This is a genomic window from Brevundimonas sp. 01N35 (assembly GCF_056399785.1).
In genome coordinates this window covers 1-110,107 of record NZ_JBFTRZ010000012.1, presented here as the reverse complement: position 1 = coordinate 110,107, position 110,107 = coordinate 1, and the positions used below count along the sequence as shown (strand labels likewise).

Below are 110,107 nucleotides of genomic sequence, written 5' to 3'. Positions count from 1 at the left end.
GATGGACGGGTCGAACGCCCCGTCGCTAGGCCCCAGCGGCGTCATGAATGGAGTGTGGTCTATCGCCCTTCGGGCTACTTGAGACCACGATAGGAAGAAGCGCGTTCGCGCCTGCTTCGTCTCTCACTCCTGAACCGCCCGCCTGATCCATCGCCGCCTTCCGCTGGGTGCTCCCTTGCCCGGCGCGCGCGATGGAGGGCGAACGGTCCGACAAGACCCCCGTTCTCTCCGCTCCCGCCGCCGCTTCGGTTCGCCGGCCAAGCGAGCCCTCCCTTGCGACGGGACAGGGAAAGCATGGCGCAGTTGGCGGGTGGGGCGAGGTGATGGGGGCTGGCGGCGTTCAATCCCTTGCGGGGTGCGGGATTGGAGAGCGCCATTACGAAGGCGGGCGCGTTTTCCTTCTCCCCTTGCGGGAGAAGGTGGCGGCCGAAGGCTGACGGATGAGGGGTTGCGCCGCGCTTTGATCGTCGGCTTTCGTCCGCTGTTGCGAGACCCCTCATCCGACCTCGCTCCGCTCGGCCACCTTCTCCCGCAAGGGGAGAAGGGAAAGGCCCTAGCCGATCAGCACCCGCGCCGCCGCCCGCGCTTCATCGGTGATTTCGGCGCCGGAGAGCATGCGGGCGATTTCTTCCTGACGGGGATGGGTTTCGAGGACGTCGATGGAGGTGCGGGTGTGGCCCTCCACATCAGCCTTGCGGACCTTCCAGTGGGCATGGCCGCGTGAGGCGACCTGGGGGCTGTGGGTCACGACCAGGACCTGGGCGCCGTTGGACAGGCGTTGCAGGCGCGAGCCGACGGCCTCGGCCACGGCGCCGCCGACGCCCTGATCGACCTCGTCGAAGATCATGACCGGCTGGCGTTGGTCCTCGCGGCTGGCCAGGGCCGCCTTCATGGCCAGGGCGAAGCGGGCCAGTTCGCCGCCCGAGGCCACGGTGTCCAGCGGGCCGAACGGCGTGCCGGCGTTGGTGGCGACCTCGAAGCGAATCGTCTCGACGCCCAGAGGTCCGCGACGGCCCTCGATGGGGTCCAGGGTCACGCGGAAACGGGCGCGGTCCAGCTTCAGCGGGCCAAGCTCGCCCATGACCGCACCAGTCAGGCGGTCGCCCGCCGCCTCGCGCGCCGAAGTCAGCAGCATGGCGGCCACGTCATAGGCCTCGATCGCCACGGCCACGTCGCGGCGGGCGTTGGTCAGGGCCTCGGCCCCGTCCTCGATCAGACGCAGTTGTTCGCGCAGACGCACCCGCAGCGCCGGCAGGGCGTCGACCGTGGTGTTCAGCTTGCGGGCCGCGGCGCGCAGGCTGAACAGCCGCTCCTCGGCCTTGTCCAGACGGCCTGGCTCGAAGTCGAAGGCGTCGGCGGCGGCGTCCACGGCCGCGACGGCCTCGGTCGCCTCGACCAGGGCGCGGTCCACGGCTTCTGCGGCCAGACCCAGTTTGATGATGATGAGGTTGTCGCCCTCGGCGCCCGCCTGAACGGCCCGCTGGCGGGCGTGCTCGACGGCGCGCAGAGCCGAGGCCAGACGCTGGCTCAGCTTGTCCCCGCCCAACAGGTTTCGCGCGTCGGCCAGATCAGCCACGGCCTTTTCCGAGGCGCCCAGGATGGCGCGTTCGCCGGCCAGTTCGGTTTCTTCGTCGGGCTGGGGGTCCAGGGCGTCGAGATCGGACAGATTGAGCGCGATCTCCTCGGCCTTGGCGGCGGCTTCGGCGGCGGAGGCTTCCAGTTCGTCCAGGCGGCCTTGCGCGGCCTTCAGGCGCTCAGCGGCGGCGGCAACGCCCGACAGTTGGGGCTGCAGGCCGCCGTAGTTATCCAGCAAAGCGCGGTGGGTCTTCCAGTCCAGCAGGCCGACCGTCTCGTGCTGGCCGTGCACCTCCACCAGCAGGGCGCCGATCTCGCGCAGCGCCGTCACGCCCGCCGGTTGGTCGTTGACGTAGGCCCGGCTGCGGCCGTCGGCCGAGACGACGCGGCGCAGGATCAGTTCCTCGCCCGGCGCGACTTCGAAGCCCCGCTCGGCCAACAGGTCGATCACGGCGGCGTCGTCGGGCGCGGTGAAGACGGCGGTGGCGACGGCCTGCTTGGCGCCCGAGCGCACCAGCCCCGCGTCGCCGCGCGCGCCCAGGGCCAGGCCCAGGGCGTCGAGAATGATGGACTTGCCGGCCCCGGTCTCGCCGGTCAGCACGGTCAGTCCCTCGCCGACCTCGAGGTCGAGGGCGTCGACGAGGACGACGTCACGGATCGAGAGAGTGGTCAGCATGGGCCAGCTTGATTCGACTTTACGTCCCACTCTAGCCAGAAACAGAAGGGGAACGCAGCGTCTTTCCGCATCAAGCCCAGCCGATCAGTCCCGGGAGGCTCAGGCCCCGCCGGGAATGAGGCGCTGCAGCCAGCTTTCGCGCCTGGCCTCGGGCTGAACGTCCGGTCGGTGTCCGCGCTCGGTCAGCAAGGCGTAGGCCTCGGCGTACCAGGGGCTGCCCGGATAGTTGAAGCCCAGGACGGCGGCGTTACGCGTCGCCTCTTCCGTCAGACCCAGGGCGAGGTTCACCTCGACCAGACGGTACAGGGCTTCCGGCGCATGCGAACTGCGCTGGAAGGCTTCGTTGTTGATCACGGTCTTGTAGCGGTTCAGCGCGGCCAGCGGCTGATTGGCGCGCTGGTAAAAGCGGCCGACGGTCATTTCCTTGCCGGCCAACTGGTCGTTGACCATGTCGATCTTGACGCGGGCGTCGGTGGCGTAGGGCGTGTTGGGATAGCGGCGCACCACGTCGCGCAGACCGGCCAGGGCCGCCTCAGCATAGGCCTGATCGCGGCCCACATCGACGATCTGCTCGAAGTTGCAGATGGCGCGCATGTAGAAGGCGTAGGCCGCCGACGGATTGCCGGGGAACAGGGCGATGAAGCGATCAGCCGCCGCGATGGCGTCCTGATAATTGTTGTTCTGATAATAGGCGTAGACCTGCATCAGGATCGCCCGGCGCGACCATTCCGAATAGGGGTGCTGACGCTCGACCTCCTGGAAATAGTCGACCGCGTCGGTCCAGCGCTTGGACTGCAGGCGCTGATAGCCGGTGTTGTAGAGCAGCTCGACCGGGCGCTCTTCATAGGCCAGCTTCTGGCGCGGCTTGGTCCCGGCGCAGGCGGAAACCGTCAGGGCAGCGACGGCGACCGTCATGAGGATCAGGCCGGAACGGGACTTCGAAGCGGGCAAGGGCGACCTCTCAAGATGCCTTGGTCACAGCGCACCCCCGGTGCGCCGCTTTCGTTGGGGCGATCTCTATACCAGCCGAGGCGACCAAGCCAATGCAGCGAAATCCATCATGACGGGTTGCTGCAGACAGATCCGCTGCTAAAGAGCGCGTCCAGAAACGTATGCGCTCATTGGCGCAGCGATGACGGCAAAAGGATGACCGGTAATGAAGCTGCTCTCTGGCAATTCGAACCGGACGCTGTCCCAGGCCATCGCCACCCACCTCGACATGCCGCTGACCAAGGCCCAGGTGAAACGATTCGCCGATAACGAGGTTTTCGCCGTCATCGAAGAGAATGTCCGCGGCGAGGACGTCTTCATCATCCAGTCGACCTCCTATCCGGCCAACGACAACCTGATGGAGCTGCTGATCATGACCGACGCCCTGGTGCGGGCGTCGGCGCGCCGGATCACGGCGGTCATGCCCTACTTCGGCTATGCGCGTCAGGACCGGAAGACCGGCGGCCGCACGCCGATTTCGGCCAAGCTGGTGGCCAATCTGATCACTCGCGCCGGCGCCGACCGGGTGCTGACGATGGACCTGCACGCCGGTCAGATTCAGGGCTTCTTCGACATCCCGACCGACAATCTGGTCGCCACCCCCGTGCTGGCCCAGGACATTCGCGAACACTATCCGCGCGGCGACGACCTGATGATCGTCTCGCCCGACGTCGGCGGCGTGGTGCGCGCCCGCTCGCTGGCCAAGCGGCTCGACGCCGACCTGGCCATTGTCGACAAGCGCCGCCCCAAGGCGGGCGAGAGCGAAGTCATGAACATCATCGGCGATGTTGAAGGCCGCCGCTGCATCCTGTTCGACGACATCGTCGATTCGGGCGGCACCCTGGTGAACGCCGCCAAGGCGCTGATCGACCGCGGCGCGACCGAGGTCTCGGCCTATATCAGCCACGGCGTCCTGTCGGGTCCTGCCGTCCAGCGCGTGACCGACGGCCCGCTGAAGGAACTGGTGATCACCGATTCCATCGAACAGCCTGACGAAGTTTTGAAGTGCCAGAAAATCCGCACCGTTTCCGTCGCGCCCTTGATTGGCGAGGCCATTCGCCGGATCGCCAACGAAGAGTCCGTATCCAAGCTCTTCGATTAACCTTCGAATAACCATTCGCTCCACGATATAAGCGCCATCAGTTCCTGGGGCGCCTCGCCGTGTCCCGCGTCCAATACGTAGGGAAGTTCGCCGATGTCCCAGGCCTTTCTGAGCCGCGGTCTGTCCGTCGCCGCTGTCGCCGCCGCCGTGGTTCTGGCCAGTTGCTCGACGCCCGCGCCGGAGGTTCCGCCTCCGCCCCCGGTCGTCACGCCGACGCCGCCCGTCGCGCTCAATGAAGGCGTGGCGCAGGCCGCCTCCGTCTATGTCGCCTTCGTGCGCGAGGTCGGCAGCATCAAGGCGGGATTCCCCGACGCCGAATCGATTCAGGCCGCCATCCGCAAGGGCGCGGCCTATGAGCCGGGCCAGTTGTCGCGCGGCATGATCGCCTATGGTTCGATCCTGGCGCTGCAGTCGCCCGAGTATGTCGCCGGCGTGCGCCAGTTCGCGGCCGATCCGGCCCAGCGTCAGCAGATGATCGCCCGAATCGTCGCCGATCCCGCCTATGCCGCCACCCTGCCCGGCGCCGACGCCGCAGCCGGCCTGATCGCCTCGACCATGGGCAAGGACATCGCCGCCCTGACCGCCATCGCCGAGGCCGTCGAGGGCGACGCCTATACGATCCAGGAACGCCGCGACCCGCGCCGCCGCTGGGCCGTCACCCCCATCCCGCATCGCGAAGTCCGACTGGAAGGCGCCAAGAGCCTGTCGGTGGCCCAACTCCCTTCGGCCGAGGAAAGCGCGCGCCTGTTCGCCGCCGCCAACAGCGGCTCGGGCCTGAGCCTGACCCCGGCGCAGCGCGGAGCCCCCTTCACCCCGGCCGTGGTCAACTCCCTGGCCATCGCCGCCCTGGCCGCCCTGGGCGCGGCGGGCGACGACGCCAAGGCCAACACCGACGCCCTGGCGACCGAATCGAACAACGAGTTCTGCCTGAACATGTCCAAGCTGATGCTGTTCCAGTGCCTGGCGGCGTCGCGCCCCAGCTATGAGGACATGTTCTGCACCGGCCGACACATCGTGCGCGACCTGGCGACCTGCACGGCCCAGTACACGGGCCCGACGCAGACGCTCGCGGCGTCGAATTCGGCGCCGAGCAGCGCCAATAACTGACGCCAAGGCGGGCGGATCGGACCGGGGCGGTTGCGTCCCTCCCCTGTTCCGTGTAATAGCCCGCCCTCTTGAATTCGAGGGTTCATGACCCCGCCGCGCGGGCCCCGGTTGGCGCGGCGTATCTGTTGTTGTTGAGGCGAGCCCCATGGCCGAGATCATTCTGAACGTTGACGTCCGTGAAGGCGCAGGCACCGGCAGCGCACGCGCTGTTCGTCGCTCGGGCGCCGTGCCCGGCATCCTGTACGGTGGCGACAAGGCCCCCGTCTCGATCTCGGTGAACGAGAAGGACTTCCGCAAGTCCCTCTACACCGGCAAGCTGCTGGGCCACCTGGTGACCCTGAAGTACGGCGAAGAGACCCAGCCGGTCATCGCCAAGACGGTCCAGTTCGACCCCGTGTCGGACCGCCCGCTGCACTTCGACCTGATGCGCGTCGACGCGAGCGCTCCGGTCAAGATCGAGATCGCCGTTCACTTCAAGAACGCCGACGAAGCGCCGTTCACCCGCGCCGGCGGCATGCTGGAAATCATCCGCCACTCGGTCGAAATCCTGGTCGCCGCCGATCAGATCCCGAACGAGCTGGTCGTCGACCTGAAGGGCCGCGAAACCGGCGAAAACATCCGCATGTCGGACATCGTCCTGCCCAAGGGCGCGACGACTGTCATCGACCGCGACTTCATGATCGCCACGATCAAGGCCTCGTCGGCTGCTCAGTCGGAAGCCGGCGACACGACGGTCGAAGCCTAAGAGGCATTCTTTCCCTATCGCTTCGCGCGCGGCGCGAAGCTGCTTTAGGGAAGACGCCAAAAGTTCAGCCCCGCCCGGTTCGCCGGCGCGGGGCTTTTCTTTGCCCGGAGCACAGGGCAAGAGGTCCGCATGATCATCATCGCCGGGCTCGGTAATCCGGGCGCCAAATACGAAAAGAACCGCCACAACATCGGCTTCATGGCCGTGGACGAGATCGCGCGCCGCTGGCGCTTCGGTCCCGAGCGGGCCAAGTTCCAGTCCATCGTCAGCGAGGGCGAGGTCGATAGCGCCAACGGCCCGGTCAAGGTTCTGCTGATGAAACCGCAGACCTATATGAACGAGAGCGGCCGCGCGGTCGGCGAGGCGGCGCGCTTCTACAAGATCAAGCCCAGCGAGATCATCGTCTTCCATGACGAGATCGACCTAGCCCCCGGCCGCTTCCGCATGAAAACCGGCGGCGGCGCGGCGGGCCAGAACGGCATCCGCAGCCTGATCAGCCATCTGGGCGCCGACTTCCGGCGCGGCCGCATGGGCATCGGACATCCGGGCGAGAGCCACCTGGTCATGCCGCACGTCCTGGGCGACTTCCACAAGGCCGAGAAGCCCTGGCTGGACGCCCTGCTGGCCGCCTGCGCCGACGCCCTGCCCTTCGCCGCCGCTGGCGACGACGAACGCTATCAGGGCGAGGTCATGCGCCTGGCCCCCGCGCCCAAATTCAGCCCCCGTCAGGCCGCGCGGGGGGAATAACGCAAGGCGCAGTTCTCCCTCCCCTTCATGGGGAGGGTGGTCGCGAAGCGATCGGATGGGGAGGGCGTGGCGATACACGCCGCGTCTGACTTGATAAGCGCCCCCACCCGTCTTCGGCCTGACGGCCTCAGCCACCCTCCCCATAAAGGGGAGGGAGAATCGCGCGCCTCCTGCTTTCCTCCCCATGACATGGGGGGCAGACGCAAACATCAGCCGTCGCGTCGGGCGCGCGCGGCGCTCCGTCGCTCTAGCTTCACGCGGGGGGAAGGGTTAAGCCCCGGCCGTGACCCGGTCCCAGAGTGAAAACTGGTCGATGACGCGCTCGCTGGCCTTCCTGGCCGCGACGTTCGCCATCGTGATCGGAACCCTGCTGCCGTTCGCGGCGCTGGCGGCCTCGGTTCCGGGCCAGCCCATCGTCATCTGCTCGGCCGAAGGGCCCCAGACGATCCAGGTCGGCGGCGTCGACGGCCCCGTCAGCAAACACGTCGGAGCCAAATGCGCGGCCTGCGTCATGCCCCTGCTGGCCGCCCTGCCCGCACCGCCCGCCCCGACGCCCGCCCCGGTCGTCCGCACGGTCGAGCCCGTCGCCTATGCGCCCTTCCGCGTCAGCCCCCCGCCTCCGGCCCGCGCCCCGCCGCGCCCGCCGTCGACCGCCCCTCCCCACGCCTGAAAACCAGAAACCTCTGCCCCTCGCGCGCGTCCAATGACGACGCCCGCGATCGCACCTCTGTTTTCAGGACTGCTTTCCCATGTCTTTCAAGACCACCGCGGCGCCGTACGCGCTGCTGATCGGCGCCTGCGTGGCGCCGAGCCTGGCCTTCGCCGCTGACCGGCCCGAAGCTGACGGTCCCGTCACCGTCGTCGACAGCATCATCGTCACCGGCCGTCGCAACGCCGAAGACCCCGCCGTCGTGGCCGAGGCGCGCGACCGCCTCAGCCGCACCCCCGGCGCCGTCGCCGTCGTCTCGGCCGAGAGCTACGCCGACCGCTTCGCCCAGGGCTTCGCCGACACCCTGCGCAACGTCCCTGGCGTCCTGGCCCAGAAGCGTTACGGCGAGGAAAGCCGCCTCTCCATTCGCGGCTCGGGCGTGGCCCAGGGCTTCCACCAACGCGGCGTCCTGTTCGCCCAGGACGGCGTGCCCTTCGCCGACGCCGACGGCTTCTCCGACTTTCAGGGCGTGGACGCCCTGAGCGCCCGCTACATCGAGGTGTGGAAGGGGGCGAACACCCTGCGCTTTGGCGGGGCACAGCTGGGCGGGGCGATCAACCTGGTCACGCCGACCGGCCGCACGGCCTTGCACGACAACGTCCTGCAACTCGAGAACGGCAGCTACGACACGTATCGGGTGCACGCCGAGCTGGCGCGCGAGCACGGCGACTGGGACGTCTTCGCCGCCGTCTCGGGCATGAAGACCGACGGCTATCGCCAGCAGAGCGACCAGTCGCAGGGCCGTCTGACCCTCAACGTTGGTCGCGCCTTCGGTCAGGACCGCGAGGTGCGCCTGATCGCCCAGGCCGCCGACATCCAGCAGTCGGTTCCCGGTTCCCTGACGCTGAAGCAGGCGCTGGAAACCCCGCGCATGGCTCCGGCCAACAACATCCTCAACGACAACGCCCGCGACCAGACGCTGAAGCGGCTGACGCTGCAGACCCGCTGGCGGCTGACCGACGCCACCCTGTTCGAAGGCGCCATCTGGGGCTGGGAGAAGTCGCTCTATCACCCGATCTTTCAGGTCGTGGATCAGGAGAGCCGGACCAGGGGCGCCTTTGGCCGCATCGACTGGACGGGGCAGGTCGCGGGCCTGCGCGCCGACGCCTTCTACGGCTTCAGCTGGCGGGACGGCGATCTGGACGCCCTGCGCTACGTCAATGTCGGCGGCAAGCGCGGGGCGCTGACCGCCAACGGCCTGCAACAGGCCACGGGGCTGGACGTCTTCGCCGAGGGGCGGCTGTTCGTCACCGACCGGCTGGCGCTGGTCGCGGGCGGTTCCTGGGGCCGGGCCACGCGCGACTATGCCGACCGGCTGAACCCGACCAACGACGACAGCGTCGACTACGACTGGTTCTCGCCCCGTCTGGGTCTGTTGTGGGAGGCGGCGGACGGATCGCAGGTCTTCGCCAATGTCACGCGCTCGGTCGAGCCCCCGGCCTATGGCGCCCTGGTGCAGGCGCAGACCGGTTTCACCCCGGTCGAGGTTCAGGACGCCTGGACCGCCGAGATCGGCACGCGCGGCAGACGCGGCCCCTTCGCCTGGGATGTCACCGCCTATCGCAGCCAGATCGACGGCGAGATCCTCAACTTCATCGTCGGGCCGGACATTCCCGCCGCCACCTTCAACGCCGACCGGACCATCCATCAGGGGGTCGAGGCCGGTCTGGACTGGCGTTTGCCGTTCGAGATCGCGGACGGCTCGCTGCTGCTGCGCCAGACCTATACCTGGAGCGACTTCCGCTTCGACGGCGACGCGCGCTGGGGCGACAACCGCCTGCCGGTCGTGCCTCAGCATCAGTACCGGGCCGAGCTGACCTGGCGGCATCTGTCAGGCCTTTTCGTCACCCCCTCGGTCGAGTGGCGGATCAGCCAGCCCTTCGTCGACTACGCCAACACCATGCAGGCGCCCGATTACGCCCTGCTGGGTCTGGCGGCGGGCTTTGACGTCCGGGAAGGCCTGTCGGTCTTCATCGACGCCCGAAACCTGACCGACGAGCGTTACGTCGGCGAGTTCTCGGCCGTAACCGACGCCCGCACGGCCTCCACCAGCGTCTTCTTCCCCGGCGAAGGCCGGTCCGTTTTCGTCGGCCTGCGACTGGCCTATTGAGGAGAAAGCGATGAACCCGATCAAACGCCTTTCCGCCCTGACGGCGACACTGGTCGCAGTCCTGCCGCCAATGACGGCCTCGGCCCACGTGGTCCTGACCGAGCGTCAGGCCGCAGCCGGCGCCTATCACGCCGCGAGCTTCCGCATCGGCCACGGCTGCGGCGAGGCGGCGACCACGGCCGTCACCGTGCGCCTGCCCGACGCCGTGCCCACGGCGCGTCCCCAGCCCAAGCCGAGCTGGAGCATCAGCTTCGGGCGCGAACCCGTCGATCCGCCGCTATCCGATCACGGCAAGCCGCTGACGGAGCGCATCCGCACCGTGACCTGGACCGGCGTCCTGCCGCCGGACCAGTTCGATGACTTCGCCCTGCTGATGGCCCTGCCGTCGACGCCGGGCGATCTGGCGTTTGCCGTGACCCAGACCTGCGGCGACCAGTCGGTCGCCTGGGACGGCGCCGACGCCGCCCATCCCGCCCCTGTCCTCACTCTCCTGCCGGCGACGTCCGGCGCCCATCAGCACTGAGACCAAGCATGAAACATCTTCTCGCCGCCCTTCCCCTGCTCGCCCTGACCGCCTGCGGCCAGCCTGCGGAAAAGCCAGCTGAGACCTCCGTCGCCGCGCCCGGAACCGTCACGGTCGCCGACGCCTGGTGCCGGCCGACGCCGAACGGGGCCAAGGTCGGCGGCTGCTACGCCACCCTGACAGCGGGCTCCGACGACCGGCTGGTCAGCGTCTCGACGGCTATGGCCCAGTCGGCCCAGGTCCACGAGATGAAGACCGAAAACGGCGTCATGAGCATGGGCCACCTGCCCGACGGCCTGCCCCTGCCCGCCGGTCAGAAGGTCGAGCTGAAACCGGGCGGAACCCACATCATGCTGATGGGCCTGCGCGATCCGCTGGTCGACGGCGGCATCGCCTCCTTCACCCTGACCTTTGAGAAGGCGCCCCCCATCGGCGTCCATGCAGCGGTGAAGCAGCCGCCGGTGGTCGATTCCGAGGAGTAAGACGCCAAGCGACTTTCCTCCCCACGCGTGGGGAGGGGGACCACGAAGTGGTGGAGGGGGCGGCGCTGACGTCAGCCGTCGAGTCGCCCCCTCCGTCACGTCGGCTTCGCCGCCGCGCCACCTCCCCATGAAATGGGGAGGAAAGCTCGATATGCGCCCGCACCTGACAAACCACCCCGAACCCGCTAAAGGCTCGCGCTCACGAGGAACACCATGGCTCTTAAAGTCGCGATCGTCGGCCTGCCCAATGTCGGCAAGTCCACCCTGTTCAACGCCCTGACCAAGACGGCGGCGGCTCAGGCCGCCAACTATCCGTTCTGCACCATCGAGCCGAACACCGGCGACGTGGCGGTCCCGGAGCCGCGCCTGGAGGTGCTGGCCAGCATCGCCGGGTCCAAGGAGATCATCCCCTCGCGGATCACCTTCGTGGACATCGCCGGCCTGGTGCGCGGCGCGTCCAAGGGCGAGGGCCTGGGCAACCAGTTCCTGGCCAATATCCGCGACTGCGACGCCGTGGCCTTCGTCGCCCGCTGCTTCGTCGATGACGACATCACCCACGTCGAGAACCGCATCGACCCCATTTCGGACCTCGAGATCATCGAGACCGAACTGATGCTGGCCGACCTCGAAAGCCTCGAGAAGCGGGTCGTCAACGTCGAGAAGAAGGCCAAGGGCGGCGACAAGGACGCCCAGCAGACGCTGAAGCTGATCAATCTGGCCCTGACGCCCCTGCGCGCCGGCAAGCCGGCCCGCGTGGCGCAGGTGGACAAGGAAGACGAGAAGGCGTGGCACATGCTGCAGCTTCTGACCTCCCTGCCCGCCCTCTACGTTTCGAACGTGGACGAGGCCTCGGCCGACAAGGGCAACGACCTGTCCGACCTGGTGGCCAAGCGCGCCGCCGAGGACAACGCCAACTCGGTGGTCATCTCGGCCCAGATCGAGTCGGAAATCGCCGTCCTGGACGACGAGGAGCAAAAGGAGTTCCTCGAGACCCTGGGTCTGGAAGAGCCCGGCCTGAACCGCCTGATCCGCGAGGCCTACAAACTGCTGGGCCTGCAGACCTACTTCACAGTCGGCCCCAAGGAAGCCCGCGCCTGGACCATCCCTGTCGGCGCCACCGGCCCGCAAGCCGCCGGCGTGATCCACACCGACTTCGAAAAGGGCTACATCCGCGCCGAAACCATCGCCTTCGACGACTTCGTGACGCTGAAGGGCGAAACGGGCGCCAAGGAAGCCGGCAAGATGCGCGCCGAGGGCAAGGCCTACGTCGTCAAGGACGGCGATGTCATGCACTTCCTGTTCAACAACTAGGGCTTCACCGCCTCAGCTGCGAACTGCTGCAAGGCCGCCCCTCGGGCGGCCTTGCTTGCGTTTGGGCTACTTGCGCGCGGCGTCGCTGGTCGCCCGCACCTGGCCGAACTCGGAGGTCGGCTTCCACGTCGGCCATTCGTGGCTGTTGGCCAGTTGCAGACCCAGTCGGTACAGCAGGGTCAGGTTATCGACCGCCGAGCGCAGATCCCAGTCGGCGGACCATTCGTCGCTGGGCTTGTGGTAGTCGGCGGCGAACTTGGCCTTCCACGCCGCCAGACCGGCCTCCTTGCCGCCGTCGACCCAGTCCACGCCGTGCCACGGCATCAGGGCCGGCACGCCCGAACGGGCGAAGGGGAAGTGGTCGGAGCGGTAGTAGAAGCCCTGCTCCGGCTGGCCGTCGTCGGAGACGTAGCGGCCTTCCTTCGCGGCCAGGGCCTGAAGGTCGTCCTCAAGACTGTTCTGACCCCTGCCGAAGATCGGCACGTCGCGGGTCGGTCCCGACAGCGGCAGCATGTCGATGTTGATGTCGGCCACCGTCGTTTCCAGCGGATAGACCGGATCGGCGGCATAGGCGTAGGCGCCCAGCAGGCCCATTTCCTCGGCGGCCATGTGGGCGAAGACGATGGTGCGGTCGGGCGCGGGCGCCGCCTTCAGCTGACGCGCCATCTCCAGCACGCCGATGGTGCCCGAGGCGTTGTCCCAGGCGCCGTTAAAGATCTTGTCGTCGCCCGCCGCGTGCTCGTTGACACCGACGTGGTCCCAGTGGGCCGAATAGACGATGGTCTCGTTCGGACGCTTGGCGCCGGGGATCTTGGCCAGCAGATTGTGGGTGCGCAGGGTGTCGATGGTCTCGGCCGTCTCGACCGACAAGGTCAGACCCGGCAAAGCGAAGGCGCGAAAATCGCCCGTGCCGAGCCGCGCCGCCAGTTCAGCCATGCCCAGACCCAGGGCCTTGGCCGTGTCGGCGTTGATCGCGCCCGAAAACTCCAGGTCCGCGGCGCCCGGCGTCAGGGTGCGGGTGCGGCCATTGCCCTGCGCCATACGGGTCCACGCAGCGTCGTTCGCGGTCGCCTTTGACACGGTGATGACGCCCAGCGCGCCCCGGCGCTTGGCCTCGTCCGCCTTGTAGGCGGCGGACTGGTAGTTGGTCGCATAGGGGCCGTTGAACAGGTCGCCGTCGGGCTCTCCGCCCATGACGATGACCACCTTGCCCGCCACGTCGAGGCCGCCGTAGTCGTCCCAGCCGCGCTCGGGCGCATGGATGCCGAAGCCGGCGAAGACCAGACCCGCGTTGGCGATGGCCGCCTTGCCGTCATTGCTGACCGCCCGCAGGGTGATGTCGGTTCCCGGCGTCAGGGCATGGACCTGACCGTCCGCGCCGGTCCAACTGGCCTTGGCGGCGTCAGGGACGGGGGTGTAGCGCTTCAGGTCGATGTCCTGCAGCCACTGGCCGTTGGGGCCGCCGGGCGCCATGCCCATGGCTTCGTATTGGGCTTGCAGCCAGTCCAGCGTCTTCTTCTCGCCGTCCGTGCCGGGATAGCGGCCCTGGAAGTCGTCGGCGCTGATGGTGCGGATTTCGTCCGACAGGCGCTGGGCCGAAAAGTCCTGGGCCGCCGCCGCGCCGGCGGCAAGCAGAAGGGCTGTGGCGGCGACGCCGCTGATGAACCGACAATGCATGGTGACTCCCTCGCCCTCCCCCGGGGCGTTTCGCGCAAAGTAATAGGGCGGCCTCTCGCGAGACCGCCCCTTACATTTTTGTCATGTTCCGCGAAGGCCGAACAGACCCCGCCTATTTGCGACGCGCGTCGCTGACCGTGCGGGCCGGGCCAAACTCCGAACCGGGCTTCCACTGCGGCCAGTCGCGGCTGTTGGCCAGGGCCTCACCGGCCTGGAAGACGACCTCCAGATCCTGGATCATGCCGCGATAGTCCCAGTTCGGCTCCCACGCGTCGGCGGCCTGATGATAGCGATTGGCGCGGTATTCGGCGGCGGCGGCCAGGCGCGGCGCGATCGGCTCATCGACATAGTCGCCCGTCGAGGACAGATAGCCCATCGGCACGCCGCGCTTGGCCAGCGGGAAGTGGTCCGAGCGGAAATAGATGCCCGCGCCGGCGTTGGCGTCGCCCTGGAAGCCTCGGCCCTGCGCCGCCGCCAGGGCGATGACCCGCTCGTCCAGATCGGACTGGCCGTAACCCGTGACGCCCAGCTTGCTCATCCGCCCCAGGACGTTGGTGGCGTCCAGATTGAAGCCAGCCACCGTCGTCTCCAGCGGATACAGCGGATTGGCGGCGTAGTATTCCGACCCCAGCAGGCCGCTTTCCTCGCCGGTGAAGCTGATCATCACGATGGTGCGCTCGGGGCGCGGTCCGGCCGCCCACTGACGCGCCAGTTCCAGCAGGCCCGCCGTGCCCGAGGCGTTGTCCACGGCGCCGTTGAAGATGCGGTCGCCGTTGGCGTCCGGCTCGCCCATGCCGATGTGGTCCCAGTGGCCGGTGTAGAGGATGGTCTCGCCCGGGTGGGTCGTGCCTTCCAGCTTGGCCACGACGTTGTGGGTCGTGATGCGATCGGTCTTGACGTCGAACTTGGCGTCGATAGTGGCGCCGGCCAGCTCGACCGGCTGGAAGTCGCGGCTGCGGGCCTTGATCTTCTCCTGCTCGAAATCGAGCCCAGCATGGCGGAACAGGTCGACGGCCACGTCGCGCTGGATCCAGGCCTCCATCGGCACGCGCTCGGCCGAGGGGTTCTGACGCACGATGTCGAACTGCGGCACGGCCCAGGAGTTGGCCACCGTGGTCCAGCCATAGGAGGCGGGCTTGGTTTCGTGGACGATCAGCACGCCCGCCGCGCCTTGGCGGGCGGCTTCCTCGTACTTGTAGGTCCAGCGCCCGTAGTAGGTCATGGCCTGGCCGCCGAAGGTGTTCAGCGACGGGTCCTCGAAATCGGCGTCGTTGACCAGGACGACGATGACCTTGCCGCGCACGTCGGTCTTGAAGTCGTTCCACTGACGCTCGGGCGCGTTGATGCCGTAGCCGACGAAGACCAGCGGCTTGCCGCGCAGGTCGACGCCGTTGCCGGGCAGCCGCGTAGTGATCGTGGCCTGCTGGCCCTGGGTCAGGCTTTGCGACCAGCCGCCGACCTTGATCTGGCCGCTGACGTTGGAGACGGTGAAACGGTTCAGCGCCACCGACTGGGTCCAGCCGCCGTTCTCGCCGCCCGGTGCGAAGCCCGCCGCCGCATACTGACGGCTCAGGTAATCGATGACCTTGGTTTCAGCCGGGGTGGCGATGCCGCGGCCCTCGAAGCTGTCGTCGGCCAGGACCTTGATGTCGTTCGAGATGCGCGCCGCCTCGAACCGGGGAGCGAACGGCGCATTCGCGTTCTCACCGGGGGTGGCGCAGGCCGCAAGCGAAGCGGCGAAAATCAGGACGGCGGCGGACGACATCAAACGCATGGCGGCAAAACCCCTCGACGATACAGAGGCCGGAACCGTAGAGGCCGAAATCGCCAGTGTCGATGCGGGCGCCCCCGCGTCCAGGCATGAAAAAACCCGCCGGATCGCTCCGGCGGGTCATCTCGTCTCGAATGGGTTTCGCCTTAGTGGGCGACGCCCTTCCAGATGCGGCGGTAGCTGGCGTAGGTGATCCCTGCGAACAGCAGCAGGAAGATGATCACGCCGAAGCCCATCTGCTTGCGCTCGGTCGCCTTGGGCTCGGACGTCCAGGCGATGAAGGCGGCGACGTCCTTGGCCATCTGGTCGACGGTGGCCTTGGTGCCGTCGTCATAGGTGACCTGGCCGTTTTGGAGCGGCGCGGGCATGGCGATGAAGCCGCCCGGGGGAACGTGTCCCTTGCCTTTCCAGAACGGGGTCAGGTCGCCCGCCATATAGGGGTTGTAGTGCTGGTTCGACGCCATCTCCAGGCCGGCCGGCGGGGTCCCATAGCCCGACAGCAGCGAGTAGATGTAGTTGGCGCCGTCGTGACGGGCCTTGGCCATGACCGACAGGTCGGGCGGAGCCGCCCCGCCGTTGGCCGCAGCCGCCGCCGTGGCGTTCGGATAGGGCGCCGGGAATTTGTCAGCGGTGGTGGCGTTGCGCATCAGCGCCTCGCCCGTTTCGCTGTCGATGTCCGCGACCTGCAGTTCCTTGGCCAGGGCCTTCACGACCGGGTTGTCGTTCGGGTTCGGATATTCCGGGTTCCAGAACGGGCCGTGCTTGTCGCCCAGGTTGCGGAAATGCATCAGGTTCATGCTGTGGCAGGACGAGCAGACCTCGCGATAGACCTTGTAGCCGCGCTGCAGTTGGCCCTGATCGTAGGTGCCGAACGGCCCTTCGAAGCTGAAGCCGCCGTCGCGCGGATGCTTGGCCCCGCCCGAGGCCATCGCCGGAGCGGCGATGGCGACCAGACCGACAGCGGCCGTCAGGGAAACCAGGATCTTGCGGAAGGACACGGTTTTCTTCTCGTTGGAAATCATCGCGCTCAGCCCTTCTGCTCGGCGTTCGCGGCCAGAACCGGCTCCGAGATCGTCGCCGGAACCGGCAACGGCTTCTCGCGCAGGCCGAGGACCGGCATCAGCACCAGGAAGAAGATGAAGTAGTAGGCCGTCAGCAGACGCGTCAGCCACAGGTACGAGTTCAGCTGGCCGTCAAACAGAGTGAAGCTGGGCATGCCCGGGATCACTTGCGCGTCCGGCAGCTGACCACCGCACCAGCCGAGGCCGAAGCACACGAACAGGAAGATGATGAAGCAGGTGCGCATCGTCGGACGGTAGCGCATCGAGCGCACCTTGGACGTGTCCAGCCAGGGCAGGACGAACAGCACGCCGATGGCGCCGAACATGGCCACCACGCCGCCGAACTTGTCGGGGATGGCGCGCAGGATCGCGTAGAACGGCAGCATGTACCATTCGGGAACGATGTGGGCCGGAGTCTGCAGCGGGTTAGCCGGGATGTAGTTGTCGGCGTGGCCCAGGGCGTCCGGCTGATAGAAGACGAAGACCGCGAACATGATCAGGAAGAGGATGATCGCGAAGCCGTCCTTGACCGTGAAGTACGGGTGGAAGGGCAGCATGTCCTTCTTCTCGCGGTCCTTCGGGATCAGGATGCCGACCGGGTTGTTCTGACCGGCGGCGTGCAGGGCCCAGAGGTGCAGCACGACGCAGCCGGCGATGACGAACGGCAGCAGGTAGTGCAGCGAGAAGAAGCGGTTCAGCGTGGCGTTGTCGATCGCCGGACCGCCGCGCAGCCAGATCAGGATCGGCTCGCCGATGACCGGAATGGCGCCGATCAGGTTGGTGATGACCTCAGCGCCCCAGAAGGACATCTGGCCCCAGGGCAGGACGTAGCCCAGGAAGGCGGTGGCGATCATCAGGAAGAAGATCACGCAGCCGATGATCCAGATCATCTCGCGCGGCGCCTTGTAGGAGCCGTAATAGAGGCCGCGCAGCATGTGCAGATAGACGGCGATGAAGAACATCGACGCGCCGTTGGCGTGCACATAGCGGATCAGCCAGCCGCCGTTGACGTCGCGCATGATGCGCTCGACCGACTCGAAGGCCAGGGCCGTGTTCGGCGTGTAGTGCATGGCCAGCACGATGCCGGTGATGATCTGAGTCATCAGGCACAGGGCCAGAATGCCGCCGAAGGTCCACCAGTAGTTCAGGTTCCGGGGGGTCGGCAGGTTTGCGTAGTCCATGCCGAAGCGGATGATCGGCAGGCGGGTGTCCATCCACCGCTCAATCGCGGTCTTGGGGACGTATGTGGATTCGTGATCGCTCATGGGTCCTCGGTCCGTCCTCAGCCGATTTTGACGCGGGTGTCGGACATATAGTCGTAGGCCGGCACCACCAGGTTCTTCGGCGCCGGTCCCTTACGGATACGGCCCGAGGCGTCGTAGTGCGAGCCGTGGCAGGGGCAGAACCAGCCGCCGTAATCGCCCGAACCGAACGTCGGAACGCAGCCCAGGTGGGTGCACGAGCCGATGACGACGAGATATTGCTCGTGGCCCGGCTTGGTCCGCTCGGCGTCCGTCTGCGGATCCTTCAGATCCGGAGAATGATCGTCGGCGATGACGCGCTTCAGCTCGGCCGGCGTGCGGTAGCGCACGAAGACCGGCTTGCCCTGCCACTTGATGACGACCTGCTGGCCTTCCTGAACCTTGGTCAGATCGAATTCGATCGACGCCAGGGCCAGGGTATCGGCGGCGGGGTTCATCTGGTTGATCAGCGGCCAGGCCACCATCACGCCCGCACCGACCGCGGCGGCGCCGGCGGCGATGTGGATGAAGTCGCGGCGGGTGGCGTCACCGCCCCCGTGTTGGCCATCAGGCCCTTCAGCAGTCACGACCGATTCGGCCACGCGTCTCACCTCTGCAGTCCCGATCGCCCGTCCCGGGAGTGGGATGGCCGTCGGCATGATCGTCCTGCGGAACGGTCGTTATGCCCTGCGGTCCTCGACTTGCGGTCCATCCGCGCAAGGTGCTGACGCAACTTGCGAAACAGTCGCAACAAAGACCGCGACAAGACCCCGCCCCGCGCGTATGAGGGCCTTAGAATGCGTCTCGCCCTTTTTCAACCTGACATCCCGCAGAATGTGGGCGCCTGTATCCGTCAGAGCGCTTGTTTCGGCGTGGAATTGCACGTGATCGAGCCCGTCGGCTTCCGTTTCGACGACCGCGCCATGAAGCGCGCGGCGCTGGACTATGGTCCGCTCAGCCATATGACCCGCCACGATGACTGGGACGCCTTCCTGCGTGATCGCGGCCCCGGTCGGCTGGTCCTGTTCACGACCAGGGGGGCCACGCCCCTGACCGACTTCGAATTCCGGCCCGACGACATCCTTCTTTTCGGCAAGGAAAGCGCCGGCGCCCCCGACTATGTCCACGAAGCCGCCGACGCTCGAGTCTTCATCCCCATCCGTGCGGAAACCCGCTCGCTGAACCTGTCGGTCAGCGCGGGGATCGCCCTATGGGAAGGGCTGCGTCAGACGGGCGGGTTGCCGAGCCGCTAGGTTTCCTTCTCCCCTTGCGGGGGAAGGTGGCAGGCGAAGCCTGACGGATGAGGGGTGTCGCTGCCCTCAAACTTTAGCCGCCACGGCAGTCGTCGCGTCTCGCAATCAACCCGATCCTCGGGTCAAGCCCGAGGATGACGATAGAGCGGGAGCGAGACCCCTCATCCGACCTCGCTCCGCTCGCCCACCTTCTCCCGCAAGGGGAGAAGGACCTTCGATCACTCCGGAGCGCCGTCGTTCGGCAGTTGCGCCAGGTTGGGCCGCTCGCCGCGCTTAGCTGTCGCCGCCCGTTCGACCCCGTGCATCGTGTGCAGCAGGTTTTCGCCCGCGATCTTGCGGATGTCGGCCTCCGACCAGCCGCGACGCATCAGTTCGGCCAGGATACGCGGATAGGCGTCCACCCCCTCGACCCCGACCGGCAGGCTGTCGACGCCGTCGAAATCGCCGCCCAGGCCGACATGATCGATCCCCGCCACATCGCGGACGTGCTGAATGTGGGCCACGACGTCGTCGATCGAGGCCTGGGGCGCCGGGTTGGCGGCGGTCCAGGCGTCCATGCCCGCCTTCACCGCATCGGGATCCCCGGGGTTCAGGGCGGTGAGCCGCGACATCTCGGCCGAACGCGCGGCGCCGGAAGCGCGCACCGCCTCGCTGATGAAGCCCGGCACGAAGGTCACCATGACGATGCCGCCGTTGGCCGGCATCATACGCAGGACCGCGTCAGGCACGTTGCGCGGATGGGCCGTCACGGCCCGCGCCGACGAGTGCGAGAAGATCACCGGGGCCGTCGACACGCGAATGGCGTCCAGCATCGTGTCCTCGGACACGTGGCTCAGATCCACCATCATACCCAGACGGTTCATCTCCTTGACCACCTGCTCGCCGAAGGGCGACAGCCCGCCCCACTTCGGCGCGTCGGTGGCGCTGTCGGCCCAGGTGGTGGTCTTGGAGTGGGTCAGCGTCATGTAGCGGGCCCCCGAATCATAGAACTCGCGCAGCAGGCCCAGCGAATCGTCGATCGAATAGCCGCCCTCCATCCCGATCAGGCTGGCGATCTTTCCGGCCTTGTGGATGCGGGCGATGTCGTCGGCGGTGGTCGCGATCTCGAACACCGAGGGATAGGCGGCGGCGATGCGCTTGACCGTGTCGATCTGTTCGAACGTGGCCTTGGCCGCCTCGACCGGTTCCAGGCTGGCGGGGACATAGACGGACCAGAACTGAGCCCCCACGCCGCCGGCGCGCAGACGCGGAATGTCGGTGTGCAGACGGGTCGTCGCCTCCAGATTGGTCGTCAGATCAACGCGATAGGGGTCGTTCCCAAACCCCTGACGCAGGGCCCAGGGCAGGTCGTTGTGGCCGTCGACCAGGGGGGTGCGGCGCAGGATCTGAAGCACCCGCTCCTGCCCTGCGGCATCATTGCTGCCTTGCGACTGGGCCAGGGCGGGTCCGGCCAGGACGGCGAGCGAAACGGCGGCGAGCAAGGCGGTGCGGATCATGGGGTCCCCTCAAAACTGTTGCGGCCACGCTGGCACAGGCGGCGCGGCATGGGAACCGGGTCTGATCTGGATCAAGGCCGTCTTTCGTCCCGGCGGGCATGAAGCGCTCACCCCGGACTGTTCACAAAGGCCGCCCGTCATGGTTGAAGCCCTGATGATCCAAGAGACCCCCACCCTGATGGTCGAACATCGCGAGCGCGCCCGCGTCTGGTTCGAGACCCTGCGCGATCAGATTCACGCCGGTTTCGAGGCCCTGGAAGACGCCGCCCCCGCCGATCTCTTCCCCGGCGAGCCCGGCCGCTTCGTGCGCACGCCCTGGGACCGCAAGGAGGGCGGCGGCGGCGTCATGGGGATGATGCACGGCCGCCTGTTCGAAAAGGTCGGCGTCCACTGCTCGACCGTCCACGGGACCTTCCCCGCCGACTACGCGAAGAATGTGCCCGGCGCCGAGGAAGACCCGCGCTTCTTCGCCACCGGCATCAGCCTGATCTGCCACCCGGTCAGCCCGCGCGTGCCGGCCGTACACATGAACACGCGCCTGATCTCGACCACCAAGACCTGGTTCGGCGGCGGCGGCGACCTGACCCCCGTGCTGGACGCGGATCGCCGTCAGGACCACCCGGACACAGAAGCCTTCCACGCCGCCATGCAGGGGGTCTGCGACTCCTACGACCCGGCCTGGCACGCCAAGTACAAGCAGTGGTGCGACGAGTACTTCTTCCTGCCGCACCGCAACGAGCCGCGCGGCACCGGCGGCATCTTCTACGACCACCACGACAGCGGCGACTGGGAACGCGACTTCGCCTTCACCCAGGACGTCGGCAAGGCCTTCCTCGAGGTCTATTCGAAGATCGTCGCGGGCCGCATGACCGAGGCCTGGACGCCCGAGGAGCGCGAGGAACAACTGATCCGGCGCGGTCGCTACGTCGAGTTCAACCTGCTCTACGACCGCGGCACCATGTTCGGGCTGAAGACCGGCGGCAACGTCGAGTCGATCCTCAGCTCCATGCCGCCCGTGGTGAAATGGCCGTAATCAGGCGACTTTCGACCGCTCGCTGAGCGCCATCACGCGCGCGATCCCGTCAAACAGGGCGGCCAGGGTCAGCGGCTTGGTCAGATGGCCGTCCGCGCCCGCCGCCCGCCCCGCCTCGACATGTTCGGCCATGGCGTTGGCGGTCAGCATCAGGATCGGCGTCGGCGTACGGGCGTTCTGCGCCTCGAAGGCGCGGATGGCGGCGGTGGCGGTCAGACCGTCCATCACCGGCATCTGCATGTCCATCAGCACCAGATCGAAATCGCCGCGGGTGAAGACATCCAGCGCCGCACGGCCGTCCTCGACCGCCACCAGATCCATCGCCGTCGCCGACAGCATGACCTCGATCACCTTGCGGTTGGCGGGATGATCGTCGGCCAGAAGCACGCGCAGCGGGCGGGTCCGGACATCGGCTGCGGGCGCGGCTTCTTTTGCAGCGCCCTCCGCGCCGACGGCCGGCGGCAGGGGGATTTCGAACCAGAAGGCGGCGCCCTGCCCCGGCGTGCTCTCGCATTCCAGCGCGCCGCCCATCAGAGTCGCCAGTTCGCGCGAAATCGCCAGCCCCAGCCCCGTGCCGCCGAACCGGCGGGTGATCGAGCCGTCCGCCTGCTGGAAGCGGCCAAAGATGCGGGCCTTCTGCTCGGCGTCGAAGCCCACGCCGCTATCCCGGATCGTGAAGCGGACACGGCCTTCTTCGCTGGGCTCGACCTTCAGGGCCACTTCGCCCTCGGTCGTGAACTTCAGGGCGTTGCTGACCAGATTGGTCAGGATCTGGCGGACGCGCACGGCGTCGCCCACGACCTCGGCGTGAAGTGAGGGGTGGACATCGGCGACCAGGGCCACGCCCTTCTCCCCGGCCGGCACGCGCCATAGAGCGATCACATCATGGACCGTGCGCCCCAGATGGAACGGGGCCTGCTCGATCGTCACCTGGCCGGACTCGATCCGGGCGGTGTCCAGAATGTCCGACAGCAATCGCTCAAGCGTCACGCCGGACGAGCGGATGACGTCGGCCATCTCGCGTTCTTCGGGCGCCAGATCGCGCTGGCCCAGGGCGTCGGCCATCGCCACCACCCCGTTCAGCGGGGTGCGAATCTCGTGGCTCATGTTGGCCAGGAACTCGCCCTTGGCGCGGTTGGCGTCCTCGGCGCGGCGACGGGCGCTGCGAAGCTGTTTCGCCTGCCGCCATTGCCAGGTCAGAGTGGCCAGCGCCGACAGCATGAAGAGGACGCCGATGCCGACGATCCAGTTCTGCCAGTGGATCACCGTCTGCTGCAGTTCGGTGTTGGCGCGGGCGGTCTCTAGCTGACGTCGGCGCTCAGCGAGTTGTTCCTGCATGTCGCCCGTGACCTGGCGGATGCCCGAACTGAAGCGCTGCGCGGCCTGGACCTCGCGGTCGCGCTCATAGGCACGCAACACCTCGTAGGCCTCGGACGCTCGCCCGCTGGCGAACAGCAGTTCGGCCTGAACCAGGGCGACCTGGGAATCGACCCCGCTCTCGATATCCAACCGCCGCAGCGTTTCGAGATCCCGACGGGCGGCGTCCAGTTGGCCTGTGCGCGCCCGGGCGACCGCCCGCAGCGGCAGCACGTCCCGCGCCAGAAAGGCGGCGACGCCCAGTCGTTCGCCATAGGGCTCAAGGCAGGCCAGAACCTCGCGCGGTTCCTGACGAGCGTCGGCCACGGCGGCGCAAAGGCTGGCGTCATAGACCGACAGGCTTTCCAGCCCGGCCCGCTGCGCCAGGCGATGGTGAGCGGCGTAATAGCGTTGCGCGCTCTTCAGATCACCCACCTGCACCGCCATCTTGGTCAGGTTGTAGAGGCTGTCGAAATCCGGCCTTGGATAGTCGGGATTGGAATAGTCGATCTCGAAGCGCCGGAAGGCCATGGCCGCGCCGACCACGTCGTTCAGCTTCATCAGCCCCATGCCGGTCACTTCCCACAGGCCCGCGTGCGCCGTTTGGGAGAAGGGGTCGTTGTCGGGGATATCGGCTTCCGCCAGGGTCAGCAGCCTGAGCCCCTCCCCGACGCGGTCTTGATCCACCAAGGTCAGGGCGGCGAGGCGAGCCGCGTGGGCCTTCACGAACCAGTCGTCGGTCGTCTCGGCGATACGATGCAGTTCGGCGTCGACCGTCAGATCACCCCGGTCATAGCGCGCCGTCAGCGTGTTCAGGTGGGCGATCTGGACATAGCGGTCATCGTGCTGCGCCTTCGCCTTCTGCTCCAGCCGCCCGTTCCAGACCGCCGCGCGCTCGAATTCGCCCTGATTCAGGAGGGTCCAAGTCACATGATAGAGACGGTTCAGTCCCTCGCGGTCATGGCGTTTGAGCGCATCCTGGCCGAACGCTTCCAACTCGGCGAAATTCGTCCTGGCCGCGCGCTGTTCCAGCGCCTGCGCCAGATCCACGACCGAGCGCACCTGCGGCGCGGCGTCGACCGTCGCCGTTCCGCTGAACAACAATGCGACGGCCGCGATGCACGCGACTTTGAGTGAAGGCATGACGTTTCCAGACTGACCGCCCCAGCCTTGCACGTCATAGGTTGAACAAGGTTTAGCGCCGTCCGATGAAATCGGGCGTTCGCCTCGATCAGATGCCGCTGCCCTCGCCCTCCAGCGGCGGCGGCGTCAGCAACAGATAGGCGCGGATCCAGGCTGTCAGCACCGCCCGGTCGTTCGGCCCTTCGAGGCTCAGGAGCGCTTCGTCCGCCAGATCGTGCGGGATGCGATGGCCGCGCCGCCCTTCCACCAGGGCGGCGGCGTAGGCGGGCTGGAACTCCGGGTGGCACTGGAAGCTGAGGGCGTCCTCGCCCCAGGCCAGACCCGCATAGGGCGTGAAGGGGCTAGAGGCGATCACGCGGGCGTCGCTCGGCGCCTCGACCACCTGATCCTGATGGGAAACCGGGATGGCGATGGACGCCGCGCGGGGGTGCATCCAGGGCTCGCGGCTGACCACGTCGTAGCGGTGCAGGCCGACGCCCCAGCCCTTGTGCGACTTCTCGACCTTGCCGCCGAAGGCGTGGGCCAGGACCTGATGGCCGAAGCAGATGCCCAGCAGCCGCGTCCGCCCCCGCGCCGCCCTCAGCCAATCGACCAGGGGCGAGATCCACGGCAGGTCGTCATAAACCCCCGCCGCCGAGCCGGTGACGATCGCGCCGGTGAAGATCGACGGGTCCTCCGGCAGATGCCCGGCCTGCACGTCGAACCGCACCGTCGGCACGTTCTCGCCCAGCAGGGCCCGAAAGCGCGCGGGATAGTCGTCGAAGGTGTCGCGCAGATGCTCGGGCGGATGGCCGGTCTCGAGAATGGCGATACGGGTCATGTTCGGCGTTTTCCAGCGAGGAGAAGAAAGCGTCTCCCTCTGGATTGAGGTAGAAGTCGGGCGATTGCAACGAGGCCGCCCCTCATGTCCGCCGACGCAAACGACGATTCTCCGGTCGTCCTGATCAATATCTTCAAATGCGACGCCCGCCGTCAGGAAGGCCTGATGGCGCACCTGACGGCCTTGGCGCAGGTGCAGCGCGCCCTGCCGGGCTTCGTCACGGCCACCCTGCATCGGGGGCTGAACGGCCGCGTGATTGCCAACCACGCCGTCTGGGCCAGCCCCGGCCACTGGAAGGCGATGACCCGTCATCCCGACGTGATGGCCGCCATGGGGCCGATCCTGGCCATCGCCACCTTCGAGCCCCACCTCTATGAGCCGGGCGAGGTCGTCGGGGCCTAGCCGGCGGTCCAGACCTCGGCCCGCGCGCCCGCATCGCCCAGAGCCTGAGCCGCCCAGCCGCAGATTTCCGCAGCCGCCGCCTCGGCCCCCGAGGGCGGGTTGACCACCGTCATGGTGCAGCCGTTCATCTTCATCGGGTTGTTCAGCGGCCGCAGACGCGCCTCGGCGACCAGCACCCGGCCGACCTTGGCCTCTTCCAGGCGACGAATGAAGCCGTCGAAGGTCTCCATATCCTTCAACGGGGTCCAGATGGCCACGGTCGCCGTGCGGTCATAGCGCAGGATGGCAGCAGCGGTCTCGGCCGAGCGCAGATAGTCGTCGGGTCGTTCAAACGGGGGGTCGATCAGGACCAGCGGCCCCTTGGCGCTCCGCGCCGCCTTCAGCGCCTCCGCATAGCCGTCGCCTTCATGCCCCTCGGCGGCGGGCCAGTCGGCCAGGGCCTCGGCCAGCATTTCCTGAACCGGCGGATGGAACTCGAAGCCGACATAACGGTCGCCGTCGCGCAGCGCGCGGGCCATCAGCAGCGGCGACCCCGGATAGAAGCGCGCCCCGCCGTCGGGGTTCAGCGCGGCGACTTCGGCCGCCAGCGCCTCGATCAACGGCGGCCGGTCCTCGGCGGTCATCAGCCGCGCCACGCCCGCCTCGGCCTCCCTGGACCGCGCGCCGTCGCCGGACAGGTCATAGAGGCCCGCGCCCGCGTGGGTGTCGATGACCGTGACGGGTCCCCTCTGCTGGCGTTCCTTCAGCAGCCACAGGACCAGGGCGTGTTTGACCAGGTCGGCGAAGTTTCCGGCGTGAAAGCTGTGGCGATAATTCATGGCTGCTCGTCCTCCGCCAAAGGCGCGAGGTCAAGAGGAACGCTCTGGCATCCAGCCCGTTGGCTGGCAGCGGTGAGGAATCCACCATGCCCGACGGCTCCGCCAACGGCCCCAGCGCCACGGATATTCCTGAGGGTCTGAGCTGGTGCGCCGACGACAGTCCTGGGATCGAGCGCCGCCGCGCCGGTCAGGGTTTCACCTATCGCGACCCGCACGGGGTGACGATCCAGGATCCGAAGGTGCTGGATCGCATCCGCGCCCTCGCCATTCCACCGGCCTGGGAAGACGTCTGGATCTGTCCGCGCGCCAACGGCCACGTCCAGGCGACGGGACGCGACGCCCGGGGGCGCAAACAATACCGCTATCACGCCGAATGGACGGCCCACGCCGCCAGCGACAAGTTCGATCGCCTGCCGACCTTCGCCCTCGCCCTGCCCGGGTTGCGGCGTCAGATCGAAGCGGACCTATCCCTTGAGGGGCCCTGCAAGGCCAAGGTGCTGGCGACCGCCGTGCGCCTGCTGGAGATAACCCTGATCCGGGTCGGCAACGCCCGGTATGCGCGCGCCAACCGCCACTACGGCCTGACCACCCTGCACAAGCGTCATCTGGAAGTGGACGGCGCGGCCCTGATCTTCGCCTTCAGGGGCAAGAGCGGCGTCGAGCACCACGTCAGCGTCCGCGACCGACGGCTGTCCGGCGTGGTTCGAGCGCTGCGCGATCTTCCGGGCCAGCATCTGTTCAAATACCGCGACGATCAGGGCCGCCTCTACCCCGTCACCTCGGACGACGTGAACGCCTATATCCGCGCAGCCATGGGCGCGGAATTCTCGGCCAAGGATTTTCGCACCTGGGCCGGCACGGCGTCGGCCGCGCGGACCCTGCGCGAGATTCAGCCCCCGTCCTCGCCCGGGGACGCGAAGAAGAAGATCACCATCTGCGTGAAGACGGTCTCGGGTCTGCTGGGCAATACGCCGACCGTGTGCCGCAGCGCCTATGTGCACCCCCTGGTGTTTGAGCGGTTTCGGAGAGGCGATCTGGCCGATGTCCTGCCCGATCCCGACGCCGCAGACTTTGACGCCGCCTTGATCAGCCTGCTGCAGACGGCGAGCGAAAAATAGCGGTTGTTTCGATTGAAGAACCGTCGTTCTTCGCCTAACGCCGAAACCCAGACCATAAGAAGAACGAGGAGGACGCCGATGGACTATCGCCTTTCCAACCGCTTCCTACGGCTGGCCGTCGTCTTCGCCCTGATCGGCATGTGTCTGGGCTATTATATGGGCGTGACGGAACAGTTCGTCGCCGCGCCGGTTCACGCTCACATCAACCTGCTCGGCTGGGTGTCGATGGCCCTCTACGGCCTGTTCTACCGGGTTCAGCCGGGGGCGGCGCTGGGGCGGCTGCCGACGGTCCATTTCTGGGTGGCCGTGATCGGCTTGCTGGTCTTCATGCCCGCCCTGACCGCCAAGCTGCTGGGATCAGCCGGGATGCAGGCCGCCGCCAATATCGGCCTGATGGTCGGCACCACCCTGACGTTGGCGTCGATGTTCCTGTTCGCCGTGATCGTCTTCCGCGCCACCGGCGACCGAACGGCTGCGGCCTGATACGAAAAAGGCCCCCTGTCCTCGTCGAACAGGGGGCCGATATCATCGGGCGTCAGGCGGTTACGCCTTGTCCCAGTTCAGCACCACCTTGCCGGACTTGCCGGATTTCATGGCCTCGAAGCCTTCGCGGTAGTTCTCGAACGGCATCTGGTGGGTGATCAGCGGCGTCAGGTCCAGACCGGCCTTCAGCAGGCCCAGCATCTTGCGCCAGGTGGTGAACATTTCGCGGCCATAGACGCCCTTGATGGTCAGGGCCTTCAGGATGATCGTGCCCCAGTCCGTCTCGGTCGGTCTGGCCGGAATGCCCAACAGGGCCAGCCCGCCGCCCATGATCAGGGTGTCGACGCACTGCTTGAAGGCGATGGGCGAACCCGACATCTCCAGCGCCACGTCGAAGCCGACCTTGAGGCCCAGTTCCTTCATGACGTCGTGCAGGTCTTCGCGGGTGGTGTTCACCGTCCGCACGCCCGGCGCGACCTTCTGCGCCAGTTCCAGTCGGTAGTCGTTGATGTCGGTCAGGACCACGGTGCGGGCCCCCGCGTGGCGCGCCACGGCGGCGGCCATGATGCCGATGGGACCGGCGCCGGTGACCAGGACGTCCTCGCCCAGCAGGTCGAACTGCTGCGCCGTGTGCACGGCGTTGCCGAACGGATCGAGGATCGAGCCGATCTCATAGGGCACGTCGTCGGGCAGTTCGATGACGTTGAAGGCCGGGGCCACGACGTATTCGGCAAAGGCGCCCTGACGGTTCACGCCAATGCCGCGCGTGGCGGGGTCGAGATGGAAGTGACCGGCGCGGGCCGCTTCAGAGTTCAGGTCGATGACGTGGCCCTCGGCCGAGACGCGCTGACCGATCTTGAGGCGACGATCCACATCCTTGCCGATGGCGACAATCTCGCCGGCGAACTCGTGGCCGGTGATCATGGGGACCGGGACGTTCTTCTGGGACCACTCGTCCCAGTTCCAGATATGGATGTCGGTGCCGCAGACGGCGGTGCGGTGCACCTTGATCAGCACGTCCTCGTCGCCCGCGACGGGGATGGGCGCGTCGATCAGTTCCAGCCCCTCGGCCGGTTTCATCTTGGCCAGGGCCTTCATGGTGGCGGTCATGGATCGTGCTCCTGTTGGTCAGACGCAGCCGCTAGGCCGCCTTGACGAGGACCGCAAGCGGCCCAGGCGAAAACTTCGCCCTGCGGAGCGGCCAACCCGCCCCATAACGCCGTAACGATCAGACCTGTGCGCGCGACCGTGAATCGGCTAGCGACGGTGATCCGGATGCTGGCCCGCACGCCCGCCGAACCCCTAGTGGACGCTTCGCCAAGTCATGCCGCGCTTTTTCAAATCCCCTGCCGTCCAGTATCTGGGCCTGTTCGCCCTGCTGGCCGTGACCCTGTTCAGCGTTCTGGCCACGCCTTGGGCCGAGCGGCTGTTCGTCCAGCCCTTCACCCAGTTGCTGGTCAATGCCTGCGCCCTGGTGCTGCAGCCGTTCGACAGCCGGGTGCTGGCGCAGGGCGACATCCTGCGCTTTTCCGACGGGCATGGCGCGGTGCAGGTGCTGGCCGGCTGTAATGCGGTCGAGGTCTGCGCCCTGTTGATCGCCGCCATCCTGGCCTTTCCAGGCCGCCTGCGCGACGGACTGATCGGGGCCGCCGCCGGGGTGGCTGCGCTGCAACTGGTCAATCTGCTGCGGATCATCAGCCTGCTTTATCTGTCGCGCGGGTCGGAATCCCTGTTCGAGTTCTTCCACCACTATGTCTGGGACGCGATGATTGGGTTGGAGGGCCTGCTGGTCTTCTTCTTCTGGACCCGTTGGCAGAGCCGTCAGCCCGGCAAGGCTCCCAAGACCGCCAAGGAAGCCGCCTGATGGCCGCCTGGTTCGAAACCCTGGGCGCCCCCACGCCGGAAGAGGCCGCGCGGCGTCGCTTCGGCCTGTGGTCGCTGGGGATGTTCATCCTGCTGCTGCCGCCGTGGTGGCTGTGGGGCGCCGATCTGGCGGCGGCGGGACTGCGACCGGTGGCAGGTCTGGTGTTCCGCCTGCTGGGACTGACCGGCGAGATCAGCCTGGCCGCCGATGGCGGCTGGACCGTCGGCACCCGCCTGACCAGCGGCGGCGTTCCCGTAAACTATGACGTGGCGCAGACGGCGATCCGGCGGTTGCTGCTCGGCTTCCCGCTGGCGGTCGCCTTCCTGACCGCGCCGCCGCGCACGCCGCACCCGCTCAAGGCGGCAGTCGTCACGACCCTGGTTCTGACGCTGCTGTTCACCCTATCGCTGACGGCTCTGATCTGGGGCGATCTGGCGGCGCAGTTGAACCCCGCCCTGGCCCCGCCGAGCGCCGGGGGGGCGCCGCCGTTGGATCAGCCGCCCTTGCCCGCCATCGTGGCCCAGATCGCCATCATCGGCCGCTACATCGGCATGTCGGTGGCGCCGCTGATCGCCACGGTGCTGCTGTGGGCCGCGCTCAATCCGGCGGGCCGATCCGTCGTCATGGCCGACGACAGCCTGAAGTCGTGAGGCTGCCCGAAAGCAGACCGGGGGTCAGATGACCCCCAACTCCTTGCCCGCCTGCGTGAACGCCGCCACGGCGGCGTCGATCTGTTCAAAGGTATGCGCCGCCGACATCTGGGTGCGGATGCGGGCCTGACCGCGCGGCACCACGGGGAAGCTGAAGCCGATGACATAGACGCCCAGCTCCAGCATCCGCGCGGCCATGTCCTGCGCCAGCTTGGCGTCGCCCAGCATGACGGGGATGATCGGGTGCTCGCCCGGTTGCAGGGTGAAGCCCGCCGCCGTCATGGCCGAGCGGAAGCGCGCGGCGTTGGCGAACAACTGGGCGCGCAGGGCGTCGCCCTCTTCGCCCGCGGCGATGCGGATGGCCTCCAGCGACGAGCCGCAGACGGCGGGCGCCAGGGCGTTGGAGAAGAGGTAGGGCCGCGCCCGCTGCTTCAGCAGGGCCACGACGTTAGCCTTGGCGCAGATGAAGCCGCCCATGGCGCCGCCCAGAGCCTTGCCAAAGGTGCCGGTGACGAAGTCCACCTCGACGCCGTTCCAGGCATAGGAGCCGCGCCCCTTGTCGCCCAGGAAGCCGGTGGCGTGGCAGTCGTCGACCATGATCAGGGCGCCGTACTGGTCGGCCAGGGCCCGGATGTCCTTCAGCTTGGCGATGTAGCCGTCCATCGAGAAGGCGCCGTCGGTGGCGATGATGATCTCGCGCGCGCCGTCGGCCCGGGCCTGCTTCAGCTGGGCCTCCAGGTCGGCCATGTCGGAGGTATTGAAGCGATAGCGCTTGGCCTTGCACAAGCGCACGCCGTCGATGATCGAGGCGTGGTTCAGGCTGTCGGAGACGATGGCGTCCTCGGCCCCGAACAGGGGTTCAAAGATGCCGCCGTTGGCGTCGAAGGCGGCGGCGAACAGGATCGTATCCTCAAAGCCGAGATAGTCGGCGATGGCGCGTTCCAGCTCCTTGTGGATCTCCAGCGTGCCGCAGATGAAGCGGACCGAGGCCGTTCCGGCGCCCCACTTCTCCATCGCCTTGATCCCGGCCTGCGTCACGCGCTCGTCGCCGGCGAGGCCGAGGTAGTTGTTGGCGCAGAAGTTCAGGACGTCGCGGCCGTTGACCGAGATCACCGGCCCCTGACGCGAGGCGATGACGCGCTCGGGCTTGGTCAGGCCCTGGGCGTCGATGTCGGCCAGTTCGGCGGAGACGCGGTCATAGAAGACCGAATTCATATTCTGGGTCATGTGCGCTCCGCTACGCCGAATCCGCGCTGTTTTGAAGCCCCAGGTTCGCCCCAGCACCCGGACGCTTGCGCAATGATATACTATAACATATCACGTCATCTTCGCTGTAACGGGGATGCGTACCATGCGACTTCAGACTCTCCTGCTCACCGCCGCAGGCGCCGCCGCGCTGTCGAACGCCGCCTGGGCCGCCGATCCGGGCGCCCCCGCCGATCCGCAGGAAGCCGTCACCGTGGTGCCTGAAGTCGTGGTCCACGCCCTGCCGCTGGGCCGCGCCGGCGACGACGTCGGCTCGCACGTCGCCCTGCTGAGCGGCGACGAACTGGTCCACCGTCGCCAGTCGACCCTGGGCGACACGCTGAGCGGCATCCCCGGCGTCAACTCCGACACCTTCGGCGGCGGCGCCAGCCGCCCGGTGGTGCGCGGTCAGGCCGCCCCGCGCGTCAAGGTGCTGAGCGAAGGCGCCGGCCTGATGGACGCCTCGGAAGTCTCGCCCGACCACGCCATCTCCGGCGAACCCCTGCTGCTGGAAGGCATCGAAATCCTGCGCGGCCCCTCGGCGCTTCTCTATGGCGGCGGCGCCATCGGCGGCGCGGTCAATCTGCTGGACAAGAAGATCCCCACCCGCGTTCCGGCCGACGGCGGCGAGGGCGTCGCCGAATTCCGGCTGGGGTCGGTGGACAATGAAGAAGCCGGCGTGGTCGGCCTGACCGTCGGCGCCGGACATTTCGCCGTCCGCGTCGAGGCCGCCGCCCGCAAGACCGACGACTATAAGGTCCCCGACCAGGCCGAACCGCGCCTGGACGGCTCCTACAACGAGACCTCCACGGCGACGCTCGGCGCCTCGTACATCGGGTCGCGCGGCTATCTGGGCGCGGCCTACACCGAACAGACCAGCCGCTACGGCCTGGCCGGGCATGAGCACCAGTTCGAAGGCTGCCACCCGCACGGCGACGAACTGCACTGCGACGCCGACGATGGTCACGACCATGGCGGCGGCGACGCCGGCCACGACGTCCCCGAGGTCCGGCTGAAAAGCCGCCGCGTCGATGTGCGCGGCGAACTGAGCGATCCCCTGCCCGGCGTCGAGAACGTGCGTCTGCGCGCCGGCTACACCGACTATCGGCACGACGAACGCGATCAGGGCGTCGTCTCGACCACCTTCACCAATCAGGGCTACGACGGCCGCGTCGAGGTCCAGCACAAGCCGGTCGCCGGGTTCAAGGGCGTCGTCGGCCTGCAGTTGAGCAAGAGCGACTTCGCCGCCGTCGGCGAGGAAAGCTTCCTGGCCCCCAGCACGACCAGAAACACCGGCCTGTTCGTGATGGAGGAATACGAACTGGGCGACTGGCATTTCGAGGGCGCCGCGCGTCAGGAATGGCAGCAGGCCTCGGCCCTGGCCCTGCCGGACGCGGACCACTCGCCCTTCTCGATCTCGGGTTCGGCGGTCTGGCATTTCACGCCCGGCTGGACCGGCGCCGTGTCGCTGTCGCGCTCTCAGCGCGCCCCCTCGGCGCAGGAGCTTTATGCCGACGGCGTCCACCTGGCGACCAACACCTTCGAGATCGGCTCATCGGACCTGAAGGTCGAGACGGCCAATGCGCTGGAGCTGACGCTTCGCAAGAGCGCCGGCGCCACCACCGGCTCGGTCAGCGCCTACCACTACATCTATGACAACTACATCTTCGCCCGCACGCTGGACCAGGTCGAGGACTTCCGCCTGATCCGCTACAGCCAGTCCGACGCAACCTTCACCGGTCTGGAGGGCGAGGTCCGTCAGCAGCTGACGCCGTGGCTGTCGGCCACCGTCTTCGGCGACTATGTGCGCGGCCAGTTGAAGGGCGACGGCGGCAACCTGCCCCGCATCCCGGCGGCGCGTCTGGGCGTGCGGGCCGAAGCCTTCTCGGGCCCGTGGTCGGGCGACGTGGAATACAGCCGCACCTTCAAGCAGAACGACATCGCCGCCTTTGAGCACGAGACGCCCGGCTTCAACATGGTCAACGCCACCGTGGCCTATGACGTCGAACTGGGCGGGATGAAGTCGCAGGTCTTCTTGCGCGGGACCAATCTTCTGGACGAACTGGCGTTCAACCACGCCTCCTTCCTGGCCGAAGTCGCGCCGCAGCGGGGCCGTAACCTGGAGCTGGGCGTCCGCACCCGCTTCTAGAGACACGCCGATCGAAAATAGAGGGGCGGGGTCCGACGGACTCCGCCCCTTCGTGCGTTTGAACAGGCCTGTCAGCTCTGCTGTGACTTTTCCGCGTCATTACAGGCCTTTAATCTTGAAGGCCGCGAACGGCCATTGTTCGGCGCACATGAGTCTCTAAGCGAGCCGACAGACGCCAACGGGGGGCGGCGTCACGCCCCCGATTCTGTCAGGATTCCGCATGTCGCCCGTCGTGATGTTGCTCGCCCTCGCCTCCATGGACCCCGCCGTCGCCGCGCCGGTTGAGGCCGCTCCGAGCCAACAGGCGCAGACGCGCTCCAAACCGGGGAACGAGGAAACCTACGACCTCGGCGAAATCACCGCCACCAGCGCCAAGCGCGGCGCGGCCATCGGCGATTTCGAGCCCGAGCTGGTTCTCGACGAAGAACAGATCAAGGCCTACGGCGCGAGCAGCATCGCCGAACTGCTGCAGGCGCTGGCGCCCCAGACGCGCAGTTCGCGCGGCGGCAGCGGCATGCCCGTGCTGCTGGTCAACGGCCGCCGCATCTCGGGCTTCCAGGAAATCCAGGGCCTCCCGCCCGAAGCCATCGAGCGCACCGAGGTTCTGCCCGAGGACGCCGCCCTCGCCTACGGCTACACCGCCGACCAGCGGGTGGTGAATTTCGTCCTCAAGGCCCAGTTCCGTTCGGTCACCACCCAGGCCAGCACCCGGCGCCCCGATCAGGGCGGCCGCACGGTCAGCCAACTGGAGAACAACTTCCTGCGCATCGCCGGCAAGCAGCGCTGGACGATGGATCTGGAATACCGAAACGAAACGCCGCTGTTCGAGACCGAACGCGACATCATCCGCTCCACCGACGGCGCGCCCTATGACCTGCTGGGCAATGTCACCGCGCCCGGCGGCGGCGAGATCGATCCCGCCTTGTCGGCGCGTTTCGGCGCGCCCGTCAAGATCGCCGGGGTGACGCCCGCTGCGGCGGACGGCTCGGCCAGCCTGGCCGACTTCACCAACGGCGCCCGCACCGGCGATCTGAACGCCTACCGCACCCTTCTGCCCAAGCGCGAGCAGGGCACGGTGCGCGGCTCGGTGATGCACGACCTCAACGGCACGACGGCCCTGACGGTCAGCGGCAGCCTGGAGGACACCACCAGCTTCAGCTTCCTCGGCCTGCCGGGGGTCAGACTGACCTTGCCGACGACCAGCCCCTATTCGCCGTTCGGGAACGATGTGATCCTGAACCGCTACGTCAACGCACCCGACGCCCTGTCGCGCACGACCGACACCCTGGCCGGCAAGGCGGGCTTCGTCGCCGACGGCTTCCTGGGCGACTGGCGCTGGACCCTGACCGGCGGCTACGACCGCACCGAGGTCAAGACCAGCACCGGCCGCGGCCTGGACGCAACCACGCTGCAGGCCGGCGTCAGCGCCGGGAGCATCAACCCCTTCGCCGATCTTCCGGCCCTGCCGACGGGCGGCGTCGACACCGCCCGCTCGGTCTCCAGCCTGGCCAACGCCGAGGTCGTGTTCAACGGCAACGCCTGGGACGGCCCGGCCGGCAGGCTGAACTCGACCCTAAAGGTCGGCTTCAACACCCAGTCGCTGGATTCCGAAAGCGTGCGGTCGGGCGTCTTCTCCGAGCGCTCCCTGTCGCGGAACCGCGCCAGCGCTTCGGGCAACTTCAACCTGCCCATCGCCAGCCGGAGCCGCGAGGTGCTGGGCGCTCTCGGCGACCTCTCGGCCAATCTGAACCTGGGTTATGAGGACCTGTCGGACTTCGGCGGCCTGACCTCCTACACCCTGGGGCTGAACTGGACCCCGTGGGAGCCGGTCAGCTTCACCGCCAGCTACGCCAACGAGCAGAACGCGCCGTCGATGTCGCAGTTGAACGACCCGACCATCTCGACGCCGAACGTGCCGGTCTATGATTTCGCCACGGGCCAGTCGGTGAACATCACCCGGATCGAGGGCGGCAACCTCGGGCTGTCGGAAGAGACCAAGAAGACCCTGCGGTTCGGCGTCAACCTGACGCCGATCAAGGACAAGGACCTGAGGATCACCGCCAACTACACGCGGACCCAGGTCGACGGCTCCATCGCCTCCTTCCCGACGATCACGCCGGAACTGGAAGCCGCCCTGCCCGAGCGGTTCGTGCGTGCCCCCCGAGGCCAGTGCCCCACAGGCGAGTTGCTGTGCCCCGTAGGCGAACTGCTGTCGATCGACGCGCGCCCGCTGAACTTCCAGGGCGCCGAGCGTCAGGAAATCCGCTGGGGCTTCAACTACTCCACCCCCTTCGGCAAGCCGGATCCGGCCGCGGCCGCGCGCATGGGCATGGGCATGGGCGGCGCAGGCGGCCCGCGTTCCGGCGGTCCCGGCGGTCCCGGCGGTCCCGGCGGCGGCCCGCGCCCGGGCGGCGGCGCTCCGATCATGATCACGAGCAGCAGCGGCGGCCCCGGCGGCGGCGGCGGCGGCGCAACCACGTTCCGTATGGGCGGCGGCGGCCCGCGCGGCGGCGGCATGCAGGCGGGCCAGGGCCGTTTCAACTTCTCGCTCTATCACACCTATCGCCTGCAGGATGAGATCACGATCCGCGACGGCCTGCCGGTCCTCGACCTGCTGGACGGCGCTGCCACCGGCTCGCGCGGCGGCCAACCGCGCAATGAAATCCAGATGCAGACCGGCGTGTTCAAGAGCGGCATGGGCGCCTTCATGAACGCCAACTGGCGGGATTCCACCCGTATCGACGGCGGCGGCTCGGGTGCCCAGGACCTGACCTTCTCGGACCAGACGACGGTCGGACTGAACGTCTTCGCCGACCTGTCGTCGCGGCCGACCTGGGTGGCCAAGTATCCGTGGCTGAAGGGCGCGCGGGTCAACATCGGGGTCGAAAACCTGTTCGATTCACGCCTCGAGGTCCGCGACGCTCAAGGGAATACGCCGCTGAGCTATCAGAGCGACTATCTGGACCCGCTGGGCCGGACCTTCCGCATCAGCCTGCGGAAAATCCTGTTCTGATCAAGAAAAAGGCCCGGTCATCGACCGGGCCTTTTGCTATCCTGCCCCGCTCATCCCGGCGGACGCCGGGACCCAGCGAGAGCTTCACGCGTGACCTTGAGTATCGCGGTTTCGAGACCGCCAGCCTTTAGCCAAAGGACTGGATCCCGGCGTCCGCTGGGATGAGCGATTGATGAGAAGTCAGTGATCGCCTTTCGGCGCCTCCATCAGCTCGATCAGAACGCCGCCCATCTCCTTGGGGTGCAGGAAGACGACCGGCGTGCCGTGGGCGCCGATGCGGGGCTCGCCCGTGCCCAGGATGGTCACGCCCTTGGCGCGCATCTCGGCGACGGCGGCGTGAATGTCGGCCACCTCGAAGCAGACGTGGTGCTGGCCGCCCTTGGGGTTCTTGGCCAGGAAGCCGGTGATCGGGCTGGTCTCGTCATAGGGCTCGATCAGTTCGATCTGGGCCGTCGGCGTGTCGATGAAGCAGACCCTCACCCCCTGCGTCGGCAGGTCGAACGGCTCGCCTATCTTGGTCGCCCCCAGGATGTCGCGATACAGCTTGATCGAGTCCGCAATCGAGGGCGTGGCGACGCCGACGTGGTTTAGATTGCCGATCATTACTTCTTCTCCGCCGGCGCAGGCTGGGCATAGCCCAGACGCAGGTTCAGCTTTTCAATCAGGTCCGCCGCCGTCTCGGCGATCACCGAGCCAGGCGGATAGACCGCCGCAGCGCCCATATCGAGCAGGGGCTGGACGTCGGCGGGCGGAATGACGCCGCCGACCACGATCATGATATCCTCGCGGCCCAACTTGGCCAGTTCGGCGCGCAGTTCGGGAACCAGCGTCAGGTGCCCCGCCGCCAGCGACGAGGCGCCGACCGCATGGACGTTCTTCTGCACCGCGTCGCGCGCGGCCTCGGCGGGCGTCTGGAACAGAGCCCCCGCCGTCACATCAAAGCCGATGTCGCCGTAGCCGGTGGCGACGACCTTCTGGCCCCGGTCGTGGCCGTCCTGACCCAGTTTGGCGATCAGGATGCGCGGCGGGCCGCCGTCATTTTCCACAAAGGTCGCGACCATGTCGCGGGCGCGGGCCACCTTGGGATCATTCCCGGCTTCCTTGCCGTAAACGCCCGAGACGGTCTTCACCGAGGCGACGTGGCGGCCAAACGCGGCCTCCAGCGCGTCGGAAATCTCGCCCACGGTGGCCTTGGCGCGGGCGGCCTGCACCGCCAGCTCCAGCAGGTTGGCGTCGCCACGTGCCCCATTGGTCAGGGCCTCCAGCGCGGCGTCGGTCGCGGCCTGATCGCGCTCGGCGCGCAGGCGCTTCAGCTTGTCGATCTGGGCGGTCAGAACGGCGGCGTTGTCGACCTTGAGCATCGGAATGCTGTCGGGCGTGTCATTCAGATAGCGGTTCACGCCGACCACGGTCTGCTTGCCGGTATCGATCCAGGCCTGGGTCCGGGCGGCGGATTCCTCGATCCGCAGCTTGGGGATGCCGGCCTCGATGGCGGCGGCCATGCCGCCCAGGGCCTCGACCTCGGCCATGTGGGCGCGGGCGCGCTCGGCCAGTTCATGGGTCAGCCGCTCGACGTAGAAGCTGCCGCCCCAGGGGTCGACGGTGCGGGTAAGGCCTGTCTCCATCTGCAGCAGGATCTGCGTGTTCCGCGCGATCCGGGCCGAGAAGTCGGTCGGCAGGGCCAGGGCTTCGTCCAGAGCGTTGGTGTGCAGGCTCTGCGTCTGACCGCCCGCCGCCGCCATGGCCTCGACCATGGTGCGCGAGACGTTGTTGAACACGTCCTGCGCCGCGAGGCTCCACCCCGAAGTCTGGCAGTGAGCCCGCAGCGACAGCGACCGCTGGTCCTTGGGTCCGAACTTCTCGGCGACCTTTTCAGCCCACAGCAGGCGGCCGGCCCGCATCTTGGCCACCTCCATGAAGTAGTTCATGCCGATGGCCCAGAAGAAGGACAGGCGCGGCGCGAACCGGTCCACGTCCATCCCGGCGTCGACGCCCGCCTTGATGTATTCCAGACCGTCCGACAGCGTGTAGGCCAACTCGATGTCGGCCGAGGCCCCGGCCTCCTGCATGTGATAGCCGGAGATGGAGATGGAGTTGAACTTCGGCGTCTCCTGCGCGGTCCAGGCGAAGATGTCCGAGATGATCCGCATCGAGGGTGCGGGCGGATAGATGTAGGTGTTGCGGACCATGAACTCCTTCAGAATGTCGTTCTGAATGGTTCCGGTCAGGGCGGCGTGCGGCACGCCCTGCTCTTCCGCCGCCACGACATAGAGGGCCAGGATCGGCAGAACGGCGCCGTTCATGGTCATGGACACCGACATCTGATCCAGCGGAATGCCGTCGAACAGGGTCCGCATGTCCAGAATGCTGTCGATGGCCACGCCGGCCATGCCGACGTCGCCCTTCACCCGCGGGTGGTCGCTGTCATAACCCCGGTGAGTGGCCAGATCGAAGGCGATCGACAGCCCCTTCTGACCCGCCGCCAGGTTGCGGCGATAGAAGGCGTTGGACTCCTCGGCGGTCGAGAAGCCCGCGTACTGGCGGATCGTCCACGGATTGCCCGCGTACATGGTCGGGTACGGTCCGCGCATATAGGGCGCGAAGCCCGGCAGGCCGTGGATGGCGTCCAGACCGTCCAAGGCTTCGGGGCCATAGGAGGTCTCGACCGTCAGGCCCTCGGGCGTCAGCCAGGGATCGCGCGTTGGCCCTGAGCCAGTCGTGGTCAGGTCGAGATCGACCTTGGAGAAGTCGGGGAAGCTCATTGGCTCGCCTCCTCGGACGCCATTTCAAAGGGCGCGGCGAACCGCACCGGGGTCAGGGCGGCGGCGTGCACGGGAACATAGGCGGGATCAGCCGTCTCGACCGGCGCCGGGCGCGGATCGGGATCGACGTATTTGGTGACGCCGACCATGTGGCGGGCGCCGTCCTTCAGCGCCGCTTCCAGCTGGCCGCGCGCGCGTTCGACGCGGGGCTGGATCAGGTGATGCTTCAGGGCCTCGACCACGCCGCCTTCGGCTTCGATCGACTGGAACTCGGTCCAGCCGGCCTCGGCCAGATCGCGGGTGCGGCTGTCCAGGAACCAGGACCCGGCGGCGGGATCGTCCACCCGGCCCAGATTGGCTTCTTCCATCAGCACCAGCTGGGTGTTGCGGGCCTGACGGCGGGCGAAGGCGTCGGGACGGCCCTCGGCGCGGGTGAAGGCGTCCAGCACCACCACGTCGGCGCCGCCGACAGCGCCGGCGAAACCGGCGGCGGTCAGACGCAGCAGATTGGGCCAGGGATCGCGCGCCGACAGCATCCGCCGCGACGAGCGGGCCTCAATGATGGCCGGGGTCTCATGCCCGAAGGCCTTGGACACGCTGGCCCAGATCAGGCGCATCGCCCGCACCTTGGCCAGGGCGTCGAAATACTCGGCGTCGACGGAGACGCCCAGCACCACGCCCTTCAGCGCCTGCTCGATGGTCAGGCCGGCAAGCACGGCGGCCTTCACATAGGCCACGGCGCTGGCGGCGGCGAAGGCCAGTTCCTGCCCTGCCGAACCGCCAGCCTCGTGCACCACGCGGCCCGAGGCCAGGAACAACTTCGCGTCGGGATAGGTCCCGGCCAGACGCGCGGCGGCGTCAGCCGCTTCGGTCACGGCGGCGTCGATCTCGCCCTCGCCCGCCTCGGCGTAGGCCGAGATGGGGTCGAGGTGGAATTGCAGCTGCGCCCGGGGCGAACCCTTGGCCACGGCCGCCAAGGCCTCGGCCGCCTTCACGCCGTCAAAGCCCGCGTCCAGCGCCACCGGCGCCAGTTCCAGAGCCACGCCGTCGAGCGCGGCGGCCAGCGTCGCTTCATCCGTCGTGAACGCGCCCCTCAGCACCACCGAGGCGGCGCCGTTTTCAAGATCGGTCAGGACGGCGGCCTTGATCGCCGCCGCCTCGACGCCCTCGACCAGGGTGCGCAGGTCCCACGCCCGCCCCTCGGCGTCCGTGGTGCGCGGCGCGCGCAGCGCCTGCACCCCGGTCGCGTCGGCATAGAGCGGCCGGACGAGCAGGCCGTCGGCGTCGAGGTGGAGCAGGCTTTCGATCGCCCGCCCCTTCAGCGCCTTCTCGGCCTGTTCGCGCCATTCCAGCGGCGTCGGCGTTACAAAACTCATGACCGCGCTGTCCCTTTCGTCGTCGTCCCATTCAACGTCATCCTGGGCCCCGTGCCCAGGATCCAGACACGCGACGCCGGATGCGGGCCACGGGCCAATGACGTGTTTCTGGATCCTCGCCACAAGGGCGAGGATGACGGATCGTGAGTAGGCGAGAATGACCGATCAGGCATGAAGGCCATCAACCAAACTCCACCAGCACGTCGTCGGCGGCGACCGGATCGCCGGCCTTGGCGCCGACCGCCTTCACCACGCCGTCACGCTCGGCCTTGAGGATGTTCTGCATCTTCATGGCTTCGATGATGGCGACGGTCTCGCCCGACTTGACCTCCTGACCGACCGTCACGGGGATGTCGACGACCAGACCCGGCATGGGCGACAGCACCAGCTTGGAGGTGTCGGCGGCGACCTTTTCCGGCAGGCGCTGATACATCTCGGCGGCGCGCGGCGTCAGGACGCGCACGCGGGCCTTCGCCGCCCGGTGGCGGATGTCGAAGCCGTCCGGCGCACGCTTCACCTCGGCGGTGAAGGGCTCGTCATCGAGCACGGCGCGGAACTGGGCCATGCCCGGACGCCAGTCGATTTCCGACAGGGTCAGGTCGCGCTCGTCCAACGAGATGACCAGATCCTCGGCTTCGTCATAGGACAGCGACACCTCATGGCCTTCGCGGCCGATCAGCACGGTCCAGTGGGTGCGTTCCGAAGGGTCGCCCGCCTGTTCGGCCAGAACCTCGTTCATCGCCGCAGCCACGGTGATGAAGATGTCCTTCTGCGCCTCGCTGGGTTCCAGACCCCGGAAGCCGTCGGGGAACTCGTCCTTGATATAGCTGGTCGACAGTTGGCCGGACTTGAAGCGCTCCTGATCCATCACCGCCGACAGGAAGGGCACGTTGTGGCCGACGCCCGACAGATGGGTGTCCTCCAGCGCGCGAGCCATGCCGGTGACTGCGGCTTCACGCGTCTCGCCCCAGGCGCACAGCTTGGCGATCATGGGGTCGTAGAACATGCTGATCTCGTCGCCCTCGCGGACGCCGGAATCGTTGCGGACCGTGTAGTCGCCCTGATCGCCTTCCTCGGGCTGCTCATAGCGCACCAGACGGCCGATCGACGGCAGGAAGCCGCGATAGGGGTCCTCGGCGTAGATGCGGCTTTCGATGGCCCAGCCGTTGATCGACAGGTCTTCCTGCTTGAAGCCCATGGTCTCGCCGGCCGCCGAACGGATCATCTGTTCGACCAGATCGACGCCGGTGATCAGCTCCGTCACCGGGTGCTCGACCTGCAGACGGGTGTTCATTTCCAGGAAGTAGAAGCTGCGGTCTTGCCCTGCCACGAACTCGACCGTGCCGGCCGAGTCGTAGTTGACGGCGCGGGCCAGGGCCACGGCCTGATCGCCCATGGCCTTGCGCGTCGCGTCGTCCAGCAGGGGCGACGGGGCCTCTTCGATGACCTTCTGGTTGCGGCGCTGGATCGAGCATTCGCGGTCGAACAGCGAGACGATGTTGCCGTGCTTGTCGCCCAGCACCTGAATCTCGATGTGGCGCGGGTTGACGATGAACTTTTCGAGGAAGACCCGGTCGTCGCCGAAGGCGGTCAGGGCCTCGGCCTTCACGGCGGCGAAGCCCTCGGCCATGTCGGCGTCGGAATGGGCGACGCGGATGCCCTTGCCGCCGCCGCCGGCCGAGGCCTTGATCATGACCGGATAGCCGATCTCATTGGCGATCTTCACCGCCTCTTCGGTCGATTCAATCAGGCCCATGTGACCCGGCACGGTCGAGACGCCCGCTTCGGCGGCGAACTTCTTGGACGTGATCTTGTCGCCCATGGCCTCGATAGCGTGCGGGTTCGGGCCGATGAAGGTGATGCCCTCGGCCTCGAGCCGACGCGCGAAGACCGGGTTTTCCGACAGGAAGCCGAAGCCGGGGTGCACGGCCTCGGCGCCCGACTGACGCACCGCGTCCACGATCTTGTCCTGGATCAGATAGGACTGGGCGGCGGGCGACGGCCCGATGTGGATGGTCTCGTCGGCCATCTCGCAGGCCAGCGACCCGGCGTCGGCGTCCGAGTAAACGAGCACCGTCTTGATGCCCATCTTGCGGCAGGTCTTGATGATGCGAACCGCGATCTCGCCCCGGTTGGCGATGAGGATTTTGGAGAACATGATTATGCTTTCTCTGCCGTCATCCTAGGCCTTGTGCCTAGGATCCAGAAACACGACGCGGCCGTGCCTGCTGGCGAAGTTGAGAGGGGAACGGGATGGTCAGTCGAGACGGCCTGATCGGCGTCTATATGATGGCGAACCGTATGCACGGGGTGATCTACATCGGCGTGACCAGCGACCTGATCATGCGAACCGACCAGCATCGCAGGGGCGTCGTCGAAGGCTTCACCCGACGATATGGGCTGAAGCGCCTGGTCTGGTACGAACACCACGAGACGATCGTTGACGCCATCCAACGGGAGAAGTCGCTGAAACGCTATCCCCGCGACTGGAAGAGCAACTTGATCGAGCGAATGAACCCCGACTGGTCCGACCTGTTTCCCGCCCTGATGTCCGGGGGAGCCGAGACGGCGCCGGACATCGAGGCCTATCGCGACTGGACGCCCGCCGAAAAGGCGGCGCCCAAGCCGCGGCTGCTGCCGAAGAACTGGCGAACGGACGAAGGCTGAACGCCCATCCCTTACTTCCGGCATCCTCGCCCTTGTGGCGAGGATCCAGACACGCGACGTCGCTCGTGACCCGCCAACGACGGAGTCTCTGGATCCTCGGGACAAGCCCGAGGATGACGCGGGGTGTGTGAGGGAAACTGAGCGCCCATCCCTTGCTTCCGTCATCCTAGGCCTTGTGCCTAGGATCCAGACACGCGCCCTCGCCCATGAAACGCCAACGACGGAGTCTCTGGATCCTCGGGACAAGCCCGAGGATGACGGCGGTTGGGGAGGGACGGGCAGAGGCACGGTCAACCTACAGCGGAATGTTGTCGTGCTTCTTCCAGGGATTTTCCTGGGTCTTGTTCTTCAGCGTGCGCAGGGCCTTGATCAGGCGGCGGCGCGTGCCGTGGGGCATGATGACGTCGTCGATGTAGCCCAGGCCCGCCGCCACGAAGGGGTTGGCGAAGCGTTCCTTGTACTCGGCCTCGCGCGCCGCCAGGGCCTCGGGGTCGCCGGCCTCCTTGCGGAAGATGATCTCGACCGCGCCCTTGGCGCCCATGACCGCGATCTCGGCGGTGGGCCAGGCGTAGTTGACGTCGCCGCGCAGGTGCTTGGAACTCATGACGTCATAGGCGCCGCCATAGGCCTTGCGCGTGATGACTGTCAGCTTGGGCACGGTGGCCTCGGCATAGGCGAACAGCAGCTTGGCGCCATGCTTGATCAGGGCGCCGTACTCCTGCTTGGTGCCCGGCATGAAGCCCGGCACGTCCACCAGCGTCACCAGCGGAATGTGGAAGGCGTCGCAGAAGCGGACGAAGCGCGCGGCCTTGCGGCTGCTGTCGATGTCCAGCACGCCCGCCAGAACCTGAGGCTGGTTGGCGACGATGCCGACGCTCTGGCCGTCCAGACGGCCGAAGCCGCAGATGATGTTCTTGGCGAAGTCGGCGCCGATCTCGAAGAAGTCGGCCTCGTCGACCGTCTTCAGGATCAGCTCCTTCATGTCATAGGGCTGGTTCGGATTGGTCGGGACCAGGGTGTCGAGGCTGGCCTCATCGCGATCCGGCTCGTCATAGCTGTCGCGGGCCGGCGGCTTTTCGCGGTTCGACAGGGGCAGGAAGCCGATCAGGCGGCGGACCTCGGACAGGGCCTCCAGATCGTTCTCGAAGGCGCCGTCGGCGACCCCCGACTTGCCAGCGTGAACGCGGGCGCCGCCCAGGTCCTCATGGCTGACGACCTCGTTGGTGACGGTCTTCACCACGTCCGGGCCGGTCACGTACATATAGGACGTGTCCTTCACCATGAAGATGAAGTCGGTGATGGCGGGCGAATAGACGTCGCCGCCCGCGCACGGACCCATGATGACCGAGATCTGCGGGATGACGCCCGAGGCGAGCGTGTTCTGCAGGAAGATGTCGGCATAGCCGGCGAGCGATTCCACGCCCTCCTGAATGCGCGCGCCGCCCGCATCGAACAGGCCGATGATGGGTGCGCCCGCCGTCAGGGCCATCTTCTGGATCTTGACGATCTTGGCCGCATGCGCGCCGCTAAGAGAGCCGCCGAAGACCGTGAAATCCTTGGAGAAGACATAGACCAGACGACCGCCGATGGTGCCGCGTCCGGTGACCACGCCGTCGCCGGGGATGCGCTGCTCGGCCATGCCGAAGTCGTGGCTGCGGTGCTCCACGAACATGTCGGTCTCTTCGAAGCTGCCTTCGTCCAACAGGACTTCGATCCGTTCGCGCGCGGTCAGCTTGCCCTTGGCGTGTTGGGAGGCGATGCGCTTCTCACCGCCGCCCAGTTTGGCGGCGGCGCGGCGGCGCTCAAGCTCCTCGAGGATGGCCTGACTCATAACTTGGGCGACTCCCTGCAATCGTTCGTGATCACCAAGACGCTCCGTTGCAAAAAGGCAATCGCAACTTTGCAAAAGGGGCGTAAGTGCGTAAGCCTGCCAAGGTCGACGGGTCGTTTTGCAAAGTTGCGATGGCGGAAAAACTCTATCTCGGGGCCAAGGTGCGCAAGCTGCGCGAGGCGCGCGGCTGGACGCTGGAAGCCTGCGCCGGGCGGCTGGCCCTGTCGCCCTCCTATCTTTCGCAGATCGAGACCAACCAACGCCCGGCGACGGCGCGAGTTCTGATCGCCCTGACGCGGGCCTTCGACGTGGACGCCAGCCTGTTCGACCTAGACGGCGACGCCCGTTTGATCGCCGACCTGCGCGAGGCCGTCACCGACGTCGCCGGTCACGCCGAAGCCCCTTCGGCCAATGAGCTGAAGCAGGCGGTGACCAACACCCCCCGGCTGGCGCGACAGTTCCTGGCCCTGCATCAGGACTATCGCCGTCTGGACGAGCGGCTGAAGACGCTGAACGAGACCCTGGGCCGCGACGAGCGGGCGCAGGCCGCCCCTGCCCTGCCCTATGAGGCCGTGCGCGACTTCTTCCACTATCGCGACAACTACATCGACGTGCTGGATCAGGCGGCGGAGGCGCTGGCGGAGCAGTTGGGGCTGGGTTCCGGCGGCCACCCGGAGCGCGATCTGGAAGCGGCGCTGAACGATCTGTGCGGGGTCCGTCTGGCGACCGGCGAAGGGCGCGGCGCGATGCGGCGCTTCGATCCGGCGGCGCGCATCCTCTATGTCGACGCCAGCCTGCCCGGCGCGACGCGGTGCTTCCTGATGGCGCACCAGCTGGTGCTGCTGCGCTTCCACGACCTCATCGAGCATGAGCTGGACCGGGCGGCCTTCGACATCCCCGCCGCGCGCGACGTCTGCCGGGTCGGTTTGGCCAACTATGCGGCGGGCGCCCTGCTGCTGCCCTACCGCCGCTTCCTCGAGGCGGCGCGCGAACTGCGTCACGACGTGGACCGACTGCGGAACCGTTTCCACGTCAGCTTCGAGCAGGTCTGCCACCGGCTTTCGACGTTGCAGAGGCCCGGCTGGCGCGGCGTGCCCTTCTATTTCGCGCGGGTGGACATGGCCGGGAACATCACCAAGCGGCACAGCGCCACCCGGTTCCAGTTCGCCCGCTTCGGCGGCGCCTGCCCCCTGTGGAACGTGCACGAGGCCTTCGGCGCCCCGGACCGCATCCTGGTCAACCTGTCGGAGATGCCCGATGGCTCGCGCTACATCTGCATCGCCAAGAGCGTGTCCAAGCCCGGCGGCTCCTACCTGGAACCCGACCGCCGCTACGCCCTGGGCCTCGGCTGCGAGATCGAACACGCGGACCAGCTGGTCTATGCGGCGGGGCTGGACCTGAACGGCCCCCCGACGCGGATGGGCGTCAGTTGCCGCATCTGCGAGCGCACCGACTGCGCTCAACGCGCCTTCCCGCCCATCGACCGGACACTGCACGTGCCGGAGCATGAGCGGGGGGTGATCCCGTACACGCTGAGCTAACTAAGCTTCCTTCTCCCGATGGGAGAAGGTGGCCCGAAGGGCCGGATGAGGGTCGCTGGCCGCCATCGGCGTAAGCCGTCGCGACACGGCTGACGCCGACGGACAGGTCGAACCCTCACCCTTTCGCCTTAGCGGATCGCCTTTGGCTCTCCGAGGCTCAAGCCCTCTCCCACCGGGAGAGGGTCTTGGTTTACCCCATCGTCGGGATGACGAAGCTCGAGTCCGCGTGTTCCAGCGCGCTGTCGGGCCAGCGGGCGGTGACGGTCTTGGTCTTGGTCCAGAAGCGCAGACCTTCCATACCGTGCTGGTTGATGTCGCCGAAGGCCGAGCGCTTCCAGCCGCCGAACGAGTGATAGGCCACCGGCACCGGGATCGGCACGTTGATGCCGACCATGCCGACGTTGACGCGGGCGGCGAAGTCGCGGGCCGCGCGGCCGTTCTGAGTGAAGATGGCGACGCCGTTGCCGTACTGGTGCTTGCTGGGCAGGCTCAGCGCCTCCTCGAAGCTGGCGGCGCGCATGATCTGCAGCACCGGGCCGAAGATCTCTTCCTTGTAGGATTCCATCTCGGGCTTGACGTGGTCGAACAGCGACGGGCCGATGAAGAAGCCCTTCTCGTGACCCTGCAGGCTGAACTCGCGGCCGTCGACGACCAGTTCGGCGCCTTCCTCGACGCCCTTGTTGATCCAGCCCAGGACCTTGTCCTTGTGGGTCTGGGTGACGACCGGGCCATAGTGGGCCTCGGCGTCGGTCGAGACGCCGACGCGCAGGTTGGGGATTTCCGACACCAGACGCTCGCGCAGTTCGTCGGCGGTGCGCTGACCAACCGGCACCACGACCGGCAGGGCCATGCAGCGCTCGCCCGCCGAGCCATAGGCCGCGCCGGTCAGGTCCTTGATCACCTGATCCATGTCGGCGTCGGGCAGGACGATGCCGTGGTTCTTGGCGCCGCCCATGGCCTGGACGCGTTTCCCGTGCTGGGCGCCCATCTGATAGACGTAGTGGGCGATGTCGGACGAGCCGACGAAGCTGACGGCGTGGACGTCGGGGTGGGTAAGGATGGCGTCGACCGCCACCTTGTCGCCGTGGACGACGTTCAGCACGCCCTTGGGCGCGCCGGCCTCCATCATCAGTTCGCCCAGACGCACCGGCAGCGACGGGTCACGCTCCGACGGCTTCAGGATGAAGGTGTTGCCGGCGGCGATCGCCATGCCGAACATCCACATCGGGATCATGCCGGGGAAGTTGAACGGGGTGATGCCCGCCACTACGCCCAGCGGCTGGCGCATGGAATAGACGTCGATTCCGGGGCCGGCGCCTTGCGTGTATTCGCCCTTCAGGGCGTGCGGGATGCCGCAGGCGAACTCGATGACTTCGAGCCCGCGCTGGATGTCGCCCTTGGAGTCGGCGATGACCTTGCCGTGTTCCGAGGACAGCAGCTCTGCCAGCTCGTTCATGTTCGCCTCGACCAGGCGCTTGAACTCGAACATGACGCGGGCGCGGCGCTGCGGGTTGGTGCTGGACCAGCCTTCGAAGGCGGCCTGGGCGGCCTGCACCGCGCGGTCCATCTCGCTGACGGTCGCCAGTTGGACGCGGGCCTGAACTTCGCCGGTGTTGGGGTTGAACACGTCGCCGAAGCGCCCGGACGCGCCCTCGAAAGCCGCACCGTCGATGAAGTGGCGAATGTCGCGCATTGGGCGTTTCCCTGTGATGTCATTGTTCGTTCCAGCATGGCCTAGCAGACGGATGGCGCACCACCCATTGCAATCTTGCCTCCTATGCTGTGCATTCCTGCAATGTTCGACTGGGACGACGTTCGCATCTTCATCGCCGCCGCCCGCGCAGGCTCGCTGGCTGTGGCGGCCCGGCGGCTGGGCATCGACGCGGCCACGGTCGGGCGGCGCGTGGCGCGGCTGGAGACGGCGCTGAAGTCGACCCTGGTGGCGCGCTCCGCCTCGGGCCTGCTGCTGACCGCGGCGGGCGCGCAACTGCTGGAGACGGCGCTGGACGCCGAAAGCGCCATGGAGGCTGCCGAGCGGGTGACGCGGCCCGACCTGATCGCCGGCACAGTGCGGATCAGCGTCTCGGAGGGCTTTGGCGGCGCGGTCCTGTCGCCCGCCCTGCCCGGCCTGCTGGCGGCGCATCCCGGCCTGAACGTCGAACTGGCCGCCACTTTCGGCTTCCTGTCGCCCAGCCGGCGCGAGGTGGACATGGCCATCACCCTCAGCGCGCCCGCCAGCCCGCGCCTGATCGTCGAGCCGCTGACGCCTTACCAGCTGGCGCTCTACGCCACGCCCGATTTTCTGGCGCGACGCGGCTGGCCCGACACCATCGACGACCTGCCGCGCTTCGACATCGTCGGCTATGTCGACGACCTGATCTATGCGCCGGAGTTGCATTATCTGGACGAGATTCGTCCCAATCTGCGCCCGCGCCTGGCCTCGTCCTCGATCCGGGCCCAGCGGGACATGATTGCCGCGGGCGGCGGGATCGGCGTCCTGCCCTGCTTCCTGGCCGAGGGGCTGACACGGGTCCTGTCCGACCATGTCCTGATCGAACGCCGCTTCTGGCTCAGCACCCACCGCGACGTCCACGACACGGCGCGGCTGAAGGCGGCGCGGCGCTGGATCAAGACCCTGTGCCGCGACGCCGCCGACCGGCTGTCGCCCTACGCGGTTTAGATCGAGCGCTTGGCGCGAGCCGCCATTTCATCTGCGCGGCGATCCATTTCAGCGGCCCGTTCCACCAGCTTCGGGCTCAACGCGACCAGTTCTGCGTCGGTGACAGCGTTGCCGCGCTCGCGGTTGCGGGCGATCTGTTCGGCGCGATAGGCCGGATCGCGCAGGCGAACGGCTTCCTGGCGCATGTTTTCCGCGCCGCGATGCATCTGCTCGGCGCCGCGGCCCATCTGGACGTGAGCCTGGGTCTGCGCCTCGACGCGGGTGCGTTCGGCCTGTTCGCGAGCGCGCTCACCCTGGCGACGCGCGACGAGGGCCAGTTCACGGGCCTGCTCGCCCTGTCGGCGGGCGATGACAGCCTGAGCGCGCGCCTGTTCGGCCTGTTGTCGAGCCTCGACGCCCTGGCGGCGGGCGGCTTCGGCCTCCGCTCGGACCTGAACGGCGTCAGCGGCGTGCCGGCTGGCCCGGGTGCGCGCGATCATGGCCTGACGACGCGCCTCCACGCCCTGTGCTCGAGCCGCCCGCGCGCTCTCCCGGGCGGCCTGCCCCGCCGCGCGCTGCTCGGGCGTGCCGTTCTCGATATAGACGCCATTCGAGGAGTGGTAAAAATAGCCGACGCCATTGGCCGGAGGCGCGGGCGGAGCGGGCGGAGCCGGGGGCGCGGGCGGCGGCGGCGGCGGCGGCAGAACCTGCAACGCCGACAGGGCCGCGGGCGGGGCCGGAGGCGCAGGCGGTGCAGGCGGTGGCGCAGGCGGAGCCGGAGGTGCGGGCGGCGCGGGCGGCGACGCCAGATAGACGACCTCGCCCTTCTCGCTGATCTCCAGGGCCGCCAGAGGCGTGGCGACGACGGCGAGCGCGGCGACGGTCAGGGCGACCGCCAGCGGGCGGCGGCGAGCAGAGGTGTTCGTCATGATGCAGGCGATCCTTTTTTCAAGCGTGTGGGTGTCGGCGGCCATGGCCGTCGCGGGCCAAGAGGCGGGATGGGAGGCGGGATGCGCGGCCAGTCGGACCAGGACCCGGGCGTAGTCCCGACGATCCACGGTCCGTACGGCTTCGGCGTCGGCGGCCTCTTCCGAGGCCTCGGCCAAGACGGCGGACAGCCGCCAGACCAGAGGGTTGAACCAGAACAGCGCCAGCGCCAGCCGCGACAGGATCAGGAAGACCCAGTCCTTGCGCCGCAGGTGGGCCAGTTCGTGCGCCAGGACGGCGGAGGCGGTCCGGGGTTCCGCCACACTGGACGGGTCCAGAACGATGACGCCCGGCGCGACGCCCCAGCTCAGCGGACCGGACACGCGGTCGCTGCTGACAAGCCGGGGCCGCGCGGCAGGCGCCAGGGCGTCCAGCGGCGCGCGCCATGCGGGGCATTTGACGGTCCGTCCCTGCTCCGTCCAGCGGCTCAGGGTGCGCAACCCGAGCAGCAAGCGGCCCACGACCGCCGCTGCGCCCAGCAGCCAGAGACCGGCGGCGATCGTCGCCAGCGTCGGCCACAGCAGGCTGGCCGAGACGGCGACGCCCGCGACCGGTCCGACTTCGCCCGTCCACAGCGGCGTCATCGGCGTCGCCGCAACGGCGGGCGCAGCGGGCAGCAGCGCCAGCTCCAGGGCGGGCAGGACCGCGACCAGCACCGGCAGCGCCAGCAAGAGACAGACGGTGGCGCGCAGGATGTCCACGCGATCCGCCGCACGGCGCGCCACGAAGCGCGCGACGATCAGGCCCGCCGCCACGATCAGGCTGGACTTGACTAGCAGAGACAGAAACAGCGCCAGGCTCATGGCTGACGCTCCACCGCTTCATCGATGGCGCGTTCCAGCGCCGCGGCCTCATCGGCGGTCAGGCGTTGGCCCAGCCCCAGCAGGGCGGTGGCGGCGTTGGCGGCGGAGCCGGCGAAGAAGGTGTCGATCATCCGCTGCAGGGCGCCGGCCGCGACGGCCTCGGTGCGCGGAACGGGGCGATAGACGAAGCCGTCGGCGCCTGCTTGCCGCTCGACCAGCCCCTTGGTCTCCAGTCGGGTCAACAGGGTGCGGATGGCGGAATCGCTGAGCGCGTCCGTCAGGGCGTTGCGCACCCCGGCTGCGGTCCCGGATTCCAGTCGACAAAGGGTCTCGAACACTTCGCGTTCGCGACGGGGCAAGGACTCGATCACGACCAATCTCCGCATCGGTTGACGCTACGCATGTAGCGCTACATTTGTAGCGCTACATGCGTAGCGGATCGAGTCTAAAATGAGGCAGCCGGATTAACTCGGCGTAGGGGTCCCTCTCCTCCCGCCGCACGGCGAGAAGAGAGGGTCCATGCGTCAGCCGACCGGCTTGACGTTGTCGTCCGAGTTGCGGTCGATCCAGCGGTTATAGGGGTCGATCCCCGCAAACGCCGGCTTCTTGTCCGTGACGAAACGGAAGACCTGGGTTCCGCTGCGCAGGGGGCGACGCTCCATCAGCATGACCGACTTCTGGTCGAACGCGCCCTTGCCCGGCTCGGCCGAAAACAGACCCACGTCGAAGGTCTCGTTCAGCGGGGCCTCGGTCTCCTCGCCCTTGCCGTCGGCGTAGAGCTTGCGGGCCTCGACCGTGAGGGCGACGTCCCACTTGCCGTCGGCGCGCTTGGTCGCCGTAACCGACTTGGCCTTCAAGTCATACAGGGTGATCTTTTCGAACAGGTCGGTGATCAGGGCCTGCTTGTCCGCCGGCGCCTCGGCGCGGATGGCGTTGACCAGATCCAGCGAGCGCGGATAGGGCGCGGACTTGAAGGCGTACTGCGCCAGCACCCGACGCAGGGCGCGGTTGACCGCCTCTTCGCCGATCTGATCGCGCAGCAGGTACAGGACCAGGCCGCCTTTCTGATAGTGGATGTACTGCTGGTTCTCGACCCGCATCAGCGGCATCTCCTCCAGCCGCTCCATACCGCGCGAACGGAGGTAGCGGTCCAGTTCGTACTTGAGGAAGCGACGGATCTTGTCGGGTCCGTACAGCTTCTCCATCACCATCAGCGCCGAGTATTGCGCCAGGGATTCCGACAGCAGGGTCGAGCCCTGCTGGTTCGAACCGACCACCTGATGCGCCCACCACTGGTGGCCGACCTCGTGGGCCGTGACATAGGTGACGTAGTCGATCTTCTCCTCGTTCGAGAGGTCGGCGATGAAGCCGAGGCCTTCCGAGTAGGGCATGGTGTTGGCGAAGGCCTGGGCGAAGCTGCCGTAGGCCGGGAACTCGATGATCCGGGCCTGGCGGAACTGATACGGGCTGAAGGCCGTGCCATAGTAGTCCAGCGCCGACTTCATCCCGGTCAACATCCGCTCCACGTTCCGCTCGTGGCCTTTCTGATAGTAGACGGCCAGTTCGATTGGTCCGTGCTGCGCCTTGGCCACCTGATAGTCGGCCGACTGCACCGAGAAGAAGTTCAGCACCGGGGCATCGGTGACGAAGCGGGCCGTGCGGCGGCCGTCCTTCGTCACGTCCGACACCTTGTAGCCCGGCGCGATCGGGGTCTGATCAGCGACCGTGGTCACGGTGATGTCGGCGTTCACCCAGTCGGCGCCGATGTAGTTGTGACCGCGCGCGCTTTCATCCTCCAGCTTGGCCATGCGCAGTTCAGGCGCCAGGCCGTGCTTGCGACGCTTGGCCCGGTCGGACAGCAGGCCGTCGCGCCCCATGCCGATGGTCAGGCCGAACTCGCCGTTGTTGACGAAGGTGCCGTTGTCCACGACCCGCGTGGTGTCGCCGCTGTTCTTGAAGCCGCGCTGCTCCAGCACCGTTTCAAAGGCGATGGTGCGCTTCTCGCCCGGCTGCATCGGCGTGGCGAAACGATAGATACGGTAGTCGAACTCGGGCCACTCCTTGGCCAGCGTCGCGCCCTGAACATCCAGCTTCTCGATCTTCAGGCCGTGCTCCCAGCGCAGGTGGACCTCGGTCAGCGGCGCCGCCGTGCGGTTCTCGATGACATAGGTCCCCTGGGTCAGCAGGCGCGGCTGGTGCGGATAGAGGTCCAGATCCAGTTTGACGTCGGTGATCGACGGCTGGGCCTGCTTTTCGTACTTCAGCAGGGTCTTCTCATAGTCTGCCGTCAGTTGTTCGCGCTGGTCGCGGGTGCGGTACTCGTTCCAGACGTTGGTGTTGATGTAGGCGTAAATCCCGAGGCCGACGAAGGCGGTCAGGGCGACGCCGCCGATCACGCCGGCTGGTCCCATCAGGCGACGCGGCAATCGCTTCAGACGAGGCATGAAGCGCGTCTCCGCACCCCGACGCCACAGACCATAGGCGATGACCAGCAGGACGATGGCGAAGGCCGACCAATAGGCCTGCATCCAGGCGGCGCGGACCACGAACTTGCCCAGGCCGTTCATGTCCGACAGCGCCATCCCCGTCCCCGCGCCATAGCGGTAGAGGACGTGATCGAAGCCCAGATTGGACAGGACGATGGTCGAGATCAGAAAGACCACCATGACGGCCCAACCGACGAACTTGTTGGGCGACAGCGACTGCACGAAGATGGCCAGCACCGCCGTCAGCGAGAAGCCGATCGCCACGGGCGCGACGTACCAGGCCAGGTATTTGCCGATCTCGTAGGTCGTATAACCCTTGATGGTCTGGACGATCATGCCGGCCACGGTCGCAGCCAGCAGGGTCGAGACCAGCACCAGGCTCAGGGCCAGCGTCTTGGGCAGCAGGAAGGTCCAGTCGGGGGTCGCTGTGGCGTCGATGATCTCATGCGTGCGCCGCTCACGGTCGCGCCACACCACTTCGCCGGAATAGTAGATGGCAATAATCATGGCGATCAGGCCGAACGAGCCGCCCAGAGTCTCGATCACCACCCGCGTCACCAGGAGCACCGGCGCGCCGTAGATCTCGCCGGCGAACAGCAGGGTGGCGATGCTGAAGGCGAACCCCAGGACCAGCATGACGAAATAGGCCGGGCTCTTGAACACCGCCTTCATCTCGAAGCCGGTGCGCGAGACCAGTTGCGCCAGTCCCGCCTTGAAGCCGTAGGACGGCGACGCCAGAGGCGCGACGGGGGCCGCGGTCTCGACGGAGGCTTCGGCCAGCGCCTTCAGCTTCTCCTGCTTGCGCAACTTGGCCCCGCGCGGCGAGGGCCGATACAGCGGGAAGGCGGCGGCCAGGAAGGCCATGCTGATCCCCAGCCACAGCAGCTTGTTGCCCAGCAGGATGCCGGTCAGCGGCGCATTGATCGTGTTCCGCTCGGCCGCCGTCCAGTACCGGGTCGTCAGGTCGTAGGCGCCGGCGCCGAAGGGCTCCAGCCAGGCGACCAGCGTCTCCAGCTCAGGCTTGGAGCCGAACACCGTGGTCGTGGTCATGTAGAGGATGAAGAGCCCGACGACGCCGACATAGGTCGCCATCATCGAACGCGTCACCGTGGCCAACGTAAAGAAGACGGCCGAACTGAACAGCAGCCCCGGCAAGCCCATGACCACAAAGCTGTAGAGGTAGTCCAGCGGACGGAAGGGGCCGACCGTCTCCTTGTCCACCCACGGCATCAGCGTGCCGACCAGGATGCCCAGCGCCACGCTCAGGAAGGCCAGGGCCACGACGCCGAAGGCGCCGAGGAAGCGGCCGTAGAGATAGTCGAACTTCGACAACCGACTGGCCTGGATCATGGGACCGAAGCCCGTCGTGGCGTCACGCACCACGACATTGGCGACGATGGCGGTCGTCGCCAGCATGAAGAACAGATTGAAGATCAGATGCGCCTGAGCGATCGCAAAGGGCGCGTTCTTCAGGACGTTGCCGCCCGTGCCCAGGCTGACGTTCGGACTGGCGACAAGGCCGAAACTCAGCAGGAAGAACAGGATGGAGATGACCCAGAAGGCGGGCTGGCGAAGCTGATAGCGGAACTCGAAGGCCGCGACTTTCCCAAACATGCTGCGGGCCTCAGGCGGCTTGAGCGGCGGCGGGACGGCGCGAGGCGGCCAGCGTCGAGAAATAGACGTCCTCCAGACCGCCCGGGGCCGGCTCGAAGCCTTCGCCCGGCTTGGCGTCGGCCAGGACGTGGATCACGGTCTGCCCGGCGAACAGGCGGGTCGAGATGACCTCGAAGCGGGCGCGGTGCTCGGGCAGCGCCTCCTTGGCGATGGCCTTTTTCCAGACGCGACCGGCCAGTTGCTTCATCAGCTCCAGCGGCGCGCCTTCCAGCTGGATCTTGCCGCCCGCCAGCACCGCCATGCGCGGGCACAGGTCGGCCACGTCCTCGACGATGTGGGTCGACAGGATGACCACCACGTTCTCGCCGATCTCGGCCAGCAAGTTGAGGAAGCGGTTGCGCTCTTCCGGGTCCAGGCCCGCCGTGGGTTCGTCGACGATGATCAGGCGCGGATTGCCGATCAGGGCCTGGGCGATGCCGAAACGCTGGCGCATCCCGCCCGAGAACCCGGCCAGCGCCTTCTTGCGGACGGTCCAAAGATTGACCTGGTTGAGCAGGGCCTCGACCGTCTGCTTGCGCTCCTTGGCCCCGGCGATCCCTTTCAGCACCGCCATATGGTCCAGCATGTCGTAGGCCGAGACGCGCGGATAGACCCCGAAGTCCTGGGGCAGGTAGCCCAGCGTGCGGCGCAGCAGTTCCGGCTGGCGGATCACGTCGATGTCGCCGAAGCGGATCTCGCCCGAGGTCGGGCTTTGCAGGGTGGCGATCGTCCGCATCAGCGTCGACTTGCCCGCCCCGTTCGGACCCAGCAGGCCGAACATGCCGGTCGGGATCGTCAGGCTGACGTCGTCCAGCGCCCGTGTGCCGTTGCCATAGACGTGCACGAGATTGTTGATCGTCAGCATGAAGCGCCCCCACAGTGTCAAAGAGACTTCACATTGAAGGATTCATCGTCCGCGCTTCAAGTTAAAGATCAGACAGAAACGCCGAACGACGATATCGGACGACCCGCCGTGAAGGCGAGCCGCCCTCCCCCAGTCTTCCGTCCCTTCCGACCATGAGGCCCGGCCTGCAGACGCCTATTCGGCGAACCATTTCAACGTGATTCCAGCCGTCAGCGGCCGCAGCGGCGTACTGGCCAGGGCCTCGGGCAGTCGGAACGGATCGCCGAACGAAAAGGTGTTCGCCTCGGTGTCGAACGGGTTGTCGACGAAGGCCGTGACGGCCCAGCGTTCGGCTTCAAATCCGGCGGACACGCGCCCCGTCACATAGTCGCCCATGCGGTTGCGTTTCTCCGCGTCGAAGGTCAGACGCGAGGGGCCGACATAGGCCAGGTGGCCCTCGGCGAAGACGCCGATGTCGCGCCAGATCGGGCGACGATAGACGGCCGTGAGGTTGGCGGACGTCTTGGGCACGCCCGGCAGACCAGCGTCGCCCCGCGAGTTGAAACTGGCGCTCGGACGGGTGATTTCCGGATTCGCGAACAGCGCATTGGCGCGGATCTCCAGCCCTTCCGTAGGACGCCAGGCCGTTTCGAATTCCAGTCCCCTGTTGGCCCCGTCGCCGACATTGACGACATAGGCCAGACCGCTGGGCAGGAACTGGTCGCTTTGCATGTCGCGCCAACGCGCCATGTAGATCGCAACCCGCGTGTGGAGACGGCCGTCCCACAGCGTCGCCTTGGCCCCGGCTTCGTAGTTCCACAGGGTGTCGGCGCGGTATTCGCGCGCCGGAACGCCGACCGCCCCGGAGAAGGTCTGTGAAAGCGGCCCCGCCGTGTTGAAGCCGCCGGTCCGGTGGCCCTGGCTGACCTGGACATACATGTTCAGCGCGTCGTCGACACGATAGGCTAGGGCCAGCTTGGGCGACAGGCCCGACGCATCGGCCGCCCCCCGGAAGAAACGGCTTTCCTCCTGCTGGACCACGTCGGAAACGGTTTCGCGGCGCGAGCGATGGTAGCGGGCGCCGCCCACCAGGGTCAGATCCGGCGTGAGCTCCAGCGACGCCTCGCCGAACACGGCGACCTCGTTCATCTGGTCGTCGCGGTCCTCGGCGTAGACTACCGCGCGAACCGGCCGCAGCGCCGACATGGTCGTGTTCGACACCGTCGAGTTTACGGAGAAGAAGCCGCCGGCCAGCCAGCGCAGCCGCTCGGTATCCGGCGACGACAGGGTCGCCTCGCCCACGACCAGTCCGATGTCCCGGCCCTCGTCCAGCGCCCCGACCCGCGCCCCCGAGCCGAAGGCGCGAAGCGCGGACGAGGCGTCATAGCGGCTTTGGAACCTGTGGCTCACCGCTGCGATCGACGCGTCCAGCCGCCCCCAGTCGCCTTCGCCGGAGAGGGTCGCATAGGCTTCGCTGAAATCGTTGGCGTGGGGCTCGCGCACCAGGTTGGCCCGACGCAGCCCGCCCAGCACGCGGTAGACATAGTGGGTGTCTTCGGTGTCGATCGACTGATGAACTACGCCGGCGGTCAGGGACCAGTCGTCGCTCAACCGGGCCGTCGCCGCGAGACGACCGCCCCGCCGCGAGCCGTCGTTCACCCGGTGCAGGTTCAGGCTGACGTCGTTGATATAGCCGCTGTAGGTCTCCTGGTAGAGCGATCCCCTGACCCCCGCCCGGCCGCCGAAAAGAGGCAGGTTGCCGGTGACGGCGTAATCGCTGTTATCGCCGCCGGAGCGGGTGTGCGACTGGGTCAACGACAGGTCCAGAGCGTACCGGTCCAGGTCGGGCCGCCGGGTGATGGTGCGGACCACGCCGCCGATCGGACCGGTCCCGTAGAGCGTGCCCTGGGGCCCCCGCAGGATTTCGACGCGGTCGACGTCGATCAGTTTCAGGTCCGGGTCGGGCGCATTGTAGGTGATGGGGACGAAGTCCAGATACAGCGCCACCGTCGACTGGGTCAGACCGGTGAAGGCGCCGTCAGACATCCCGCGCAGCAGGATCTTGTTGCGACCCGAGCCCAGGTTGGTCACGGTCATCCCGGCCACCAGATACTTGATATCGTTCAGGTCCTGGACGCTGCCGCCGCTGATCTGGCTGGCCGAGATCGCCGTGACGGCCGTCGGCGCGCGTTGGGGTGCTTCAGGACGGCGCCCCGCGGTCACGATGACGTCGCTCACCTGCACGGCCTCCGGCGCAGGCGCCTCGGCTACGCGGTGCGGCGCGGGCGGAGTTGCGGCGGGCGTCGCCGGCGGGAGGCGGCGGATCAGCACGGCGCCGTCCCTGCGGATCACATGACGGCAGCCCGATCCGGCCAGCAGCCGGGTCAAGGCCGCATCGAGCTCCATACGGCCGTCCAGGGCGGGCGCGCTTCCCCGACAGGCCGTGATATCGCCGCCGAGCGAAGTCCGCGTCTGCAGGGCCAGGTCCAGAAGCGCGGCCTCGACCCTTTGGCGAGGAATGTGGAGGTCGTAGGCGCGCGCCTGCCCCGCCTCTGCCGTAGGCGGAGAGGCCAGGGACGCCAGGGCGATGATCAGAAACGGCCCGAAGGCCGGGCGGACATCCCTCTGACGGCGGCGGCGAAAGTCAGCTCGCTTCACGCGCGGCCATACGCACTTCGTGCGGTGTCCGGGCTACGGCTATCGGGACGAAGTCCTGCAACTGGCCGAGCATCCCGGCCTCATCGCCGACTTGCAGGGCGCCGGTGAAATGCAGGGATCGAGCCGACGGCGCCACGGTGACCGGCTTGTCGAAATAGCGCGACAGGTCGTCCGCGACGGTCGTCAGCGCGGCGTCGCGATAGATCAGAATCCCCTGACGCCAGGTCGAGGCATCGCCGGGATCGACGCGGGACCGGACCGGGTCAGCCGCCCCGATCTGATCGATTTTCTGACCGGCGGTTAGCCGTACGGCTTTCCGATCCGTCGTCGAGGAGACGGCGACCACGCCCCGGTCCACGCTGACCGCGAACCGATCGTCGTGGTTCAGCACGTTGAAGGCGGTGCCCAGGACGCGGACGTCGTGATGCCCCGCCGAGATCACAAAGGGGCGGGCCGGGTCGTGGGCGACGTCAAACGCCGCCTCGCCGTCGGCCAGGGTCACCGACCGTTCGTTGCGGGCCATGCGGACGCTCAGTTCCGAACGCCGGTTCATGTGAATGACGGAGCCGTCCGCGAGCGTCAGGGTCCGGGGCGCCGTCTCTGTGCGATAGACCTGGGCCGCGGGCGTCTGGTCCAGCAGCGGCCACAGACCGACCGTCAGGACGACGACAGCCGCCGCCGCGACCGACGGAAACAGCCATGGACGCCGGGCGAAACGCCGTTGGACCGGTTGCGCCGCATCAAGCGGAACGGGCGCGTCGTCATTGGCGGCGTCCGCGCCGACGCCCGGTTCCAGATCGACCCACATCCGCTCCAGCGCGTCATAGGCGTGGCGATGCGCGTCATCGCCCTCGAGCCAGTCCTGAAATGCAAGCCAGTCAGACTCGAGGGCGTCGTCGTCTCTGAGGCGGGCGAACCAATGGAGCGCCTGATCATGCGTGGAGGGCAGCAGAGTCATGCGTTCGGAACCCCGACCCCCGCCGGACGGCCCGGCCTCAGATGTCTAGACGGCGCCGAAGGCCGTTCACCTCCACGACCATCGTTCCAAGGCGCGTGATAACGACCGCTCATCGCTGAACCCTCGCCGACAGGACCCGCAAGGCGTCCATCATGTGCTTCTCCACGGAGCTGCGCGAGATCTCCAGGCGGGCGGCGACCTCCGCGTAGCTGAGGCCGTCGAACTTGTGCAGGCGAAAGACCGTCTGGGTCTTCGGCGGAAGATGGGTCAGGGCGGCCATCAGCGCCGCCAGCCGCTCTCGTCCCGCGACCACGGCCTCGGCGGACGGGGTGTCGGCGATATCCTCGCCGACGCCGGTCGCATGGTTGGCCAGACGCCAGGCCCCGTCTCGCGCCGCCGACGACCGGCCCGAACGCCAGCGATCCATCATGAGATTGGAGGCCAGGCGATACAGGAAGGCGCGGCAGTCGCGCACCTCCATCGCCGAATCCAGTCCGGCCACCTTGAGATACAGGTCCTGCATCAGATCCTCGATCTCGCCCGAGGGGCCCAGCCGGGCGCGGAACAGCCGCGCCAACGCCTCTTTCTGCTCAAAATAGGTCACGACCAGCCGATGCCCTGTCGGACAGGCCGGAGCGCCGCTGGCGCAAGGATCGGCATGGCCGCCGCCTGAAGTCATGTGCCGAGAATTCACCACAGAAATGACTAATGCCGCACATTTTCCCTGAGGCAAGACGGTAACGGCGCCGTCTTCCCCATGAGGCCGGTGTCATGCGGCCGGTGGGGCGTCGCAATGTACGATATTTGGCGGGTCGGTTTCGTTCGGCGTTCGCAGGCCAGCGTGCTGGACCGCGGCGGCGTGACGCCCGGCGAGGCGACCTGGCTTCCGCCCTGCGAGTCGACCTTTCAGTTCATCGCCGATCCGTTCGGCATCCAGCGCGACGGCCTTCTGACGATCTTCGTCGAGGCGTTCGACTACCGCGTCCGGCGCGGCGAAATTCACTACTACCAGTACGATCTCGACGACCGTCTGGTGGACCGGGGCGTGGCCCTGGCGGAGCCGTTCCACCTCTCCTATCCCAGCCTGATCGAGGACGACGGCGAGCTCTACATGCTGCCCGAGGGCTACAAGAGCGGAGCCCTGACGCTCTATCGCTGCGTCCGCTTCCCGGACCAGTGGGAGCCGGTCGAACGGTTGCTCGACGCGCCGGCGATCGACGCGACCGTGGTTCAGCACGGCGGACGGTGGTGGATGTTCTACGCCCTGCCCGGCCCCGACGACCGCGCCATGCGCGAACTGCACGTCGCCTGGGCCGACGCCCTGAAGGGCCCCTGGACGCCGCACCCGTCGTCACCGGTGCTGAGCGGCTTCGAAACGTCGCGCCCGGGCGGAACGGCCTTCGAACATGACGGGGCGCTGCATCTGCCCGTGCAGGATTGCTCCGCCACCTACGGCGCGGCCGTCGAGGTGCTGCGCATCGACGAACTGACGCCGCAGCGGTTCAGCGCCAGCCGGGCGGCCCGTCTGGCTCCCGAAGGACTGCTGCCGGACCACGGCGACGGACTGCATACCTTTTCCGGCGCCGGCGACGTGACCTTCATCGACGTGAAGGGCATCCGCCGCTCGCCCGCTGAAGGCTGGATACGGACCCAGTTCAAGGTTCGCCGTCTGCTGGGCCTGAACGGGCCGCGCGCGCCGCAAACATCCCCCGCCGTCCTGGAGGTCGCTTGACCATGCGTATCGCCGTCGTCATGCCCCGCGGCTGCGTGATGTGCCGTGACAAGGCCAACTCCATGGAGACGGTCGTGCGGACCCTGTCCGAGTCGAGTCGCCTCCAGGGCGCGATCAAGATCATCTGCGACGCGGGCGCCGAGGTTCCCGCCGCCTTCGATCTGCTCACCGTGCCGGCCGGCCTGAGCAAGACCGCGCGCGCCGACGCGGTGGCGGCGATCCTGCGGGACTATGATCCGGACTATGTCGAATATCATCAGCAACTCGAATCCTCAGCGAGCCTGGCCCGCCGGTTTCCCGGCAAGACCCACGTCCTGTATCGACACACCCGGATGAAGCCGTCGCGCGGCCTGATCAACCGCCTGCGCTACGCCGCGCGGCTGCGGCGGTTCAATCGGCTGGTCTTCGTCAGTCAGGCCGCCCATGCCGAATTCGCGGTCGACTATCCCGCCTTCTCCGATCGCGTCTCGGTGGTGTGCAATCCGATCGACGTCGAGACGTGGCGCGCGGACCCCGGCCAGCGCGAAAAGCTGATCCTGTTTTCGGGCCGAGCCATGCAGGAGAAGGGCCTGGCTCATTTCTGCGAAGCGCTGGCGTCCGTTCTGGACCAGCGGCCCGATTGGCGCGGCGCTCTGATGCTCGGCGACTGGGAGCGCCACGAAACCTGGGCCCGACCCCACATCGAGACCCTGGCGCGCTTCGGCGACCGGGTGGAGATTCATCGCTCGGCCTCGCTCCCCGAGGTCATGGCGATGACGAAACGGGCCGCGATCGCGGTGACGCCCTCCCTGGTCGCGGAGGCGATGGGCCTGACCGCCCTGGAAGCCCATGCGGCGGGCGCCGCGCTGATTTCATCCGGTCGAGGCGGGCTGCGCGAAGCCAGCGGACCGCACGCCGTCTATGTCGACCCGCCCCGCGGTCCGGCCCTGGCCGCCGCCATGTCGGCCTTGATCGACGACCCCGAGCGTCGTGTGGCGATGGCCCGCGCCGGACAGAATTTCGTCGCAAGGGTCCACGCGCCCGAGATCCGCGCAAGGCAACTCGACGACTTGCGGGACGACCTGACGGTCGCCGCCAGGCAGGAACGCGCTCTGACCGGTCGATCCGCCAAACCGCGAAACTCCGGCATGGTCTGGGCTCGGCGCGCCTCCGTAGGGGGGTAAAAGTCGCCCGCCCGGCGCGGAGGAACCGCATTTCCTTTCGCTCTTGGATCAGAGCGGTCGCGCCTGCGGCTTGACGGCGCCCACGATTGCTTCTCAGCATAGCGAACGCGCCTCGCGGGGGCGCGGGGCGTCTCGACGGGGGGGCCGTCCTCTCAACCGCCGCTGTCAGGGGATCAGGTCAATGTCGAACGCCTTCAACGAGACGGGGATGATGGACCGGCGCGCGGCCCTGGCCGGCGGTCTGGCGCTGGCGACCGCCGGTTGCAGTTCCCTGCCCCGAGGCGGCGCGACGGCGTCCCGGGCGGACGTCTGGACCTTCGACCGGCTGACGGCCATAGGCGGCCACGCCACCACGGTGGAAGGCGCTCCGCAACTGACGGATTCGCCCTTCGGCCGCGCCGTCCAGTTCGACGGCGTCGACGACGCCCTGCTCATCGACAACCACCCTCTGGCCGGCGCCGAACGCTTCACGTTCGAAGCCCTGTTCCGCCCCGACGGCGGCGCGCATGAGCAACGCTGGTTCCACCTTCAGGAAGCGCCGCCCGCGACCGGCGCCGAACAATGGCCCGGCACACGGTTCCTGTTCGAGATCCGGGTCTATGGTCGCCAATGGTGCCTGGACGCCTTCACCAAGGGGCCGGGCTACAACGTCACCCTGATTTTCCCGGACAAGCTCCACCCCGTCGGCGAGTGGGCCCATGTCGCCCAGACCTACGACGGACATATGTATCGCAGCTACGTCGACGGCGTGCTGCAGGGCGAGGCCCCGCTGGCGTTCCAGCCCCAGGGCCCGGGGGCATCGTCGATCGGATGCCGCTTCAATCGCCTGAACTATTTCAACGGCGCCGTGCGCGCGGCCGCCTTCTCGCATCAGGCGCTGGAACCCCGGTCATTTTCGTTGTTGAAGTCATGACACCGGTTTCTTTCGGTTTTGCGCCCACCACGAGGCTCTCATGCTGACACGCCGATCCGCCGTCCTCGCGGGCCTGGCCGCCGCCGCCATCCCTAAGCCGGGCCTGACGCGTCCAGCCTCGGCCCCGCGCGTGACGACGACCGCCGGCCCGGTCGTCGGTCGGCGCCAGGACGGGATCAGCGTCTTCAAGGGCGTCCGCTATGGCGCGCCGACGCGCCGCTTCCAGGCGCCCCAGCCGCCGACGCCCTGGCGCGACGCCGCCCCCGCCTTCGACTACGGCGCCGCCACCCCCCAGCGCGGGGCCGAGCCGAACCAGAGCGAGGACTGCCTGTTCCTCAACGTCTGGACGCCGGGCCTCGACGCGGGACGTCGCCCGGTCATGGTCTATATCCACGGCGGCGCCTATTCGTCGGGATCGGGGTCTGATCCCCTCTATGACGGGACACGTCTGTCCACGCGCGGCGACGTGGTGGTGGTGACGCTGAACCACCGGCTGAACGCCCTGGGCTACGCCTATCTGGCGCGGCTGACGCCGGGGTTCGAGGACTCGGGCAACGTCGGCCAGTTGGATCTGATCCTGGCCCTGCGCTGGGTGCGCGACAATATCGCGGCCTTCGGCGGCGATCCCGACCGCGTCATGCTGTTCGGCCAGTCGGGCGGCGGGGCCAAGACCGCCACCCTGATGGCCATGCCCGCCGCGAAAGGCCTGTTCCACCGCGCCGCGACCATGAGCGGCCAGCAGGTCACGGCCTCCGGCCCGATCAACGCCACGACGCGGGCGACCGCCTGGCTGAAGGCGATGGGCCTGACACCGGATCGCGCCGCCGAAGCCGTAACCCTGCCCGTCGAACGGCTGCTGGAAGCGCAGACGGTCGAGGACCCGATCCTCGGCTATGGCGGGCTCTATTTCGGGCCGGTGCTGGATTTCCGCAGCCTGCCCCGCCACCCCTTCTATCCCGACGCCGCGCCGCAGGGCCTGAGCATTCCGATGATCATCGGCAATGCGCGCGAGGAAACCCTGGGCTTCATGGGCGACGATCCGCGCAACCTCGGCCTGACGTGGGAGACGCTGACCACGCGCCTGACGCCCGGCGTCATGCGCATCGACATCACGCCGGAAGCCGTCATCGAAGGCTATCGCCGGATGCACCCCGACTGGTCGCCGGATCAGGTCCTGATCGCCGCCACCACCGCCGGTCGTTCATGGCGCGGCGCGGTGATCGAGGCCGAGGAAAGGGCCAAGGCGGGCGCCCCCGCCTGGGTCTATCAATTGGACCTCCCCGGCACGACCGCGTCGGGCCGCAAGGGGGCCTTCCACACCGCCGACATTCCCCTGGTGTTCGATAACGTGAACGCGCCAGGTTCGCGCTCGAGCGGCCCAGGCGCGCAGACCGTTGCGGATCGGATGAGCGACGCCTTCATCGCCCTCGCCCGCCACGGCGATCCCAACCATGCGGGCCTGCCGCGCTGGGATCGCTATGAGCTGCCGACGCGCCAGACCCTGCTGTTCGACGTGAACCCAAGGATGGCCCACGACCCGCGCGGCGACGAGCGGGCCTTCTTCTCGGCCATCCCCTACATCCAGCCGGGGACCTAGAGGGGGAAGTCCACACGGGCGGCCCAGGCGCGCGCCAGTTCGGGCCAGACCTGAGCCGGCCGCCCCTGGATCAGACGCATGCCGAAGCCGTGACCGCCCTCCTGGAACAGGTGGGCCTCGGTCTTCACCGACGCCGCCTTCAGCGCGGTGAGCAGTTGCAGGCTGTTCTCGACCGGGACCGAGGCGTCGTCCATCGCGTGCAGCAGGAAGACCGGCGCCGCCCCGGTCCAGTTCATCCGCTCCAGCGAATAGGCGGCGACCTGCTCGACCGAGGGCGAAGCCCCCAGCAGGTGGTCGCGCGAACCGGCGTGCGCATGGGGATCGGCCATGGTCGCCACCGGATACATCAACACCGTCAGATCGGGCCGCAGCGACACCTCGTCCGCCGCATCGACCGGCGCATAGGCCCCGTCCGTCCGCGCGCTGGCCAGCCCGGCCAGATGCCCGCCCGCCGAAGCGCCCAGCACCGCGATCCGGTCGGGCCGGACGCCGAACTCGGCCGCCCGGCTGCGGATCAGGCGGATCGCCCTCTGCGCGTCCTGCAGCGGCGCGTCCGGCCCCGCCGCCCATCCGTCAGCCGGCAGGCGATAGCGCAGAACGAAGCAGGTCGTGCCGCTGGCGGCGAAGACCCGCGCCACGTCGAAGCCCTCCTTGTCCAGCACCGACCAGCGATAGCCGCCGCCGGGGATCAGCAGCATGGCCGAGCCGTTCGGGCGCTCGGGCCGCATCACCGTCATGATCGGATCGGTCGTGTACTGGGCGTAACGATCGCGATAGGCGGGATCGGTCGACCGCTCGGGCACGATGGGAACCACCGTCACCCCCTCGCCGCCCGGCGCGCCGTTCGGCCACAGCCGGACCATCTCGGTCGGATCGGGCGGCGCCACGGTCTGCACCCGCACCGCCGATGCTGCGGGCAGACCCGCCGCCAGAGCCGGGGCCGCCGCCCCCATGATCAGCAAACCGCGTCGGTTCACGTCCATTCCCGCCTCCTGCTGGAATTGAAGAAGGGCGCCCGCCCCCTCGGACGAGCGCCCCCTGTCGGCCTCAGGTCATCAGACCTTGGCCAACTCGTATCTCGGCGAGATCAGGTGGATGACCAACAGGGCCACCAGATAGGCCGAACCCGCGACCACGAAGATCGGGGTGTAGGTGCCGATCTTGTCCAGCACGAAGCCGGCGTACTTGGCCATGATCATGCCGCCGATACCGCCCAGCATGCCGCCGATGCCCACGACCGAGCCCACCGCCGAGCGCGGGAAGACGTCGCCGGGGAAGGCGTAGAGGTTGGCCGAGAAGCCCTGGTGGGCCGCCGTGGCCAGGCCGATGATCAGCACCGCCAGCCATACGTTGGAGGCGAAGGCGGCGAAGGCCACCGGCACCGCGCACAGGGCGCAGATCAGCATGGTGGTCTTGCGCGCCCGGTTCAGGCTCATGCCGCGATGCATCAGCCGCGACGACAGCCAGCCGCCGCCGACCGAACCCACGTCCGACAGCAGGTAGATGGCCACCAGCGGCGGACCAAAGGTCTTGAGGTCCAGGCCGTAACGCTTGCCCAGGAAGTCGGGCAGCCAGAACAGGAACATCCACCAGATCGGATCGATCAGGAACTTGCCGCCCGCATAGGCCCAGGTCTCCTTGACCGTCAGCAGCTTCTTCCAGCCGATCTTCTCGGCCGGATCGGCCGGGTCCTGCTCGATCCAGGCCAGTTCGGCCGCCGTGACCTTCTTCTGCTCACGCGGACGGCGATAGACCAGCAGCCAGATCGGCAGCCAGACCAGCCCCATCAGGCCGGTGATGACAAAGGTCATCTGCCAGCCGAAGGTCAGCACCAGGAAGGGCACCAGCAACGGGGTGACGATGGCGCCGATATTGGTGCCCGCGTTGAACAGGCCGGTCGCCAGGGCGCGTTCCTTCTTGGGGAACCACTCGGCCACGGCCTTGATGCCGCCGGGGAAGCCGCCGGCCTCGCCGACGCCCAGGACCACGCGCGCCATGATGAAGTGCGACAGGTCGCGCGCCGCGCCGTGCATCATGTGGCCGATCTGCCAGATGAAGAAGGCGGCGCCGAAGCCCCAGCGCGCGCCGACCTTGTCCATGATCCGGCCGAAGCACAGATAGGCCACGGCGTAGGAGGCCTGGAACCAGAAGACGATGTCGGCATAGTCCGTCTCGGACCAGCCGAACTCGGCCGACAGGGTCGGCTTCAGCACGCCGATCATCTGCCGGTCGACGTAGTTGATGACCATGGCCGCGAACAGCAGCCACATGATCAGCCAGCGGTATTTGCCTTGCGGGGGCGCCAATACGGTGATCGGCGCCCTCTCGTCAGGTGCGGTCGAAGCGTCTCTCATGATGCGAACCCATTCCCTTGATTTCCTCGGCGCGCCCCGTCTTCTTGGCCGCTCTGAACGGCGGACGAGTTCGCGCTGTATTGATGACTAGCCCGGCGATTGCTGCGGCGCAGCCTTCACCACCGTGCAGCGGATTTCTCCCACGCCTTCGAAAACGCACGTCGATTGGCTGCCGGCATAGACGCGATGAACGCCGGTCACGGCGCCGGTCGACACCAGGGTCCCTGCCGTCAGCGGTCGGCCCCAGCGGGCGCAGTGCTCCAGCAGGAAGCGCACCGATTCCAGCGCGCCGCCGGCCAGGGAGGTCGAGCCGCCCCGACCGACGCTGACGCCGTCGATGACGGTCTCGACCTGAATGGCGTCCAGCCGGTCGCGCCAGTAGGTCAGCTCCGGGCCGATCACCAGGCCGCCGTTATTGCCGAAATCCGAGGCCACAACGGCCGAACCCAATTCGTTGATGGCCGACAACGGGCTGCCCGCCAGTTCCACGCCGATGAAGACGACGTCGATCTGATCGGCGGCTTCCTCGATGGTCCAGTCGGTCTTGGCGGGGTCCATGTCGACGCCGATACGGGCGATGAACTCGGCCTCGACGGCCGCGAAGCCGCCCTCGATGGCAGGCAGCGGCGTCGGCGCATCGCCTGTGGTCCAGACGTTGCCGGCGAAGATGGCGCCGGCCAGACGGTGGATGCCCAGGGCCGGCTGCTGTGCGGGCGGCACGCCGCCGACCTTCCAGCCCACGACCCGATCCGGGTACAGGGCGATCGCCGCGTCCTGAATGGCGTAGGCGCGGGCCAATTGCTGGGGAAGGTCGCCCGGATAATCAGGCACGGCGCGCGCGGCGAGGCGCGCGCTCACGAAGGCCTCGGCGACGGCCCGATCCGCGCTCGGCGTGTGGTCAGGAGCCGCCGTCATGCGCGGCGCTCCGAAGGAATGGTCAGGTCGGTCAAATGACGCCCCATTGGAAAACGCCGGATAATGGGGGGCTTAGGAAACCGGTGTCAATCCGCCTTGAAAACACCCCATGGCGCGCGGCGCCCGGCGGGGCTATGCCTTATGGTCCAACACGAGCACGAGAGGGAACGCCTTTGTCGGAAGACGATTCGCGGCCGGCGAAATCGGGCAAGCGCGCCACCATCAACGACGTCGCCCGCGTGGCGGAGGTCTCCAAGAAGACCGTTTCGCGCGTCATCAACCAATCGCCCTTCGTGCGCGAGGATACGCGTGAGCGCGTCCAGGCGGCGATCGACGAACTGGGCTTCATTCCGGATCCGCAGGCGCGCGGCCTGGCCTTCCGACGCTCCTTCCTGGTCGGCCTGATCTACGACCAGCCCAGCCCGACCTATATCGTCAACATGCAGCAGGGCGTGCTGGACTCGCTAAAGGGCTCGGGCCTTGAACTGGTGGTCCACCCCTGCAGCCGCAACTCCCCCACCCTGCTCAAGGACATCCGCGGCTTCGTCGAACGCCAGCGCCTGTTCGGCGTCATCATGCCGCCGTCAGTGTCCGAGGACGAAACGGTGATCGAACTGCTGCGGGAACTGGACTGCCCCTATGTCCGCATCGCCTCGCTGGCGCTGGACGAACCGCAGAACATGGTCGTGACCAACGACTGGATCGGCGCCGCGGAAGCCGCACGGCATCTCGCCGACCTCGGCCATCGCCGCATCGCCCTGGTGCGCGGCCTGGCCTCCTTCCGGTCGTCCGCCGTGCGCGGTCAGGGCTTTATCGACGCCCTGGCAGAACGCGGCATCGTCCTGCCGCCCGCCTATGATCGGCAAGGCGCCTATACGTTCGAATCGGGCGTCGAGGCCGGCCACGCCCTGCTGTCCCTGCCCGAACCGCCGACCGCGATCTTCACCCTGAACGACGACATGGCGCTGGGCGTGATGCAGGCGGCGCGCGAACGCGGCATGGAGTTGCCCCGCGACCTGTCGGTGGTCGGCTTCGACGACCTGCCCATGGCGGCGCGCGTCTGGCCCAATCTGACATCCGTCCGCCTGCCCATCCGCGAGATGGGTCGGATGGCCGCCGAGAAGCTGCTGGCCCCCATGCGCGGCGTCGATCCCGCCAAGCTGGAACAGCCCGAAGTCCGCCCCGCTCTGGTGGTGCGCAACTCGGCCGTGCCCTTGGGATATTGATCCGGTTTGCAACGACAAAGGCGGTCGGCGCTGCGCGCCGACCGCCTGTTTCTTAAGCCGTTTCGAGCGCGGATTACGCGCTGACGACGCCCTTGAGATACTCGCGAATGCCCTCGTCGGTGGCGTTGGCGAAGAAGTATTCCTGGAACTTTTCGCCGGCCACGGTCGCCTTGAGCAGATCCTGGTCGATGGACTTCAGGACGGTCAGCATGTCGTTGCAGGTGACGGCCTTCAGATCCTTCAAGATGCCGCGGTTCTTGCGCATGATCTCAGCGCGTTCACGCGGATAGCCCAGACCCCGCTCGCCCTCGAACAGCTTGCGATAGACGTCCTGAAGGTTCAACTCGGCCGCCCAGCCGAAGCCCTTGGCGTAGGGCATGGAGATGGCGTTGCCGTCGTTGATCTGGCCGAATAGGAAGGCGTCGGTGGGATCGATGACCAGGCCGCAGAAGACGCCGGGCATGGAGTTGGAGGCCAGCATGGAGCCCATGCCGGTGCCGCAGCCCGTGACGACGAAATCGGCGGCGCCCGAGTTCAGCAGGATGCCCGCCAGAAGCCCGTTCATGACGTAGGTCAGCGAAGCCTTGTCCTCTGGCGCATACATTCCATAGTGGAAGACTTGATGGCCCAGGGGTTCTGCGACGGCGGTCAGGGCGGCGTGCACCGCCTCGCTCTTCGCAGCCTGGCTGTTTTCGATGATGAGCGCGATTTTCATTGGGTTTCCTCTCGGGAGAAGACAGTCTGCTGCCGACTGTCGGCGAATTTCGGACGCCCCAGATGCGACGAGGCAGCGTGAGCGGTCCAGAGATGTTTTCAGCTATGGCCTAGCCATCTACGCCGGTATATGACACCGGTTTCCTACACAGACAAGCCGGGTCCAATCTCGGCGCCGAATGACATCTAGAGGAAATGTCCACGCCATGAGCAATCCGTTCGATCTGACCGGCAAGGTCGCGCTGGTCACCGGCGGCAACACGGGTCTGGGTCAAGGCATCGCCCTGGCCCTGGCTGCTGCGGGCGCCGACGTCGCGTCGGTCGCCCGTCGCGCGTCGGACGACACGGTCGGCAAGGCGCTGGCCAAGGGCCGCAAGGCCGTCTCCATCCAGGCTGACCTGACTTCGATCGAACCGGTCGAGCGGATTCTGGACGAGGCGACCGCCGCCCTCGGCCCCGTCGACATCCTGGTGAACAACGCCGGCATCATCCGCCGCAATGACGCCGTGGACTTCACCGAGCAGGACTGGGACGACGTCATGAACGTCAACCTCAAGGTCCTCTTCTTCCTCAGCCAGGCCACGGCCAAGCGGATGATCGCCGACCAACGCGGCGGCAAGATCATCAACACCGCCTCCATGCTGTCCTATCAGGGCGGCATCCGTGTGCCGTCCTATACCGCGTCGAAGTCCGGCGTGGCGGGCCTGACCAAGCTGATGGCCAACGAGTGGGCCAAGCATGGCATCAACGCCAACGCCATCGCGCCGGGCTACTTCGCCACGGACAACACCCAGGCGCTGCAGGACGACCCGGTGCGTTCCAAGGAGATCCTGGGCCGCATCCCGGCCGGGCGTTGGGGCGATCCGTCGGACATCGGCGGCGCCGCTGTCTTCCTGTCCAGCTCGGCCAGCGACTATGTTCAGGGCATCACCCTGCCGGTCGACGGCGGCTGGCTGGCGCGCTGATCCCGCGCTAGCGTCCAGACCATGAGCCAAGATCAGCAAGCAGCGAACGGGCCTCAAGCCGCGAGCGACCGCGTCGCGAGCATTGGCTCCAGGAATGGTCGTATCCTCTGCTTCGGCGAGATGCTGCTGCGGTTCAGTCCGAACCAGAACGAGTTGCTGCTTCAATCCCCTGCCCTGACCGCGCGTCCGGGCGGGGCCGAGGCCAATGTCGCCGTCGCCCTGGCCCGCTTCGGCGCGCCCGCGGCGATGGCCACGGTGCTGCCCGACAACGCCCTGGGTCAGGCCGCACGCGACGAAGTGCGGCGCTACGGCGTGGACACCGCGCCCATCGTCTTCTCGCCCGGCCGCATGGGCCTCTATTTCCTGACGCCGGGCGCCGTTCGCCGTCCGTCGGAAGTCCTCTACGACCGCGCCGGTTCGGCCTTCGTCGAGCGCGTCGCCGACGCCTTCGACTGGGACGCCTTGCTGGACGACTATGAGTGGCTGCACGTTTCCGGCGTCACCCCCGCCACCGGGCCGAACGGCTCGCGCGCGGCCGTCGAACTGGTCGAGGCCGCCGTGCGCAACGGCGTGCGCGTCAGCTACGACGGCAACTTCCGCGGCAAGCTGTGGGAGCAATGGGCCGGCGATCCGCCCGCCACCCTGGGCAGGATGCTGGCCGGCGCCGAGATCGCCTTCGCCGACGACCGCGACTTCGCCCTGGTGCTGACGACGAAATTCGAGGACGCCGATCCCAATGCGCGCCGCCGCCTGGCCGCCGCCGCAGCGTTCAAAGCCTTCCCCCGCCTGCAACGCATCGCCTGCACCCTGCGGGTTCAGGAAAGCGTGGCGGATCAGGCCCTGTCGGCCGTCATGCTGACGCGCGGCCCGGATGGCGGCGTGATCGAGACCTCAGCCGACGCCCTGCATATGACCGGCGTCGTGGATCGCGTCGGCGGCGGCGACGCCTTCGCCTCGGGCGTGCTGTTCGGCCTGTGGAGCGGCTGGTCGGATCAGGAATCGCTCGACTTCGGTCTGGCCGCCGCCGGCCTGAAACACTCGGTCCCCGGCGACTTCAACCTGTTCACCGCCGCCGAGGTGCGCGCGGCCATGGGCGACGGCGGCTTCGACATCCGCCGCTGACGGTTTCGTGAAATCCAACGCGATTTCAGCCGCGCCTCGACACTAGGAAACCGGTGTCAATCGTGATTAGCTTCGCCACTGCAAGCAGCCGTCAGAGCTGCGAGGCGACCCATCCGAGGAAGACCCCATGTCCGCAATATCCATGAACCGCCGCGCCCTGCTGGCGGCCGGCGCCGCCGCGACCTTCACGGCCGCCTCCGCCCCCGCCCTGGCCAAGACCGTCATGCAGGCCGCGCCCGACCGCGCCGCCGTCCTGGCCACGATGAAGCGCGCCGCCCGGTTCATGACCGACGAGGCCGCCGTCGAGGGCGGCTATGTCTGGAACGTCCTGCCCGACTTCTCGCGCCGTTGGGGCGAACTGGAAGCCTCGCCGACCATCATCTGGGTCCAGCCCCCCGGCACGGCGACCGTGGGCCATCTCTACCTCGACGCCTATCACGCCACCGGCGACGAGCAGTTCTATGAGGCCGCCAAGTCCGCCGCCGACGCCCTGGTGCGCGGCCAGCATCCGGCCGGCGGCTGGAACTACGTCATCGACACGGCGGGCGAGGATTCGCTGAAGCGCTGGTACGCCACCTATGGCCACAACGCCTGGCGGATGGAGGAATACCACCGCTACTACGGCAACGCGACGTTCGACGACGCCGGCACGGCCGAGGCCTCGCAACTGCTGCTGCGGGTCTATCTGGAGAAGCGAGAGCGCAAGTATCGCGCCCCCCTGGACAAGGCGATCCAGTTCGTCCTCGACGCCCAGTATCCGAACGGCGGCTGGCCCCAGCGCTATCCCTTCGTCGAGAACGGCGGCATCCACGGCCACGCCGACTATACCCCCTACATCACCTTCAACGACGACGTGGCGGGCGAGAACCTGGAGTTCCTGCTCTACGCCTATCACGGCCTGGCGACGAACGGCCGGGGCGACCCGCGCCTGCTGGACGCCATCCAGCGCGGCATGGACATCTTCGTAAAGACCCAGCAGCCGCTGCCGCAACCGGCCTGGGGCCTGCAGCACTTCCCCGACACGCTAAAACCGGCCGGCGCCCGCACCATCGAGCCGCAAGCCTTCGCCACCCACACCACCGGCACGAACATCAAGTCGATGCTGGGCTTCTATCGCCTGACCGGCGACCGCAAATACATCGCCCGCCTGCCCGAGGCCCTGGACTGGCTGGATCAGGTCAAGACGCCGCAGAACCTGATCGCGCCGGGCCGCACCCACCCGACCTTCATCCTCGAAGGCTCGAACACCCCGGTCTATATTCACCGACGCGGGTCCAACATCACCAACGGCCAGTATTACGCCGACACGAACCCGAACAATCTGATCGTCCACTACGGCTCGTTCCGCAACGTCGACACCGCCGGACTGCGTCGCGAGTACGAGGAACTGGCCGCGAAATCGCCGGAAGACGTCAGCCGCAACTCGCCGCTGAAGGCCCGCCCCGGCACGCTGCACCTGCCCAAATACTTCACGCTTCAGGACGTGGACGTCTGGGACATGTCGTCGGACGCCCGTCGCCTGGCCAAGCCCGCACCGGGCCGCGCCGCCGAACTGGTCGCCGGCCTGAACGCGCGCGGCTACTGGCCCTCGCCCCTGACCACGACCTCCAACCCCTATATCGGCGAGGCCCCGGCGGCGGTGACCGGCGGCGAGTATCAGACCACCCGCGTCGGCGACCTGTGGGACACCTCGCCCTACACCACCGACTATCCGGTCGAATGCGTCTCGACCCAGGTCTTCATCAAGAACATGGGCGAACTGATCGAGACGCTGGCGGGGTAACGCCCCTTCCGTCATCCCGGAAGCCCGCAGGGCTATCCGGGATCCAGACGTCAGCTCTTGCCCGTCATCGCCCCCGCTGAACGCCGCCGCCTGGGTCCCGGATCTGCGGCTCGCCAGCGAGCCTTCGTCCAAGATGACGGCAGAACGACGCCCCACGCCATTTCGCGCCAGCCGTCATAGCCGCGCGCCGCAAGTCCTTGAAATCAAGCCGATCGCTTCAAGCTCGACGCCATTTGCTCGCCCTGGCGCCCAGGGCTGGCAGACTATGCGCGTTCTTTGACATCACCGCCCGCCATCGTCCGCCCCGCCAGGACCCCGGCTCCCCCTCCCGGATCGCCAAGGCCCCTCCGGCGTCCCGCCGCCATTGCACCAATTGCACTGTTTTTTTCGCTGCACCGTGCAATCCGCCCCTCGGAAACACCGCCAGCTTGGGGTCTCATGACCCAATTTTTCCGTCCTCCCCGGCCTTGTGCAGGGGCGCTGACGGTCTCCCTTCCCCCTCAATGGGGGAAGGGCGGGGATGGGGGTGAAGCCACCGCCATCGAAGGTTGAGCGCATGAGGCGGTCCACGTCTCCCCGGCCGAAGCGGCCTGCCCACACCCCCACCCAACCCTCCCCCATCGAGGGGGAGGGCTTTGAGTTGAGGGCCAAGGCGCGCTCCGACCCGACGAAGGAGAAAGCCCCCCTACAGATAGGCCCCAACCTGCCAGGGCACGAACTCGTTGTCGCCGATGCCCAGCGCCTCAGACTTCGACGGCTCGCCCGAGGCCACCGCCAGCATCCGCTCGAAAATGGCCCGCCCCACCGCCTCCATCGCCGTCCCCGTCAAAACCGGCGAGGCGTCGATGTCCATGTCCTCGTCCATCCAGTTCGCCAGTTTGGCGTTCGATGCCACCTTGATCGACGGCGCAGGCTTGGCGCCAAACACCGACCCCCGCCCCGTGGTGAAGACGATCAGATTGGCGCCCGAGGCGATCTGTCCCGTCGCCGAGCAGGGATCATAGCCGGGGCTGTCCATGAAGCTCAGCCCCTTGGCCGTCAGCGGCTCGGCATAGCCGATCACGTCGTTCAGCGGCGTCGAACCGGACTTGGCCACCGCGCCCAGCGACTTCTCCAGAATGGTCGTCAGACCGCCCTTCAGGTTGCCGGGCGACGGATTGTTGTTCAGCTCCATGCCGTGCTTGTCGGCATAGGCCCGCCACCATTCCAGACGCGCGTTCAGCTTGTCCGCCACGTCCTGCGACGCCGCACGACGCAGCAACAGGTGCTCCGCGCCCCAGATCTCGGGCGTCTCCGACAGCATGGCCGAACCGCCGTGCGCGACCAGCAGATCCACCGCCGCGCCCAGCGCCGGGTTGGCCGTCACGCCGGACCAGCCGTCCGACCCGCCGCATTGCAGGCCGACCGTCAGGTGCGAGGCCGACACCGGCTGGCGCTCGACCTTGGCGGCCTCGGCCACCAGTTCGCGCACGACCTCGATCCCCGCCTCAATGGCGCGGGCCGTGCCGCCGGCTTCCTGAATGGTCAGGGCGCGCAGGGTCGGCCCCGCCTCCAGACCCTCATTGGCCAGCCAGGCCGGGATCTGATTGGCCTCGCAGCCCAGCCCCACGATCAGGATCGAATGGAAGTTCGGATGCTGGGCATAGCCCGCCAGCGTCCGCTGCAGCAGGGTCGTGTCGCTGCTCAGCGAAGACCCGCCGCAGCCGCCCTGATGGGTGAAGGCGACCACCCCGTCCACGCCCTTGGGCAGGCTGACGTCGGGGAAGGCGTCGGCAATGCGCCGCGCCACCGTGGCCGAACAGTTCACACTGGTCAGGACGCCCACGTAGTTCCGGGTGCCGACCCGACCGTCCGCGCGGACGATGCCGTTGAACGTCGCCCCTGTCAGAGGCGCCGGCGCACGCACGTCCGCCCCGACCTCGGCCTCACGCCCGTCCTCGGCCATGGCCAGGTTGTGGACGTGGACATGATCCCCGACCGCGATGGCGACCCTGGCCCGGCCGATGACCTGGCCATAGCGACGGACCAGCCCGCCCTGCTCCACCGCCCGACGGGCGATCTTGTGCCCGGTGGCGACAGCGGCGCGGGCGGACGCCTCCAGCCCCTCGGGCGTGTCTCCCACGGCGATGTCATCCAGGGCGATGGCGACATCGTCGGCGGGGTTCAGGACCAGGACGCGGCTCATGATCTACTCCGTCACCCGGCGAGCGGCCTCGACCGCGCCGTGCTCTCTCAACGACAGGAAGGCCCCCGTCACCGCCTCGACAAACCGCCGGTCGGTCGCCAGCGTCGCGGGGAAGACCGCCGACAGCGTCAGCAGGGCGCGGACCTCGGCCTCATCGTTCTCCGAGGCCGCGATCAGCTCGGCGGTGCGCGCCGCCAGCGGGTCGTCGACCACCACGGCCTCTCCGCTCTCGGTCACGCCTTCCTGCCAGCGCATCCAGGCGGCGACGCCCAGGGCCATGGCCGCGATGCCCTGGCCTACGGCCAACCGCTCAGCAGCCCCCGCCAGCAGCCGCTGAGGCAGCTTCTGCGACCCGTCCATGGCGATCTGCCGCGTCCGGTGCATCAGGGCCGAGTTGGAAAAGCGGGCCATCAGCTCGTCGCGATAGGCGGCCACATTCAGCCCCGGCGGCGGGCTCAGCGTCGTCTCCGCCTCGTCCCACAGGGCCTCGACAAAGGCGCGGAAGGCCGGAACCGCCACGGCCTCATGAACGTGCTCATGGCCCGACAGGGCGCCGAGGTAGGCGATGGCCGAATGGGAGCCGTTCAGCAGCCGCAGCTTGGCGTCCTCCCACGGCTCGACCGCGTCGGTCAGTTGGATCCCGAAGGCGGCGAAGTTGGGCCGCTCGCCCGCGAACCAGTCCTCGATCACCCACTGGGTAAAGGGCTCGGCCTTGACCATGCCCTGGTCCTCGACGCCGAGACGGGCCGTCAGGCGGGCGATGTCGTCGGGCGTCGTCGCGGGGACGATCCGGTCGATCATGGTCTGGGGGAAGGCTCCCTCAGCCTCGATCCAGTCGGCCAGCGCCGGATCGATCCGCCGGGCCATCGCCAGCACCCCGGCGCGGATCCGCTGGCCGTTATGCGGAAGGTTGTCGCAGGAGATGACGGTGAAGGGCTTTACCCCCGCCGCCTTCCTCGCCTGCAAGGCCGCCACAATGAAGCCCGGAGCCGTGCGGGGCGCGGCAATGTCTGCCAGATCGGCCGCCACATCGGCGTCGTCCAGCAGCAGGTCGCCCGTCGCCGGATCAAGGCGATAGCCCTTCTCCGTCACCGTCAGGGTGACGATGTGGACCTCGGCCTCGGCCATGGCCGCGACCAGGGCGGCGGGATTTTCCGGCCCCACCAGCACCCCGCGTCCGGCGCCGATCACCCGCAGATGCTCGTCCGCCCCGTCGCGAACGACCAGGGTGTAGAGGCCGTCCTGCGGGTTCAGCTGGTCGCGCACGCCGGGCGACCGCAGCGATGCGCCGAGCACGCCCCAACGCAGGTCGCCGCTCGCCAGGGCGTCGTCGAACACCACCGCCTGATGCGCCCGGTGGAAGGCGCCGATGCCCAGATGGACGACCCCGGTCTTCACCGCCGCGCGGTCATAGGCCGGGCGGGCGACCTCGGCGGGCAGGCTCGTCACGCTTGCTTCATTGAGGCGGGTCACAGCTTGTAGGCCGCCTTGACCAGACCATAGGTTAGGGCGCGGGCCAGTTCGTGGGCCTCGTCCTCTTCCATCCGGTGCTCGACCACCAGCTTGGCCAGGAAGCCGCAGTCCATCCGCCGGGCCACGTCGTGACGGGCCGGGATCGACAGGAAGGCGCGCGTGTCGTCGTTGAAGCCGACGGTGTTGTAGAAGCCCGCCGTCTCGGTCGTCTGCTCGCGGAAGCGACGCATTCCCTCGGGGCTGTCGTGGAACCACCAGCTCGGCCCCAGCTTCAGCGCCGGATAGTGGCCGGCCAGCGGGGCCAGCTCGCGGCTGTAGGAGGTCTCGTCCAGGGTGAACAGGATCAGGGTCAGGCGGGTGTCCGACCCGAACCGATCCAGCAGCGGCTTCAGCGCCCGAACGTAGTCCGTCTGGGTCGGAATATCGCAGCCCTTGTCGCGGCCAAAGCGGTTGAAGACCGTGGCCGAGTGGTTGCGGAAGCTGCCGGGGTGAAGCTGCATCACCAAGCCGTCCTCGACCGACATGGCGGCCATTTCGGTCAGCATCTGGCCGCGGAACAACTCGGCGTCGGCGACGCTGGCCGGGGCCGTCGAGACGCGCTGGAACAGGGCCTCGGCCTCGCCCTTCGACAGGTCGGCGGTGAAGGCGGTCGGGTGGCCGTGATCGGTCGAGGTCGCGCCCATCTCGATGAAGAAGGCGCGACGGTCGCGCAGCGCCTGGAGATAGCCGTCCCACGACATCGTATCCCGGCCCGTCTGTTCCGCCAGGACCTGCAGATTGTCGCGGAAGCCCTCGTAGTCGGGGTCCAGCACGGGGTCTGGGCGATAGGCGGTCAGCACCCGCCCCTTCCAGCCCGAGGTCTTGATGACCTTGTGGTGCTCCAGCGTGTCGAGGGGGCTTTCCGTGGTGGTCAGCACCTCGATGTTGAAACGGTCGAACAGGGCGCGCGGCTTGAAGGCCTCGGTCTTCAGCGCCGCGTCGATGACGTCATAGTAGTGGTCCGCCGTCTCGGCCGACAGGCGCATGTCGATGCCGAAGGCCTCGGCATAGACCCAGTCATGCCACATCCGCGACGGCGTCCCCCGGAACAGGTGATAGTTCTCGGCGAAGCGGCGCCAGATGGTGCGCGGATCGGTCTCGACGGCGCCGCCGTCGGCGCGCGGCACCCCCAGATCCTCCATCGCCATCCCCTGGCTGTGCAGCATGCGGAAGACATAGTGGTCGGGTGTGATCAGCAGTTCCGCAGGATTAGCGAAGGGTTCGTTCCCCGCGAACCACGACGGGTCCGTGTGCCCGTGCGGGCTAATGATCGGCAGGTCCTTCACCTCGGCGTAAAGGCGTCGCGCGACGGCGCGGGTGTCGGCGTCGGCCGGGAACAGACGGTCGGGATTGAGGCGAAGCGGCTGGATCATGCAGGAACTCGCAGCAAGGAATCAGGCGGTCGGAAACGACGGGCGCGCGAACGGCGATTCGATCCGTGCGGCGGTCGTGGCTATCAGCGGCGGCATGGTCGTCTCCCTGGTTCGCCGACCATCTGCTGTGGTCGATCGGTTGTATTTCGCAGGCACAGACGTCGCTTGCGGCGCTGGGACGACCGGCGTTCGCCATCATCTTGCCACGCGCTGGAAACTGTGCGTAGCTTTATATGACACCGGTGGCACAGGCTGACAAACGCCAAATGACACCGGTTCCCGCGATCGCGGAGGCTGGAACGGGGACGCAACGATCCTCGAAAGGCCCAACTGGGAGGAGGACATAGATGACCCACCACGCTACCCGTGCGCGTTACGCGCTGACCCTTAGCGCCTCGCTGGGCGCCCTGACCCTGGCGCTGGCCGGCGCCGCTCAGGCGCAGGACGCTGGTCCGGCCGCGGAAAAGGACGCCACGACCGTCGACGATATCGTCGTCACCGGTTTCCGCGCCAGCCTGCAGAACGCCCTGAACATCAAGCGTCGCGAAGCGGGCGTCGTCGACGCCATCTCGGCCGAGGATATCGCCGACTTCCCCGACACCAACCTGGCCGAGTCCATCCAGCGCATCCCCGGCGTGTCCATCGACCGTGACGCCGGCGAAGGCCGCTCGATCACCGTGCGCGGCCTGAGCTCCGAGTTCACCCGCACGCGCATCAACGGCATCGAGGCCCAGGCGACGACCGGCGCGACCGACTCCTCCGGCGGCGTGAACCGCGGACGCGGCTTCGACTTCAACGTCTTCGCCTCCGAGCTCTTCAACAACATCACGGTCCGCAAGACCGCCTCGGCCGAGGTCGAGGAAGGCTCTCTGGGCGCCACCGTCGACCTGCGCACGGCGCGCCCGTTCGACTATCCGGGCTTCACCGCCGTCGCTTCGGCGCAAGGCGGCTACAACGACCTGTCCGAGCAATGGAGCCCCCGCTTCGCCGGCCTGATCTCCAACACCTGGATGGACGGCAAGTTCGGCGCGCTGCTGTCGCTCGCCTACAGCGACAAGAGCTCCATCGAAGAAGGCTTCAGCTCGGTGCGCTGGGGTCCCGCCAATGGCGACAACGGCTTCCAGAACCCCGCCGCCCTGCCCGGCGGTTCGGCGGCAGCCGGCGGCTTGTTCCACCCCCGCATCCCGCGTTACGGCCGCCTGAGCCATGAGCAGGAACGCCTGGGCGCGACCCTGTCGCTGCAATGGCGCCCGTCGGACGCCACCACCGTCAGCCTGGACGGTCTCTACTCCAAGCTCGACTCGACCCGGAAGGAAAACTTCCTCGAAGCCTGGTCGCTGAGCCGCAACGCCAGCCAGGGCGGCAAGCCGCAGGTCGACATCGTCGAAGCCATCGCCGATCCGAAAACCGGCGAACTGGTCTTTCTACGTCTCGACGACATGGACATGCGCACCGAGGAACGCTTCGACATCCTGAAGAGCGAGTTCTCGCAATACACCCTGGAAGTCGCACACGACTTCTCGGACAGCGTGCGCTTCAAGGGCGTGGCCGGTCGCTCCAAGTCCGAGTTCGGCAACCCTCTGCAGGTCAACGCCATCATCGACCACCAGAACGGCGCTGGCTGGTCGATCGATTTCCGTGAAAACCGCAACCTGCCCAAGATCGTCTATGGCTTCGACGTCACCGACCCGAACCAGTGGACCATCACGGGTCCGGCGGGCGCGCAGCCGCTGTCCGAACTGCGCATCCTGTCCAGCTCTCAATCCAACACCTACACCACCTTCGAGGGCGGGTTCGAGTTCGACATGGATGATCGCCTGACCCTCAAGGTCGGCGCCAGCTATAAGGAATATCAGTCCGAAGGTTCGGGGTACGCCCGCGCCACCAACACCGCCCCCGCCATGCCGGCCGGGACCTCGATCGGCAGCCTCACCTATCTGCTCGACGGTTTCGGCAAGAATCTGGACCTGCCTGCGGGCTCGGCGACGGCCTGGATCTCGCCCAACCTCGACGCGATCATGAAGGCCTATGGGGCCGATTGCCTGTGCAACACCAACGTGCCGGGCGGCGACTTCCGCCTGCTGGGCCTCGAGAACGGGTCCACGGCGCTGGGCAACTGGCGCGACGTGACGGAGAAGGACACCGGTCTGTGGGCCCAGTTGGACTGGAACACCGAGTGGGCCAGCATGCCTGTCCGCGGCAACTTCGGCGCGCGCTGGGTCAACACCGAGATCGAGGCCGCCGGCTATTCCGCCCTCAGCGGCGTGACCACCCGCGTCACCGACTCCAACAACTATGATGACATCCTGCCGTCGCTGAACGTCTCGATCGAACCGATCGAAGACGTCATAGTCCGCTTCGGCGCCGCTCGCGTCATGGCGCGTCCGCCGGTCACCAGCCTGGTGCCGGTGTTCGCGCTGAGCGCTGCGAACGCTGCCAACCGCACGGCGTCGCTGGGCAACGTCGACCTGGATCCCTACCGCGCAGACACCTTCGACCTGTCGCTGGAGTGGTACTTCGCACCGGAATCCCTGCTGTCGCTGGCGCTGTTCTACAAGGACATCTCCACCTATGTTCAGACCACCCAGCAAACGCTGACCTACGCAGAACTGACGGCCATGAACCCGGCGGCCTTCCCCGCCGCCGCCGACCGGCCGCCTTCGGATCAGTACGTTTTCAGCACGCCGACCAATACGCCGGGCGGCCCGCTGAAAGGCTTCGAGATCAGCTATCAGCAGCCCTTCACCTTCCTGCCAGGCGCCTTCTCGAACCTGGGCGTGCAGGCCAACTTCACGCACGTCGAGTCGGAGATCAATTACTGCACGACGGCGGCTTGCACCGTCTTTGTCACGGCGAACCTGGTGAACCTGTCGCCGGACGCTTGGAACGCCACGCTGTACTACGACGACGGTCGCTTCAACGCCCGCGTCTCGGCCGCCTATCGCGACACCTATTATCAGCAGGTCCCGGCGGCCAACGGCGGCACGCGCGGCATCGCCGTCACCGGCAAGACCGAGACGCTCAGCATCGACGCTTCGGCTTCGTTCAGCGTCACCGACCAACTGTCGCTGTCGGTCGAAGGCATCAATCTGACCGACGAGCCGAACCGCCAGAACCACAGCGAACTCGATGGCGTGCGCGACAGCACCTACGTCTATCACCACACGGGCCGCCAGGTGTTCGTGGGCGCTCGCTACAAGTTCTGACCAAGCTTCCACCGCACTCCTGAGCGGTGAACTGGGCGCCGGCGATCTGATCGCCGGCGCCTCTTTTTTGGGGCCAGGACAGGTCCGACGCGCCCGGAATGCGACCATCAGACGATGAACGACGTTATGGCGATGGCCCGCCGACCTTGGCAGGATCGGCGGGCCACCCCTGAGGGCGAGCGACGATGGCGGACGGGCGGAACAGGCAGCGATCAGCAGCAGCGCAGGCTCTCGCGCTTGTCCTGCCGAGCTTGCTCGCCGCCTGCGTCGCGGGTCCGGACTATCGGTCGCCCGCCGTCGCCGTTCCCGCCGAGTTTTCGCAGACCGCGCCGTCAGGCGAACCGCAAGGACTGTGGTGGCGCGGTTTCGGCGACCCCTTGCTGGACCGGCTGATCACCGAAGCCCTGGCCGCCAATCTGGACCTGCGTCAGGCCGCGCTTCGGGTCGAAGAGGCCCGTCATCAGGCCCGGATCGTCGGGGCCGCCGGTCAGCCGACCGTGTCGGCCATGGCGCAGGACAGCTACACTCGCCTCAGCAAGACCACCTCTTTCGCCGCCCTGCTGGGCGGTTCGGCTACGCCCGGATCAGGACCAATCGGCGCGCCAGGGACGACGTTCGACACCTATCAGGTCGGATTCGACGCCTCGTGGGAGCTCGACCTGTTCGGCGCAAACCGGCGCGCGGTCGAGGCGGCGGAGGCCCGCACCGGGGCAGCAGCCTGGAGCCTGCGTGACGCCCAAGTCGTCCTGACCGCCGAGGTCGCGCGCGGCTATCTGGACTATCGGGCGCTGGACCGGCGGATCGCCATCGCCGATCAACTGCTGGCCGCCCGTGCCGAGGCGCTGGACTTCAATCAGGTCCGCCGCCGCAACGGTCTGACCACCACCCTCGACGAGCGCCGCGCCGAACGCGACACCGCCGCCGCCGGCGCCGCGCGTCAGGATCTGATCGCCCAGAGGACCGGTCAGGCCCACGCCCTGGCCGTCCTGCTGGGCCGCCCGCCGCTGGGACTGACCGCCGAACTGGAAGCCGCGTCGGGCGAAACGAGCGCGCCGCGCGACATCCCGGTCGGCCTGCCATCCGAGTTACTGTTGCGGCGACCGGACCTGCGCGCGGCGGAACGCGATCTGGCCGCCGCCACGGCCGACATCGGCGTCGCCGCCGCCGACCTCTATCCGTCGATCAGCCTGACCGGCGCGGTCGATCTGGTCTCGGGATCGCTCCGCAGGCTCCTCTCGGGCGACAGCCTTCAGACCACGGCGGCCGCCGGCCTGGCCCTGCCCCTGCTGGACGGCGGACGACGGCGCGCGACGCTGGCCCTGAAGCGGACCCAGGCGCAGGAGGCCCTGCTGGCCTATCGGGGCGCGGTGCTGACCGCCCTGAAGGACGTGGAGGACGCCCTGACCCGGCTGTCGGCCGACCGCAGCCGCGAGGGTCAGTTCCGCGCGGCGGAAGACGCCGCTCGCGACGCCGTGGCCACGACCCAGGCGCAGCGCAACGCCGGTCTGGCGACGGGGCTGGATCTTCTCACGGCCGAGGCCTCGCTGCTGAGCGCCGCCGACGATCTGGCGCAGGCGCAGGCGGCGACGGAGCGGGACGTGGTGGCGCTCTACAAGGCGCTGGGCGGCGGCTGGGACGACCGCCGCATCGAAGACCCAGGAGGACGCTAGGTGGCCAAAACTCTCGAACGCGCTCACAACCTTCCCCGCCGGACGCTTGTCATCGCCCTGATCGTCGGCGGGGCGGTCTGCGCCTTGATAGCCTGGGGGGTGATCAGCCGCCAGCATCGCGGTCCGCCCGTCTTCACCGGCTATGTGGTCGCCCGCAACCTCTATATGGCCGCGCCGACGGCCGGAACCATCGTCGCCCTGAGCGTGGAGCGCGGTCATCGGGTGGAGGCCGGGGCGCCCCTGTTTCGCATCGACCCGACCTCTCTGGGCGCCCGCGCCGATCAGGCCGCCGCCCAGGTCAACCAGAGCGAGGCCTCGCTGGCCGCCGACGCCGCCGCGCTGGATAAGGCCCGCGCCGACCTGGCCGCCGCCCAGGTCGAGTTCGATCGCACCGTGTCGGACCTCAACCGCTATCTCGCCGCCGAACGCGAGAAAGCTGGATCGGTCGCCGCCCAGCAGATCGATCAGGCCCGCACGGCGGCCGTCACCGCTCAGCGACACCGCGACGCCGCGGCCACCGATGTCTCCGCCGCCACGGCCCGTATCGCCGCCAGCCGCGCCCAGATTCTGGGCGGTCGCGCCGGCGTGGTCGACGCCCGTCGCCAGCTCAGCCAACTGTCCCCCACAGCCCCTGTCGCCGCGCGGGTCGAGGACGTCATGTATCAGGTCGGCGAATGGGTCGAAGCCAACGCCCCCATCGTCAGTCTGGTCCCCGATGGCCAGGTCAAGGTGCGCTTCTACGTGCCCGAGGCAATGGTGAACGCCTATCGTCCCGGCGCTGCGGTCGCCGTCGGCTGCGACGGCTGCCCAACCGGGATGACCGCGCGCGTCGACTATGTCGCCAACCGCCCCGAATACACGCCGCCGATCATCTACAGCCTGGCCACCCGCGACAAGCTGGTCTTCCTGGTCGAGGCGGTCCCGTCCGCGCCGCGTAGCCTGACGCCCGGCCAGCCCATCGACGTCAGGCCCGCGAGCACGCCGGGACGCGAAAAGCGATGACGCGCGCCATCGACGTCCGGGGGCTGAACAAGTCGTTCGGCGACAAGCGTGTGGTGCGCGACGTCTCCATCGCCGTGGACGAGGGACGGATCACCGGCTTCCTGGGTCCCAACGGCTCGGGCAAGACCACCACCCTGCGCCTGCTGTGCGGCCTGCTGACCCCTGACAGCGGCGAGGGCGAGGTGCTGGGGCTGAACTTCCGCACCCAGAGCGCCGGGATCAAGCGACAGACCGGCTATATGACCCAGCGGTTCTCGCTCTATGACGACATGACGATCAGCGAGAACCTGATCTTCGTGGCCCGGGTCTATGGGCTGGACGACCGCGCCGGTCGTGTGGATCGCGCGTTGGAACGACTGGGCCTGGCGGATCGCCGCAGCCAGTTGGCGGGCGCCTTGTCGGGCGGCTGGAAGCAGCGCCTGGCCCTGGCGGCGGCGACCCTGCACGATCCCCGCCTGCTGCTGCTGGACGAACCGACCGCCGGGGTCGATCCCAAGGCCCGACGCGAGTTCTGGGACGAGATTCACGAACTGGCTGCGGGCGGCCTGACCGTTCTGGTCTCCACCCACTACATGGACGAGGCCGAGCGCTGTCATGACATCGGCTACATCCTGCACGGCGAGTTGATCGCGCGCGGCACGGGCCAGGAGATCGTCAACCGGTCGCACCTGATCACCTTCAACGGCGAAGGCCCTGACATCGACCATCTGGCGCACCAACTCGCCGCCCAGGAAGGGGTGCTGAGCGCCTCGGCTTTCGGCGCCGCGGTCCATGTCAGCGGCGTCGATCGCGCCGCGCTGGAGCAGGCCCTCGCCCCCTATCGCAAGCCGCCCTATCATTGGACCGAGGTCAAGCCGTCGCTGGAAGACGTCTTCATCCAGCTGATGGGCGATCAGCACGACGATCGGTATGCTGCATGACCGGCGCCTTGCTCAGAATCTACGCCGTCCTGTCCAAGGAGTTCACCCAGCTCAGCCGGGACCGGATCACCTACGCCATGATCCTGATGATGCCGCTCGTGCAACTTCTGCTGTTCGGATACGCCATCAATACGGACCCGCGGCACCTGCCGGCGGCGGTCTTCTCCACCGACCACAGCTCAACCGCAAACGCCGTCGTCGCGGCCATGGAGCGCACCAGCTATGTCGACGTCCGCTATCTGCCCCACTCGGAAAGCGAGATGGACGACCTGCTGCGGCGCGGCCAGGTCATGCTGGGCCTGACCATCCCGCCCGACTTCACCGAACGCGTGCTGAAGGGCGACAAGGCTCAGGTCCTGGCCGAGGTGGACGCCTCCGACCCCGTATCCGCCGCCGGTGCCCTGGGGGCCGTCGCCGCCCTGCCCGACAGCGCCCTGGACCGGCAACTGGTCGGCGCTGCGGCCAAGCCGTCGCCTTCGCCGCCCTTCGAAGTGGTGATCCACCGCCTCTACAATCCCGACAACATCACCGCCTACAATATCGTCCCCGGCCTCCTCGGCACCATCCTGTCCATGACTTTGGTGATGATGACCGCCATGGCCGTGACCCGTGAGCGCGAGCGCGGCACGATGGAGGCTCTGCTGTCGACCCCCGCCACGCCCATCGAGATCATGATCGGCAAGCTGACGCCCTATGTGCTGGTCGGCGTGCTGCAGACGACCGTCATCCTGTCGGTGGCGCGCTTCCTGTTCCACGTTCCGATGGCCCAGACCCTGGCGGGCTGGTTCGCCCTGACCTGCGGGGTGGCGCTGTTCATCCTCGGCAATCTGGCGCTCGGCTATCTGATCTCGACCCTGGCCAAGAGCCAGCTTCAGGCCATGCAGATGTCCTTCTTCTACATGATGCCGTCGATCTTCCTGTCCGGCTTCGCCTTTCCCTTCTACGGCTTGCCGCAATGGGCCCAGCACATCGGCGAGGTTCTGCCCGTCACCCATTTCCTGAGGATCGTGCGCGGCGCCCTGCTCAAACAACAGACCCTGGCGGACATGGGCCCCAACCTGCTGGCCCTGGGCCTGTTCGTCATGATCATTTCCGGCCTGGCCCTGGCGCGATCCCGCACCACCCTGGACTGACGGCCCGAACCGATCAAACTATCGCGCATAGAAAGATCGAGGCCGCTCGCGACGGCTTTCAATGACTGAGCCGTTCAACCCAAAGATCGACCAGACAGGTGTTCGCCCATGCCTTCATCGTCCGACGCGCGCATGGCCGCCGCCATCGCCCTGACCCGCTTTGGCCTGGGTGCCGGACCGGGCGAGATCGACGCCGTCGCGAGCGATCCGCGCGGTTGGCTGACCGGTCAGATTCGCACCGAGGGCGCACCGAATCCGGCGGGCGAGTTCCAAGCCTCCACCGATCGGGTTCAGACCTTCCTCGCCTATCAGCGCGCCGCCCAAGGCGCGCGTCAGGTCCGCCGGGCGAACCAGGCCGAAGCCCCCCAACCGACCAGGGCCGCAGGCGGCGAACAGGAGACGCCCGCCGCCCAGGCCGCCTTTGCCGCACAGGGCCAGGGCCGGCGCGAACTGGCCATGGATACGGCAAGGGAGTTCCTGGCTCGATCCCAACTGGGCGCAACGACGAAGGCGGGCTTCGCCGAACGCTGGGCCCTGTTCTGGGCCAATGCCTTCACTGTTTCCTCGACCAAGTTTCAGGCCGCCGTCTTCATGGGCCAGTATGAGCGCGAGGCCATCCGGCCGCACGTCTTCGGCCGTTTCGAGGACCTGGCGGTCGCCGCCGAAACCCATCCGGCGATGCTGCTCTATCTCGATCAGGCCCAGTCGATCGGCCCCAACAGCCCGGCGGGCGAGCGGCGCCAGGCCGGTCTGAACGAAAATCTGGCGCGCGAGATCATGGAACTGCACACCGTCGGCGCCGACGGCGGCTATTCCCAGGGCGACGTGACCGAGTTCGCCCGGGCCCTGACCGGCTGGTCGATCGCCAACGGCCGGGACGGCGGCGAGGTCATGAGGGCCGGCATGAGACGGGGCCAGGGCGCCCGACGCCAGGCGGCTCTGGCCGGAGAAGCCGGCGAGAAGGGCTTCGTCTTTCGACCGATCGTCCATGAGCCCGGCGCCCGCACGGTGATGGGCAAGCGCTACGCCGAGGGCGGCGCCGAACAGGGCAAGGCTGTCCTGCGCGATCTGGCCAACCGGCCGGAGACGGCGCGACGTCTGGCCCGCAACATCGCTCGCCATTTCGTCGCCGACGATCCGCCGCCCGCCCTGGTCGGACGGCTGGAGACCGCCTGGATGGGCTCGCGCGGCGATCTGGCCCAGGTGGCCAAGGCCCTAATCGAGGCGCCCGAGGCCTGGGCGCCGCGACCGGAGAAGATCAAAACTCCGTACGAATTCGTCGTCTCGACCCACCGCGCCCTCGGCACGCGGCCGCAGCGCCCACAGCCCCTGCAGCAGGCGCTCCAGCAGATGGGCCAGCCCGCCTTCCAGGCCCCCTCGCCCGAAGGCTGGCCGGATACGGCGGACGACTGGGCTGGGCCGGACGCCCTGGTCAAGCGGTTGAACTGGGCCAAGGGCGTCGGCGACGCCGCCCAGATCGCAGACCCGAACATCGTGGCCGCCGCCGCCCTCGGTCCGCGCCTCGGCGAACGCAGCCGCCTGGCGGTGGCGCGCGCCGAAAGCCGCGCCGAAGCCCTCACCCTCCTCCTCATGTCGCCGGAGTTCCAACGCCGATGACCGACGCCCTCCGCATCGACCGCCGCCTGCTGCTGGGAGGCCTCGGCGCCGGCATCGGCCTGGCCTACGCCGGTCGCGCCGCCGCACAGCCCTCCGCAGGACGGCCCAAGCTGGTCATGATCATCGCGCGGGGGGCCATGGACGGCCTGTCGGTGACGGTCCCCTATGGCGACGCCCGCTACCGCGAACTGCGCGGCGCCCTGGCGATCCCCGAGCCGGGTCAGGCGAACGGCGCCCTGGCGCTGAGCGACGGCTTCGGCCTGCATCCCTCGCTCAAGACCCTGCATGACCTCTACGGCGCCGGCCAGATGCGCTTCGCCCCTGCCGTGGCGCTTCCGGTGCGGGTGCGTTCGCACTTCGACGCCCAGGACGTGCTGGAAAACGGCGGCGAGACGCAGCGGTCGCAGTCCGACGGCTGGCTGAACCGCGCCTTGGTCGCGGCCGGCGGCGCGGGCGGCCTGAAAGGTCTGTCGATCGGCGCCCAGACGCCCCTGATCCTGCGCGGCGCCGCCGAGACTTCGAGTTGGGCCCCCGGCGGTCAGATCAAGGGCGAGGACCGGATCTCCAGCCTGCTGCAGGACCTCTACGTCGAGGATCCGATGCTCGGCCACAATCTGGCGCGCGGCCTGGAGACCGAGGCCCTGGCAGGCGCCATGGGCGACGGGACCGCCCCGCTGCGCCGCAACAACGTCGCGGGACTGGGTCTGGCGGCGGCGCGGCTGATGACCGGCGATCAGGGGGCAGACGTCGTGGCCCTGTCGGTCGACGGCTGGGACACCCACGCGCGTCAGCTGGGCCAGCTTCAGCCTCGGCTCGAGGGGCTCGACGCCCTGATCGGCGGACTGAAGACGGGTCTGGGCGGCGAATGGAGCCGCACCATCCTGATCGTCGCCACGGAGTTCGGCCGCACCGCCCGCGCCAACGGCACCCAGGGCACCGATCACGGCACGGCCTCGTCCCTGTTGCTGGCCGGCGGCGCGGTGAAGGCGGGCGGTCCGATCGGCGACTGGCCGACCCTGGCCGAGAACCGTCTGTTCGAGAACCGCGACCTAGCCCCGACCCTAGACGTGCGCTCGGTGTTCAAGGGCGTGCTGCGCGATCACCTGGGCGTGGACCGGGCGGCGCTGGACGAAAAGGTCTTCCCCGGCAGCGCCGCCGAGGCCCCGACGCTGGCTGGTCTGGCCTGAGCCCCGTACGGCGCTCAGGAAGCGTCGCGGCCCGAGACTTCCGTCGGAGCGAAGGTGAATAGTTCCAGCGCGCGCTGTTCTGCCAGTTCCCGCACCCGCCCGAACGGCATGTCGTATTCGGGACGGAACGGAAAATGAGCCGATATCACGGTCGCTTCGTCCGTGAACTCGGCGCTTACACGCCATTCCAGAGGGTCAAGCTTCAGGGAGCTCAGTCGGAAGGCCGGTTTCATAATGGGTCCTCTCTGGATGCCCATTTGAAACGGTCGAACCGACGCCTGGCTCCACTGGGGCGTGGATCTGTGCAGGCGGTTTGCAGAGTGCGCCCGGATCACGTCAAATGCCGCCCAGTTGAATCACTGGGGGCTTTTAATATGAAACGTCTGCTCGTCGGCCTGTCGGCCCTTTGCATCGCCACGCCGGCGCTCGCTCAGCCGGTGGATCGCGTCGCGATCAACGGCATCATCGATCAGGGGCTGAACCACAGCGAGGTGATGCAGACCGCCGCCTATCTGACCGACCGGATCGGCGGGCGGATGACCAACTCGCCGCAGATGCGCCAAGCCGAGCAATGGAGCCAGCAGCGCTTCCGCGACTGGGGTCTGTCGAACGTCCGCGCCGAAGGGTTCGAGTTCGGACGCGGCTGGTCCATCGTCCGCTCCAGCGCCCGCATGACCGCCCCGCGCGCCATCGAACTGCGCGCCATTCCGGTGGCCTGGACGCCCTCGACCAACGGGACCATCAACGCCGGCGTCGTCGTCGCCCCGATCAGCAAGGTCGAGGACTTCAACAAGTGGCGCGGCAAGCTGACGGGCAAGATCATCATGCTGTCCCGACCGGATACCGGATCGGAGCCCTCCGAGCCGGCCTTCCGTCGCTGGACCGACGCAGAACTGCGCGACCGCAACACCTACGTCCAGCCGCAGTATTCCCCCGCCGCAATCGAACGTCAGTTGAAGACGGCCGATTTCACCGCCCAACTCGACGCCTTCTTGGTCGAGCAAGGAGCCCTGGCCTGGGTGAAGATGTCCCAGCGCGACGGCGGCCTGCTGCATGGCACGGGCTACACCTATCAGGTCGGCGCCACGCCCAAGCTGCCGGGCATGGAGATCGCCGCCGAGGACTATCGCCGCCTCGCCCGCCTGGCCCTGACCGACACCCCGCCGATGCTGGAACTGCTCAGCGAGGTCCAGTTCCACGACGACGACGTCAACGCCTACAACATCCTGGCTGACATTCCCGGCACGGACCGCTCCGGCGAATATGTCATGGCCGGCGCCCACCTCGACAGCTGGGTCGCCTCCGACGGCGCCCAGGACAACGCCGCCGGCAGCGCGGTCGTCATGGAGGCCGCCCGCATCCTGACGCAGCTGGGCGTGAAGCCCAAGCGCACCATCCGTTTCGCCCTGTGGAACGGCGAGGAACAGGGCATCCTGGGCTCGCTGGCCTATGTGGACCGCTATCTGGCCACGCGTGCGCCGTCGTCGGACCCGGCCCTGGCCGCCCTGCCCAACAACCGGACCTGGCGGAACCGTTGGCCGGTCGAACCGCGCCCCGGCTATCGCAACCTGGTCGCCTACTTCAATCTGGACAACGGCTCGGGCAAAATTCGCGGCATCAACGCCGAGGGCAATGTCGCCGCCGCCCCCGTCTTCCAGGAATGGCTGGCCCCCTTCGCCAGCATGGGCGCGACCACCGTCTCACTTCGGCCCTCGGGCGGCACCGACCACGTCTATATGCAGACGGTCGGCGTTCCTGGGTATCAGTTCATCCAGGACCCGCTCGACTATAACAGCCGCATCCATCACACCAGCATCGACAGCTATGACCACCTGAAGCCCGAAGACCTGCGTCAGGCGGCGGTGATCCTGGCCAGCTTCCTGCTGAACGCGGCCAACCGCGACGCGCCGCTGCCGCGCATGCCCCTGCCGACCCAGCCCGCGCCCAGCGATCCGTTTGAGTATCCCGCGGCCGACTGACCTCAGACCGGTCGGCGCGGCGAAGCCATGATCAAGGAAAAGCTGGCCACTCCGCGCAGGCGGGGTGGCCAGCAGATCGTCTCGCGTCGTCTGCGCCCCCTCAAGCCGTCACGTGAAGGACACCTCGGCCGTCACGGCGGCATGGCGTCGCGCGATTTCGCCTCGCCCCACCGTCATCTGGGTCGGCCGCAGTTGTTCGATCGCCACCGGATGAGGCAGCGGCTCCAGGTTCTTGATCACGGGGTCCGCTCCGACTCGTTCTCCAAGGCAACGATCGCATCATCGACGCTGTAGCTGCTGCGCGCCTGAAGTCCGGTAACGCCCGACGCCGCCATCAGGTCCCGCGCCCGGTCGTGCAGGCGGGCGAACCGCACCCTGACGCTCTGGGTCCGCATCAAGGCGTCGAACTCGATCAGGGCGTCCAGCGCGGTGCTGTCCAGGTCGATGCTTTCCTCAAGGCTGAGGACGACCGCGCGGATCGCCGGTTCGTCACGCACACGGGCGGCGATGATCGCCAGGACGCGCTCGGCGTTGGCGAAGAACAGCGGCTGGGCGGGTCGCCAGATAGCGATGCGCCGGGGCAGGACGGCTTCGGGGTGGCGGGCGACGTCGACATAGTCGTGACTGCAGCCGAGGCGACCCAGTCGAGCGACGCGCGGCGTGGCGAGGCGGCTGACTAGGGCCAGCAACGACAGGCCGATCGCCACCAGCATCCCGTTCAGAACGCCCAGCGCCAGCACGGCGACCGCCGCGCCCAGAGCGACATACTGATCCCGGTCCAGCCGCCACAGACGCAGGAGAGGCGCGGGATTGAGCGACGACGAGAGCGCCGCGATCACCACGGCCGCCAGCACCGTCTGCGGCAGATAGGCGACCAGGGGCGCGCCCCAGGCGATCAGGACCGCCAGGCCGATGGCGGCGACGACGGCGGTCGCGCGCGTGGCGGCGCCGGCGGCCTCGCTGGCGGAGCCCGCCGAGAAGCCCGCCCCCACAGGCATGCCCTGCGCCAGAGCGCTGGCCAGATTGGCGACGCCCAGCGCGCCCAGTTCGCGGTTGGCCTCGACCCCATCGCCATGACGCAGGCTCATGGCCCGGATCGTCCCCCAGGACTCGGCGAACAGGATGAGCACCAGCGGCAGGGTCAATTGAACCAGACGAGAATAATCGGCCCAATCCAGGCTCGGCCATTTCGGCCACCCTGGCGCGATCTGGATCACGCCGACGACCGGCACGCCGCGCTCGGCCAAGCCAAGGACGCAGGACAGACCCACCCCGGCGACGAGAACCAGAAAGGCGCCTGGAAGAAAGGGCCAGCGCTTGAGTGTCAGCAGCACCGCCAGGGCGACGGCGCCGACAGCCAGGCTGATCCAGTTCCATGAGGGCGCTGCGAGCACCAGCCCGCCCAGCAGTCGGAAAATGTCCGGAGCCTGAACCGAAGTCCCGACCAGGATAGGCGCCTGGCGGACAATGATGGTGATCGCCAGGCCAAAGGCGAAACCGCGCAGCACGGGCCGGGAGATGAAGCCGGCGAACCCGCCCAGCCGTGCCGCCGAGGCCAACAGGAACAGCCCACCAACCATGGCGACGACCAGCGCCGCCAGGGCCGCCTTGTCCCCCGCGTCGCCCGGCATCACCGCCAGGGTGGCCGCCAGGATCGCCGCCGAAGACGAGGTCGGCGACACGATCGCAAACCGGCTTCGTCCCGCCACGGCATAGCCGAGGCATCCGGCGACGGCGGCGAAGACCCCGTGCTGGGGTTCCAGGCCCGCGATCCCGGCATAGGCGACCGCCTCCGGCAGCATCAGGCCGGCGACCGACAATCCAGCGATCAGGTCGTTTCTGCGCATCCCGCCGATCTAGCGGCGCATATCTCTGATTTTTCAAGCGCCGTGGAGGTCGTGCCCCCGGGACCCTGGTCCCGGCCGCTGCCCCGTCCCCGCCTAGACCTGACAGCCCAGTTCCGCCGCAAACCGCAGGCTCTCCAGATCACGGCCCAGGGTGGCGGCGGCCAGGAGGCGTCCCCCCTGCTCGAAACGCACCGTGGCGTCGGCGCCCATGACCGAACCGTCGATCCGCAGCGCATCCCAGATCGGGGCATGACCGACGTAGTGGATCGACTGGTCGTAGTGGCGGCTCCAGAAGAAAGGCGCCTCGGTCAATTCCACGGCCTCGCCCAACATGTTCATCGCCGCGACCTGGCCCTGGCGCTCGGCCACGACCCAGTGTTCGACGCGCAGCGACGCCTCGAAGATCCGGCTCGGATAACGGGCGATGTCGCCGGCGGCGAAGACCCCCGGCCGGCTGGTGCGCATCCGCCGGTCCACGACCACGCCGTCGTCCACCGTCAGCCCCGCATCGATGGCCAGTTGGAGCCTGGGCCGCACGCCCACGCCCAGAACCACGAAGTCGGCGGCCAGTCTTGAATGGTCGGACAAGACCACCGTCTGGCCATCGAAGGATTCAGCCGTGAGCCCCAGATGGAACCGCACGCCCCGGCTTTCATGCAGGTCCCGCACGAACTGACCGATCTGACGTCCCATGACCCGCTCCAGCGGCGCGCCTCCGGGCGCGACGACGTGGACCTCCAGCCCGCGCGTCCTCAGGGCGGCGGCGGCTTCCAGTCCGATAAAACTGGCGCCCACGATGACGACCTTCCGCCCCTGCTCCGCCGCCGCGATGATCGCACGCGCGTCGGCCAGAGAGCGCAGGAGATGCACGTTCGCCCGGTCGAAACCGGGCGTCGGCAGCCTGACCGGCTCAGCCCCCGTGGCCAGCAGCAGGGCGTCATAGCCAATCCTTTCCCCACCGCGCCCGACCACCTCGGCCGCCTCGACATCCAGTTGCACGACCTCGAACCCCAGGCGCAGGTCGATGGCCTGTTCGGCGTAGAATTCGGCTGGCTTCAATGGAATCCAGTCCTCGGGCGCGGTCCCGGCCAGATAGTCCTTCGACAGATTGGGCCGGTCGCAAGGCGGGTCTGAGTCCACGCTTAGCAGCGTCAGCGTCCCCTGATAGCCGCGTCTCCGCAGCATCTCGACGGCGGCGAAACCGGCCGCCCCGCCGCCGACGATGACGATGCGCTTCGGATGACCTGAGCCCCCGCGCGGCGTCGGCTGCGGCGGCGGCGCCTTGGCCCGCACGAAGACCTGCTCGCCTTCGACCTCGACGGTCCAGCAATCCAGCCTGGTCATGGCCGGCGCCGCCAGCGCCTCGCCGCTGCGCAGGTCGAAACAGGCGTGGTGCCAGGGGCAGTGCACCGTGTCGCCGACCACCAGGCCTTCGGCCAGCGGGCCGCCGTAGTGAGTGCAGGCGGCGCTCACCGCCCAGAGGCCGTCCGCGCGACGCGCCAGCAGAATCGGCTCGTCGCCCACATGGCCCGCCAGCACGCCTTCCAGGGAGATCTGGGCCAGGGGAAAGCCGCGGCTGAAATCGGGGCCTGAGGCGGCGGTCTGCGACGCGTCCATGGTCTGCCTGCTCCTTGGCGCGCACGATCCGGCGCGCCGCAGATGTTCGATGCGCAACCTGGCCGAAGGTTCCCGAGAACCTTGCCGTTCGTGGCCCCTCCGACAGGGGTGAACAGAGATGAGGACCGCTGGTGCTGACCGATCAGCGCGGCGCTGCACCCATGACCTGGTTGGCAACGCGGCAGGTTTCGACAGGGTCGCGCGGCAAGGAACGTCCCGACAGAATATCGGTCATTCTCCCATCTGCCACCGCGCGGCGACCGTTGACGACGACATGCACCATGCCCTCTGCCGGCCGCTCAGGTTCCAGATAGGTGGCCTGCGGCGAGAACCGCTCCGCATCGAATACAGCGATGTCGGCATAGGCGCCGGGTTGCAGCCTGCCCCGCCCCGCCAGCCCAAACGTCTCTGCCGTCAGCCCCGTGCTGCGATGGACAAACGCCTGCGGAGACAGAACCCCTTCGCGACGCACATAAAGGTCGTAAAGACGCGCGAAACTGGCGTAGCGACGCGGGTGACCGGCGGAAGCGTCCGAGGACGTCATGACCCAGGGCCGCTGCATGAAGGCTCGGATGTCGGCTTCCGTCTGGTTGAAGGAGGCGACTGAAGAACCGCCGGCGCGCAACACCCGGATCGCCGCTTCGACGGGGTCCGTCGTCCACAGCAAAGCCGCCTGGCCGAGGGTGAGGCCGCGCACCTCGTGCGGCGCGCCCGCCGTCAGAAGCAGGGACTCCGCCCCGCCGCGACGCCGCAGGTTGTCGGCCATTTCCTGTCGAATCCGGACGGACTGATCGGGATCGTCAAGGCGCTGCATAAGCGCCGCCTCGCCGTCGGCCTGCGCCCATCGCGGCAGTAGCGCCGCCGCCAATGCGGTGCCGGACGCATCCCATGGATACTGATCCGCATGGACCGTCAGCCCGTCGCGCTGCGCCGCCTCGATCCGGTCGATGATCGCCGGCGCCTGACCATGAACATCCACGCCCAGAGCCTTGATATGGGCGATATGGACAGGAATGTTCGCGCCGCGCCCGATATCGATCGCCTCCTGCACCGCCGCCTCGAGGCCGGCGCCGTAAGAGGACTCGTCGCGCAGATGGGTGTCATAGATCCCGCCCCGTCGCGCCGCCTCCCGGGCCAGAGCCGTGACCTCGTCGGTCGCTGCGTAGTTCTGGGGCGCGTAGAACAGCCCTGTCGACAGCCCCATCGCGCCTTCACACATCGCCGTCGCCACAAGGGCGGCCATACGCGACTGTTCGTCGGCGGTGGGCGGCCTGTCGGTCTCTCCCATCACCTGCCGTCGTACGGTCCCGAAGCCGACGTAGCTGACCAGGTTCGGCCCGATGCCATTCGTCCCAGCCCATTCAAACATCGCGCCGACGCCGTTGTTTGACGACGTGCCGTCATTACCGACAAAAACCGTCGTCACGCCTTGCAGCAGGGCGGCCGGCAGGCTGCGTCGTCCGGCGTCAGCCGACATCAGGTCCGCCAGGTAGTGGGTGTGGGGATCAATGAAGCCCGGCGTGACCCACAGGCCGCGCGCATCAATCACCTCCCGCGCACGGCTGTCAGCAGGCGCTGCGCCAACCAGCACGATGCGATCCCCGAGCACCCCGACATCGGCCAGAACAGGCTCGCTCCGCCCGCCGTCAAAGACCAGGCCACCGCGGATCAACAGATCGAACGGTTCCTGCGCCTGGGCTCTTGAAACCGGGCTCACCGCCAGGGCGGCGACAAGCGCGGCGGCGCCGAGCGTGAAGCGTTTCATTCCGATGCCCCCCTCATGATCAGCGCGGCGCCAGGGCGTCGGCGAAGAAGACCCCGGCGCGTTCACGCACCGCCCGCGTCGCCTCGGCATTGGCCCGGACGGACTGCCGACGACGGCCCGGATCGTCGAAGCTGTGGTTGGCGCCGGGGTAGGAACGGAAAGTGATCTCCGACCCCGCCGCACGTGAGGCCGCCGTCAGATCGCGGCAACTGTCATGCGACACCTCTTCGTCCGCCGTCCCTATGTGCACCTCGATCGGCGCATAGGTCTTGTAGCCCTGACGCCGGAACCGCCCCTGAAGACCGCAGCCGGGATACATGGCGATGCCGGCGCGAAAGCCGATGCGGCGCATGTCGCCAGGCTTGTCGTCGGCCAGGGCCGCGAGAACGGTGCTGGCTCCGTTCGACCACCCCATCAAGCCGATGCGATTGTCATCGACGCCGTCGAGGTTTCGCAGGAAGCGCAGGGCACCATAGGCATCAAGAGGACGGATCGTCACCTCGTTGATGTCCGCCGGGCGGCTGGCATAGGTCCCGGCCGCGAATCCCGCCGGGTGGCCCCGCGCGCCAAAGCTGTCGACGATCAGGGCGTAGTAGCCGCGCTCGGCCCAGTACTCGGCCCAGAAGCGATGGCGCAGGGTCAGGGTGCTCGCGTCATAGATCCCGTTCGCCAGCGACGAATAGGCCCCTGCCCGTCCGTGCATCAGGACGACCGCCGGCGCTCCGGCCTCGACCGGGGTGCTGGGTCGGAACAGATAGCCGACCAGTTCAGTGCGCTGCTCGTCCAGGCTTCGGAAGACGACGCGCTCGCCGCGCGCCTTGGCCGACGCCTCAAGCGGCGGCGCCGCGTCCTCGGCCTCCTGCGCCAGGACCGGAGCGGCTGCGGCCAACAGCAGGACACCCAGTCCCGCCGCGATGCTCAGAGTTTTCATCTTGTTGCCTCTCTTCCCTATTCGTCGGCGATGACCGCCTCGGCGTCCGGGCGGCGCGTGTCGGCGGCGCCCAGGCGCTGGCCGTCCTGGACGGCGATAGACTGACTGCTGCCGATGGTCTCATCGACCACGACCCTGTGACCCAGCCCCTGCAGTAGGCGAATGGTGTCGGCGCTGATCCCCGGCTCGACCAGCAGCGCGCCCGTCGCCCCGTCCTGATGGACACGAGGGGTCTGAGTGGCCTCGGCGATGTTCATCCCGTGGTCGATGGCGTTGACGATCAGTTGGAACAGGGTGTTCGGAATGGTCGATCCCCCCGGCGTCCCCGTCACCAACCAGGGCTGACCGTCGCGGAACACGATGGTCGGGGCCATGGTCGAGATCATTCGCTTGCCCGGCTCCATGCCGTTGGCGGTCAGCGGCCGCCCCTGGGCGTCCATCCTGCGATTGAAGGTCTTCATCTGGTCGTTGAGCAGGAAGCCCGCCCCATCGATCACCGCGCCCGAGCCGTAGGACGACCCCAGCGTATAGGTGTTGGCGACGGCATTGCCTTCCGCATCGACGACCGAGAAATGGGTGGTGTCTATGCCTTCGACCTCCCAGGGGTCCCCCGGCGTCAATCGGGTGCGCGGCAACAGGCGCACAGGATCAATCAGCGCGGCCCGCCCATCGGCGTAGGCCTGAGCGGTCAACTGGAGGGTGGGCAGTCGGCTGAAATCCGGATCACCGATGTAGCGGGTGCGGTCCAGCTGGGCCAGTTTCATGGTTTCGGCCATCAGATGCAGGGTCGCCGCCGTATTCGAGCCCGAGGCCTTCAGGTCGAAATTCTCGGCGATGTTCAGCATCTCCAGCAGCATGACCCCGCCGGCGCTGGGCGGCGGCATGGTCACGACGCGGTGGCCGCGATACTCCGTCTCCAGCGGCGTGCGCTCCAGCGGACGATACGCCGCGAGATCGGCATGGGTGATCAGGCCGCCGTGCTTGCGCATCGAGGCCACGATGCGATCCGCCACGGCGCCGGTGTAAAAGGCCCCTGCGCCGCCTCGTTCGATCTGTTCCAACGTCCAGGCCAGATCCGGCTGTCGCCATAGGTCGCCGGCGACGTAGCGCGAACCATCAGGCTTGCGGAAGACGTCCCGTCCCGCCTGCCAGCGCCCCACCATCCGCTCGGCCCAGGCGGCGGCGAAGGCCTCGTCGCGGCTCAGCGTTACGCCGTCGGCGGCCAGCCGCCGCGCCGGCTCGACGACCTGCGCCCAGGACAGCCGCCCCCATCGCTCATGCGCGTGAGCCAGGCCGGCGACCGTGCCGGGCACGCCGGACGCGCGGTAGCCGTAGCGCGCGTCTTGCGGATCGCCTCCCTCCTCGGCGAGGTAAAGCGCCGCCCGCGCGGCCTGGGGCGCCGTCGAGCGATAGTCGATGGCGTAGGTTCGGTTTTCACCCGCCACATGCACCAGCATGAAGCCGTCGCCGCCCAGATTGCCGGCCCGCGGCAGGGTGACCGCGAGAGCGAAGCCCACCGCCACCGCTGCGTCCACGGCGTTGCCGCCCTGAGACAGGATGTCAGCGCCCACCCGGCTGGCGATGGCGTTCTGGCTGACCACCATGCCCCTTTCACCGATCACCGGATGATGGATGGAGGCGTAGTTCAACAGGTCGCGCGGCTCGGCCGCGGCGGTCTGCGCGCCGGCTTCCACCGGTGCGAGCAGCGTCAGCCCCATCGCCAGAAGCGCCATAACGGCGGCTGGCCCGTCCTTCATGCGCTTGATCGCACCCTCCGTGGAACACCGCATCATTCGACGGGCCTGGCGAGGTAGGACGCCATATCCAGTTCGTCTTCCCAACGGGCGACAGTCACCGCCACGGACAGGTCGCTGGTGCAGTTCGGCACCGTGCGGATCATGTCCAGCGGCCGGTCGAACGGCAGGATAAAGCCGACGATCAGGGCAGTCTGTTCGGCGCCCAGACCGATCACCGACAGGACGGCTGCGAGCAGGAACAGCGAGGCCGAAGGCACGGGCGCCGTCCCCATCGCCACCAGGGTCGTCACCGCCATGATCGCCAGATAGTCGGTCAGGGCTAGGTCGATGCCGAACACCTGGGCCGAAAATGTCGCCAGCAGGCCGACGTAGAGCGCCGTTCCATCCATGCTCAGCGTCACGCCGATCGGCAGGACCGCGGAAGCGATCGCCGGACTGACCCCCAGATTCCTCTGCGCCACGCGCATGGCGACCGGCAGGGTCGCCGAGCTCGACGAGGTGGAGAAAGCCACCACCACCGCATCGGCGATGTCGCGGAAGAAGGGCAGGACCGGGACGCGGGCCAGGAACCGCAACAGCCCGCCATGGATCAGCAGGGTCTGGATCAGAGAGCCAAGCAGGACGCAAACCCCCAGCTTGAACACGCTGACGAAAGCGGCCGGCCCGCTGGTGCCCATCACCCAGGCGATCAGGGCGAACACGCCAAAGGGCGCCAACTCCATGACGAAATAGACGATACGCAGCATCACCGCCGCCGCGGAATCGAAGGCGGCTTTCACCGGCCTTCCCTCGTCGCCGACGACCAACAGGCCGACACCGAACAGAACCGCGAAGAAGATCACCGCCAGCACATCACCGCTGGCCAGGGCCGCCACGGGATTCAGCGGGATGATGTTCATCAGGGTGTCGCTGAAACTCTGGGCCTCGGCCACCGGCTGAGGCGCCACCCCGCTCAGGTCGACGCCGTCTCCCGGCCGGATCAGGGCGCCGACCGCCAGCCCCACGGCCGAGGCGGTCAGCATCAGGGTGAAATAGAGGAAAATCGTCTTGACCCCGACAGACCCCAGGCGGCCGGGGTCGGACATGGCCGCCACGCCCGCCACAACGGTAACGAACACCAGAGGAACGACGAGCATGCGGATCAGGCGCACGAAGACGTCGCCGATCCATTTCAGATCGACCGCCGCCTCGCCGAGCAGCAGTCCGGCGACCGCCCCCAGCACCAGTCCCAGCAGAATACGCCGCCACAGCGGGACGCCGAACCAAAGGCGCGCAACACGCGCGAGCGGTCGACGTCCCGCGCCTGTCGACGGGGAAAGAATAGACATCGGGAAACTCCCTGGACGTCGAAAATTACAAGTATCCGGCGACCCTGGCCGCCAGCGGGAACGTCGCCGAATTCGGCGACGTTCCCCTCACGCGCTTAGAAGCTCTTGCGGATCGTGGCGTACCACCAGCGACCGCGGTTCGAGTGAACGCTGCCGTTGTAGCCGAAGCGGTCGTCCGCCAGCGGCGGATCCTTGTCTTCGATGTTCCGGGCGCCCACACGAACCCGCGCGCCCCCTGCCCAGCCGTCCTTGTCGAAGGTGTATTGGACGTACAGATTGTGCGTCAGCCACTCGTCGATCACCCAATAGTCGTTGGTGCCGGTAATCGTCGCCGTGGTGTCGAAGAAGTCGCTGACATAGCTGCTGAACAGCCCCACCGACCAGGGGCCGTCGCTCCAGGTGACGGTCGACGACGCTTTCCAAGTCGGACGTCCGTTTCGGCGCAACAGATCCTCCACGCCGCCCACAGTCACGCCGGAGATCGTGCCGTTGGCCACAGCGTCCAGCAGGATCTGGTGATCCTCGCTTGCTTCCTGGAACAGCTTGGTGCGCTGGCTGACGTTCAGCGACCAGCGGAAGTTGCCGATCGGCGTGTTCCGCAGGTTGTAATACAGGCGGTAGTCGATGCCCGCCGAACTGCGGGGCTGCAGGTTCATGTAGTCGTCCTTGATGGACAACAGGGTGCCGACCGGGGCCAGGCCCGCCGCCTGACCATCGATGATTTGCTGCTCGTTCGGCGCCGCGCGGATGACGTTCGAACTCGAGCTGCCGACCTGACGCAGATAGTAATCCATTATCAGTTGGTTCGTGCCGCCCAGGATGCCGACCAGATCCGTCTGTTCGATCTGCCAGTAATCAACCGTGAAGGTCAGGTCGCCGTACCGGCGCGGCCACATTTTCGGCTCGAACACCACGCCTGCGCTGAAGTTGTCCGAATGCTCGGGCTTCAGGTTCGGATTGCCCGCACGTTGCTCGACACGCGACTCGGACGTGCAGTAATCGTTGGTGCTGGTCAGCGTCGGGATCGCTTTAATGGCCAACTGGACCGCGCAGGCGGCATAGTCGCGGCGGCTGTTCGAACGCTCAAAATCAGGCTGATGCAGTTGCAGCAGGTTCGGCGCCCGGAAACCCTTGGACCAGGACGACCGGAACATCAGCCAATCGGTGGGCCGGTAGGCCATGGCGACCTTGGGCGCTCCGACCGTGCCGAACAGCGAATAGTTCTCGACGCGTCCGGCGAGTTGCAGGTCGATCGACTTGACCCAAGGAATGTTCATCTCGGGCGAAACGACCGGGATCGCCAGTTCGGCGAAGGCGGATATGACGTTGCGCGCGCCGCTGCTGTCCGGCGTGAAGCTGACGCCCATGACGTCGCTCTGCGACTTCCCGCCGGCCAGGTCGGTGAAGGTGATCTTGCCGTCCAGGCGGTCGTCGCGATCCTCGGCGAAGGTCTCACGGCGGGCCTCGACGCCGGTCGCGAAGCCCACAGGACCGCCCGGCAACTGATAGATCTCGGGATTCGAGATCTTGAAGTCCCACAGCATCAGCTCGGTTTCGGAGACCCGCTTCACCCGCACCAGGATGCTCTTGAGCGTCTCGGCGTCATTCACGTCGAAAGCGCCATCCTTGGGACTGTTCAGATTGCCGCCGACGAACGGATTGTAGGCCGCGGGCGTGGTCATGTTGATGGCGGTCTGGAGGTTCGTCATGCTGATGCCGTCCATGACGTCGGCGACGCTCGCCTTCGAATACAGCAGGCCGGTTTCCCAGTCGAAACCGCGATGGCGGCCACGCAAGCCGCCCAGGTAGCGCGTCGTCTCGTTTTCAACGTCCACGCTGCGATAACCCAGGTCCGAGAAACGGAAGTCCTGGATTTCGACCGCCGCTCCGCCGGTCGGGAAGGCGGTCGTGCCGGTTCCCGTCACCAGCCCAGGCAACCGCGCCGTGACGCCCACGGCGCCCAACGGGTTCCAGTAAGCGGTAGGCGACATCAGCACGCGCTGGACCGCCAGCGGCGTATCCTGCTGACGCTGAGACCAGGTGTTGGCCCAGTAGTATCCAAGCTCGCCGAAGAACTCGACGCCGTTATCGAACTCATGATTGATGAAGGTGAACAGGTTGGCGCGATCCACCGCCGAGGTGATCGTCCGCATCGTGTCCAGGTCGTAGCGGAGGTTGTTGTCTTCGCTCGTGGTCGCCAGCGTCGAGTTGTCGAAACAGGTGCCGGCGATGAAACCGTTGGCCAGACAGCCCGGATTGGTGCTCGGCTGGATGTGGAAGGTGCCCGAGGCCGCGGTCAGGGTCTGACCGTCGACCTTGGTCGTCGCACCGGCCGGCTGATAGGTGGTCGGATTCAGGCGAATGCCTTCGGCCCATGCGGTGATGGTGCTGTAGGTACCGTAATCCAGTCCTTCGGCCCGACCGTTGAAGCGGGCGACTCGCCCGACCACCGTGGCGTAGTCCCGCTCCCAGATGTAGAGCGGGTCGCGGGTCAGATAATCGCCCATGACCGAGACGTTGGTCTTGCCGCGATTGAAATCCTTGCCCGCCTGGAAGTTGAAGGAATATTCCTCCATTCCGCCTTCGTCGCGGCCCATGCCGGCTTCGACGGTGAAGCCTTTGAAATTGCTGCGCAACACAGTGTTGACCACGCCCGCGACGGCGTCGGTCCCGTAAAGGGCCGCCGCGCCATCGGCCAGAACCTCGACCCGACGGATGCCCATGGTCGGGATGGCGTTGGTGTTGACCGTGGTGACCGGCACGAAGTTCTCGACCTGGGTGCCAGGGTGCAGCACCAGCCGCCGCCCGTTCAGCAGCGCCAGGGTGTTGCCTGTGCCGATCGCGCGCAGGTCGATCGAGGCGACATCGCCACGGGCGTTGTTGATGCCGCCGTTGTCGGTGTCGGCGTCATTGAAATTGACGTCGCCGTTCTGGGCGATGGCGCGGAACAGATCATCGCTGTCCGTGGCGCCGATAGCGTCGATGTCGTCGGCGTCAATGACCGTGATGGGCAGGGCTTCGTTGATGCGCGTCCCGCCGATCCGGCTGCCGACGACGACGACGTCGGCGACCTGCGCCGCGTCCGGCGTCCGGAAACGCTGACGCAGGGTGATCAGCGAACCCTGGCGGGCTGCAATCTCGAGATCGGTGCCGGCGACCAGTTGGGCGATCGCCTGTTCGACATCCATCGTCCCCGTCACCGACGGCGTCCGCGCATTCCCCAAATGCGCGGTCGGCGCCGAGATCTGCACTCCCCCCTGGCGCGCCAGTTCCAGGATCGCCTGGCTGATCGGCTGGGCCGGCACATTGAAACTACGGTCCTGCGCCTGCCCGCCCGTCGCGGCAAATAGCAAGGCTGCGCTCGCAGCGCCCGCCGTCAAACATCGTTTCCACGAATCCATAGGAATCCCCCGACCCTTACCCACAATTGAAACCTCCGTCTGAGACGGACATTTCTAAGACGCGGGGTCGGAGACTATTCCTCCAATTGTCGCTTCAGATCGTTCCGCGCCGAAGGCGAATTACATCCGGGCCGACAGTGGCGTGAAGGTTCAAACTGATCGTGACCGCTCGCACAAAGGCGACCGGATCGTCAGCCCGAAACAGCCCGGTGATGCGCAGGTCCGCCACCGCGGGATCAGCGATCTCGATCCGGGTGTCGCTGAACCTGGCAAATTCGGCGACGGCGTCGCGAAGCGTGCCGTTCTGGAAGGCGAGACGCCGGTCGCGCCAGGCCAGCGCTCGATCCACAGCCGCCGCGTCCACGGCGACTTCCTGGATCACACCCTCCTCAAGCGCGACGGCGCGGCTGGGCTCCACGCGCAGCAGAGACGCCCCGCGCGGCCGCAATTGCACTGCTGAATCAAGCGCCAGAACACTCAGCGGCGCTTGTTCGAGCCGCCTGACCACGAACCGCCCCGAACCCGCGATAATGGCCGTTCCCGCCGCCTGAACGACGAAGGGCCGACTGTCGCGTACGACTGTGAACAAGGCCTCCCCGAAGGTCAGTACGATCTCACGCGTGTCGCGACCGTAGCGGACGCTGGCCCGCGACAGGGTGTTCAGCATCATGGACGAACCGTCGTCCAGCGCGATGGTGCGGACCTCTCCCTTACGGGTCTCGAAAGATTGCGCCTTGCGCCAACAGGCGGCCATCAAGCCCGCTCCACCGACCATGCCCGCCCCAATCGACGCCGCGAGAAGGACGCGTCGATCCAGTTGCGGAATGTCCTGCAGTGCGGCACGCTCCAGATCGCCACCCGTCAGGGCCGCGGCGCGCAGACTATGCACCGCCACCGCCCGCGCCTTGGCATAGGCGCCCAATCTACGGATGTCGCCCTGTAGCCACGCGTCCAGCGCCGCCTGATCGCCAGGCGACAGCGGACCGCGATCAAGCCGCGCGGCCCACTGGGCCGCCGCTTGGTCAATCTCCCGACTGGTCTCCCCGGCCATCAGCCCTTCGCCACCCTTTGTCCGCTCTCTCTATCCTAGACGCGAGCACCGCATCATGTCCGCCATCGGCATAGGCCGCTATCAATAAACGCAACGCTTTTGCAATATGCTTTTCGACCGTGCTTTCCGGTATGCCGGTGCGGCGCGACACCTCTTTCTGTGTCAGGCCCGAGACGCGGCTCAGGACAAACACCCTGCGTGTCTTGTCCGGCAGGCGCGCAAGCATGTCGGCGAGCAACTGCAGTTCGTTGCGTCCCGAAAGACTGTCCTCGGGCGTTATCTCGTCGATTCCGGTCTGCAGATGCTCAACCTCGGCGAGCGACGTCATAGGCACGACGTTCTTACGTCGAAGCCGATCCGCCACCACCGAATAAGCGGTGCGAAAAAAGTAGGCTCGCACGTTCTGGATATGACCAACATCCGACACGCAGGCCAGCTTGGCGTAGGATTCCTGAATGATGTCGTCGATGTCGGCGTGCAGGTAACGACCACGCCGCAGCCAGCCACGCACCACAGGCTCATGCGGCATCACATGCGTCGCCAGCCAAAGCGCCGTTTTATCAGAAACCCCCATATGCGGAACCATGCAGCAAAGGGCGAAACGTGACAAGATTGCAGCAATAAAGTAACGATATTCAGACCTGCGCTAGGGGAGCCCCTTCAACCGGCCGTCGCCTTTTCTGCGCTAGCGGTCACGATCACGATCACGGCGGCACCCACGGTCGCCTAGGCGGTGCCCGCCGGGCTCGATGATCGCCAGACTCCTATCTGATCTGAATCGCCTCGGATCGAAACGTCGCGCGGCGTGCTAGGCACGCAATCGCCGACAATTAGTTAGACTGAAATGCGCGAAGCTGTGGGCTGGACGCCTAGCGAGCGACCGCTATCGCCTCCAGACCCACTTCGGAGCGTCGTGACCTAAGATTAACTGGCGCCACTGACACTCCCTCTCGTACGGGTTTCATGGGGTCGGCTGGACCTCGCAGAGTCCGATCCCGCCATGAGCGATACGTCCTCGTCCCTGCGCCTTGAAAACGTTTCGAAGCGGTATGGTCACAAGCAGGTACTGGAGGACGTGAGCCACACCTTCGCCCGTGGCCTGACCCTACTGACCGGGCCCAGCGGCGCGGGAAAATCGACCCTGCTGAGGCTGTGCGCGACGGCGGAAAAGCCCAGCGGCGGCACCCTGTTTTGGGACGGCAGCGCCCTACCGGCCGCCCGCGGGCGGCTGCGGAGTTCGGCGGGCTACGCCCCGCAGGCGGTGGACCTGCCCGAGGATCTGACAGCCCGCGAGTTCGGCCTGCATATGGCTGCCCTAAAGGGCCTGAACGTCCCCGACGCCGAGGCCCAGTTCCGAATGTTGCTCGACGCGCTGAACCTGAGCGGCGACGCCAACGGCCGGATCTCGACCTTCTCGGGCGGCATGCGCCGGCGGCTGGTTTTCGCCCAGGCCCTGCTCGGATCGCCACGGCTTCTGGCCCTGGACGAACCCACAGCCGAACTAGACGCCGAGTCCCGCGCTCGGGTCGGCGTCTTGATCAGCCGCGCGGCGCAGACCGCCGTGGTCATCATGACCTCTCACCTTACGGACTCCATCAGCGGCGGCATGGCCGTGCTGCGAGTCGAGGGCGGCAGACTGGCGCCCGTCACCGGAGCGTCCACGTGAGCCTGGCCGTCGTCAGATCGTCCCTGACCATCTCGCTCGCCCGCTACGGCCGTAGCATGGGCCTTTGGATCCTGCTGTTGGTGGCGCCGGTCGGAGCGCGCTTCATGATCGCGGCGCGCGGGGCGGATGCGTCGTTGATCGCGGTGGAGGACCGCGTGCCATGGCTGACTTCGCCGGTGCTGGGCATGGCGCTGGGCGTGGTCATCGCCACCCTGTTGCTTCCCGTAGCCTTCATCTATCTGCGGTCCAACGTTACCCGTCGCCAGCCCTGGCAGGTGGAAGAGGTCAGCCCCGCTAGCCGCATCGCCATCGCCTATGGCCGCTGGCTGGCCGACATCGCCGTGCTGGCCGCCGTGCTGGCAGCGACGACGGCCGCGGGCTGTCTTCTGGCCGTGCTGCTGTTGCCGCTGAACGAGGTGGAACCGGCGAGCATCATCCTGACCCTATGGGTCATTGCCGCCCCCCCGGTGGCCATGGTCGCCTCCCTGCACCTGCTCTTCGACGCCCGCCGCTGGACGCGTGGCCCGCTGGGCGAGGTCCTGTTCTTTGTCTTCTGGATGGGCTCGCTGGCGGTGGTGGTGATCGGCGGACAGGCAGGCGGATATGCCGCCAACATGACCGACCTGCCCGGCTTCATGTCACCGATCAGCTACGGCCAAGGCGGGACCGACAACTTCGTCATCGGCGGGGCGGAGATCCTGCCCGGCAGCGTGCCGATCCGGCTGGACGTCATGAGCGGCGTCATGGCGGACGGCTATCTGGCCGCCCGCCTGACCTGGTTCGGCATCGCCGCCCTGGTTCCGCTGCTCGCGGGAATGATCTATGCGCCCCATTCAACCCATAAGACCCGGCCGACCGCCGCCTGGCTGAAGATTCTGGAGCCCGGTCAGGCGCGACCAGCCGATCCCGATACGAACCCCGCCGGCGCCGGCAAGCTGCCCCTACTGGCGCTGGTTGTTGCCGAGGCGCGGCTGATGGCCGGGAGCCGCAAGGGCCTGCTGGCCATGGCGTTGGTGGCCGCAGTCGGCCTGTTCACGCCCTACTCTATCGTAGCCGGGCCGGCGGCGATGCTCCTGCTGGTGTTCGCCGCAACGGCCCATGCGGGCCGGAGCGAGCAGAAGGGCCTACTGTCCCTGACCGCAACCGCCGCCCTTTCTCCGGCCACGCGCAGGATCGCGTTCGTGCTGGCCGGAACGACACTGGCGCTGGTGATGGCCGCGCCAGCGGGGATGAGGGAGCTAATCTCGGGCGAATCGCGCATCCTGCTCGAAGCCAGCACCGTCGGCACCGTCACCTCCGTGACCGCCATCACCCTCGGCGCCCTGACCCGCTCAGCCACCGCGCCCCGACTGGTCCTGCTGATCGCCTGGTATTTCTATTTGAACTGGGGCGGGGCGTAGTCAGGCTGACAGAGCGCCCTTGTGATATTCACGCCGAACGAACTCCGGGCGCAGGGCTAGCAGAAAGCAGAAGCCACGCTGGCGTCGGTGTGGTCGAAACAGCTCGTGCCAAGAGCCATGCCCTTGAGCGGACATTCGAACCGATGCTTTGCCTCACGAGCGCTCGACGTCGAATTTTGACTCATCTCGGACAATCGGGAGTTCCGCTTATCGGCGCTGACGACAGAGGCCGCGCCGCTGGCGGCAGCGTTCCGCTTCGCGGCCTGGCGTCTATGTCGCAAATCGACCGGTCCCGGAGCCCCGCCGAATACTGGGCCGTTCACAGATGACAAGCACGCGCCGACCCAGCCGGTCTGCTCGACATAGTAGGAGAGCACGCTGGTGACGGCGATCGCCCCGGCGAGGGCTCCGAAGATCCGGCTGGCGCGCGCGGACTGCGCAGCAGCGATCAGCAGGGTGGAGTGGCGCAAGCCACGGCGCCCACCACAACGGACGCCGGGCATCACCGGCCGCCAAGAGGCCGCCGGCGACGCTGGCTAGACCCAATCCCGCGAGCCAGCCGATCGGGCGGGTAGAGCTCAGCGGCTGAATCATGACGTTGAGGTTTGCACGTCCCTTGTCCGCTTCAGGCCGCTCTCGATCCTAGGGAGAAACATGGACAGGCCCGCTTAACCTCCCCCACCAGCCACCGCCGCCTCTACAAGCGCCTGACTTACTATGGCGCGAACCCTGGAGACGATGTCGGAAGACCGGATCAGCGAACTGCATGTCGGCCTGTCGGCGACGATGAACCAGTTCTTCCTGGTCGAGTTTGGCAAGAAGACGAGGAGCGCCGAGCGCTCATTTTCAAACGGGCGCCGATGAGCGAGCCGCTGAAGGCGCCCCGGGCGGAGATTCAGGACCGGCTTGCGGCCGAAGCGACGCCCTCGGTGCCCCCCCCCCCCCCCCCGGTGCCGCGGATGCCTAATGCCGGCTGGCGACCGATCGACCGAGTCGCTTTCATCCCGGTCCAGGGCCTGGGCAAGTTCCAGCTGAAGGTGCAGGGCAGCTTGGCGGCGCTGGTGGCGCTAGATCACGGCCCAGAACGCGAAAACCCCCACGGCGTGAGCAGTGGGGGTTTTCGTTAAACTTGGGTGCGGGAGCAGGATTTGAACCTGCGACCTTCAGGTTATGAGCCTGAC

85 protein-coding genes are annotated in these 110,107 nt (G+C 67.7%); 40 read left to right on the top strand and 45 right to left on the bottom strand.

The genetic code is table 11. The features are described 5' to 3' along the window. Positions 1 to 553 precede the first annotated feature (553 nt). A complete protein-coding gene (gene recN, locus AC1DJ5_RS12795; RefSeq protein WP_441454928.1) occupies positions 554 to 2,251 on the bottom strand; it encodes a DNA repair protein RecN in 1,698 nt (565 codons plus the stop codon). Positions 2,252 to 2,350: 99 nt separating this feature from the next. Next, positions 2,351 to 3,166, bottom strand: coding sequence for an outer membrane protein assembly factor BamD (locus tag AC1DJ5_RS12790; protein WP_477020857.1), 816 nt, complete (start codon positions 3,164 to 3,166; stop codon positions 2,351 to 2,353). 241 nt (positions 3,167 to 3,407) lie between these two features. Here AC1DJ5_RS12790 and AC1DJ5_RS12785 point away from each other — a divergent pair, with 241 nt between their 5' ends. The 9 genes from AC1DJ5_RS12785 to ychF all read left to right on the top strand — a co-directional run bounded on the left by AC1DJ5_RS12785 (position 3,408) and on the right by ychF (position 12,077). Then, positions 3,408 to 4,343, top strand: coding sequence for a ribose-phosphate pyrophosphokinase (locus AC1DJ5_RS12785; protein ID WP_441454929.1), 936 nt, complete (start codon positions 3,408 to 3,410; stop codon positions 4,341 to 4,343). Positions 4,344 to 4,436: 93 nt separating this feature from the next. Further along, positions 4,437 to 5,450: a hypothetical protein gene (locus AC1DJ5_RS12780; RefSeq protein ID WP_477020853.1), complete on the top strand. Its 1,014-nt coding sequence runs from the start codon at positions 4,437 to 4,439 to the stop codon at positions 5,448 to 5,450. Between the two features lie 145 nt (positions 5,451 to 5,595). After that, a complete protein-coding gene (locus AC1DJ5_RS12775) occupies positions 5,596 to 6,195 on the top strand; it encodes a 50S ribosomal protein L25/general stress protein Ctc (RefSeq protein WP_477020852.1) in 600 nt (199 codons plus the stop codon). Between the two features lie 129 nt (positions 6,196 to 6,324). Next, a complete protein-coding gene (pth, locus tag AC1DJ5_RS12770) occupies positions 6,325 to 6,942 on the top strand; it encodes an aminoacyl-tRNA hydrolase (protein WP_477020851.1) in 618 nt (205 codons plus the stop codon). Positions 6,943 to 7,255: 313 nt separating this feature from the next. After that, positions 7,256 to 7,612: a hypothetical protein gene (locus tag AC1DJ5_RS12765; RefSeq protein ID WP_441454933.1), complete on the top strand. Its 357-nt coding sequence runs from the start codon at positions 7,256 to 7,258 to the stop codon at positions 7,610 to 7,612. Between the two features lie 79 nt (positions 7,613 to 7,691). After that, positions 7,692 to 9,761: a TonB-dependent receptor family protein gene (locus tag AC1DJ5_RS12760; RefSeq protein WP_477020850.1), complete on the top strand. Its 2,070-nt coding sequence runs from the start codon at positions 7,692 to 7,694 to the stop codon at positions 9,759 to 9,761. Positions 9,762 to 9,771: 10 nt separating this feature from the next. Beyond that, the gene (locus AC1DJ5_RS12755; protein WP_441454935.1) at positions 9,772 to 10,284 is read left to right on the top strand and encodes a YcnI family copper-binding membrane protein; all 513 of its coding nucleotides are present in this window, start codon (positions 9,772 to 9,774) and stop codon (positions 10,282 to 10,284) included. Positions 10,285 to 10,292: 8 nt separating this feature from the next. Further along, entirely contained in the window at positions 10,293 to 10,766 is a 474-nt protein-coding gene (locus tag AC1DJ5_RS12750; RefSeq protein ID WP_477020849.1) for a copper chaperone PCu(A)C, read from the top strand. Between the two features lie 213 nt (positions 10,767 to 10,979). Continuing rightward, positions 10,980 to 12,077 carry a redox-regulated ATPase YchF gene (gene ychF, locus AC1DJ5_RS12745; protein ID WP_477020848.1) on the top strand — a complete coding sequence of 366 codons (1,098 nt, stop codon included), beginning with the start codon at positions 10,980 to 10,982 and terminating at the stop codon, positions 12,075 to 12,077. A gap of 66 nt (positions 12,078 to 12,143) precedes the next feature. On the opposite strand, the gene AC1DJ5_RS12740 is transcribed toward ychF, so the two are convergent. The 5 genes from AC1DJ5_RS12740 to petA form a co-directional block, all read right to left on the bottom strand. Then, positions 12,144 to 13,754: a M28 family peptidase gene (locus tag AC1DJ5_RS12740; RefSeq protein ID WP_477020847.1), complete on the bottom strand. Its 1,611-nt coding sequence runs from the start codon at positions 13,752 to 13,754 to the stop codon at positions 12,144 to 12,146. A 112-nt stretch (positions 13,755 to 13,866) separates the two neighbouring features. Further along, entirely contained in the window at positions 13,867 to 15,528 is a 1,662-nt protein-coding gene (locus tag AC1DJ5_RS12735) for a M28 family metallopeptidase (protein ID WP_477020846.1), read from the bottom strand. A 143-nt stretch (positions 15,529 to 15,671) separates the two neighbouring features. Next, a complete protein-coding gene (locus tag AC1DJ5_RS12730) occupies positions 15,672 to 16,547 on the bottom strand; it encodes a cytochrome c1 (RefSeq protein ID WP_441454940.1) in 876 nt (291 codons plus the stop codon). A gap of 5 nt (positions 16,548 to 16,552) precedes the next feature. After that, complete coding sequence (locus AC1DJ5_RS12725) at positions 16,553 to 17,851, bottom strand: cytochrome b (RefSeq protein ID WP_441454941.1); 1,299 nt, start codon at positions 17,849 to 17,851, stop codon at positions 16,553 to 16,555. Between the two features lie 17 nt (positions 17,852 to 17,868). Beyond that, the gene (gene petA / locus AC1DJ5_RS12720; protein WP_441454942.1) at positions 17,869 to 18,429 is read right to left on the bottom strand and encodes a ubiquinol-cytochrome c reductase iron-sulfur subunit; all 561 of its coding nucleotides are present in this window, start codon (positions 18,427 to 18,429) and stop codon (positions 17,869 to 17,871) included. Between the two features lie 195 nt (positions 18,430 to 18,624). On the opposite strand from petA, the gene AC1DJ5_RS12715 reads away from it, so the two are divergent. Next, a complete protein-coding gene (locus tag AC1DJ5_RS12715) occupies positions 18,625 to 19,080 on the top strand; it encodes a tRNA (cytidine(34)-2'-O)-methyltransferase (RefSeq protein ID WP_477020845.1) in 456 nt (151 codons plus the stop codon). 218 nt (positions 19,081 to 19,298) lie between these two features. Here the strand turns inward: AC1DJ5_RS12715 and AC1DJ5_RS12710 are convergent, their stop codons facing one another. Continuing rightward, complete coding sequence (locus tag AC1DJ5_RS12710; protein ID WP_477020844.1) at positions 19,299 to 20,576, bottom strand: dipeptidase; 1,278 nt, start codon at positions 20,574 to 20,576, stop codon at positions 19,299 to 19,301. Positions 20,577 to 20,754: 178 nt separating this feature from the next. Here AC1DJ5_RS12710 and hemF point away from each other — a divergent pair, with 178 nt between their 5' ends. Next, complete coding sequence (gene hemF / locus AC1DJ5_RS12705; protein WP_477020856.1) at positions 20,755 to 21,609, top strand: oxygen-dependent coproporphyrinogen oxidase; 855 nt, start codon at positions 20,755 to 20,757, stop codon at positions 21,607 to 21,609. Here hemF and AC1DJ5_RS12700 read toward each other — a convergent pair whose 3' ends face one another. Then, positions 21,610 to 24,108, bottom strand: a complete 2,499-nt coding sequence (locus tag AC1DJ5_RS12700; protein WP_477020843.1) for a hybrid sensor histidine kinase/response regulator — start codon at positions 24,106 to 24,108, stop codon at positions 21,610 to 21,612. A gap of 88 nt (positions 24,109 to 24,196) precedes the next feature. Continuing rightward, the gene (locus AC1DJ5_RS12695; RefSeq protein WP_477020842.1) at positions 24,197 to 24,928 is read right to left on the bottom strand and encodes a type 1 glutamine amidotransferase; all 732 of its coding nucleotides are present in this window, start codon (positions 24,926 to 24,928) and stop codon (positions 24,197 to 24,199) included. An 84-nt stretch (positions 24,929 to 25,012) separates the two neighbouring features. Between AC1DJ5_RS12695 and AC1DJ5_RS12690 the strand changes: the two genes are divergently transcribed. Then, positions 25,013 to 25,330, top strand: coding sequence for an antibiotic biosynthesis monooxygenase family protein (locus tag AC1DJ5_RS12690; protein ID WP_477020841.1), 318 nt, complete (start codon positions 25,013 to 25,015; stop codon positions 25,328 to 25,330). Here AC1DJ5_RS12690 and rlmJ read toward each other — a convergent pair. Beyond that, positions 25,327 to 26,148, bottom strand: a complete 822-nt coding sequence (gene rlmJ / locus AC1DJ5_RS12685; protein ID WP_477020840.1) for a 23S rRNA (adenine(2030)-N(6))-methyltransferase RlmJ — start codon at positions 26,146 to 26,148, stop codon at positions 25,327 to 25,329. The genes AC1DJ5_RS12690 and rlmJ overlap by 4 nt on opposite strands. Positions 26,149 to 26,234: 86 nt before the next feature. Between rlmJ and AC1DJ5_RS12680 the strand changes: the two genes are divergently transcribed. Beyond that, on the top strand, positions 26,235 to 27,266 hold the full coding sequence (locus AC1DJ5_RS12680) for a DNA topoisomerase IB (protein WP_477020839.1): 1,032 nt from the start codon (positions 26,235 to 26,237) through the stop codon (positions 27,264 to 27,266). A gap of 78 nt (positions 27,267 to 27,344) precedes the next feature. Next, entirely contained in the window at positions 27,345 to 27,749 is a 405-nt protein-coding gene (locus tag AC1DJ5_RS12675) for a hypothetical protein (RefSeq protein ID WP_477020838.1), read from the top strand. A gap of 60 nt (positions 27,750 to 27,809) precedes the next feature. On the opposite strand, the gene tdh is transcribed toward AC1DJ5_RS12675, so the two are convergent. Continuing rightward, positions 27,810 to 28,859 (bottom strand): L-threonine 3-dehydrogenase, encoded by a 1,050-nt coding sequence (gene tdh / locus AC1DJ5_RS12670; RefSeq protein WP_441454951.1) that lies wholly within the window; start codon positions 28,857 to 28,859, stop codon positions 27,810 to 27,812. Positions 28,860 to 29,073: 214 nt separating this feature from the next. On the opposite strand from tdh, the gene xrtH reads away from it, so the two are divergent. Continuing rightward, a complete protein-coding gene (gene xrtH / locus AC1DJ5_RS12665) occupies positions 29,074 to 29,613 on the top strand; it encodes an exosortase H (RefSeq protein WP_477020837.1) in 540 nt (179 codons plus the stop codon). Next, positions 29,613 to 30,263 (top strand): exosortase H-associated membrane protein, encoded by a 651-nt coding sequence (locus tag AC1DJ5_RS12660; protein ID WP_441454953.1) that lies wholly within the window; start codon positions 29,613 to 29,615, stop codon positions 30,261 to 30,263. Before xrtH ends, AC1DJ5_RS12660 begins: the two co-directional genes overlap by 1 nt. Positions 30,264 to 30,287: 24 nt before the next feature. Here the strand turns inward: AC1DJ5_RS12660 and AC1DJ5_RS12655 are convergent, their stop codons facing one another. Then, entirely contained in the window at positions 30,288 to 31,478 is a 1,191-nt protein-coding gene (locus tag AC1DJ5_RS12655) for a glycine C-acetyltransferase (RefSeq protein WP_477020855.1), read from the bottom strand. A 136-nt stretch (positions 31,479 to 31,614) separates the two neighbouring features. Here AC1DJ5_RS12655 and AC1DJ5_RS12650 point away from each other — a divergent pair, with 136 nt between their 5' ends. Then, the gene (locus tag AC1DJ5_RS12650; protein WP_477020836.1) at positions 31,615 to 33,657 is read left to right on the top strand and encodes a TonB-dependent receptor; all 2,043 of its coding nucleotides are present in this window, start codon (positions 31,615 to 31,617) and stop codon (positions 33,655 to 33,657) included. 220 nt (positions 33,658 to 33,877) lie between these two features. Further along, complete coding sequence (locus AC1DJ5_RS12645) at positions 33,878 to 36,670, top strand: TonB-dependent receptor (protein WP_477020835.1); 2,793 nt, start codon at positions 33,878 to 33,880, stop codon at positions 36,668 to 36,670. 180 nt (positions 36,671 to 36,850) lie between these two features. Here the strand turns inward: AC1DJ5_RS12645 and mce are convergent, their stop codons facing one another. The 4 genes from mce to AC1DJ5_RS12625 form a co-directional block, all read right to left on the bottom strand. Next, positions 36,851 to 37,273, bottom strand: coding sequence for a methylmalonyl-CoA epimerase (gene mce / locus AC1DJ5_RS12640; RefSeq protein WP_477020834.1), 423 nt, complete (start codon positions 37,271 to 37,273; stop codon positions 36,851 to 36,853). Then, positions 37,273 to 39,432, bottom strand: coding sequence for a methylmalonyl-CoA mutase (gene scpA / locus AC1DJ5_RS12635; RefSeq protein WP_477020833.1), 2,160 nt, complete (start codon positions 39,430 to 39,432; stop codon positions 37,273 to 37,275). The genes mce and scpA overlap by 1 nt, the downstream gene beginning before the upstream one ends. Then, positions 39,429 to 40,808, bottom strand: a complete 1,380-nt coding sequence (locus AC1DJ5_RS12630) for a methylmalonyl-CoA mutase family protein (protein WP_477020832.1) — start codon at positions 40,806 to 40,808, stop codon at positions 39,429 to 39,431. Before AC1DJ5_RS12630 ends, scpA begins: the two co-directional genes overlap by 4 nt. Before the next feature lie 181 nt (positions 40,809 to 40,989). Then, a complete protein-coding gene (locus AC1DJ5_RS12625; protein WP_477020831.1) occupies positions 40,990 to 42,966 on the bottom strand; it encodes an acetyl/propionyl/methylcrotonyl-CoA carboxylase subunit alpha in 1,977 nt (658 codons plus the stop codon). Positions 42,967 to 43,061: 95 nt separating this feature from the next. Here AC1DJ5_RS12625 and AC1DJ5_RS12620 point away from each other — a divergent pair, with 95 nt between their 5' ends. Continuing rightward, positions 43,062 to 43,475, top strand: coding sequence for a GIY-YIG nuclease family protein (locus AC1DJ5_RS12620; RefSeq protein WP_477020830.1), 414 nt, complete (start codon positions 43,062 to 43,064; stop codon positions 43,473 to 43,475). Between the two features lie 295 nt (positions 43,476 to 43,770). On the opposite strand, the gene AC1DJ5_RS12615 is transcribed toward AC1DJ5_RS12620, so the two are convergent. Continuing rightward, on the bottom strand, positions 43,771 to 45,306 hold the full coding sequence (locus tag AC1DJ5_RS12615; protein ID WP_477020829.1) for an acyl-CoA carboxylase subunit beta: 1,536 nt from the start codon (positions 45,304 to 45,306) through the stop codon (positions 43,771 to 43,773). A 131-nt stretch (positions 45,307 to 45,437) separates the two neighbouring features. Between AC1DJ5_RS12615 and AC1DJ5_RS12610 the strand changes: the two genes are divergently transcribed. Beyond that, entirely contained in the window at positions 45,438 to 46,847 is a 1,410-nt protein-coding gene (locus AC1DJ5_RS12610; RefSeq protein ID WP_477020828.1) for a short-chain fatty acyl-CoA regulator family protein, read from the top strand. Positions 46,848 to 47,037: 190 nt separating this feature from the next. Here AC1DJ5_RS12610 and AC1DJ5_RS12605 read toward each other — a convergent pair whose 3' ends face one another. Next, positions 47,038 to 48,540 carry a CoA-acylating methylmalonate-semialdehyde dehydrogenase gene (locus tag AC1DJ5_RS12605; RefSeq protein ID WP_477020827.1) on the bottom strand — a complete coding sequence of 501 codons (1,503 nt, stop codon included), beginning with the start codon at positions 48,538 to 48,540 and terminating at the stop codon, positions 47,038 to 47,040. A gap of 102 nt (positions 48,541 to 48,642) precedes the next feature. On the opposite strand from AC1DJ5_RS12605, the gene AC1DJ5_RS12600 reads away from it, so the two are divergent. Beyond that, entirely contained in the window at positions 48,643 to 49,527 is an 885-nt protein-coding gene (locus AC1DJ5_RS12600; protein ID WP_441454964.1) for a LysR family transcriptional regulator, read from the top strand. On the opposite strand, the gene AC1DJ5_RS12595 is transcribed toward AC1DJ5_RS12600, so the two are convergent. The 7 genes from AC1DJ5_RS12595 to AC1DJ5_RS12565 all read right to left on the bottom strand — a co-directional run bounded on the left by AC1DJ5_RS12595 (position 49,524) and on the right by AC1DJ5_RS12565 (position 60,574). Next, positions 49,524 to 51,296, bottom strand: coding sequence for a M56 family metallopeptidase (locus AC1DJ5_RS12595; protein ID WP_477020826.1), 1,773 nt, complete (start codon positions 51,294 to 51,296; stop codon positions 49,524 to 49,526). The two genes, AC1DJ5_RS12600 and AC1DJ5_RS12595, sit on opposite strands and share 4 nt — an antisense overlap. After that, positions 51,293 to 51,667, bottom strand: coding sequence for a BlaI/MecI/CopY family transcriptional regulator (locus AC1DJ5_RS12590; protein WP_441454966.1), 375 nt, complete (start codon positions 51,665 to 51,667; stop codon positions 51,293 to 51,295). Before AC1DJ5_RS12590 ends, AC1DJ5_RS12595 begins: the two co-directional genes overlap by 4 nt. A 153-nt stretch (positions 51,668 to 51,820) precedes the next feature. After that, on the bottom strand, positions 51,821 to 55,396 hold the full coding sequence (locus AC1DJ5_RS12585; RefSeq protein WP_477020825.1) for an ABC transporter permease/M1 family aminopeptidase: 3,576 nt from the start codon (positions 55,394 to 55,396) through the stop codon (positions 51,821 to 51,823). A gap of 10 nt (positions 55,397 to 55,406) precedes the next feature. Beyond that, positions 55,407 to 56,300: an ABC transporter ATP-binding protein gene (locus tag AC1DJ5_RS12580; RefSeq protein WP_477020824.1), complete on the bottom strand. Its 894-nt coding sequence runs from the start codon at positions 56,298 to 56,300 to the stop codon at positions 55,407 to 55,409. A gap of 174 nt (positions 56,301 to 56,474) precedes the next feature. Beyond that, positions 56,475 to 58,937, bottom strand: a complete 2,463-nt coding sequence (locus AC1DJ5_RS12575) for a TonB-dependent receptor (protein ID WP_477020823.1) — start codon at positions 58,935 to 58,937, stop codon at positions 56,475 to 56,477. Then, positions 58,924 to 59,895, bottom strand: coding sequence for a FecR family protein (locus AC1DJ5_RS12570; protein WP_477020822.1), 972 nt, complete (start codon positions 59,893 to 59,895; stop codon positions 58,924 to 58,926). The genes AC1DJ5_RS12575 and AC1DJ5_RS12570 overlap by 14 nt, the downstream gene beginning before the upstream one ends. Positions 59,896 to 60,004: 109 nt before the next feature. Continuing rightward, positions 60,005 to 60,574 carry an RNA polymerase sigma factor gene (locus AC1DJ5_RS12565; protein ID WP_477020821.1) on the bottom strand — a complete coding sequence of 190 codons (570 nt, stop codon included), beginning with the start codon at positions 60,572 to 60,574 and terminating at the stop codon, positions 60,005 to 60,007. Positions 60,575 to 60,688: 114 nt separating this feature from the next. On the opposite strand from AC1DJ5_RS12565, the gene AC1DJ5_RS12560 reads away from it, so the two are divergent. The 4 genes from AC1DJ5_RS12560 to AC1DJ5_RS12545 all read left to right on the top strand — a co-directional run bounded on the left by AC1DJ5_RS12560 (position 60,689) and on the right by AC1DJ5_RS12545 (position 65,300). Further along, complete coding sequence (locus AC1DJ5_RS12560) at positions 60,689 to 61,627, top strand: glucosamine inositolphosphorylceramide transferase family protein (RefSeq protein ID WP_477020820.1); 939 nt, start codon at positions 60,689 to 60,691, stop codon at positions 61,625 to 61,627. 2 nt (positions 61,628 to 61,629) lie between these two features. Further along, entirely contained in the window at positions 61,630 to 62,790 is a 1,161-nt protein-coding gene (locus AC1DJ5_RS12555; protein WP_477020819.1) for a glycosyltransferase family 4 protein, read from the top strand. Between the two features lie 181 nt (positions 62,791 to 62,971). Further along, positions 62,972 to 63,703, top strand: coding sequence for a LamG domain-containing protein (locus AC1DJ5_RS12550; RefSeq protein ID WP_477020818.1), 732 nt, complete (start codon positions 62,972 to 62,974; stop codon positions 63,701 to 63,703). Positions 63,704 to 63,743: 40 nt separating this feature from the next. Beyond that, positions 63,744 to 65,300: a carboxylesterase/lipase family protein gene (locus AC1DJ5_RS12545; protein WP_477020817.1), complete on the top strand. Its 1,557-nt coding sequence runs from the start codon at positions 63,744 to 63,746 to the stop codon at positions 65,298 to 65,300. On the opposite strand, the gene AC1DJ5_RS12540 is transcribed toward AC1DJ5_RS12545, so the two are convergent. The 3 genes from AC1DJ5_RS12540 to AC1DJ5_RS12530 all read right to left on the bottom strand — a co-directional run bounded on the left by AC1DJ5_RS12540 (position 65,297) and on the right by AC1DJ5_RS12530 (position 68,569). Beyond that, positions 65,297 to 66,283 carry an alpha/beta hydrolase gene (locus tag AC1DJ5_RS12540; RefSeq protein ID WP_477020816.1) on the bottom strand — a complete coding sequence of 329 codons (987 nt, stop codon included), beginning with the start codon at positions 66,281 to 66,283 and terminating at the stop codon, positions 65,297 to 65,299. The genes AC1DJ5_RS12545 and AC1DJ5_RS12540 overlap by 4 nt on opposite strands. Before the next feature lie 72 nt (positions 66,284 to 66,355). Further along, entirely contained in the window at positions 66,356 to 67,570 is a 1,215-nt protein-coding gene (locus AC1DJ5_RS12535; protein WP_477020854.1) for an MFS transporter, read from the bottom strand. A gap of 171 nt (positions 67,571 to 67,741) precedes the next feature. Continuing rightward, a complete protein-coding gene (locus AC1DJ5_RS12530) occupies positions 67,742 to 68,569 on the bottom strand; it encodes a 2-keto-4-pentenoate hydratase (protein WP_477020815.1) in 828 nt (275 codons plus the stop codon). Positions 68,570 to 68,703: 134 nt separating this feature from the next. Here AC1DJ5_RS12530 and AC1DJ5_RS12525 point away from each other — a divergent pair, with 134 nt between their 5' ends. After that, entirely contained in the window at positions 68,704 to 69,795 is a 1,092-nt protein-coding gene (locus AC1DJ5_RS12525) for a LacI family DNA-binding transcriptional regulator (protein ID WP_441454978.1), read from the top strand. 73 nt (positions 69,796 to 69,868) lie between these two features. Here the strand turns inward: AC1DJ5_RS12525 and AC1DJ5_RS12520 are convergent, their stop codons facing one another. Further along, positions 69,869 to 70,510, bottom strand: coding sequence for an RpiB/LacA/LacB family sugar-phosphate isomerase (locus AC1DJ5_RS12520; RefSeq protein WP_477020814.1), 642 nt, complete (start codon positions 70,508 to 70,510; stop codon positions 69,869 to 69,871). A gap of 205 nt (positions 70,511 to 70,715) precedes the next feature. Here AC1DJ5_RS12520 and kduD point away from each other — a divergent pair, with 205 nt between their 5' ends. From kduD to AC1DJ5_RS12505, 3 genes are all read left to right on the top strand, one after another. After that, positions 70,716 to 71,474, top strand: a complete 759-nt coding sequence (gene kduD, locus AC1DJ5_RS12515) for a 2-dehydro-3-deoxy-D-gluconate 5-dehydrogenase KduD (protein ID WP_477020813.1) — start codon at positions 70,716 to 70,718, stop codon at positions 71,472 to 71,474. Positions 71,475 to 71,495: 21 nt separating this feature from the next. After that, a complete protein-coding gene (locus tag AC1DJ5_RS12510; protein ID WP_477020812.1) occupies positions 71,496 to 72,596 on the top strand; it encodes a PfkB family carbohydrate kinase in 1,101 nt (366 codons plus the stop codon). Between the two features lie 127 nt (positions 72,597 to 72,723). Beyond that, on the top strand, positions 72,724 to 74,379 hold the full coding sequence (locus AC1DJ5_RS12505) for a pectate lyase (protein WP_477020811.1): 1,656 nt from the start codon (positions 72,724 to 72,726) through the stop codon (positions 74,377 to 74,379). Positions 74,380 to 75,064: 685 nt separating this feature from the next. Here AC1DJ5_RS12505 and AC1DJ5_RS12500 read toward each other — a convergent pair. Genes AC1DJ5_RS12500 through uxaC form a run of 3 tightly spaced genes read right to left on the bottom strand, consistent with a single transcriptional unit; the run spans position 75,065 to position 79,449 of the window. Next, a complete protein-coding gene (locus AC1DJ5_RS12500) occupies positions 75,065 to 76,564 on the bottom strand; it encodes a UxaA family hydrolase (RefSeq protein ID WP_477020810.1) in 1,500 nt (499 codons plus the stop codon). Positions 76,565 to 76,567: 3 nt separating this feature from the next. Next, complete coding sequence (locus AC1DJ5_RS12495) at positions 76,568 to 78,013, bottom strand: mannitol dehydrogenase family protein (RefSeq protein ID WP_477020809.1); 1,446 nt, start codon at positions 78,011 to 78,013, stop codon at positions 76,568 to 76,570. Between the two features lie 20 nt (positions 78,014 to 78,033). Next, a complete protein-coding gene (gene uxaC / locus AC1DJ5_RS12490) occupies positions 78,034 to 79,449 on the bottom strand; it encodes a glucuronate isomerase (protein WP_477020808.1) in 1,416 nt (471 codons plus the stop codon). 347 nt (positions 79,450 to 79,796) lie between these two features. Between uxaC and AC1DJ5_RS12485 the strand changes: the two genes are divergently transcribed. The 7 genes from AC1DJ5_RS12485 (at position 79,797) to AC1DJ5_RS12455 (ending at position 90,184) form a co-directional block, all read left to right on the top strand. Continuing rightward, complete coding sequence (locus AC1DJ5_RS12485) at positions 79,797 to 82,655, top strand: TonB-dependent receptor (RefSeq protein ID WP_477020807.1); 2,859 nt, start codon at positions 79,797 to 79,799, stop codon at positions 82,653 to 82,655. Between the two features lie 251 nt (positions 82,656 to 82,906). Then, on the top strand, positions 82,907 to 84,325 hold the full coding sequence (locus AC1DJ5_RS12480) for an efflux transporter outer membrane subunit (protein ID WP_477020806.1): 1,419 nt from the start codon (positions 82,907 to 82,909) through the stop codon (positions 84,323 to 84,325). Continuing rightward, the gene (locus AC1DJ5_RS12475) at positions 84,326 to 85,327 is read left to right on the top strand and encodes an HlyD family secretion protein (RefSeq protein WP_441454988.1); all 1,002 of its coding nucleotides are present in this window, start codon (positions 84,326 to 84,328) and stop codon (positions 85,325 to 85,327) included. Further along, positions 85,324 to 86,247: an ABC transporter ATP-binding protein gene (locus AC1DJ5_RS12470; RefSeq protein WP_477020805.1), complete on the top strand. Its 924-nt coding sequence runs from the start codon at positions 85,324 to 85,326 to the stop codon at positions 86,245 to 86,247. The genes AC1DJ5_RS12475 and AC1DJ5_RS12470 overlap by 4 nt, the downstream gene beginning before the upstream one ends. After that, positions 86,244 to 87,380 carry an ABC transporter permease gene (locus AC1DJ5_RS12465; RefSeq protein WP_477020804.1) on the top strand — a complete coding sequence of 379 codons (1,137 nt, stop codon included), beginning with the start codon at positions 86,244 to 86,246 and terminating at the stop codon, positions 87,378 to 87,380. The genes AC1DJ5_RS12470 and AC1DJ5_RS12465 overlap by 4 nt, the downstream gene beginning before the upstream one ends. 108 nt (positions 87,381 to 87,488) lie before the next feature. Continuing rightward, positions 87,489 to 88,997 (top strand): DUF1800 domain-containing protein, encoded by a 1,509-nt coding sequence (locus tag AC1DJ5_RS12460; RefSeq protein WP_477020803.1) that lies wholly within the window; start codon positions 87,489 to 87,491, stop codon positions 88,995 to 88,997. Next, complete coding sequence (locus AC1DJ5_RS12455; RefSeq protein ID WP_477020802.1) at positions 88,994 to 90,184, top strand: DUF1501 domain-containing protein; 1,191 nt, start codon at positions 88,994 to 88,996, stop codon at positions 90,182 to 90,184. Before AC1DJ5_RS12460 ends, AC1DJ5_RS12455 begins: the two co-directional genes overlap by 4 nt. A 14-nt stretch (positions 90,185 to 90,198) precedes the next feature. Here AC1DJ5_RS12455 and AC1DJ5_RS12450 read toward each other — a convergent pair whose 3' ends face one another. Then, positions 90,199 to 90,417 carry a hypothetical protein gene (locus tag AC1DJ5_RS12450; RefSeq protein WP_441454993.1) on the bottom strand — a complete coding sequence of 73 codons (219 nt, stop codon included), beginning with the start codon at positions 90,415 to 90,417 and terminating at the stop codon, positions 90,199 to 90,201. A gap of 141 nt (positions 90,418 to 90,558) precedes the next feature. On the opposite strand from AC1DJ5_RS12450, the gene AC1DJ5_RS12445 reads away from it, so the two are divergent. Continuing rightward, a complete protein-coding gene (locus AC1DJ5_RS12445) occupies positions 90,559 to 92,163 on the top strand; it encodes a M20/M25/M40 family metallo-hydrolase (RefSeq protein WP_477020801.1) in 1,605 nt (534 codons plus the stop codon). Between the two features lie 108 nt (positions 92,164 to 92,271). Here the strand turns inward: AC1DJ5_RS12445 and AC1DJ5_RS12440 are convergent, their stop codons facing one another. The 10 genes from AC1DJ5_RS12440 to AC1DJ5_RS12395 all read right to left on the bottom strand — a co-directional run bounded on the left by AC1DJ5_RS12440 (position 92,272) and on the right by AC1DJ5_RS12395 (position 106,470). Continuing rightward, the gene (locus AC1DJ5_RS12440) at positions 92,272 to 92,403 is read right to left on the bottom strand and encodes a hypothetical protein (protein WP_441454995.1); all 132 of its coding nucleotides are present in this window, start codon (positions 92,401 to 92,403) and stop codon (positions 92,272 to 92,274) included. Beyond that, positions 92,400 to 94,010: a SulP family inorganic anion transporter gene (locus tag AC1DJ5_RS12435; RefSeq protein ID WP_477020800.1), complete on the bottom strand. Its 1,611-nt coding sequence runs from the start codon at positions 94,008 to 94,010 to the stop codon at positions 92,400 to 92,402. Before AC1DJ5_RS12435 ends, AC1DJ5_RS12440 begins: the two co-directional genes overlap by 4 nt. A gap of 93 nt (positions 94,011 to 94,103) precedes the next feature. Next, positions 94,104 to 95,627, bottom strand: a complete 1,524-nt coding sequence (locus AC1DJ5_RS12430; RefSeq protein ID WP_477020799.1) for an FAD-dependent oxidoreductase — start codon at positions 95,625 to 95,627, stop codon at positions 94,104 to 94,106. A 142-nt stretch (positions 95,628 to 95,769) separates the two neighbouring features. Continuing rightward, on the bottom strand, positions 95,770 to 97,392 hold the full coding sequence (locus AC1DJ5_RS12425) for an N-acyl-D-amino-acid deacylase family protein (protein ID WP_477020798.1): 1,623 nt from the start codon (positions 97,390 to 97,392) through the stop codon (positions 95,770 to 95,772). Between the two features lie 19 nt (positions 97,393 to 97,411). Further along, positions 97,412 to 98,323, bottom strand: a complete 912-nt coding sequence (locus AC1DJ5_RS12420) for a dienelactone hydrolase family protein (protein ID WP_477020797.1) — start codon at positions 98,321 to 98,323, stop codon at positions 97,412 to 97,414. Positions 98,324 to 98,340: 17 nt separating this feature from the next. After that, entirely contained in the window at positions 98,341 to 100,080 is a 1,740-nt protein-coding gene (ggt, locus tag AC1DJ5_RS12415) for a gamma-glutamyltransferase (protein WP_477020796.1), read from the bottom strand. A gap of 32 nt (positions 100,081 to 100,112) precedes the next feature. After that, entirely contained in the window at positions 100,113 to 101,408 is a 1,296-nt protein-coding gene (locus AC1DJ5_RS12410) for a dicarboxylate/amino acid:cation symporter (RefSeq protein WP_441455001.1), read from the bottom strand. A gap of 95 nt (positions 101,409 to 101,503) precedes the next feature. Beyond that, positions 101,504 to 104,761 carry a TonB-dependent receptor gene (locus tag AC1DJ5_RS12405; RefSeq protein ID WP_477020795.1) on the bottom strand — a complete coding sequence of 1,086 codons (3,258 nt, stop codon included), beginning with the start codon at positions 104,759 to 104,761 and terminating at the stop codon, positions 101,504 to 101,506. 142 nt (positions 104,762 to 104,903) lie between these two features. After that, positions 104,904 to 105,860 (bottom strand): FecR family protein, encoded by a 957-nt coding sequence (locus AC1DJ5_RS12400; protein WP_477020794.1) that lies wholly within the window; start codon positions 105,858 to 105,860, stop codon positions 104,904 to 104,906. Continuing rightward, positions 105,832 to 106,470 (bottom strand): RNA polymerase sigma factor, encoded by a 639-nt coding sequence (locus tag AC1DJ5_RS12395; protein WP_441455004.1) that lies wholly within the window; start codon positions 106,468 to 106,470, stop codon positions 105,832 to 105,834. Before AC1DJ5_RS12395 ends, AC1DJ5_RS12400 begins: the two co-directional genes overlap by 29 nt. 390 nt (positions 106,471 to 106,860) lie before the next feature. Here AC1DJ5_RS12395 and AC1DJ5_RS12390 point away from each other — a divergent pair, with 390 nt between their 5' ends. Both AC1DJ5_RS12390 and AC1DJ5_RS12385 read left to right on the top strand, forming a co-directional pair. Continuing rightward, positions 106,861 to 107,526 carry an ATP-binding cassette domain-containing protein gene (locus AC1DJ5_RS12390; RefSeq protein ID WP_477020793.1) on the top strand — a complete coding sequence of 222 codons (666 nt, stop codon included), beginning with the start codon at positions 106,861 to 106,863 and terminating at the stop codon, positions 107,524 to 107,526. Beyond that, entirely contained in the window at positions 107,523 to 108,926 is a 1,404-nt protein-coding gene (locus tag AC1DJ5_RS12385) for a hypothetical protein (protein ID WP_477020792.1), read from the top strand. The genes AC1DJ5_RS12390 and AC1DJ5_RS12385 overlap by 4 nt, the downstream gene beginning before the upstream one ends. A 56-nt stretch (positions 108,927 to 108,982) precedes the next feature. Here AC1DJ5_RS12385 and AC1DJ5_RS12380 read toward each other — a convergent pair whose 3' ends face one another. Next, positions 108,983 to 109,396, bottom strand: a complete 414-nt coding sequence (locus AC1DJ5_RS12380) for a hypothetical protein (protein WP_477020791.1) — start codon at positions 109,394 to 109,396, stop codon at positions 108,983 to 108,985. Between the two features lie 247 nt (positions 109,397 to 109,643). On the opposite strand from AC1DJ5_RS12380, the gene AC1DJ5_RS12375 reads away from it, so the two are divergent. Next, complete coding sequence (locus tag AC1DJ5_RS12375) at positions 109,644 to 109,790, top strand: hypothetical protein (RefSeq protein WP_477020790.1); 147 nt, start codon at positions 109,644 to 109,646, stop codon at positions 109,788 to 109,790. Positions 109,791 to 110,107: the final 317 nt, after the last annotated feature.

Coding starts and splice junctions, on each gene's coding strand:
- AC1DJ5_RS12525 (WP_441454978.1), top strand. CDS start 68,704: ATGCCTTATGGTCCAACACGAGCACGAGAGGGAACGCCTTTGTCGGAA.
- AC1DJ5_RS12465 (WP_477020804.1), top strand. CDS start 86,244: ATGACCGGCGCCTTGCTCAGAATCTACGCCGTCCTGTCCAAGGAGTTC.
- AC1DJ5_RS12730 (WP_441454940.1), bottom strand. CDS start 16,547: ATGATTTCCAACGAGAAGAAAACCGTGTCCTTCCGCAAGATCCTGGTT.
- AC1DJ5_RS12650 (WP_477020836.1), top strand. CDS start 31,615: ATGCGACTTCAGACTCTCCTGCTCACCGCCGCAGGCGCCGCCGCGCTG.
- AC1DJ5_RS12765 (WP_441454933.1), top strand. CDS start 7,256: ATGACGCGCTCGCTGGCCTTCCTGGCCGCGACGTTCGCCATCGTGATC.
- uxaC (WP_477020808.1), bottom strand. CDS start 79,449: ATGATCCAGCCGCTTCGCCTCAATCCCGACCGTCTGTTCCCGGCCGAC.
- pth (WP_477020851.1), top strand. CDS start 6,325: ATGATCATCATCGCCGGGCTCGGTAATCCGGGCGCCAAATACGAAAAG.
- AC1DJ5_RS12695 (WP_477020842.1), bottom strand. CDS start 24,928: ATGACCCGTATCGCCATTCTCGAGACCGGCCATCCGCCCGAGCATCTG.
- AC1DJ5_RS12620 (WP_477020830.1), top strand. CDS start 43,062: ATGGTCAGTCGAGACGGCCTGATCGGCGTCTATATGATGGCGAACCGT.
- AC1DJ5_RS12750 (WP_477020849.1), top strand. CDS start 10,293: ATGAAACATCTTCTCGCCGCCCTTCCCCTGCTCGCCCTGACCGCCTGC.
- AC1DJ5_RS12775 (WP_477020852.1), top strand. CDS start 5,596: ATGGCCGAGATCATTCTGAACGTTGACGTCCGTGAAGGCGCAGGCACC.
- AC1DJ5_RS12560 (WP_477020820.1), top strand. CDS start 60,689: ATGTACGATATTTGGCGGGTCGGTTTCGTTCGGCGTTCGCAGGCCAGC.
- mce (WP_477020834.1), bottom strand. CDS start 37,273: ATGATCGGCAATCTAAACCACGTCGGCGTCGCCACGCCCTCGATTGCG.
- AC1DJ5_RS12700 (WP_477020843.1), bottom strand. CDS start 24,108: ATGCCTTCACTCAAAGTCGCGTGCATCGCGGCCGTCGCATTGTTGTTC.
- AC1DJ5_RS12435 (WP_477020800.1), bottom strand. CDS start 94,010: ATGCGCAGAAACGACCTGATCGCTGGATTGTCGGTCGCCGGCCTGATG.
- AC1DJ5_RS12410 (WP_441455001.1), bottom strand. CDS start 101,408: ATGTCTATTCTTTCCCCGTCGACAGGCGCGGGACGTCGACCGCTCGCG.
- AC1DJ5_RS12530 (WP_477020815.1), bottom strand. CDS start 68,569: ATGACGGCGGCTCCTGACCACACGCCGAGCGCGGATCGGGCCGTCGCC.
- AC1DJ5_RS12660 (WP_441454953.1), top strand. CDS start 29,613: ATGGCCGCCTGGTTCGAAACCCTGGGCGCCCCCACGCCGGAAGAGGCC.
- AC1DJ5_RS12710 (WP_477020844.1), bottom strand. CDS start 20,576: ATGATCCGCACCGCCTTGCTCGCCGCCGTTTCGCTCGCCGTCCTGGCC.
- AC1DJ5_RS12430 (WP_477020799.1), bottom strand. CDS start 95,627: ATGGACGCGTCGCAGACCGCCGCCTCAGGCCCCGATTTCAGCCGCGGC.
- AC1DJ5_RS12535 (WP_477020854.1), bottom strand. CDS start 67,570: ATGTGGCTGCTGTTCGCGGCCATGGTCATCAACTACGTCGACCGGCAG.
- AC1DJ5_RS12780 (WP_477020853.1), top strand. CDS start 4,437: ATGTCCCAGGCCTTTCTGAGCCGCGGTCTGTCCGTCGCCGCTGTCGCC.
- AC1DJ5_RS12555 (WP_477020819.1), top strand. CDS start 61,630: ATGCGTATCGCCGTCGTCATGCCCCGCGGCTGCGTGATGTGCCGTGAC.
- AC1DJ5_RS12600 (WP_441454964.1), top strand. CDS start 48,643: ATGTTCGACTGGGACGACGTTCGCATCTTCATCGCCGCCGCCCGCGCA.
- AC1DJ5_RS12675 (WP_477020838.1), top strand. CDS start 27,345: ATGGACTATCGCCTTTCCAACCGCTTCCTACGGCTGGCCGTCGTCTTC.
- AC1DJ5_RS12740 (WP_477020847.1), bottom strand. CDS start 13,754: ATGCATTGTCGGTTCATCAGCGGCGTCGCCGCCACAGCCCTTCTGCTT.
- AC1DJ5_RS12605 (WP_477020827.1), bottom strand. CDS start 48,540: ATGCGCGACATTCGCCACTTCATCGACGGTGCGGCTTTCGAGGGCGCG.
- AC1DJ5_RS12785 (WP_441454929.1), top strand. CDS start 3,408: ATGAAGCTGCTCTCTGGCAATTCGAACCGGACGCTGTCCCAGGCCATC.
- AC1DJ5_RS12615 (WP_477020829.1), bottom strand. CDS start 45,306: ATGAGTCAGGCCATCCTCGAGGAGCTTGAGCGCCGCCGCGCCGCCGCC.
- ggt (WP_477020796.1), bottom strand. CDS start 100,080: ATGAAGGACGGGCCAGCCGCCGTTATGGCGCTTCTGGCGATGGGGCTG.
- AC1DJ5_RS12520 (WP_477020814.1), bottom strand. CDS start 70,510: ATGAAAATCGCGCTCATCATCGAAAACAGCCAGGCTGCGAAGAGCGAG.
- AC1DJ5_RS12505 (WP_477020811.1), top strand. CDS start 72,724: ATGTCCGCAATATCCATGAACCGCCGCGCCCTGCTGGCGGCCGGCGCC.
- AC1DJ5_RS12485 (WP_477020807.1), top strand. CDS start 79,797: ATGACCCACCACGCTACCCGTGCGCGTTACGCGCTGACCCTTAGCGCC.
- AC1DJ5_RS12715 (WP_477020845.1), top strand. CDS start 18,625: ATGCGTCTCGCCCTTTTTCAACCTGACATCCCGCAGAATGTGGGCGCC.
- AC1DJ5_RS12420 (WP_477020797.1), bottom strand. CDS start 98,323: ATGAAAACTCTGAGCATCGCGGCGGGACTGGGTGTCCTGCTGTTGGCC.
- AC1DJ5_RS12545 (WP_477020817.1), top strand. CDS start 63,744: ATGCTGACACGCCGATCCGCCGTCCTCGCGGGCCTGGCCGCCGCCGCC.
- AC1DJ5_RS12565 (WP_477020821.1), bottom strand. CDS start 60,574: ATGACTTCAGGCGGCGGCCATGCCGATCCTTGCGCCAGCGGCGCTCCG.
- AC1DJ5_RS12455 (WP_477020802.1), top strand. CDS start 88,994: ATGACCGACGCCCTCCGCATCGACCGCCGCCTGCTGCTGGGAGGCCTC.
- ychF (WP_477020848.1), top strand. CDS start 10,980: ATGGCTCTTAAAGTCGCGATCGTCGGCCTGCCCAATGTCGGCAAGTCC.
- AC1DJ5_RS12680 (WP_477020839.1), top strand. CDS start 26,235: ATGCCCGACGGCTCCGCCAACGGCCCCAGCGCCACGGATATTCCTGAG.
- AC1DJ5_RS12790 (WP_477020857.1), bottom strand. CDS start 3,166: ATGACGGTCGCCGTCGCTGCCCTGACGGTTTCCGCCTGCGCCGGGACC.
- AC1DJ5_RS12655 (WP_477020855.1), bottom strand. CDS start 31,478: ATGAATTCGGTCTTCTATGACCGCGTCTCCGCCGAACTGGCCGACATC.
- AC1DJ5_RS12645 (WP_477020835.1), top strand. CDS start 33,878: ATGTCGCCCGTCGTGATGTTGCTCGCCCTCGCCTCCATGGACCCCGCC.
- AC1DJ5_RS12550 (WP_477020818.1), top strand. CDS start 62,972: ATGTCGAACGCCTTCAACGAGACGGGGATGATGGACCGGCGCGCGGCC.
- AC1DJ5_RS12755 (WP_441454935.1), top strand. CDS start 9,772: ATGAACCCGATCAAACGCCTTTCCGCCCTGACGGCGACACTGGTCGCA.
- AC1DJ5_RS12425 (WP_477020798.1), bottom strand. CDS start 97,392: ATGAAACGCTTCACGCTCGGCGCCGCCGCGCTTGTCGCCGCCCTGGCG.
- rlmJ (WP_477020840.1), bottom strand. CDS start 26,148: ATGAATTATCGCCACAGCTTTCACGCCGGAAACTTCGCCGACCTGGTC.
- AC1DJ5_RS12760 (WP_477020850.1), top strand. CDS start 7,692: ATGTCTTTCAAGACCACCGCGGCGCCGTACGCGCTGCTGATCGGCGCC.
- AC1DJ5_RS12690 (WP_477020841.1), top strand. CDS start 25,013: ATGTCCGCCGACGCAAACGACGATTCTCCGGTCGTCCTGATCAATATC.
- AC1DJ5_RS12470 (WP_477020805.1), top strand. CDS start 85,324: ATGACGCGCGCCATCGACGTCCGGGGGCTGAACAAGTCGTTCGGCGAC.
- AC1DJ5_RS12500 (WP_477020810.1), bottom strand. CDS start 76,564: ATGAGCCGCGTCCTGGTCCTGAACCCCGCCGACGATGTCGCCATCGCC.
- AC1DJ5_RS12570 (WP_477020822.1), bottom strand. CDS start 59,895: ATGACTCTGCTGCCCTCCACGCATGATCAGGCGCTCCATTGGTTCGCC.
- tdh (WP_441454951.1), bottom strand. CDS start 28,859: ATGACCGCCACCATGAAGGCCCTGGCCAAGATGAAACCGGCCGAGGGG.
- AC1DJ5_RS12725 (WP_441454941.1), bottom strand. CDS start 17,851: ATGAGCGATCACGAATCCACATACGTCCCCAAGACCGCGATTGAGCGG.
- scpA (WP_477020833.1), bottom strand. CDS start 39,432: ATGAGCTTCCCCGACTTCTCCAAGGTCGATCTCGACCTGACCACGACT.
- AC1DJ5_RS12630 (WP_477020832.1), bottom strand. CDS start 40,808: ATGAGTTTTGTAACGCCGACGCCGCTGGAATGGCGCGAACAGGCCGAG.
- AC1DJ5_RS12540 (WP_477020816.1), bottom strand. CDS start 66,283: ATGGACGTGAACCGACGCGGTTTGCTGATCATGGGGGCGGCGGCCCCG.
- recN (WP_441454928.1), bottom strand. CDS start 2,251: ATGCTGACCACTCTCTCGATCCGTGACGTCGTCCTCGTCGACGCCCTC.
- AC1DJ5_RS12610 (WP_477020828.1), top strand. CDS start 45,438: ATGGCGGAAAAACTCTATCTCGGGGCCAAGGTGCGCAAGCTGCGCGAG.
- AC1DJ5_RS12460 (WP_477020803.1), top strand. CDS start 87,489: ATGCCTTCATCGTCCGACGCGCGCATGGCCGCCGCCATCGCCCTGACC.
- AC1DJ5_RS12510 (WP_477020812.1), top strand. CDS start 71,496: ATGAGCCAAGATCAGCAAGCAGCGAACGGGCCTCAAGCCGCGAGCGAC.
- AC1DJ5_RS12450 (WP_441454993.1), bottom strand. CDS start 90,417: ATGAAACCGGCCTTCCGACTGAGCTCCCTGAAGCTTGACCCTCTGGAA.
- AC1DJ5_RS12585 (WP_477020825.1), bottom strand. CDS start 55,396: ATGTTTGGGAAAGTCGCGGCCTTCGAGTTCCGCTATCAGCTTCGCCAG.
- AC1DJ5_RS12390 (WP_477020793.1), top strand. CDS start 106,861: ATGAGCGATACGTCCTCGTCCCTGCGCCTTGAAAACGTTTCGAAGCGG.
- AC1DJ5_RS12400 (WP_477020794.1), bottom strand. CDS start 105,860: ATGGCCGGGGAGACCAGTCGGGAGATTGACCAAGCGGCGGCCCAGTGG.
- AC1DJ5_RS12595 (WP_477020826.1), bottom strand. CDS start 51,296: ATGAGCCTGGCGCTGTTTCTGTCTCTGCTAGTCAAGTCCAGCCTGATC.
- AC1DJ5_RS12580 (WP_477020824.1), bottom strand. CDS start 56,300: ATGCTGACGATCAACAATCTCGTGCACGTCTATGGCAACGGCACACGG.
- xrtH (WP_477020837.1), top strand. CDS start 29,074: ATGCCGCGCTTTTTCAAATCCCCTGCCGTCCAGTATCTGGGCCTGTTC.
- kduD (WP_477020813.1), top strand. CDS start 70,716: ATGAGCAATCCGTTCGATCTGACCGGCAAGGTCGCGCTGGTCACCGGC.
- AC1DJ5_RS12625 (WP_477020831.1), bottom strand. CDS start 42,966: ATGTTCTCCAAAATCCTCATCGCCAACCGGGGCGAGATCGCGGTTCGC.
- AC1DJ5_RS12445 (WP_477020801.1), top strand. CDS start 90,559: ATGAAACGTCTGCTCGTCGGCCTGTCGGCCCTTTGCATCGCCACGCCG.
- AC1DJ5_RS12375 (WP_477020790.1), top strand. CDS start 109,644: ATGGCGCGAACCCTGGAGACGATGTCGGAAGACCGGATCAGCGAACTG.
- AC1DJ5_RS12735 (WP_477020846.1), bottom strand. CDS start 15,528: ATGCGTTTGATGTCGTCCGCCGCCGTCCTGATTTTCGCCGCTTCGCTT.
- hemF (WP_477020856.1), top strand. CDS start 20,755: ATGGTCGAACATCGCGAGCGCGCCCGCGTCTGGTTCGAGACCCTGCGC.